This is a genomic window from Chitinophaga agrisoli, from assembly GCF_008386695.1.
Lineage (GTDB): Bacteria > Bacteroidota > Bacteroidia > Chitinophagales > Chitinophagaceae > Chitinophaga > Chitinophaga agrisoli.
In genome coordinates, this window is sequence record NZ_VUOC01000001.1 from 692,057 (window position 1) to 807,399 (window position 115,343).

At 49.3% G+C, this 115,343-nt stretch carries 100 protein-coding genes and 1 tRNA gene (1 of these 101 cut by a window edge); 52 read left to right on the forward strand and 49 right to left on the reverse strand.

Features of this window, described 5'->3' with window-relative positions; translation table 11 throughout:
• The 6 genes in view from F0L74_RS02800 to prs are tightly spaced (at most 9 nt apart) and all read left to right on the forward strand, a layout consistent with a single transcriptional unit that may run on beyond the window.
• Positions 1–1,118: the 3' portion of a nicotinate phosphoribosyltransferase gene (locus F0L74_RS02800; protein ID WP_149836305.1), read on the forward strand. The gene continues 418 nt to the left of window position 1, outside the view; only the last 1,118 of its 1,536 coding nucleotides appear in the window; its start codon lies beyond the left edge, outside the window; the stop codon is at positions 1,116–1,118.
• A complete protein-coding gene (locus F0L74_RS02805; RefSeq protein ID WP_213086874.1) occupies positions 1,060–1,476 on the forward strand; it encodes an ADP-ribosylation/crystallin J1 in 417 nt (138 codons plus the stop codon). Before F0L74_RS02800 ends, F0L74_RS02805 begins: the two co-directional genes overlap by 59 nt.
• Positions 1,473–2,018, forward strand: a complete 546-nt coding sequence (gene ybiA / locus F0L74_RS02810; protein WP_149836306.1) for a riboflavin biosynthesis intermediates N-glycosidase — start codon at positions 1,473–1,475, stop codon at positions 2,016–2,018. Before F0L74_RS02805 ends, ybiA begins: the two co-directional genes overlap by 4 nt.
• A gap of 1 nt (position 2,019) precedes the next feature.
• On the forward strand, positions 2,020–2,562 hold the full coding sequence (locus F0L74_RS02815; RefSeq protein WP_149836307.1) for an RNA 2'-phosphotransferase: 543 nt from the start codon (positions 2,020–2,022) through the stop codon (positions 2,560–2,562).
• 9 nt (positions 2,563–2,571) lie between these two features.
• Positions 2,572–3,051 (forward strand): nucleoside 2-deoxyribosyltransferase domain-containing protein, encoded by a 480-nt coding sequence (locus F0L74_RS02820; protein ID WP_149836308.1) that lies wholly within the window; start codon positions 2,572–2,574, stop codon positions 3,049–3,051.
• A complete protein-coding gene (prs, locus tag F0L74_RS02825) occupies positions 3,048–3,887 on the forward strand; it encodes a ribose-phosphate diphosphokinase (protein WP_149836309.1) in 840 nt (279 codons plus the stop codon). The genes F0L74_RS02820 and prs overlap by 4 nt, the downstream gene beginning before the upstream one ends.
• A 1-nt stretch (position 3,888) precedes the next feature.
• Here prs and F0L74_RS02830 read toward each other — a convergent pair whose 3' ends face one another.
• The 7 genes from F0L74_RS02830 to F0L74_RS02860 all read right to left on the reverse strand — a co-directional run bounded on the left by F0L74_RS02830 (position 3,889) and on the right by F0L74_RS02860 (position 12,077).
• Entirely contained in the window at positions 3,889–4,239 is a 351-nt protein-coding gene (locus tag F0L74_RS02830) for a VOC family protein (protein WP_149836310.1), read from the reverse strand.
• A 66-nt stretch (positions 4,240–4,305) separates the two neighbouring features.
• The gene (locus F0L74_RS02835) at positions 4,306–5,070 is read right to left on the reverse strand and encodes a bestrophin-like domain (protein WP_149836311.1); all 765 of its coding nucleotides are present in this window, start codon (positions 5,068–5,070) and stop codon (positions 4,306–4,308) included.
• Positions 5,071–5,290: 220 nt separating this feature from the next.
• Positions 5,291–6,523 (reverse strand): hypothetical protein, encoded by a 1,233-nt coding sequence (locus tag F0L74_RS02840; RefSeq protein ID WP_149836312.1) that lies wholly within the window; start codon positions 6,521–6,523, stop codon positions 5,291–5,293.
• Complete coding sequence (locus F0L74_RS02845; RefSeq protein ID WP_149836313.1) at positions 6,516–8,975, reverse strand: DUF2339 domain-containing protein; 2,460 nt, start codon at positions 8,973–8,975, stop codon at positions 6,516–6,518. Before F0L74_RS02845 ends, F0L74_RS02840 begins: the two co-directional genes overlap by 8 nt.
• 200 nt (positions 8,976–9,175) lie before the next feature.
• Positions 9,176–10,132: a hypothetical protein gene (locus F0L74_RS02850; protein WP_149836314.1), complete on the reverse strand. Its 957-nt coding sequence runs from the start codon at positions 10,130–10,132 to the stop codon at positions 9,176–9,178.
• A gap of 126 nt (positions 10,133–10,258) precedes the next feature.
• Positions 10,259–10,332, reverse strand: a tRNA-Ile gene (locus F0L74_RS02855).
• A gap of 140 nt (positions 10,333–10,472) precedes the next feature.
• On the reverse strand, positions 10,473–12,077 hold the full coding sequence (locus tag F0L74_RS02860) for an FG-GAP repeat domain-containing protein (RefSeq protein ID WP_188315831.1): 1,605 nt from the start codon (positions 12,075–12,077) through the stop codon (positions 10,473–10,475).
• Between the two features lie 104 nt (positions 12,078–12,181).
• Between F0L74_RS02860 and F0L74_RS02865 the strand changes: the two genes are divergently transcribed.
• A complete protein-coding gene (locus F0L74_RS02865) occupies positions 12,182–12,811 on the forward strand; it encodes an HAD family hydrolase (RefSeq protein ID WP_149836316.1) in 630 nt (209 codons plus the stop codon).
• An 88-nt stretch (positions 12,812–12,899) separates the two neighbouring features.
• Here F0L74_RS02865 and F0L74_RS02870 read toward each other — a convergent pair whose 3' ends face one another.
• The 3 genes from F0L74_RS02870 to F0L74_RS02880 all read right to left on the reverse strand — a co-directional run bounded on the left by F0L74_RS02870 (position 12,900) and on the right by F0L74_RS02880 (position 13,891).
• Positions 12,900–13,142, reverse strand: a complete 243-nt coding sequence (locus F0L74_RS02870; protein ID WP_149836317.1) for a hypothetical protein — start codon at positions 13,140–13,142, stop codon at positions 12,900–12,902.
• 69 nt (positions 13,143–13,211) lie between these two features.
• Positions 13,212–13,565, reverse strand: a complete 354-nt coding sequence (locus tag F0L74_RS02875) for a TM2 domain-containing protein (RefSeq protein WP_188315832.1) — start codon at positions 13,563–13,565, stop codon at positions 13,212–13,214.
• Positions 13,562–13,891, reverse strand: a complete 330-nt coding sequence (locus F0L74_RS02880; protein ID WP_213086875.1) for a DUF2752 domain-containing protein — start codon at positions 13,889–13,891, stop codon at positions 13,562–13,564. Before F0L74_RS02880 ends, F0L74_RS02875 begins: the two co-directional genes overlap by 4 nt.
• A gap of 174 nt (positions 13,892–14,065) precedes the next feature.
• On the opposite strand from F0L74_RS02880, the gene F0L74_RS02885 reads away from it, so the two are divergent.
• The 6 genes from F0L74_RS02885 to F0L74_RS02910 all read left to right on the forward strand — a co-directional run bounded on the left by F0L74_RS02885 (position 14,066) and on the right by F0L74_RS02910 (position 23,695).
• Entirely contained in the window at positions 14,066–14,548 is a 483-nt protein-coding gene (locus tag F0L74_RS02885; protein WP_149836318.1) for an LSm family protein, read from the forward strand.
• Positions 14,549–14,572: 24 nt separating this feature from the next.
• Positions 14,573–15,820 (forward strand): transcription termination factor NusA, encoded by a 1,248-nt coding sequence (gene nusA, locus F0L74_RS02890; protein WP_149836319.1) that lies wholly within the window; start codon positions 14,573–14,575, stop codon positions 15,818–15,820.
• Positions 15,821–15,949: 129 nt separating this feature from the next.
• Positions 15,950–19,423, forward strand: a complete 3,474-nt coding sequence (gene infB / locus F0L74_RS02895; RefSeq protein ID WP_149836320.1) for a translation initiation factor IF-2 — start codon at positions 15,950–15,952, stop codon at positions 19,421–19,423.
• A gap of 166 nt (positions 19,424–19,589) precedes the next feature.
• On the forward strand, positions 19,590–20,972 hold the full coding sequence (locus F0L74_RS02900) for a peptidylprolyl isomerase (protein WP_149836321.1): 1,383 nt from the start codon (positions 19,590–19,592) through the stop codon (positions 20,970–20,972).
• Between the two features lie 265 nt (positions 20,973–21,237).
• The gene (locus F0L74_RS02905) at positions 21,238–22,965 is read left to right on the forward strand and encodes an amidophosphoribosyltransferase (protein WP_246197612.1); all 1,728 of its coding nucleotides are present in this window, start codon (positions 21,238–21,240) and stop codon (positions 22,963–22,965) included.
• A 226-nt stretch (positions 22,966–23,191) separates the two neighbouring features.
• Positions 23,192–23,695, forward strand: coding sequence for a SixA phosphatase family protein (locus tag F0L74_RS02910; RefSeq protein WP_149836323.1), 504 nt, complete (start codon positions 23,192–23,194; stop codon positions 23,693–23,695).
• Between the two features lie 9 nt (positions 23,696–23,704).
• Here F0L74_RS02910 and proC read toward each other — a convergent pair whose 3' ends face one another.
• The 3 genes from proC to dusB form a co-directional block, all read right to left on the reverse strand.
• Entirely contained in the window at positions 23,705–24,505 is an 801-nt protein-coding gene (proC, locus tag F0L74_RS02915; RefSeq protein ID WP_149836324.1) for a pyrroline-5-carboxylate reductase, read from the reverse strand.
• A 148-nt stretch (positions 24,506–24,653) separates the two neighbouring features.
• On the reverse strand, positions 24,654–25,223 hold the full coding sequence (locus F0L74_RS02920) for an NUMOD4 domain-containing protein (protein ID WP_149836325.1): 570 nt from the start codon (positions 25,221–25,223) through the stop codon (positions 24,654–24,656).
• A 33-nt stretch (positions 25,224–25,256) separates the two neighbouring features.
• Positions 25,257–26,324, reverse strand: a complete 1,068-nt coding sequence (gene dusB, locus F0L74_RS02925) for a tRNA dihydrouridine synthase DusB (protein ID WP_149836326.1) — start codon at positions 26,322–26,324, stop codon at positions 25,257–25,259.
• Positions 26,325–26,754: 430 nt separating this feature from the next.
• On the opposite strand from dusB, the gene F0L74_RS33195 reads away from it, so the two are divergent.
• The 5 genes from F0L74_RS33195 to F0L74_RS02950 all read left to right on the forward strand — a co-directional run bounded on the left by F0L74_RS33195 (position 26,755) and on the right by F0L74_RS02950 (position 29,447).
• On the forward strand, positions 26,755–27,333 hold the full coding sequence (locus F0L74_RS33195; protein WP_188315833.1) for a CPBP family intramembrane glutamic endopeptidase: 579 nt from the start codon (positions 26,755–26,757) through the stop codon (positions 27,331–27,333).
• Positions 27,333–27,551, forward strand: coding sequence for a putative signal transducing protein (locus F0L74_RS02935; protein WP_149836328.1), 219 nt, complete (start codon positions 27,333–27,335; stop codon positions 27,549–27,551). Before F0L74_RS33195 ends, F0L74_RS02935 begins: the two co-directional genes overlap by 1 nt.
• A gap of 44 nt (positions 27,552–27,595) precedes the next feature.
• Positions 27,596–28,483 carry a phosphatidate cytidylyltransferase gene (locus F0L74_RS02940; RefSeq protein ID WP_149836329.1) on the forward strand — a complete coding sequence of 296 codons (888 nt, stop codon included), beginning with the start codon at positions 27,596–27,598 and terminating at the stop codon, positions 28,481–28,483.
• 63 nt (positions 28,484–28,546) lie between these two features.
• Positions 28,547–29,200 (forward strand): phosphatidylserine decarboxylase family protein, encoded by a 654-nt coding sequence (locus F0L74_RS02945; RefSeq protein WP_149836330.1) that lies wholly within the window; start codon positions 28,547–28,549, stop codon positions 29,198–29,200.
• Positions 29,201–29,210: 10 nt separating this feature from the next.
• Positions 29,211–29,447, forward strand: a complete 237-nt coding sequence (locus F0L74_RS02950) for a hypothetical protein (protein WP_149836331.1) — start codon at positions 29,211–29,213, stop codon at positions 29,445–29,447.
• Between the two features lie 106 nt (positions 29,448–29,553).
• Here F0L74_RS02950 and F0L74_RS02955 read toward each other — a convergent pair whose 3' ends face one another.
• Entirely contained in the window at positions 29,554–30,249 is a 696-nt protein-coding gene (locus tag F0L74_RS02955) for a YjjG family noncanonical pyrimidine nucleotidase (RefSeq protein ID WP_149836332.1), read from the reverse strand.
• 61 nt (positions 30,250–30,310) lie between these two features.
• Here F0L74_RS02955 and F0L74_RS02960 point away from each other — a divergent pair, with 61 nt between their 5' ends.
• The 3 genes from F0L74_RS02960 to F0L74_RS02970 all read left to right on the forward strand — a co-directional run bounded on the left by F0L74_RS02960 (position 30,311) and on the right by F0L74_RS02970 (position 33,864).
• The gene (locus F0L74_RS02960; RefSeq protein WP_149836333.1) at positions 30,311–31,015 is read left to right on the forward strand and encodes an SDR family oxidoreductase; all 705 of its coding nucleotides are present in this window, start codon (positions 30,311–30,313) and stop codon (positions 31,013–31,015) included.
• A 222-nt stretch (positions 31,016–31,237) separates the two neighbouring features.
• Positions 31,238–33,106: a BatD family protein gene (locus tag F0L74_RS02965; protein ID WP_246197614.1), complete on the forward strand. Its 1,869-nt coding sequence runs from the start codon at positions 31,238–31,240 to the stop codon at positions 33,104–33,106.
• On the forward strand, positions 33,103–33,864 hold the full coding sequence (locus tag F0L74_RS02970) for an SH3 domain-containing protein (RefSeq protein WP_149836335.1): 762 nt from the start codon (positions 33,103–33,105) through the stop codon (positions 33,862–33,864). Before F0L74_RS02965 ends, F0L74_RS02970 begins: the two co-directional genes overlap by 4 nt.
• Here the strand turns inward: F0L74_RS02970 and F0L74_RS02975 are convergent.
• From F0L74_RS02975 to F0L74_RS03005, 7 genes are all read right to left on the reverse strand, one after another.
• Entirely contained in the window at positions 33,859–34,605 is a 747-nt protein-coding gene (locus F0L74_RS02975; protein WP_149836336.1) for a LytR/AlgR family response regulator transcription factor, read from the reverse strand. The genes F0L74_RS02970 and F0L74_RS02975 overlap by 6 nt on opposite strands.
• Before the next feature lie 137 nt (positions 34,606–34,742).
• Entirely contained in the window at positions 34,743–35,402 is a 660-nt protein-coding gene (locus F0L74_RS02980) for a histidine kinase (protein WP_188315834.1), read from the reverse strand.
• A gap of 364 nt (positions 35,403–35,766) precedes the next feature.
• Positions 35,767–36,477: a response regulator transcription factor gene (locus F0L74_RS02985; protein WP_188315835.1), complete on the reverse strand. Its 711-nt coding sequence runs from the start codon at positions 36,475–36,477 to the stop codon at positions 35,767–35,769.
• A 149-nt stretch (positions 36,478–36,626) separates the two neighbouring features.
• The gene (locus F0L74_RS02990; protein WP_149836338.1) at positions 36,627–37,643 is read right to left on the reverse strand and encodes a sensor histidine kinase; all 1,017 of its coding nucleotides are present in this window, start codon (positions 37,641–37,643) and stop codon (positions 36,627–36,629) included.
• A complete protein-coding gene (locus tag F0L74_RS02995) occupies positions 37,640–38,110 on the reverse strand; it encodes a gliding motility lipoprotein GldH (protein WP_188315836.1) in 471 nt (156 codons plus the stop codon). Before F0L74_RS02995 ends, F0L74_RS02990 begins: the two co-directional genes overlap by 4 nt.
• Before the next feature lie 22 nt (positions 38,111–38,132).
• Positions 38,133–39,008 (reverse strand): YicC/YloC family endoribonuclease, encoded by an 876-nt coding sequence (locus F0L74_RS03000; protein WP_149836340.1) that lies wholly within the window; start codon positions 39,006–39,008, stop codon positions 38,133–38,135.
• Between the two features lie 55 nt (positions 39,009–39,063).
• The gene (locus tag F0L74_RS03005) at positions 39,064–39,651 is read right to left on the reverse strand and encodes a pseudouridine synthase (RefSeq protein WP_149836341.1); all 588 of its coding nucleotides are present in this window, start codon (positions 39,649–39,651) and stop codon (positions 39,064–39,066) included.
• Between the two features lie 52 nt (positions 39,652–39,703).
• Here F0L74_RS03005 and F0L74_RS03010 point away from each other — a divergent pair, with 52 nt between their 5' ends.
• The 3 genes from F0L74_RS03010 (at position 39,704) to F0L74_RS03020 (ending at position 42,726) form a co-directional block, all read left to right on the forward strand.
• The gene (locus F0L74_RS03010; RefSeq protein ID WP_149836342.1) at positions 39,704–40,414 is read left to right on the forward strand and encodes a Crp/Fnr family transcriptional regulator; all 711 of its coding nucleotides are present in this window, start codon (positions 39,704–39,706) and stop codon (positions 40,412–40,414) included.
• Between the two features lie 601 nt (positions 40,415–41,015).
• Entirely contained in the window at positions 41,016–41,960 is a 945-nt protein-coding gene (locus F0L74_RS03015; protein WP_149836343.1) for a UDP-3-O-(3-hydroxymyristoyl)glucosamine N-acyltransferase, read from the forward strand.
• 85 nt (positions 41,961–42,045) lie between these two features.
• A complete protein-coding gene (locus tag F0L74_RS03020; protein WP_149836344.1) occupies positions 42,046–42,726 on the forward strand; it encodes a hypothetical protein in 681 nt (226 codons plus the stop codon).
• Here F0L74_RS03020 and F0L74_RS03025 read toward each other — a convergent pair.
• The 3 genes from F0L74_RS03025 to pheS form a co-directional block, all read right to left on the reverse strand.
• Positions 42,712–43,710, reverse strand: coding sequence for an NAD-dependent epimerase/dehydratase family protein (locus F0L74_RS03025; protein WP_149836345.1), 999 nt, complete (start codon positions 43,708–43,710; stop codon positions 42,712–42,714). The genes F0L74_RS03020 and F0L74_RS03025 overlap by 15 nt on opposite strands.
• Before the next feature lie 99 nt (positions 43,711–43,809).
• Positions 43,810–44,667: a 3-hydroxyacyl-CoA dehydrogenase NAD-binding domain-containing protein gene (locus F0L74_RS03030; protein WP_149836346.1), complete on the reverse strand. Its 858-nt coding sequence runs from the start codon at positions 44,665–44,667 to the stop codon at positions 43,810–43,812.
• Positions 44,668–44,697: 30 nt separating this feature from the next.
• On the reverse strand, positions 44,698–45,726 hold the full coding sequence (gene pheS, locus F0L74_RS03035; protein WP_149836347.1) for a phenylalanine--tRNA ligase subunit alpha: 1,029 nt from the start codon (positions 45,724–45,726) through the stop codon (positions 44,698–44,700).
• A gap of 69 nt (positions 45,727–45,795) precedes the next feature.
• On the opposite strand from pheS, the gene F0L74_RS03040 reads away from it, so the two are divergent.
• Positions 45,796–47,085, forward strand: a complete 1,290-nt coding sequence (locus F0L74_RS03040; RefSeq protein ID WP_149836348.1) for a histidine kinase — start codon at positions 45,796–45,798, stop codon at positions 47,083–47,085.
• Between the two features lie 9 nt (positions 47,086–47,094).
• Here the strand turns inward: F0L74_RS03040 and F0L74_RS03045 are convergent, their stop codons facing one another.
• Positions 47,095–47,787, reverse strand: coding sequence for a response regulator transcription factor (locus F0L74_RS03045; protein WP_149836349.1), 693 nt, complete (start codon positions 47,785–47,787; stop codon positions 47,095–47,097).
• 38 nt (positions 47,788–47,825) lie between these two features.
• Positions 47,826–49,247, reverse strand: a complete 1,422-nt coding sequence (locus F0L74_RS03050) for a sensor histidine kinase (RefSeq protein ID WP_149836350.1) — start codon at positions 49,245–49,247, stop codon at positions 47,826–47,828.
• 338 nt (positions 49,248–49,585) lie between these two features.
• Here F0L74_RS03050 and F0L74_RS03055 point away from each other — a divergent pair, with 338 nt between their 5' ends.
• Positions 49,586–52,408: an outer membrane beta-barrel family protein gene (locus F0L74_RS03055; RefSeq protein ID WP_149836351.1), complete on the forward strand. Its 2,823-nt coding sequence runs from the start codon at positions 49,586–49,588 to the stop codon at positions 52,406–52,408.
• A 223-nt stretch (positions 52,409–52,631) separates the two neighbouring features.
• Here F0L74_RS03055 and F0L74_RS03060 read toward each other — a convergent pair whose 3' ends face one another.
• The gene (locus tag F0L74_RS03060) at positions 52,632–52,928 is read right to left on the reverse strand and encodes a hypothetical protein (RefSeq protein ID WP_149836352.1); all 297 of its coding nucleotides are present in this window, start codon (positions 52,926–52,928) and stop codon (positions 52,632–52,634) included.
• A gap of 324 nt (positions 52,929–53,252) precedes the next feature.
• Between F0L74_RS03060 and F0L74_RS03065 the strand changes: the two genes are divergently transcribed.
• Entirely contained in the window at positions 53,253–54,146 is an 894-nt protein-coding gene (locus tag F0L74_RS03065) for a hydroxypyruvate isomerase family protein (protein WP_149836353.1), read from the forward strand.
• A 102-nt stretch (positions 54,147–54,248) separates the two neighbouring features.
• A complete protein-coding gene (locus tag F0L74_RS03070) occupies positions 54,249–55,724 on the forward strand; it encodes an amino acid permease (protein ID WP_149836354.1) in 1,476 nt (491 codons plus the stop codon).
• 7 nt (positions 55,725–55,731) lie between these two features.
• Here F0L74_RS03070 and F0L74_RS03075 read toward each other — a convergent pair whose 3' ends face one another.
• From F0L74_RS03075 to mqnC, 3 genes are all read right to left on the reverse strand, one after another.
• Positions 55,732–56,274, reverse strand: a complete 543-nt coding sequence (locus tag F0L74_RS03075; protein ID WP_149836355.1) for a GNAT family N-acetyltransferase — start codon at positions 56,272–56,274, stop codon at positions 55,732–55,734.
• 125 nt (positions 56,275–56,399) lie between these two features.
• The gene (locus F0L74_RS03080; RefSeq protein ID WP_149836356.1) at positions 56,400–57,035 is read right to left on the reverse strand and encodes a hypothetical protein; all 636 of its coding nucleotides are present in this window, start codon (positions 57,033–57,035) and stop codon (positions 56,400–56,402) included.
• 211 nt (positions 57,036–57,246) lie between these two features.
• Positions 57,247–58,371, reverse strand: a complete 1,125-nt coding sequence (gene mqnC, locus F0L74_RS03085; RefSeq protein WP_149836357.1) for a cyclic dehypoxanthinyl futalosine synthase — start codon at positions 58,369–58,371, stop codon at positions 57,247–57,249.
• A 190-nt stretch (positions 58,372–58,561) separates the two neighbouring features.
• Here mqnC and F0L74_RS03090 point away from each other — a divergent pair, with 190 nt between their 5' ends.
• The 5 genes from F0L74_RS03090 (at position 58,562) to F0L74_RS03110 (ending at position 63,984) form a co-directional block, all read left to right on the forward strand.
• A complete protein-coding gene (locus F0L74_RS03090) occupies positions 58,562–59,797 on the forward strand; it encodes an aspartyl protease family protein (protein WP_149836358.1) in 1,236 nt (411 codons plus the stop codon).
• 22 nt (positions 59,798–59,819) lie between these two features.
• Complete coding sequence (locus tag F0L74_RS03095) at positions 59,820–60,758, forward strand: pepsin/retropepsin-like aspartic protease family protein (protein WP_149836359.1); 939 nt, start codon at positions 59,820–59,822, stop codon at positions 60,756–60,758.
• Between the two features lie 123 nt (positions 60,759–60,881).
• The gene (locus F0L74_RS03100; RefSeq protein WP_149836360.1) at positions 60,882–62,126 is read left to right on the forward strand and encodes a M16 family metallopeptidase; all 1,245 of its coding nucleotides are present in this window, start codon (positions 60,882–60,884) and stop codon (positions 62,124–62,126) included.
• Positions 62,123–63,403, forward strand: a complete 1,281-nt coding sequence (locus F0L74_RS03105; protein WP_149836361.1) for a M16 family metallopeptidase — start codon at positions 62,123–62,125, stop codon at positions 63,401–63,403. Before F0L74_RS03100 ends, F0L74_RS03105 begins: the two co-directional genes overlap by 4 nt.
• A gap of 158 nt (positions 63,404–63,561) precedes the next feature.
• Positions 63,562–63,984 (forward strand): lysozyme inhibitor LprI family protein, encoded by a 423-nt coding sequence (locus F0L74_RS03110; RefSeq protein ID WP_149836362.1) that lies wholly within the window; start codon positions 63,562–63,564, stop codon positions 63,982–63,984.
• A 3-nt stretch (positions 63,985–63,987) separates the two neighbouring features.
• Here F0L74_RS03110 and F0L74_RS03115 read toward each other — a convergent pair whose 3' ends face one another.
• From F0L74_RS03115 to F0L74_RS03130, 4 genes are all read right to left on the reverse strand, one after another.
• Complete coding sequence (locus tag F0L74_RS03115) at positions 63,988–64,863, reverse strand: alpha/beta hydrolase (protein WP_149836363.1); 876 nt, start codon at positions 64,861–64,863, stop codon at positions 63,988–63,990.
• 24 nt (positions 64,864–64,887) lie between these two features.
• The gene (locus F0L74_RS03120; RefSeq protein ID WP_149836364.1) at positions 64,888–65,781 is read right to left on the reverse strand and encodes a YitT family protein; all 894 of its coding nucleotides are present in this window, start codon (positions 65,779–65,781) and stop codon (positions 64,888–64,890) included.
• 54 nt (positions 65,782–65,835) lie between these two features.
• Positions 65,836–66,978, reverse strand: coding sequence for a formimidoylglutamase (locus F0L74_RS03125; protein WP_149836365.1), 1,143 nt, complete (start codon positions 66,976–66,978; stop codon positions 65,836–65,838).
• 203 nt (positions 66,979–67,181) lie between these two features.
• The gene (locus tag F0L74_RS03130) at positions 67,182–67,430 is read right to left on the reverse strand and encodes a hypothetical protein (protein ID WP_149836366.1); all 249 of its coding nucleotides are present in this window, start codon (positions 67,428–67,430) and stop codon (positions 67,182–67,184) included.
• A gap of 363 nt (positions 67,431–67,793) precedes the next feature.
• On the opposite strand from F0L74_RS03130, the gene F0L74_RS03135 reads away from it, so the two are divergent.
• The gene (locus tag F0L74_RS03135) at positions 67,794–68,885 is read left to right on the forward strand and encodes a glycosyltransferase (protein ID WP_188315837.1); all 1,092 of its coding nucleotides are present in this window, start codon (positions 67,794–67,796) and stop codon (positions 68,883–68,885) included.
• A 251-nt stretch (positions 68,886–69,136) separates the two neighbouring features.
• Here F0L74_RS03135 and F0L74_RS03140 read toward each other — a convergent pair whose 3' ends face one another.
• Positions 69,137–69,466, reverse strand: coding sequence for an arsenate reductase family protein (locus tag F0L74_RS03140; RefSeq protein ID WP_149836368.1), 330 nt, complete (start codon positions 69,464–69,466; stop codon positions 69,137–69,139).
• Between the two features lie 100 nt (positions 69,467–69,566).
• On the opposite strand from F0L74_RS03140, the gene polA reads away from it, so the two are divergent.
• The 3 genes from polA (at position 69,567) to F0L74_RS03155 (ending at position 74,563) form a co-directional block, all read left to right on the forward strand.
• On the forward strand, positions 69,567–72,398 hold the full coding sequence (gene polA, locus F0L74_RS03145; protein WP_149836369.1) for a DNA polymerase I: 2,832 nt from the start codon (positions 69,567–69,569) through the stop codon (positions 72,396–72,398).
• 222 nt (positions 72,399–72,620) lie between these two features.
• Entirely contained in the window at positions 72,621–73,175 is a 555-nt protein-coding gene (locus tag F0L74_RS03150; RefSeq protein ID WP_149836370.1) for a GNAT family N-acetyltransferase, read from the forward strand.
• 242 nt (positions 73,176–73,417) lie between these two features.
• Positions 73,418–74,563, forward strand: a complete 1,146-nt coding sequence (locus F0L74_RS03155) for a C1 family peptidase (RefSeq protein ID WP_149836371.1) — start codon at positions 73,418–73,420, stop codon at positions 74,561–74,563.
• Positions 74,564–74,688: 125 nt separating this feature from the next.
• On the opposite strand, the gene F0L74_RS03160 is transcribed toward F0L74_RS03155, so the two are convergent.
• Both F0L74_RS03160 and F0L74_RS03165 read right to left on the reverse strand, forming a co-directional pair.
• Positions 74,689–74,979 (reverse strand): hypothetical protein, encoded by a 291-nt coding sequence (locus F0L74_RS03160; protein WP_149836372.1) that lies wholly within the window; start codon positions 74,977–74,979, stop codon positions 74,689–74,691.
• A gap of 47 nt (positions 74,980–75,026) precedes the next feature.
• The gene (locus F0L74_RS03165; protein WP_149836373.1) at positions 75,027–75,644 is read right to left on the reverse strand and encodes an L-threonylcarbamoyladenylate synthase; all 618 of its coding nucleotides are present in this window, start codon (positions 75,642–75,644) and stop codon (positions 75,027–75,029) included.
• 109 nt (positions 75,645–75,753) lie between these two features.
• Here F0L74_RS03165 and mtgA point away from each other — a divergent pair, with 109 nt between their 5' ends.
• On the forward strand, positions 75,754–76,467 hold the full coding sequence (gene mtgA, locus F0L74_RS03170) for a monofunctional biosynthetic peptidoglycan transglycosylase (RefSeq protein WP_149836374.1): 714 nt from the start codon (positions 75,754–75,756) through the stop codon (positions 76,465–76,467).
• Here mtgA and F0L74_RS03175 read toward each other — a convergent pair.
• From F0L74_RS03175 to F0L74_RS03185, 3 genes are all read right to left on the reverse strand, one after another.
• Positions 76,457–76,987: an AAA family ATPase gene (locus F0L74_RS03175; protein ID WP_149836375.1), complete on the reverse strand. Its 531-nt coding sequence runs from the start codon at positions 76,985–76,987 to the stop codon at positions 76,457–76,459. The genes mtgA and F0L74_RS03175 overlap by 11 nt on opposite strands.
• Positions 76,980–77,612: a nicotinamide riboside transporter PnuC gene (gene pnuC, locus F0L74_RS03180; protein ID WP_149836376.1), complete on the reverse strand. Its 633-nt coding sequence runs from the start codon at positions 77,610–77,612 to the stop codon at positions 76,980–76,982. Before pnuC ends, F0L74_RS03175 begins: the two co-directional genes overlap by 8 nt.
• A gap of 80 nt (positions 77,613–77,692) precedes the next feature.
• Complete coding sequence (locus tag F0L74_RS03185) at positions 77,693–78,286, reverse strand: NifU family protein (protein WP_149836377.1); 594 nt, start codon at positions 78,284–78,286, stop codon at positions 77,693–77,695.
• 158 nt (positions 78,287–78,444) lie between these two features.
• Between F0L74_RS03185 and F0L74_RS03190 the strand changes: the two genes are divergently transcribed.
• Positions 78,445–78,960 (forward strand): ferritin, encoded by a 516-nt coding sequence (locus F0L74_RS03190; RefSeq protein WP_149836378.1) that lies wholly within the window; start codon positions 78,445–78,447, stop codon positions 78,958–78,960.
• 17 nt (positions 78,961–78,977) lie between these two features.
• Positions 78,978–79,430 carry a methylglyoxal synthase gene (locus F0L74_RS03195; RefSeq protein WP_149836379.1) on the forward strand — a complete coding sequence of 151 codons (453 nt, stop codon included), beginning with the start codon at positions 78,978–78,980 and terminating at the stop codon, positions 79,428–79,430.
• A 167-nt stretch (positions 79,431–79,597) separates the two neighbouring features.
• Here the strand turns inward: F0L74_RS03195 and F0L74_RS03200 are convergent, their stop codons facing one another.
• Positions 79,598–80,647 (reverse strand): DUF3500 domain-containing protein, encoded by a 1,050-nt coding sequence (locus tag F0L74_RS03200; protein WP_213086876.1) that lies wholly within the window; start codon positions 80,645–80,647, stop codon positions 79,598–79,600.
• A gap of 178 nt (positions 80,648–80,825) precedes the next feature.
• Here F0L74_RS03200 and F0L74_RS03205 point away from each other — a divergent pair, with 178 nt between their 5' ends.
• The 8 genes from F0L74_RS03205 (at position 80,826) to F0L74_RS03240 (ending at position 98,709) form a co-directional block, all read left to right on the forward strand.
• Positions 80,826–82,373 (forward strand): glycoside hydrolase family 10-like protein, encoded by a 1,548-nt coding sequence (locus F0L74_RS03205; RefSeq protein WP_149836380.1) that lies wholly within the window; start codon positions 80,826–80,828, stop codon positions 82,371–82,373.
• A 595-nt stretch (positions 82,374–82,968) separates the two neighbouring features.
• Positions 82,969–87,498 (forward strand): glutamate synthase large subunit, encoded by a 4,530-nt coding sequence (gene gltB / locus F0L74_RS03210; protein WP_149836381.1) that lies wholly within the window; start codon positions 82,969–82,971, stop codon positions 87,496–87,498.
• Positions 87,499–87,542: 44 nt separating this feature from the next.
• Complete coding sequence (locus F0L74_RS03215) at positions 87,543–89,018, forward strand: glutamate synthase subunit beta (protein ID WP_149836382.1); 1,476 nt, start codon at positions 87,543–87,545, stop codon at positions 89,016–89,018.
• A 139-nt stretch (positions 89,019–89,157) separates the two neighbouring features.
• A complete protein-coding gene (locus F0L74_RS03220) occupies positions 89,158–89,778 on the forward strand; it encodes a hypothetical protein (RefSeq protein WP_149836383.1) in 621 nt (206 codons plus the stop codon).
• Positions 89,779–89,891: 113 nt separating this feature from the next.
• The gene (locus F0L74_RS03225; RefSeq protein ID WP_149836384.1) at positions 89,892–90,530 is read left to right on the forward strand and encodes a DUF6563 family protein; all 639 of its coding nucleotides are present in this window, start codon (positions 89,892–89,894) and stop codon (positions 90,528–90,530) included.
• Between the two features lie 230 nt (positions 90,531–90,760).
• Positions 90,761–95,719 carry a translocation/assembly module TamB domain-containing protein gene (locus tag F0L74_RS03230; protein WP_149836385.1) on the forward strand — a complete coding sequence of 1,653 codons (4,959 nt, stop codon included), beginning with the start codon at positions 90,761–90,763 and terminating at the stop codon, positions 95,717–95,719.
• Between the two features lie 5 nt (positions 95,720–95,724).
• Entirely contained in the window at positions 95,725–98,289 is a 2,565-nt protein-coding gene (gene tamL, locus F0L74_RS03235) for a translocation and assembly module lipoprotein TamL (protein ID WP_149836386.1), read from the forward strand.
• A 48-nt stretch (positions 98,290–98,337) separates the two neighbouring features.
• The gene (locus tag F0L74_RS03240; protein WP_149836387.1) at positions 98,338–98,709 is read left to right on the forward strand and encodes a septal ring lytic transglycosylase RlpA family protein; all 372 of its coding nucleotides are present in this window, start codon (positions 98,338–98,340) and stop codon (positions 98,707–98,709) included.
• An 86-nt stretch (positions 98,710–98,795) separates the two neighbouring features.
• Here the strand turns inward: F0L74_RS03240 and F0L74_RS03245 are convergent, their stop codons facing one another.
• From F0L74_RS03245 to F0L74_RS03260, 4 genes are all read right to left on the reverse strand, one after another.
• A complete protein-coding gene (locus F0L74_RS03245) occupies positions 98,796–99,347 on the reverse strand; it encodes a type 1 glutamine amidotransferase domain-containing protein (protein WP_149836388.1) in 552 nt (183 codons plus the stop codon).
• 36 nt (positions 99,348–99,383) lie between these two features.
• Entirely contained in the window at positions 99,384–101,009 is a 1,626-nt protein-coding gene (locus F0L74_RS03250) for an FAD-dependent oxidoreductase (RefSeq protein WP_149836389.1), read from the reverse strand.
• A 186-nt stretch (positions 101,010–101,195) separates the two neighbouring features.
• Entirely contained in the window at positions 101,196–103,019 is a 1,824-nt protein-coding gene (locus tag F0L74_RS03255; protein WP_149836390.1) for a cytochrome c peroxidase, read from the reverse strand.
• Positions 103,020–103,111: 92 nt separating this feature from the next.
• A complete protein-coding gene (locus tag F0L74_RS03260; protein WP_213086877.1) occupies positions 103,112–104,575 on the reverse strand; it encodes a PhoX family protein in 1,464 nt (487 codons plus the stop codon).
• 129 nt (positions 104,576–104,704) lie between these two features.
• On the opposite strand from F0L74_RS03260, the gene corA reads away from it, so the two are divergent.
• Positions 104,705–105,799: a magnesium/cobalt transporter CorA gene (gene corA, locus F0L74_RS03265; RefSeq protein ID WP_149836391.1), complete on the forward strand. Its 1,095-nt coding sequence runs from the start codon at positions 104,705–104,707 to the stop codon at positions 105,797–105,799.
• Here corA and F0L74_RS03270 read toward each other — a convergent pair.
• From F0L74_RS03270 to F0L74_RS03280, 3 genes are all read right to left on the reverse strand, one after another.
• Positions 105,796–106,446: a hypothetical protein gene (locus F0L74_RS03270; RefSeq protein WP_149836392.1), complete on the reverse strand. Its 651-nt coding sequence runs from the start codon at positions 106,444–106,446 to the stop codon at positions 105,796–105,798. The genes corA and F0L74_RS03270 overlap by 4 nt on opposite strands.
• Positions 106,447–106,463: 17 nt before the next feature.
• The gene (locus F0L74_RS03275; RefSeq protein WP_149836393.1) at positions 106,464–106,967 is read right to left on the reverse strand and encodes a DUF2480 family protein; all 504 of its coding nucleotides are present in this window, start codon (positions 106,965–106,967) and stop codon (positions 106,464–106,466) included.
• Between the two features lie 135 nt (positions 106,968–107,102).
• Positions 107,103–109,202 carry a peptidylprolyl isomerase gene (locus F0L74_RS03280; RefSeq protein WP_149836394.1) on the reverse strand — a complete coding sequence of 700 codons (2,100 nt, stop codon included), beginning with the start codon at positions 109,200–109,202 and terminating at the stop codon, positions 107,103–107,105.
• A gap of 766 nt (positions 109,203–109,968) precedes the next feature.
• On the opposite strand from F0L74_RS03280, the gene nadA reads away from it, so the two are divergent.
• Both nadA and F0L74_RS03290 read left to right on the forward strand, forming a co-directional pair.
• Positions 109,969–110,976: a quinolinate synthase NadA gene (nadA, locus tag F0L74_RS03285; protein ID WP_149836395.1), complete on the forward strand. Its 1,008-nt coding sequence runs from the start codon at positions 109,969–109,971 to the stop codon at positions 110,974–110,976.
• Between the two features lie 411 nt (positions 110,977–111,387).
• Positions 111,388–111,651: a YodC family protein gene (locus tag F0L74_RS03290; protein WP_149836396.1), complete on the forward strand. Its 264-nt coding sequence runs from the start codon at positions 111,388–111,390 to the stop codon at positions 111,649–111,651.
• Between the two features lie 88 nt (positions 111,652–111,739).
• Here the strand turns inward: F0L74_RS03290 and F0L74_RS03295 are convergent, their stop codons facing one another.
• Positions 111,740–111,976: a FeoA family protein gene (locus tag F0L74_RS03295; protein WP_149836397.1), complete on the reverse strand. Its 237-nt coding sequence runs from the start codon at positions 111,974–111,976 to the stop codon at positions 111,740–111,742.
• A gap of 119 nt (positions 111,977–112,095) precedes the next feature.
• Here F0L74_RS03295 and ybeY point away from each other — a divergent pair, with 119 nt between their 5' ends.
• Positions 112,096–112,521, forward strand: a complete 426-nt coding sequence (ybeY, locus tag F0L74_RS03300) for an rRNA maturation RNase YbeY (RefSeq protein WP_149836398.1) — start codon at positions 112,096–112,098, stop codon at positions 112,519–112,521.
• Positions 112,522–115,343: the final 2,822 nt, after the last annotated feature.

Here is a 115,343-nt window from a genome sequence, read left to right on the forward strand (position 1 = left end):
TGGAGACCATCATGAGCGCCATTACCTGGAAGCCCTGTACCTCTGCCACCACCGCTTTCCAATACCTGAAAACATTTACCCGGTATGCAAAAGAAACGGTAGGTAATGACCTGAGCTTTATTCCCTGGCAAGGGCATGACTTTTCTTTCCGTGGCATGAGCGGTGTGGAAGATGCGCTGATCAGCGGCGCTGGTCACCTGTTGTCCTTTGCCGGTACCGATACCATCCCGGCTATTGACTTCCTGGAAACCTTTTACCATGCGGATGCAGAAAAAGAGCTGATAGGCGGCTCCGTACCGGCTACAGAGCATAGCGTAATGTGTATGGGCACGCAGGATGATGAAATTGGCACTTTTGAAAGGCTGATCACAGAAATATATCCCGGCGGCGTAGTATCCATTGTGAGCGATACCTGGGATTTCTGGCAGGTGATCACGGAGTTCCTGCCCGCGCTGAAAGAAAAGATCCTGGCCCGTAACGGTAAAGTAGTGATACGCCCTGACAGCGGCGACCCGGTTAAGATCATTGTAGGCGACCCCGAAGCGCCTGCCGGCAGCCCCGCATATAAAGGCGCTATTGAATGTATGTGGGAAACCTTTGGCGGTATTATCACAGAACAAGGGTATAAACTGCTGGATGGCCATATAGGGCTTATCTACGGCGACAGCATCACCACGGAAAGGCAGGTGGCCATACTGGAAGGTCTGAAACAGAAAGGTTTTGCCAGCTATAACGTAGTATTAGGCATAGGCTCTTACACCTATGAATATGTAACCCGCGACACTTTTGGCTTTGCCATGAAAGCCACCTATGGCGAAGTGAATGGCGCCGGCAGGGATATTTATAAAGACCCGAAAACGGATGACGGCACTAAAAAATCTGCCAAAGGCCTGATGCAGGTATTCCGCAATGCCGCAGGCAAACTGGAATTAAAAGACCAGTGTACCTGGGAAGAAGAAGCACAGGGCGAGCTGAAAACCGTTTTTAAAGACGGTAAACTGCTGGTAGACTGGAGCTTAACAGCAATCCGTAACAGGGTAAAAGAAATGCTTATAACCGATGAGCAACATCACACTATACCGGCCCGTAGGGCTGAAGGAGCTGGCGTTAATAGCTGAGAGCGGATATAAGGCCTTTCCTCCACGTTTGTTTTGGCAACCCATATTTTACCCGGTATTAAACCAGGCTTACGCAGAGCAGATTGCGCTGGAATGGAATACCCCGGATGCGTTTTCCGGCTACTGCGGCGTTGTTACCCGGTTTGCAATACATGAGGCGCACTACCGGCTATACGAAGTACAACGGGTAGGCGGCGATATTCATGAGGAACTGTGGGTACCGGCCGACAACCTGGCCATTTTTAATGAAAACATAGCAGGGGATATTGAAGTGATCAACGCCTTTTTTGGAGCCGCGTATACCCCGCCTGAAGATCCGGCGCTTCAACACCTGCTGGCTAAATTCAACTCCAAATGAACTATAATAACAACTGGCTGCGGGAACGATACAATGCCGGTGAACAGTTAAAATACCTTTTCTTCTGGGGACACCAGCCGTCTGCCGATGGCAGCGTAACCAAGAGCTGTTTTAGCCAATGGTGGGTATCTCCCTTTACAGTGGATGGCATCACCTATAAAACGGCAGAGCATTGGATGATGGCGGGAAAAGCCCGCCTGTTCAATGATGCTGAAATACTGGAAGAGATCCTGCAGGCGGACTCGCCTGCGGAAGCAAAACAGCTGGGACGAAAGGTGCGCGACTTTGATGCCGCCAGCTGGGACCAGCATAAATTTACGCTGGTAGTAGATGGTAATTTCCACAAGTTCTCCCAGCAGGAGCCGCTGCGGACCTTCCTGGCAAATACCGGAGACCGTGTACTGGCAGAAGCCAGTCCAAGAGATGCGATCTGGGGTATTGGCATGGGCGCCAGTAACCCCAATGTAGAAAACCCGCTGCTATGGAAAGGGCAAAACCTATTGGGTTATGCCCTCATGGAAACACGGGACAAATTGAAATAAGATGAACGAAAAACAACAAAAAACGATCAGTAAATTCCTGAGCCTCATATTACGGCATAGCCCGGAAACAATTAACCTGCAACTGGATGAGAACGGATGGGCCGATGTACAGGAACTGCTGGCAAAAGCGGCCCAACACGGGCAGCGCTTTTCCCTGGAAGAGCTGGAAAACATAGTAGCAAGCAGCGATAAGCAACGTTTTGCCTTTAATGAAACACATACCCGCATAAGGGCCAACCAGGGCCATTCCATTACAGTAGACCTGGGCCTGAGCCCGCAGGTTCCGCCGGAATACCTGTATCATGGCACGGTGAATGATTTCCTGGAAAGCATACAGCAAGAGGGCCTGTTAAAAATGAGCCGGCAACATTTGCATTTAAGCATAGACAAAGCCACCGCAGAAAAAGTAGGCAGTCGCAGGGGCCGGCCCGTGATCCTGACAATAAACAGCGGGCAAATGCACCGGGACGGGCTGCAGTTCTTTCTTTCTGAGAACGGCGTATGGCTTACGGATCATGTGCCGGCGCGTTATATTCAACTTTAAACCTTTAGCATGACGATCAAAGCACCTGTTACTTTACCGCCTAAAACAGCAGACACCATCTCTGTTTTTCTGGCGGGCAGCATTGAGATGGGCAGCGCTATACACTGGCAGCAGGAAATAGAGCAGGTCTTTGACGGACGAACGCAGGTACATTTATATAATCCCCGCCGTGATGACTGGGACAGCAGCTGGAAACAGGAGATCACGCATCCTGCATTCAATGAACAAGTGAACTGGGAGCTGGATGCCATGGAGGCCGCGGACCTGATCATTATGTACTTTGCGCCCGGCACCTATTCCCCCGTTACCTTGCTGGAACTGGGCCTGCATGCCCGCTCCGGGAAACTGGTGGTATGCTGCCCGGAAGGTTTCTGGCGAAAAGGGAATGTAGATATCGTTTGCGAAAAGTTTGGAGTAAAGCAGGTACCCAACATAACTGCCCTTATTGACACTATTCATTCTTATAGTCTTAACCGCACCATAGTATGACCACACTCAACCTCATTTACCCGGAACAGTCCACCATTCGTTTTAAGACGATGGTTTTCCCGGATGGCCAACCGCATATTAAAATAGATATGGACAGCGTGCAAATGCTGGACCGCCGCCAGCCGGTAACGCTGCTTACCCGGGTAGATAATGCCAACGATCTGCTGACGACACTGTTCATCAAAAACACGCTGGATTACCTGGAGTTTGAGCAGGTAGGGTTGCATATCTCTTACCTCACAGCCGCGCGTATGGACCGGGTGATGCTGGATGGAGAGCCATTTTCACTGAAGGTGGTGGCCGGTATATTAAACCAGGGCGGATTTAAGAAAGTAAAGATCTTTGATCCCCATTCTGAGGTATCCACCGCACTGATAGACCGTTCCTATACGGTCACCAATCACCAGTTTGTAAAGGACGCGCTGGACGATTATTTCCGCAAACACGGCAATAGCGTTTACTGCCTGGTATCTCCGGATGGCGGCGCACTGAAAAAGATCCATAAGCTGGCCCAGTTCCTGCAAACAGACAATGTGGTGGAGTGTATGAAAGAACGGGACGTAAAAACCGGCGCGCTTACCAACTTTAAAACCACTACAGAAAACCTGGAAGGGCAGACCTGTTTTATAGTGGATGATATCTGTGATGGTGGCGGCACATTTGCCGGCACGGCCAAAATGCTGAAGGAAAAGGGCGCCGCGAAAGTGAACCTGATCGTGAGCCATGGCATCTTCAGCAAGGGCAGTAAAATTGAGTTTGTGGATGAGATCTATACCACGGATTCTTTCCGGAAAGTGGAGGGTGTACAGTGTTTTGAAGTAGGTAAGTACCTGTAAGCTAGCTTTCTGTCAGTTCTATTTTTCTGCCATCCAGGTCCTGCACTACCGCAGCATAACCCCAGGCGGTAGTTTGCGGCGGGCTTACGATAACGGCGCCGGTGGTTTGCAGATCTGCGATCAACTGGTTCAGGTTATTGACAGTAAAACCCAGCCGTGTGGTATTATCTGGCGTGGTAATGCCTTTGGGTAGCGGATAGATCTCCAGTACAGGTCCGTTGCCCGTGCTGGCATAGTGGAAAGGGCCATTGCCGTGCTGGTGGTAATCAAAAGTAAAACCCAGGCGGGTGTAGAAGTCTGCCTGTGCTTGTAGCTGGTTTGTTTTTATAACGATCAGGTTGATTGCCGGCATAGGGTGCAAAGGTATTTAAAAAACTACCGTGTGGTGAGGCCCCCCAGGTACGGGCGTCTCCGGTGCTTATCGGTTATAATAGTTATCAAACACCTCCTGCACCTCCCGTATATCCTCAAAATTGGGGCGCAGGAAACCAATATTGGGAGAGCCCATATCATGTATCACATTGATCAGCACATAGCTGATCACCGTGAATGTAACGGTGGTGATATGGATATTAAATTTGTGGATACGCCGGATATACCCCAACAGTACGCTCATCAGCAAAGAAAAAAGGATCAGGATAAACAGGACCAATGCCGGGCTTTTACGGTGATAGGAGTGGATGAGCTTAAAATAGCTGGTCTCTATCTGTTCTGTGACATTGATCAGCTCCGTGAGCTCTGCCCGTTTTTCCGGATGGACCGCCAGGGTTTGAATGATATACTCATCCAGGACTTCGTCCAGGGCATTTACGGTTTGGATGGTCTCCCGCATCTCTTCTACAGACTTATAGCCTTTTTCCAATTGCAGTTTAAATAACCCGGACATATAATTTTTGACCTTTCCCTGCAGTTCCGGATCGTAAATACGTGACTTCCTGAACAGAAGGCTCATGCGGTCTGAGATCTCGTAAATATTGGTGGTCCTATCATGCCCCTGATTGCTGGCCTGTACCAGCGTAAAGGATATCAGCAAGCCATAAAATCCCAGCAGGCCGCCTTCAACTCCCAGCGGGGCCCAATTACGGCCGTGCTCGTGCATGCGTTTGGCGAGCGCACCGCCCAGGCGTAAGCCGCCAAATAATAAGAGTGGATAGCACACCAGGTAAAAGAGGAATCCCAACATACCATCAACCTATTAAAAGTGATAAACAAGGCGTATACCAGCTCTTATATATAAAAGGTTGGATAGGCAGTGTTGTGCCTATGCCGTTGAGACGGTAAGTGGGGGTGTTAATAAGCATTGACCATGGGGGTTAGGTTAAAGGAACATTCCGCTAATGAAGATAACGGAAAAATGCCTATTAAACAACCTGTTCCCTATGATTATTAAACAGTTGTGCCGGCTATTTCTTGCCCGCCTGCATTTCGCGCAGCATCCGCAGCACGATGAATACCAGGAAGATAATAACGGCTGCCAGGGCGGTCCAGATCCACCATTTGCTTTTAAAGAGTGGTTCTGCCACAGGTTTTTGCGGTTTGCGTGGAATGATAGTGGTGGCATCCGGCTGTAGTACCGGTATATTAGTGGGCACACTGTCCCGGAAATAGGCAAGATCATATACCGGGCTTTCTATAGTGGGATCACCTCCGGTAAGCAGGTATGAATATCCTTTTTCCAGGTAGGCCGTAAGGTAGCCGTTTAGCTGCCAGGCTTTAACGCCGCCAAACTGCAGCGGCCTGTCATCGCCATCGTAGATCACAAGGTATAGTTCCTTGTAGTTTCCCGGTACATCCAACACCACTTGTGAAGGCTGGTCTGAAGCGATGACAAAGGACTGGATCTTATTAACCATGCCATTGCCGGCGGGGGTGGCAATGCTGGCATCTCGATGATACAATGAGGGGGAGGTAATACTGAAAGATAGTTTACTGATCCGGTAAGGGCGATCGAATTGCAGCAATACCTTCGATTCCTGCCTGTCGTTGCGGGGACTGTAGCTTATCCCTGGCGACGGCAGCGCCACGTACGCTGCCGCAATGCTATTAGTGGTATAGCGGCCAATCTTTTCCACGAGGATTGGGGCACTGGCAGAGTCGTTTATCTCCAGCTTGTACCAGGTATAGTCAGAAGGGGGTATCGCGATCCGTTTTATCAGTGTGGTATTAGCTGTGTTCTCTACCGCGCTTACAGGGTCGAATGGGAAAGCATCTGTTACGCCAAACCAGTTATGCTGGTCATTGCTGCCGCTGATACGCATGGTTTTGACGATCCAGGCATTTTTGAACACGACTTCAAAATGGGTAAGGGTGTCTTTGCCATCATTATGAAAGATAATGGTGGATGATTTTCCAGGCAGGCGGGTATATTCCGCCATGTGAAAGGTGTCAAACCGTGCGGCGTCAAATCCTCCAGACCTTTCTTCGTGCAGGAAGGGCACTTCTACGCTATCCCTGAGCAAGCGTATGCTTTGGGGAAAACGATGGGCCAGTATATCCGGCGTTAGCGCGATATTGTAAAACCCTGTTTGCGTTACTGCAGGCACGCGTGCCTGCCAGGTATACCGAGGAAGCGCGTTCTGTGCTGCTGCAGAAAGCCCTATCGTCAACAGGCATAAGGTATATAAGTATCTATTCATGGGTTTCCGGTGCAATGGTGGATGATTCGTCAGTAAAAAGGATACGTTTCAACCGCTGATACATAAATGAGATGATCAGCAGAATGATACCCAGGGAAATAAAGGCTGCGATCTTTCCCCCTTCTCCCAATCCGGCAAAGTCAAAAAAGAACAGTTTCAGCAAGGTAATCCCAAACACAGAGATGGATATGATGCGTATCATCTTTGATTTCCAGCGCAGGCCCAGGTAAATGAGCACAAAGGCAAAAGCGCCCCAAAGGATAGCAAAGCCTACGCGGTGGGTGTTATGCAGTACCTGTTCCAACGCAGGCCCTGAACCGCCGGCTATATATGCCACCAGCTGATCCAGGCTGGCGCTGGCCATATATAGCACCATCACCGATGCAAACCATTGAAAAGCCACCATATAATCCTTACGCTCAAAAGAAAGCACTATCCTGTAGAGCTGGTACAGGATACATACCCAGCCTATGGGCAGGAGATAATGGATAAAGAACCAGGCAGCGGGCGCCTTGCCGGCCAGTACCTGCGTTCTCAGGTCAATGACCGCCCAGTTGTAGTACAGCGGATATGCCCAGGCCAGGGCGAGGCCTATGCACAGGCCCAAGGCGACGAACTGGCGCCAGTTCCCGCGACGGCGGCACGTAAAGAGCAGCACGGTCACAAATACATAATTAAAAGTACCTGTCACCACCGGCGTAAGCAGCGGGAAATAGAAGCTGCTCTGGTACCAGAGCTCCAGTATGACGGTTATATAAATGAGCACGATACTGAAGAAGCCCAGCGCGACCCTGTACAATTTTACCGGTATATCCAATACAAATGGTCTTTCCCGGGCTTCATTACGGCTCAGTTTAAGGAGCAGGAATACCGCTACTACAGCAACAGCGCCTGTAATAAATACCCTGTTGATGAAAGGCAGCAGATGTCTTGCCCCCGGATCCTCTATCTGGGTCCAGTCCATGACCAGGCTAACGAACATTAAGCCCAAAATGATCACAGATACATATTTCATGAGCACAATGCCGGATTTTTGCCACAACCAGCAAAGCAGCACCGTTTCCGCCGCCCAGAACATGGTAATATAGTTGCCATGCAGCTGTACCGGCGCGGTGAGGCTGGCAAAAGTGAGCACCAGGCCAATGAGCAGGAAAATGAGGGTACGATCCACCCGTTCATTTTTATACAAACTGTAAGCAAAAGCACAATTGAACACGGCTATCAGCACGGTGAACAAACCCTGGTAGGTTGTACCGCTTAGCTGGTACAGGATGGCCATGCCAGCGGCGTAGTACAGGAAGGTGTTGGTGAGCAGGATACTAATATCCAGGTAGCTGAACCGGGCCCGGTTCTTTACATTATTCACCACATTCATGAGGAAGAAAACCAGGTAGAACAGTGTGCCGAATATCAACCCCGCGGCATAGGGAACAGGCCTGGCCGGTGTGGTCTGGTTCAGCGACATTACCAGCCAGCTGCCATACAGGATCACGGTGGCCGCATAACAGATCACATTCACCACATTCCATTTCTTGAAATAAGCCAGCACCAGCATACCTATATTCAGGATAAGGATGTAGCTGAATAATACAGGAATATTACCCTCTCCGGTACTTACCATAAAGGGCGCGGAAAAACCGCCCAGGATGGCGATGATGGCTAGCTCCTTACGGTTATACGCCAGGGATAAAAACACGGTGAATGCCGTAATGAGGACAGTTAATATAAACGCCAGTGTCTGGCCTATGAGATGATACTGATGGAAAGCGATGGTAATGGTAAAATAGAGCACGGATACCCCGCCGCCTATCAATACAGAGCTAAACGGGGCGAAGGTTTTGCGCAGGCGGTGCGCTACACCTATCAACAGGCCGCCGCAAATGATACCAATGAAGGTGCGGCCTATTTCGTTGATCCATTGTTTATCTATAGCGTATTTGAGGAAGAAGCCAATGCCCAGGACGAGTACGGCGATACCTATCTTGTTGAAGAGATTTTCGCCAATGAATTTTTCCAGGTCAGGGTTCTTATCCAGGAAATTATCCCAAAAAGAAGGCTTTTCTTGTTCTGGTTCTGGTTCCCTGGTAGCGGTAAAAGCGGCTTCGCGTACCGGGGGGATGGTTTGCGTTGGCTGCGCAGATTCCGGAATAGCGGCTTCCTGTATTGGGGTGGCGGCTTCAACTGGCGGTGTTGGCTGGGCCGGTTCTGGTACCGGCGGAGACACCCGCATGGCATCCGGGGCCGGCCGCATCTCCGTTTCGGGGGGTCTAGGCAGCGCTTCTCTTACAACGGGAGGCGTTTCTGCCAACTTTTCCCGGTAGGCTTTTAGTTGTTCCCGCAATTGTATTATCTCGGATTGTAGAATGGTAATGGCCCTGCCAGTATTGGCCTTGAACGTTAACAATACAATGAGTACAACGACGAGTAATAGAAAAATGATCGTTTCAAACATATTTCATGGAATGAGGTATAGATAGATAGTACAATTATATGATAATTAATTTTTCTGAGAGTACCAATTTTGTGGGAAAGGGGTGATTACGATCACTACCTGGGACGCTGTGCTATGTTTTAACCAGGAAATAAAAAAGCAACCTCCGTGAAGGTTGCTTCTTCTATGGTGTAACAGGGCAATAATCCTGGTACGCTTCCCTAGAAATCTATATTTGCTGTCCGCTGCCAATTAGTATCAAGCGGCATTTGCGGAACTCCGGTGCTCTGGTTAGGAACAGTTATATTAACGTTCGTCAGCACATTCCGGTAGAAAGTAACATTCTTCTGACCAACTACGACGATGCTGCCGTCTGGCTTCTCCCATTTTACAGTAAGATTAACTGGTTTAGTAGAATCACGCCATTGCAGTTCATTAGCTGTATAAATAAACTGTTTCGAGAGATCATATGTGGTAGGGAACGCCTTTGCGGGCATTACATCTGCAAAATCTACAAGCAAACGGCCACTATTGAAATTGGAAGTATTATAGCGGATCCCGAATGATACTCTTCTCATGGAAAGGGTGATCTGTGCCGGAGTCTGTGCAGAAGCAAAACTGATCCTTCCTACATAAGAGTCGGCTTCTGAGTTAGTGGTTGTCAGATCACTCACACTAGTGCCATCTTCAGTAAACATGTTATATCTGTATAGCGAGTCAATGTTGTAATAAAGACTGCCTGTAAGGGTATCCATTCTATTCTCAGCTATATTTCCCAGCCATGGATAAACGATCTTATCATCATAAGCATTATAGCAATAGAATCCCGGACCTGTTGCCTTTCGTATAGCAAGCGCTTCTACGATAATGTTTCCGCTATTAGGAATTTTCAGCATTACGCTGTCCGGACGATTGTAAAATCCATAATAAACAGCTACGTCGTTCTTTTTCACGGTAATAGCATATACGGTACTATCTGCGAATGTTCTGGCGGCAACTGAGTTATTATCTGTTTTTCTTCCCAGGGGAGATTGGGATGTAGTAATGTCTCCACTAAAGGTCAGCATTACGTTCTTGAAGCCTGCATCTGCAGCTTCCGGACTAACATCCTTATTGCTTTTTTGACAGGAAACACCAATGCATAGCGCACTGGCCAGGATCAAATAGTTAAATTTCATAGGTAATAGCGTTTATGTTAACAAATAAATTATAATCATCCGGGTTATTTTTCCCGGTCAGGGAAGGGATACTGATATTTTATGAACATAAAAAAAGCAACCAATTAACGGTTGCTTTTTATCTCGTGGTCCCACCAGGGCATGATCCTGGGACCCCCTGATTATGAGTCAGGTGCTCTAACCAACTGAGCTATAGGACCCGTCCTTTACCGGACAAATTTCTTGAAAAACCTGATTTCAACTAACTCTCAATCAGACTAAATTATATATAGACTTCTCTGGGTGTCCCTTTTTCAAGGGACGGCAAAGCTAAAAATTTTATTCATTTGCTCCAACTTTTTCAGTCTTTTTTTATTGGCGCCCGTTTATTGTTCTCCAATAAGATAAATGAAGGCGCTCTTTCCCAGTTTGTACCGAGGCCGGGGAAATTGACCGGGCCGTGGGACAGGTTGCCCAATACCACATCCAGATCCCCGTCTCCGTCTATATCTCCCGCATCCATACAGATCCAGTGGCCCTGGCGGCTGGCGGGCAATGTGTATGTAATATAATTAAAGCCGCCCTGGTTCTCGAAATACAGCAGGGCCTCTTCCGGCTGGTTGCCATAGTCGGCAAAAAAGGAAATGGTCATCAGGTCCAGGTCTCCGTCCATATCAAAGTCCCGGGCAATCGCTTTATAACATCCATTTACCGGGTAAAAATATTGGAGGGCAAAGCGTTTGTTCCCTTTATTCAGGTAGATGTATACGCCGTGGTACGCTTTCAACACCTTGGAGAGGTCTGCGTTATCGCCGCAGGTATAGAGGATGTCTTCCTGCCCATCGTGATCCAGATCCTGCAGGGTGAAGCTGCTGGAACCGTATGAGGGCGGGAACTGTAGTATGCGCTGTGGTTCAAACCGGCCGTTGCCGGTATTATGCAGGTACCAAATACTTTCATCACCCTGGGCAAACAGTGCCCATATATCCGGCAGGCCATCATGATCCTCATCCCTAATACAAGCCTTTATAGCACCAGGAAAAGGCAACAGGATATGCGTGCTGTCGCCCTCGAGCCAGGCCAGATACCCCTGGTTGTACCCAAAACCGCAAACCAGCAGGTCTGTACGGCCGTCTTTGTTAAAATCTGCAGGAAGGGTTTGTACAGGGCGGGGCAGGCGGTCTTTAAGCGGAGCGGGTAACAGTTGCATGCTATCCTGCCCGGGCAACAGGCCCTGTATACTGCCCCGGCGGGCGTCTGATGGGAACAGGGTACCTATACAGGTAATATATCCCATACTGGCGGCGGTTTTACCGGGCAGCACCACATCTGATACCATGCTGGCGGTATGCAGCTGCTGCAATGGCTGCAGCTGGTCATTATATATATGCAGGAGACTGTCATGCCCATCGGCCACCCATAGTTGACGCCGCAGGGTGTCTATGCCCACATAGGTGGTCAGCGGTGGAATGGTCCATTGCCAGGCGGGCTCTTTTATGCTAAACAGGTGTGGCCACTGGCGGCTAACCGGTTGGGGCCTGTCCTGCGGTAAGGGCTGCCAGGGTGCTACGGTGGTGTAATATTCCACGAGCTTATCCCAATCGTCTGGTTGTATGATATTAGCGGTAGTGCCGGGGGTATCTGATAATACAGCCGCCGGGTAATAGCTGCCGTGAAAGGTGTTGATGCCCAGCCGGGCGCCCATGGCGGGCAGTACATCCTTTTCCCAGGTGGTCTTATCCAACAGGGAGGGACTGGGGAATGCATGGCAGGAACTGCAGTACTGGCGCGCCAACTGGCTACCTCTTTTTACCCGCCGGATGCTGGCTCCGGTTTCGCCGCAGGCTGTTATTACGAGCAGCAGTAACAGGTACCGGTAGTGTATAAACGAAAGATAAGAGGATCCCTTGCTTCCTGCAGGGTGTTTATTTTCCGGTGGAAATTGCTGGTGCGGCATTGCTTGCATACTGGCTATTGATCCTGGGTTATTGCATAAATGTTCCATAACGTGTACCGGTACATTTCTAAAATACAGCTTTAATTTGCAGCTTTGCAAATATTTTGACCGGCATGCAAGGGATAAAGCACATAATTTTCGACCTGGGAGGCGTGATCCTCAATATTGATTACCAGCTTACTTATAAGGCTTTTGGGGAGCTGGGGGTAAAGGATTTTACCAGCTTATACAGCCAGTTCCAGGGCTCGCGGCTGTTTGACGACCTGGAAACCGGCCGGGTAGCGCCGGATGTCTTCCTGGAAGCTATGCATGAACATGTGCCGGCCGCTGTAACGGACGAGCAGATCATTGCCGCCTGGAATGCCATGCTGCTGGATTTTCCCCTGCAACGCCTCCAGCTGCTGCAGCAATTACAACTACATTATAATACGTACCTGCTAAGCAATACCAACGCCATACACCTGGATAAATTCAATGCCATTCTGCAGGAAAGCAGGGGCATCCCTTCTTTGGCGGCCTTTTTTAATAAGGTATACTATTCCCACCTGATAGGTTACCGGAAACCGGAAAAAGAAGCTTACCAGCTGATATTAGACGAAAACGGGCTGGACGCGGCGGAGACATTATTTATTGATGATACCCTGCCTAATATTGAGGGCGCCAAGGCGGTGGGATTACAAACCATTCATTTACAGGCGCCTAAGACTATTTCGGAGATATTTAAGGCGGCTACCAGCCGCTAATACAGATCTGGGGAAATCCGGACCTCCGCGGTTTTCCGTGGCAGGAGATATAAGATATGCGTAATGGAGACTTTACGGCGCCGGGAGACTATTTCACTTCTTCAAAGTCAATATAATCACCTTTGTCAACCGGGCGTTGACGGGCGGCCTGTTGCTGCTCTTCCTGGCGGGTTTGTTGTTGTTGCTGCTGTTGTTGCTGGCGCAGGCGGTCCTGTATATCGCTCATCTGGCGCCTTACCTGTTTTGTAGACTGGTAAACAGGCACAATGAAATCAAATACCAATTTATAGAATAGCCATAACAGGAATATGGCAAAGAGCATCTTAATCATACAACAAAGGTAGCAGAATATCCGCTACCTGTGCCGGTGAATGACGATTCTTTAAGCTTTCTTTAACGTTCAGTTCAGCCCCAGCAGCGCCGCGGCCTCTACGGCCTCCTTCTTATTCTGCTCCCAGGTGAGCTTGCGGTAATTAATGGCGTCTACAATGGTACCTATCCAACAAAGTCCCAGGGTAAGGATATACAGGATGCCCATGCCTATCTGGTTCAGCAGAAAGCGGTGTATGCCTGCGGGGCCTATAAGGCCTATGAGACAGCAGATCAATATGGTCTGAGGATCTTTGCGGCGGCCCTGGTATACCACCAGGAATTTACTTTTTTGCTCAGCGGTGTAGTTTCTGGTCAGTTCCTGCAGCCAGATCAGCTCTTCCTGTTGAATACCAGGCAGGATTGCAAAAGATTGTTCATTCATATGGGATTGTTTTTAAGGTAACTCGAATTCCGGAAGGCCTGTCTGGCCAGGTCAAATGTGCGGTACAGCAGTACTATCAATGCAAAAGCGCCCATTGGATGGCTGTTCCAGGACGCCCTCCAGTTGCCATGCAGGAGGTAATGAATGGCATGTCCCAGTCCGCAGCCCGGGCACCAGGGTACTCCCAGCCATTTTAGCGGACAAAGGCTGGGGCCGCTGCCATGCGGGTTCATGAAATACAGCGCGGTGAGGGCAAGGGGCCACACCAGCAGTTCTATATGAAGGTTTTTTATGGAGGTGATCAGGCGCATATCAGGGTAACTCACCAATGTATTATAATATTTTGCAATCCGTATCCCCCGGGCGTTTTGCCCGCTCCAAATATTTACTACAAGTTAAAGAAATAGTTTTTGGATCAAAATAAAATCCTAATTTTGCAAAGGTAAAAGATTCAAAAGAAGGGGACGGAAACGGTCCCCTTCTCGTTTTTTCAGTTAGGTATGGTAAACGAACAAGTGATCGCCTCTATCCGGCAACTTACAGAAGCGCTGCTCGCCCTGGATCCGGATTACTTCCTGGTAGAAGTTAAAATCAAGCCCACTAATAATGTAAAAATTTTTGTGGACGGGGACAAGGGTGTGCCGGTAGCAAAGTTGGTGCAATTGAACCGCGCCCTATATGCTCAATTAGAAGCGGACGGCATATTCCCTGATAACGATTTTTCGCTGGAAATCTCTTCACCAGGCCTGGATGAGCCGTTGAAGATGCACCGGCAATATCTGAAGAATATTGGCCGTAAGGTGGAAGTAACCTTACTGGACGGCTCTGTAAAGGAGGGCGACCTGGTTGTGGTGAGTGAAGATTTTATCACCCTGGAAGAGGCTCCGGCCAAGAAGAAGGGTAAACCAGCACCGGATCAGAAAAAACAACTGGATATACATTTTACTGAAATTAAGCACACCGTGGTGTGCATCGTGTTTTAAAACATAATTATAATTACCAAAACAATGGCTAGTATTAACCTGATTGAGTCATTCACGGAGTTTAAGGAGGCGGAAAATATTGACCGCCCAACGTTGATGAAGGTATTGGAAGACGTTTTCAAAACGCTCCTCCGGAAGAAGTATGGCTCTGATGAGAACTTTGATGTAATTGTAAATACAGAAAAAGGTGACCTGGAAATATTACGCCGCCGCACCATTGTGCAGGACGGAGAAGTGGAAGATGACAACGCGCAAATAGCTTATTCCGAAGCCATACGTATAGAACCTGACTACCAGGTAGGGGAAGACCTCTACGAGGAAGTGGAGATCCAGGATTTTGGCCGCAGGGCTATCCTGGCCGCCAAGCAGACACTTTCTGCCCGTATCGGCGACCTGAAGAAGAATATCCTGGTAAAAAAGTACGCAGACCGCGTAGGCGAGATCGTAACCGGGGAGGTGTACCAGGTATGGAAAAAAGAAGTTTTATTATTGGATGATGAAGGGAATGAATTAATATTGCCTAAATCTGAACAAATACCGACTGACTATTTCAAAAAAGGCGAAAACGTAAGGGCAGTTGTAAAAAAAGTGGAGCTGAAAAACAATGCTCCGCTCATCATTCTTTCCCGTACACATCCTTCCTTCCTTGCTAAATTGCTGGAAATTGAGGTGCCGGAGATCTTTGACGGACTGATTGTGATCAGGAGGATCGTTCGCGAACCGGGCGAAAGGGCCAAGGTAGCGGTAGAATCCTATGACGACCGTATAGATCCCGTAGGCGCCTGCGTTGGTATGAAGGGTAGCCGTATCCACGGTATCGTAAGGGAGTTACGGAATGAGAATATTGACATCATTAACTACACTGCCAACGTTCAGCTGCTTATCCAGCGTGCTTTAACACCCGCCAAGATCAGCCGCCAGGAGGTGGATAATGACAATAAATACGCTGCAGTTTACCTGAAACCAGACCAGGTATCCCTGGCCATCGGCAAAAAAGGGGTAAACATAAAATTGGCCTGTGAATTGACGGGATACGAAATTGATGTATTCCGTGACGAGGAACAGGAACAAACCGAATTTGACGTGGATCTGGAAGAATTCTCCGATGAGATCGAAGAATGGGTGATCGATGAACTAAAGCGTATTGGTTGTGACACAGCACGCAGCGTGCTGGATCTGACCTCTGAAGAGCTGGTGCGGCGTTCTGACCTGGAAGAAGAAACTGTAAAAGAGGTAAGAAGAATATTACAGGAAGAGTTTGATAAGGAATAGCGCGCCCCGTCCGGAAACCTTCCCAGGATCAGGGTTCGCTTGGAATGGATATCTTTGAGTTATTATTAAATGTAAAAATGGAGTCCCGTTAGCCAACGGGAAAAAGGGGAGGCCCGAGATAAATCACATATGCCCGAAGTAACAAACAACACACCACGATTGCTGGCTGCTGCCAAAGAATTCAATATTGGTAAGGAAACGTTGATCGATTTCCTTGCCAATAAAGGCTATTCAACGGACGGCTTTGGATCACCCAATGCCCGTCTGACGGCTGAGATGTATGCAGCCCTGCAGTCAGAATTCCAGCAGGACAAGGCTAACAAGCGCAAAAGCGACCAGATAGCCCTGCCTAAAGGAAGCGTGTTAGATGCAATGAAGAAAAAGGAGAAGGAAGCAGCAGAAGCGGCAGCGGCGAGTAAGAAGAAAGAAGCGAAAGAGGAGCCCGCTCCGGCCATAGAGACTCCCACTCCACCACCCCAGGCTGAAAAACCTAAACAGGAACCAGCACCGGAACCTAAGCCAGTTGTAGTGGCGCAGCAACCGGTAGCTCCTCCCACACCGCCTCCCGTGGTAACGCCGCAGGAAACTGCACCGCCACCCGCGGCAGAAGTAACAAAAACAGAAACACCCCGCTTAAACGGACCTAAAGTTGTGGCTACCATTGATCTGAATGCGCTGCAGGGCAAAAAGCCCGCCGCCAGGAAGGAGGAGCCTGTGGAAGAAAAAGCCCCGCCTAAAGCTCAAGAACCTGTTGCAAAACCGGAAACCACAGTACCGGAAGCAAAAGAGGTGAAAGAAATAAAAGAGGTGAAGGAAGAAAAGCCTGCACCCGTAGCTGAAAAGCCGGAAGAAAAGGCGCCCCCCAGGGAGGAACCACCAGTAGTAGTGGAAACACCCAAGGCGCCTGAAAAACCCGTGGTAGTTCAGCAGCAACGGCCACCTACGCCTCCCCCTGCTAAGGAAGAGCAACCACAGGAAAAGCCTGCTCCGAAAGAGACGGCGCCTGTAAAAGCGCCTGAGCCAGTGGCAGCGAAAAAAGAGGAGCCGGCAGCTCCCCAGCAGCAACAACAACAGCGCCCGCAACCGCAACCACAGCAGCCGCCGGTACAAGCAGAAAAACCGGCCGCACAAGCGCCGGACGCGGAACCGTCTCAGGAAGATAATGACAACAGCAACGCTGTTATTGAGAATATCCAGGCAGAGAAACTGACCGGTCCTAAAGTGATCGGCAAGATCAACCTGCCCGTTCAACAAGACCGGCGCGATAATAAAGGGAACTTTAACCGGAACAATAACAACAACAATGATGAAAAGCGCAAACGCAAGCGCATCATCGTTGAAAAGAAACCGGAGCCCATCCAGCCTAAAGAATTCTCCAAGGACGATAAACGGGAAGGCGCTCCTGCGCCCGCCAACCGTACCGGTGATAATAATAACAACCGGTTCGGTAACCGCCAGGGCGATAACCGTCAACATGGTGGAAACCGTGACGGCAACCGTGGACCTGGTCAGGGACAGGGAGGCAGCCGCCCCCACCAGCCGCACCCAGGCGCCAGCAGACCGCATGCCGCGCCTAACCGTGGACCTGGACAAGGTGGTAACCGCGGACCTGGACAAGGCGGAGGAAACCGTGGCCCCGGCAATCGCGATAATAACCGTCAGGGCTTTAACCGCGACCGCGACAAACGTCCGGAAGACAAAGAAATTGACAAAAACGAGATACAGAACAAGATCAAGGAAACCATGGCCAAACTGGGCGGTGGTGGCCGTGGCAAGAACATAAAAGCCAAGCAGCGCCGCGACAAACGGCATGAACTGGCCGAACAGATGGCTAACCAGAATGCAGAAAACAACAAACTGCAGGTAACGGAGTTCATTTCCGTGAGCGAACTGGCCAACCTGATGGATGTAAGCTTTGCCGAAGTGATCTCCAAATGTATGAGCCTGGGTATCATGGTATCCATCAACCAACGCCTGGATGCGGAGGTGATAGAGCTGGTAGCCGGCGAGTTTGGTTATGAAGTTGAATTTATAGGTATAGACGATGTAGATACAGAGGAGGAGGAAGAAGAAGTAGACGCAGAAGAGGATCTGCAACCCAGAGCGCCTATTGTGACCATCATGGGTCACGTAGACCATGGTAAGACCTCTTTGCTGGATTATATCCGCAGCGCTAACGTAGTAGCCGGTGAGGCAGGGGGTATTACCCAGCACATAGGCGCCTACCAGGTAACTACCGCCACCGGTAAAAAGATCACTTTCCTGGATACGCCTGGTCACGAAGCCTTTACGGCAATGCGTGCCCGTGGCGCCAAGGCCGCAGATATTGCGGTGATCGTAGTAGCAGCAGATGACGCCATCATGCCGCAGACACGTGAAGCCATCTCCCACTCACAGGCAGCAGGCCTGCCTATGGTGTTCGCTATCAACAAGATAGATAAAGAAGGCGCTAACCCGGAAAAGATCAAGGAACAGCTGGCCGGTATGAACCTGCTGGTAGAGGACTGGGGTGGTAAATACCAAAGCCAGGAAATATCTGCCAAAAACGGTTTAAACATAGATGTACTGCTGGAAAAGATACTGCTGGAAGCAGAACTGCTGGAACTGAAGGCTAACCCAGGCCGCGAAGCCTCCGGCAGCATCATAGAAGCATCACTGGATAAAGGCCGTGGTTATGTAGCCTCTGTACTGGTACAGAACGGCACCCTGCGCCAGGGCGATACCATCGTGAGCGGCGCTTACTACGGTAAGATCAAGGCCATGTTCAATGAACGCGGTCAGCGTATTGACGAAGCCGGACCTTCCAGCCCTGTACAGTTACTGGGTCTGAACGGCGCTCCGCAGGCTGGTGAGAAGTTCAAGATGTATGAAGATGAAGCAGACGCCAAGGATGTGGCTAACCGCCGCGCCCAGATCGTCCGCGAGCAGGGTATCCGTACCAAGAAGCACATTACGCTGGATGAAATTGGCCGCCGTTTGGCACTGGGCAACTTTAAACAGCTCAATATCATCATCAAGGGTGACTTTGACGGTTCTGTAGAAGCGTTGAGCGACTCCCTGCAGAAGCTGTCTACTGAGGAAATAGCCATCAGCGTGGTACACAAGGCGGTGGGTCAGATCACAGAATCTGACGTATTGCTGGCTACCGCATCAGATGCTATCATCGTAGGCTTCCAGGTACGCCCGTCTTCCCAGGCAGCTAAGCTGGCAGAGAAAGAAAATATCGAAATACGCGCCTACTCCATCATCTACGACGCGATCGAGGAACTGAAGAGCGCCATGGAAGGCATGCTGGAACCGAAGATCGAGAAGAGAGTGGTGGCCAACGTGGAAGTACGCGAAACTTACCGTTTCGACAAGGTAACCGTAGCCGGTTGTTTTGTACTGGATGGTAAGCTGGCCCGTAACACCCGTGTGAACCTGGTGCGTGACGGTATCGTGATCTACACCGGTGAGCTGGGCTCCCTGAAACGTTATAAGGATGATGTGAAGGAAGTGGTATCCAATATGGAGTGCGGCCTTAGTATCAGGAACTATAGCGATCTGAAGGTAGGCGATATTGTAGAAGGATTTGAAGAGGTAGAAGTAAAACGTACGTTATAATACCATACGTGTAAAGCAAAAAGCTGAAAGCCCAAGGCGGACCCGCTGCAGTAGCTTTCAGCTTTTTGCTTTCGTTTTTTAGCTAATAAAATTTTGTTAAAACAGACCGTCCGGGCTTTGGCCGCTGGCTTTTTGGTTATTTTTGAACTTCACTGCATTCTCTAATATGAATAAATTACTGGCATTATCCGCGGGCGCCCTGTTCCTGTGGCAGTCTTCTGTGGGTCAGCAAAGAATGGTAGCGGATAAAATTGCTGCTATTGTTGGCGACAAGATTGTTTTAAAATCCGATATAGACGGAGAGCTGATGAACCAGCAGCGCAACTCGCCGGATAACTCATTGCCTCCCAATGCCTCATGTAGTATTATGGAGCAGATCATTGCCCAAAAGGTGATGGTGCTGCAGGCAGAACGCGACAGCTTGCCGATCAGCGATGCGGATGTAGACGGCCAGATCGAGAACCGTATCCGTTACTTCGAAGACCTGTACGGCTCCCGCGAAAAGATGAAGGAAGTAACCGGTTACTCTATCTACCAGCTGCGCGAGCGTTTCCGCACTCCTATTAAGGAAGGATTACAGGCCAAGGCCATGCGCGATAAGATCGTGGACGCTATCAAAGTAACCCCCTCCGAAGTTCAACGGGAATATGAGAGCATTCCCAAGGACAGCCTTCACTTCTATGAGTCTGAGCTGGAAATAGGCCAGCTGATCATATTGCCCAAAGCCACCAAGGAAATGGAGCAATACGCTGTAGACCGTTTGCTGGACTTCAAAAAACGCGTAGAAAAGAAAGAATCTGATTTTAGCTCCCTGGCCATCCTCTATTCAGAAGACCCGGGGGTAAAGGATAATAAAGGTATTTACGTCCTTAACCGGCAGGATAAGGGCTCCTGGGACCCGGATTTCCTGGCCGCCTCCTTCCGTTTAAAAGAAGGCGAGATCTCTACCCCGGTTAAAAGCCAGTTTGGCTACCACCTGATCCAATGTATCCGCCGCCAGGGCGATAACGTGACCGTGCAGCACATCCTGGTAAAACCCAATATCACCAAATCTGATATTGAACTGGCCACCAAGAAACTGGATACCATCCGTACAGCGATCCTGAACCATACCTACACCTTTAGCGAGGCAGTGACCAAGTACAGTGATGCGCAGATGGCCAAGTTTGACGGCGGTATGCTGCAAAGCAGGGTAAATGGCGGTACGCTTATCACCATTGACCAGCTGGACGATCCCTCCACCCGCGATATTGTGCTGATGCTGGATACCCTGAAACCCGGCCAGATCACTACCCCCGTTCAGTTTACGGATGAGCAGGGCCGCACCGGCGTACGCCTGGTATACCTGAAAACGCGCACCCAGCCGCACCGCGAGAATTTAAAAGACGATTATGCCCGTATACAGCAACGTACTTTACAGATTAAACAAGGTGAGGCGGTGAATAAATGGCTCATGGAAAAGATCCCTACGTATTATATCCATGTGGATGATGAGTACAAAACCTGTAACAATATCTCCAAATGGTTGGCTACCATGGCAAAACAGTAGCAGCATAACTAAAACATATTGCAAAGCGGCCCGGTTAGATCATTGACCGGGCCGTTTTGGTTACAGCACCTCCCGTCTCCAAACGTGCTTTATACTTACGTTAACTTTTTTTACCGTAACTTTGCGTCTTCAATTTCAAAACGGGATGAGTGACGCGATAAAGCATGAATGCGGCCTAGCATTCATAAGATTAAGAAAGCCATTTTCCTATTATCAACAGAAATACGGAACGGTTTTCTTCGGACTCAATAAGCTGTACCTCTTGATGGAGAAGCAGCACAACCGCGGACAAGATGGCGCAGGTATCGCCACCGTAAAATTGAACACAGAACCCGGGGTGCCCTTCATGCACCGCCTCCGCAGCAGCGCCCCACAAGCCATCGGCGACATCTTCAGCAAAGTACGTGACGAGATCAATGAAATAGAGAAATATCAGCCTGAGATCACCAAGTATCCCGGTCTGATGAAAGGGCACGTGCGTTTCCTGGGAGAGCTGTTACTGGGCCATCTCCGCTACGCGACCCAGGGCAAGAACAATGTTGAGCTCTGCCATCCTTTTGTACGCCACAACACTATACCGGCCCGCAATCTTGCCATTGCCGGTAACTTTAACCTGGTAAATGCAGAAGAGCTATTCAAATTTGTAGGGGTAGACCCCGGCGAAGTACACCGCAACAGCGATCTGGCAGCCATGCTGGAAGTGGTTTACCATTTCCTTTGCCAGGAAGATGAAGAGCGGCGCAACGGGCTGGATGTAAAACATATCCTGCGGCAGGCTTTCTCCATGTTCGATGGCGGTTATCACGTATGCGGCCTTATGGGCAGCGGCGATTCCTTTGTGATCCGCGATCCACATGGTATACGCCCTTCTTACTACTATATTAACGAAGACGTGATCGTAGCCGCCTCTGAAAGGGCTGCCATCCGTACCGCCTTCAATGTAGGGGAGAACGAAGTGCTGGAACTGATGCCCGGTAATGCCCTGATCGTAAAGAACGATGGCGAGTACAGTATAGAGCAGATCCTGGAGCCGCAGGAACGTAAAGCCTGTAGCTTTGAGCGGATCTACTTCTCCCGTGGTAATGATGAAAAGATCTATAAGGAACGGTCTAACCTGGGTTATAACCTGTCAGAGACCATCCTGAAAGCGATCGATAACGACCTTCGTAATACCATTTTCTCCTTTATACCCAACACAGCAGAAGTAGCATTCTATGGCCTTATAAAAGGCCTGGAAGATTACCTGAACCGTATTAAGATAGAGCGTATCCTTTCATGGGGTAAGGACTTTGACGAGTCCAAGCTGTCAGAAATGGTGAACCGCCGGGTACGCATAGATAAGATCGCCATCAAGGACGTGAAGATGCGGACCTTTATCGCAGAAGATTCCGGCCGTAATGAGATGGTACAGCACGTGTATGATATCACTTACGGTACGGTAAGGCCCGGTATAGATACGCTGGCGGTAATAGATGACTCCATTGTGCGGGGCACTACCCTGCGGGAAAGCATTATCAAAATGCTGGACCGTCTGGGCCCTAAACGGATCATCATCATTTCCTCTGCGCCGCAGATCCGCTACCCGGACTGCTATGGTATAGACATGAGCAAGATGGGCGATTTTGTTGCTTTCCAGGCGGCTATTGCCTTATTGAAAGAGCAGGGTAAGGAATATATACTGCAGGAAGCCTACGGCCTGTGTAAAGAGCTGCAACGCACCAACACCCTGCATGCACAGAATGTGGTACGCAACATTTACAAACCATTTACTACAGAAGAGATCTCCGCCAAGATTGCCCAAATCATTACCCCTGCCGGCATCAATGCCAAGGTGGATGTGATCTACCAGTCTATAGAGAACCTGCATAAAGCCTGTCCCAATAACCTGGGCGACTGGTATTTTACCGGTAATTACCCAACCCCAGGCGGCAACCGGGTGGTGAACAAAGCCTTTATGAACTATATGGAAGGCAGGAACGAGCGCGGTTACTAAACTTATTACTATATTTTTTATGAACGCCATATGCCAGCAGGTATATGGCGTTCATAGTTTTAACACGTCACATACAATTAATGAATGATATTATTCATGCAACTATTGCGTGTTAATTTTATCTTAAATCAACTCAGGGCTGATTACCAGTTTGCGCCAAGGCTTTAACTTTCTGCTAATTCTGAAAATCCGTATTTTCGTTATGGTCATTAATGGTTTTCAGCGTATGAAGACATTGCTTCTCATCCGTCACGCGAAATCAAGCTGGAACGATCCTGACATGGACGATTTTGACAGGCCCCTTAACAAGCGCGGCAAGCAGAATGCGCCGGAGATGGCCGCCCGCCTGCTCATAAAGGGAAAAGTGCCCCAGCTCATCATTGCAAGTCCGGCAAAACGAACCCGCAGCACTGCCAGGATCATGGCCCGGGAGTGGAAATATCCCAAAGAGGCTATTTTGCTGGAGGAAGAGCTGTATCTCTGTTATGCCTCTACTTTTCTAAAGGTGATCACTAATAAAATTGATGATGATTTTGATGTGGTGGCCATTTTTGCCCATAACCCGGGTATCACAGATTTTGCTAACTATCTCACAGAAGAAATAAGGATAGACAATGTGCCCACCGCCGGCATTTTTGCCATTGAGGCGGACACCGATTCCTGGAAGGATTTTGACCGGGCGTCAAAGAAGTTCCTGTTCTTTGATTATCCCAAACAGGAAGTAGTTTAACCCCTTACCTTATCCTTTTACGATCTTATTATAGGAAACTGTGATCCCTTTTATCAGGGAAGAGCTGAAACCCTGGTGTTCCATTTCATTTAAGCCGGCGATAGTGCAGCCTTTAGGGGTGGTTACCTTATCTATTTCCTCTTCCGGATGGCGGTTGCCGCTGATCAGCAGCGCCGCGGCGCCTTTTACTGTCTGGGCTGCTATAAGATTGGCGGTGCGTACATCAAACCCTATTTCAATACCACCCTGTATGCTGGCGCGTATAAAACGCAGGGCATAGGCAATACCGCAAGCGCCCAGTACGGTAGCGGCATCCATGAGCTTTTCATCAATACTTACGGTTACGCCCAGCTGGTTAAACAACTCCAATACCCACGCGGCTTGCTCCGGGCTGGCGTTCTTATGGCATACACAGGTCATGGATTCCTGTATGGCAATAGCGGTATTGGGCATAGCCCTTACTACGGGCATACCGGCGCCGGCTATCTCCTCCAGCTCATCCATGCTTACGCCGGTAACCACGCTAATGAGCATATGCCTGGCGGGATCAAAAGCGCTTTTCACCTGGCCCAGGACTTCCTTTATATTATATGGCTTTAATGCTACAATTATAACATCAGCAGCTGCAATAGCTTTAGCATTGTCTGTTTCTGCCTGCACGCCCAGCTCCCTCAGGCCGGAAAGGGTGTTAATATTACGTTTGGTGATAATAATGTCAGCTGCGCTGGCAAAACCGCTTTTCAATACGCCTTGTGCAATGGCTGAGCCCAGGTTACCCCCGCCAATAATTGCAATTTTCTTAGTTGACATATCCTTTCATTTGATTTTAACAAAAATAGCCCGGAAAACGCTAAATGTTATCTAAAAAAACTAAGGCCATCCGTCCCCGTTTGTTAACGGAGCGGTCTGGCCTTAGTCAGACAACATCATTTATTGATCATTCCTGGGAAACCAGGCTTTAATCCGCGTGTACATGGCTCCAGTTCTCGCCGCTTTTAATGCGGTACAGCTGCATTTCGCTGATATCGAACTGTTCTGCTATCTGTTTCATGGTGCGCTTACCGGGTTTAGCCAGCAGGCGTTTAATACTTTTTACCTTGTTCACATTCAGTTTGAGCCCTTTCAGACGGTTACGCTGTTTTTCCTTATAGGCTAGTTTAGCGGGGCTGTTCTGCTGGTGCTGTTCCATTTCTTCTTTGGTAGCCCAGCGCAGGTTAGATACTTTATTATTCTTTTTATCGTAATCCAGGTGAATGACATATTTGTGTGTACGTCCCGGCCTTTTGTTGAACAGCTTGGCTACTTCGCGGTGTAAATACAGGGATTGATAGCTATCAGCCGGCTTTACGTTCAGCACCGTATAACCCTCTACGGTAGAGCCGGATAATAATTTGCCATCCTCTATTTCTTCATGATAACTGATCACTCTCCCCATGTTAGACACAGCATATCTTTTTCGCAAGGCAGATTTGTTTTTAATCTGCAAGTCTTTCCAGACTTCGTTTTTCAAGTTTTTAATTGTGGCCATGTGAAAGTAATTTTAATAAAGTGAACCTGGGGTTTAACCGTAAACGTTACAATGTTCCATCTCATTATCCGTTGGCAGATCATCGTCTTCCGTTATTTGGGGAGCTGTCCTTTCAAAAATATGATCCTTGTATTGTGTGGCTATTGCATCTAAAACCTCTTCCAGTTCTGCCAGTGTTTTGTAAGTTACTAATTGTTGTCTGAAATCTTTTATATGCGGTAAACCTTTCAAATAGTTAGTGTAGTGGCGGCGCATTTCCAGGATACCTACTATCTCTCCCTTCCAGGCGATAGAATGGTACAAATGCTTTTTACACACCCTTACTCTTTCCAAAACAGTTGGAGGCGGTAAATGTTCACCCGTTTGTATAAAATGCCTGATCTCGTTAAAGATCCAGGGGTAGCCGATGGCGGCCCTGCCTATCATGATCCCGTCTACGCCATACTTTTCCCGGGCGCTTACGGCCTGTTCCGGCGTAGATATATCACCGTTACCAAAAATGGGGATATGTATACGCGGGTTGTTCTTGACTTTACCTATGAGGGTCCAGTCTGCGTTGCCCTTATACATTTGGGTACGGGTACGGCCATGGATGGTGAGGGCCTGAATGCCTACATCCTGCAGGCGCTCTGCCACCTCCTCAATATTACGGCTGTCATCATCCCAGCCCAGGCGCGTTTTTACGGTTACCGGCAGGGAGGTGGCTTTTACCACCGCTGCGGTCAATTTTATCATTTTGGGCACATCTTTGAGGATACCGGCGCCGGCGCCCTTGCTGACCACTTTTTTTACCGGGCAGCCAAAATTGATATCCACCAGGTCCGGGTTGGTGGCAGCCGCTATCTGGGCCGCCATAGCCATTGGCTCCTCATCGCCTCCAAAGATCTGTATGCCGATAGGCCTTTCGTAGTCGAAAATATCCAGTTTCTGACGGCTTTTTATGGCATCACGTATAAGTCCCTCCGAAGAAATAAACTCCGTATACATCAGGTCAGCGCCGTTTTCTTTGCACACCGCACGGAAGGGCGGGTCGCTGACGTCTTCCATGGGAGCCAACAACAAGGGGAATTCCCCCAGGTCAATATTGCCAATCTTTGCCATTTTTTATTACTTTGTTAGTTGCAGTAGGGTTGCAGGGCTAGTAAGCTATTGCCAACTGGCTTTAGCGCTGTAAATTTACGCAAAATTAACACAGCTGACGTTTATGCCCGGTTATCTCAGACAATCTTCTCCTTCGTTACAGTTCGTGACCTTTTTAGGAATCTTTATCGGTTTTACCGTGATTTATCTGGTGTTTCTTTCTCTTGGTTTCCCTGCCCTGAGCGGTTACACTATAGAACAATTGCAAAAACCGGATGCTACTGGTCCTAAAGTTCTCGGCTACTTGAAATTAATACAATTTCTGTATACTTTGATAGGGTTTTTAGCGCCTGGCCTGGTTTTCGCCTATCTCTGCAAACCGGCCCCCCTTACGTGGCTAGGCCTGCGTAGCAAGCCTGCCGCCCTGCCACTGGTATTAGCAGTTTTGATAATGTTTTGCTCGTTTTGGGCAGTAGACCTCAGCGCGGCCTGGAACCAGCACTGGCCCATACCCGCCTCCTGGCGTCAGATGGAGGAACAGGCAGATGTATTGGTGCAACGTATGTTGAAGATGCCCACATTTGCGGATCTCCTGATAAACCTGGTGTTGATAGCCGTCTTACCCGCTATTGCTGAGGAAGTGTTTTTCCGGGGGGTGCTGCAACGCATTTTTACCCAGATGGTAAAACTGCCCTGGCTTAGCATATTCATCACCGCTACCCTTTTCAGCGCCATACATATGCAGGCGCTGGGTTTTGTGCCCCGGCTGCTGCTCGGCCTTCTACTGGGCGCCATCTACCATCTCAGTGGTAACCTTTGGCTGTCTATTGCCGGACATTTTTTCGTAAACGGCTTCCAGGTGGTGGCCGTGTACCTGTTCCAGGCCAAATTGATCAAAGAGGACCTTTCCGAAAGCGGCACCACCTCCTGGCATGTAGCTCTTATCAGCGCCCTGGTCACCCTTGCTTTGTTGTGGGTGTTATATAAACGTACTAAATTGCCGGAGCAACCCGTAAAACCAATAGAATAATGGAAAAGGACTGGATAAGGATATTTGCTACAGACCGGGCTTTTGAAGCAGAAATGGTAAAAGGCATGTTGCAGGAGAACGGTATTAATGCCGTGGTACTGAACAGGCAGGACTCTTCGTATATAAGCCTGTTACCCGGACAGGCAGAGATCTATGTACATGCATCCCAGGCTGCCGAGGCGGTAGCGCTGATCAACGACAGCAGAAGTACAATGTAGGAAGTATGGAATGTTTACTTCCGGTTTTTACCAAATTATAGCTAATGAAGACTTTTTTTACCCGTACTGCCTCCGCGCTGGTTTTTGTGGCAGTTATGCTTGGAGGAATCTTATGGGTCCCTTTTACCTTTTTCCTGTTATTCTTCCTGGTCAACTTCTTTGCCCTCCAGGAATACTTTAAACTTATACGCCAGGTAGATGCGGATTACCGCGAAGCCTCTGCCTGGCACCGTTGGGGCGTGCTGATAGCCAGCTGCGCCATCATCATGGCCTTTACCGGCGAAGCTTTTTTGGCCGCCGGCATTTCCCTGGGCTTCCTGGGTTGGTGGCTGGCCGTTATTTTCCTGCTGGTGCTACCTATCGGGGAGATATTACTGAGCAAGGACTTTTCGCTGAAAAACATTGGTTATTCCGCCCTGGGCTTACTGTACATTACCGTATCCCTTGGTTTGCTGATAGACATCCGCCTGAGTGACAGTATGATCCGGTTCACCGGCAGCACCGGCGCAGGCGGTCAGCCCGGCTGGATGATCCCCCTGCTGCTGATCTGTTTTATCTGGATCAACGATACCATGGCGTATATCATAGGCTCCCTCATAGGGCGTACGCCATTTTTCCCCTCCATTTCTCCCAAGAAAACGATGGAAGGCTCTGTAGGCGGTATGATACTGGCCGTAGCCGTAGCCGGTATATTTGGTTACTACTGGGGGCAGGAATGGCTGGATCTGCGGCACTGGCTGGCCCTGGCCGGCATTGCCGCCATATTTGGCACGGCAGGCGATCTGCTGGAGTCTAAGCTAAAGCGGATGGCGGGCGTAAAAGACTCCGGCAATATTATGCCGGGACATGGCGGTTTCCTGGACCGTTTTGACTCCCTGCTGCTGGCAGCACCCTTTGCCTGGATCTATGTGCATTCCTTTATGATACCCTGATAATTCGTAATTATACTACCTTCGCATTACTGATAAACCTTAAATAACAAATCAACACACAACATGAAGATCCATCGTGAGGGGTCAGGCACAATTATACTAACTGCGCTGGTGCTGGCGCTGGTAAATGTAGCCGTATTCTATTTCCTGGGACAGCTGCCGGCGTTAAGCTGGGGCTTTTTCATCATTTCCGTGATCCTGTTCCTGTTCATTGTCTCTTTTTTCCGTATCCCTGCACGGGATATGCAACACGATGAGTCCCTGGTGATCTCTCCCTGCGATGGTAAGGTAGTAGTGATCGAGGAAACCTTTGAACCAGAATACTTTAAGGATAAACGTTTACAGGTATCCATTTTTATGAGCCCTGCCAACGTACACGTAAACCGTAACCCTATCAGCGGAGAGGTAAAACTCTCCCAATACCATGCGGGTAAATACCTGGTGGCCTGGCATCCTAAGTCCTCCACAGAGAATGAGCGCCATACGGTCGTGATCGGGAATGGTAAGGCAGAAGTACTGGTACGCCAGATTGCCGGCGCCCTGGCCCGCCGTATCGTTAATTACCTGAAAGCGGGTATGCAGGTAAAACAGAATGAAGAGCTGGGTTTTATCAAATTCGGCTCCCGTGTGGATATTTTCCTGCCGGTTGGCACCCCTGTAAACGTGCAGCTGGAGCAAACGGTGAAAGGCGGTCAGACCATTATTGCCCAATTATAAACCCTTGAATATGAAACAGCTTCTTTTAACATTTGCCACGGCCCTGCTTATTACCGGCACGGCATTTTCCCAGGATAAGGGGAAGAACAAGGCCTGCTGCCAGAAAGATGGCGGCAAAACCTGCTGTAAAAAGGAACAAAGCGCTACAGCCAAGACAAAAGCCTGCTGTATGCAGCCTTCCAAAACAGCCAGCCTCCGGATGGCCAGCGCCAAACCGGTGAAGAAAGAAACTGCTGTTAAGCCATAATATCCACTGCGTGCCTGCACGTAGTAATAATAAAACGGGTGACCAAAAGTAAAGGAAGCTGCAAATGCTCCTCCGCCTTTGGTCACCCGTTCTGTTTATAAAGACATTACAGGATCGTCTTTAATTCGCTTAAGCAGGAAATGGTATAGGTAGGCTGTATGCCTGTAGCCGGTACGCGGGGGTTGAAATATACCTGGTCTATACCCGCGTTATAGGCGCCGGTAATATCCAGATCCAACGCATCCCCGATCATGATGCTGGTGGTAGCTGTAGCCGCAGCCTTGTTAATGGCATAATCAAAGATCTCCCGGTAAGGTTTCAGGCTGCCAGCCTGTTCAGAGGTGATCACATGTGTAAAAAAGTGATCAATCCCTGAGCTTCGCATCTTACGCCACTGGGTATCCTCAAATCCATTGGTGATCATGTGCAGAGGGTATTTTTTATCCCGCAGGTATTCCAGCACCTCTACCGCATATGGGAAAAGCGCTGTTTTGGTAGGCAGCACTTCCAGGAATTTATCGCTTAACGCCTGTGAAAGGCGCTCATCACCGATCTTAAAATCCAGCAGAGCCCTGCTGAAACGTTTGTACCGCAGATCATTACGGTTTATTAACCCTTTACGGAAACGGTCCCAAAGTATCTCATTATGTACCACATACGTATCGTAAAATGCTTCAAAAGCCGGTACGCCGCGGCTGCTCAGGTCAAACGTATGAAATAATTCCTGCAGTGTTTGGTGGGAGTTGGTCTCAAAATCCCAGAGTGTATGATCCAGGTCAAAGAAAATATGCTTGTACTTCATCACAACGCAAAGTTACGCACTAACATACATTTTTCTTATTTTCCGGTTTTTAATCTTGCTTATGAACGCAGTTATTACAGGCGCCAGTAAAGGTATAGGAAAGGCTATTGCCGCCAGGTTGGCAAAGGAAGGCTTCAATGTGGCTATTTGTTCCCGGAACAAAGCCACACTGGAGGCGGCCGGCGCGGAAATTCAGCAGCAAAACCCACAGGTGCAGGTGATCACTATGCCGGTGGATATGGGCAACAGACAGCAGGTACTGGATTTTGCAGCCAGGGTAAACGGCAGTTTCCCGGCGGTAGATATCCTGGTAAATAACGCCGGCCTTTTTGTACCAGGCGCCCTGCATGAGGAACCGGAGGGGCTGCTGGAAAACCTGATGGCCTTAAACCTGTACAGCGCCTACCACCTTACCCGGCAACTGCTGCCGCCTATGATCGCCCGGCGGAAAGGACATATTTTTAACCTCTGCTCCACCGCCAGCTACAAGGCTTACCCTAACGGCGGCGCGTATGGTATTACCAAATTTGCGCTGCTGGGGCTTTCCAAAAACCTGCGAGAAGAACTGAAGCCACACAATGTAAAAGTGACCGCTATAAGCCCCGGCCCCACGTGGACGGATTCCTGGGCGGGTTTTGAAGCGCCGGAAGACCGTATGATGCCCGCGGAAGATATTGCCAACGTAGTATGGTCTGCCTACACCCTGGCTGCGCAAACGGTAGTGGAAGAGATTGTGCTGCGGCCTATGCTGGGTGATATTGGATAATATCCAAACCCTTACCAGTTAATGGTTTTAACATCATATTTTATTATTTTTTTAACTAACTTTTAACGGGAAATTACACGCCACAGCTAAGGCTTTGGTTAAATTTGTCAACGAGATATGATGGTCTGTCAGGTTAAAATAAGAAAGTGGGCCCTGTCCCTCTTTTTTTGTTTGGGCACGCTGTTCAGCGCAAGTGCCCAGGACTTCCGTTTCACTACAAATGTGAGCAGCACGCGTGTAGCCCAGGATGAGCCCTTCCAGCTGCAGTTCCTGCTGGAGAACGCTTCTAATATATCCAGCTTTCAACCGCCCTCTTTTAATGATTTTGAGGTACTGCAGGGGCCTTCGCAAATGCAGGGCACCTCTATCGTAAATGGCCGCCGGTCTGATTACCTGGCGCTTATTTATGTGCTGCAGCCAAAACGGGTGGGCAATTTTACCTTAGCCGGCGCTACCGCCAGGGTGAATGGGGAGAACAAACGCTCCAACCCGGTTACCATAGAGGTAATAAAAAGCGCGCACGGCGCGGCATCTGCGCCATCGCAGCCGCCTGTTTCACAACAACCATTTCCGCCCCGGCGCAGCTCCCCGGATGATGAATATACAGAGGGCATACTGCGTAAGGGGGAAGATGTGAATGCCAAGCTCCGTAAGAATATTTTCCTGAAAGTAGATGTGGATAAAACCAACCTGTACGAAGGCGAGCAGCTAACCGCCACGTACAAACTTTACACCCGCCTGCCCACTAACTCCAGCGTTACCCGTGTGCCGGCTTTCAAAGGTTTTTCCGCCAAGGATATTGAGCTGCCCAATCCGCCGCAAGCCTCTACAGAAAGGCTGAACGGCCAGCTGTTCAAGGTATTCACCATCCGTAAAACGCTCCTGTTCCCGCTGCAATCCGGCGCGCTGGAGCTGGACCCTGTAGAAGTGGATAACCAGGTAAGGCTGGTAAAGATGGTGCACAACAATCAAAAACGCTCCAGGGATCCGTTTGAGGATATCTTCAATGATCCCGGATTCAAAGATCCTTTTAACGATCCTTTCTTTGACGATTTCTTTAACCGGCCGGAAGTGTCTTATGAAGATGTACCGTATAAGATCCAAAGCACGCCTGTAAAGATCACCGTAAAACCTTTGCCGGCAGATCTGAAACCGGCCAGCTTTAACGGGGCGGTGGGCAATTTTAACATGACCGCCGCTATTGATAAAACAAATCTGTCAACAGATGATGCGCTAACCTTAAAGATCACCGTTTCCGGGCAGGGCAATGTGAACCTGATGAATATGCCCAAAGTGGATATTCCCAACAGCTTTGAGAAGTATGATCCCAAGGTGACCGATAATATTGAGAAGAACAGCAATCCTTTATCCGGCAGCCGCCAGTACGAGATTGCGCTAATGCCACTGGAGGCAGGGGATCAAACCATTCCGCCGGTAGAGTTCTCTTATTTTGATCCGGTGGCGCATGCTTATAAGACCATCAAATCTGAGCCATTCAACATACACGTAACTGCAGGTAAACAGAACAAACGCGATAAACAGGATTTCAGCGTAGATAAAAATGTGCTGATCCCCGTGCACAGGGCGCCGCAGCACTGGACCAAAGACTCCGGTTACCTGCTGGGCAGTTTGTGGTACTGGATATTACTGGCATTGCCCCTGCTGGCGCTGGTGCTGGGTATCATCTACCGCAAACGGCTTACCTACCAGCAGAATAACATGGCCCTGCTTAAACACCGGTATGCCAACAAAGCCGCTCTCAAACGGCTGGAGCTGGCTGCCCGCTACCTGAAAGAGGGTAAGGACCATGCATTCTACGAAGAAACCTCCCGTGCGGTCTGGGGTTACCTGAGCCATAAGCTGCAGATCCCGTTTGCGGACCTGAACAAAGAGCTCATACAAAGCAAGCTCAGTTCCCGCCATATCAACGGAACAAATACGCAGCAGCTTTTTGAGCTGCTGGATAACTGTGAAATGGCGCTGTATGCGCCGGCTCAAAGCAATGATAAGATGCAGGGCACCTATCAGCAGGCCGTTAAAGTGATCAGCCAGCTGGAAGATGAATTAAAAACGAAACAACCGGTAGTATGAGCACCGTACGCCACATAATACTATTACTCCTGTTAGGATGCGGCGCGCTGCATGCAGCAGATCTTACGCCACAGCAACGGTTTGACAAGGCCAATAACCTGTACCAGCAAAACCAGTACAGCGATGCGGCGCGTATTTACCAGGGCCTGATCGACGATGGGTACACCCTGGAAAACCTTTATTTTAACGCCGGCAACGCCTACTATAAAAGCAACCGTACCGGCCAGGCCATCTACAACTATGAGAAGGCATTGCTCCGCAACCCGGATAACAGATCTGTAGCGCATAACCTGGCGCTGGCCAACCAGCGGGTACAGGGTTTTACAGATGAGCTGCCCCTTTTATTCTTTCAGAAGTGGTGGATCCAATGGGAACATCTGCACAGCCCAAATGGCTGGACCACGGGCAGCCTGGTGCTGTTTTGGCTATTGATTGGCGGTATACTGGCCTATCTGCTGGTAAGCCGGCTGAATAACGGCATTATGCGTATCGTGATCAGCGTGGTGGGCGTATGTTTCTGTTTATACCTGTTCATGTCCGTATTTACCTATACCGCTGCGCACAGCCACGAAACGGGCATTGTAATGAGTAGCGGTATAAAGGCCAAGGCTGCGCCGGACCAGAATGGCAAAGACCTGTTTGAGCTGAACGAAGGCATGAAGGTACAGGTGCTGGATGCTACTGCGGAGTTTTGCAAAGTACAGTTATCTGATGGTAAGACCGGCTGGGTAGCCTGCGATGAGGTAAAGCGGCTATAACCGCTCTATCCTGGCCATAAATTCCTGCTTACGGTGACGGGAAACCGGTATGCTGCTACCATCGCTCATGATAATTTCCCCGCCATCCCCCTTAATGTATTTATCCATAAAGGAAAGGTTGATCAGGTAGCTGTGATGCACCCGGAAAAACCCTTTGTCCTTTAACACGGTTTCCACCTCCTTGAGCGTACGGCACACCAGTGGCGGCGTTTTACAGGCGTAGAGGTGCAGGCGGGTATAGGCGCCTTCTGCCATACAAAAGAGAATATCTTTGGGCAACACCATGCGCAGGCCTTCCATGGTAGGCAGGGCCAGCCGCTCTCCGGCCTGCAGGTGCTCATGCAGGAAGAGGAGCAGGTTATTTACCTTATTGCCGCTTAGCTGCTGTTGATGGGCAATGGCTTTCTCCACCGCCCTTACCAGCTCCTCCTTATCAATAGGCTTTAAAAGGTAATCCAGTGCGCTATGACGGATGGCCTGTATGGCATACTGGTCATACGCGGTGGTGAAAATGATGGAAAAATTAAGCCCTGCGCAGGCTTCCAGCAGCTCAAACCCGTTCATACCCGGCATTTCCACATCCAGGAATATAAGCTCCGGGCGGTATTTCTCGATCGCCTCCAGCGCGGAAGCGCCGTTTACACAAACAGCCTCCAATACCACATCCGGGCAATAACGGGCTAACATCAGTTGCAGCACTTCACGACAGTGTTTCTCGTCGTCCACAATAATGGCTCGCATGTTCAATTGTAGGTTAGAAGTAAATGGAATGCTACGATAAAGTTGGCCTACTAAAATTTGTACGCTTGTCTTGTCCCACCAAAATTTACGAAAATAAAATGGAATCGGATCTTTTTTGCTGACTTACACGGAGGAAATTAGCCGGCCAGGAGCTGGCGGCTGGTAATGTGCTGCATGTGGATGGTGATACGGCTGCCGCTGCTTTGGGTACGTTCATCCAGGATCTCCTGCTCAGTAACACTGGCGTGCATATGGTGCTTTTCGCTCATAATATGCAGGCGCTCAGCGGCAATGGCTACGTTACGGCTTAGCTGTGTGGCGGTATAGGAGGCGGGTTGGAGATCGCCACGGATGCCATTATCCTCTATCTGTATAAACAAATGGTCCTGGTCACGGCCTATGAACACCTCCAGCCGGCCGCCGGTTTTCTGCGGGCGCTGTAGTATGCGGTGCCAGATGGCCTGCTGTACATAGGGTTGTATAATAAGGGGGGGGACCAGCGTAAACTGGTGGGTTATCTCCGGCGATAGGTGCAGGCGGTAGGTGAACTGCGGCTCAAACCGCAACTGCTCCAGCTGTATGTACAGCTCCAGCGCTTCCACATCCTCTTCCAGGCTTACCCATTCTTTGTTGAAATTAGCTATCATGAGGCGCATTAGCTTGGAAAAACGCGTCAGGTACAACGACGCCATGTCTGTGCTGGTAGTAAGTATGTAATGGTGAATGGCATTAAGGCTATTGAAAATGAAATGGGGGTCCATTTGCGCCTGGAAGGCATGCAGTTCGAGGTTAACCATAGATTGCCGTCTGTTTATTTCCCTCGTGGTAGCCTTCCTGATCCGTTTTTCCCTACGGAAAAAAAAGTAACTAATAAGCGCCACGCTTAATAAAAAGAACAACCAATAGGTCCAATCTCCCGCTAAAAACATATGCCCGAATTGCTGTAACACTTATAAGGTTTACAAAAGGATTGATGCACGCATAATACGATTACTAAATATCTATTAATTCACTGTTAATTGGAAGCGGAAATTATTACAAGGCAGTATTTGTGGGGCAATTGGAGGGAAAACCACCGTAAACGGCGAGCCATTAGTGATGCGCATTTAGTATAGATATATGGGCCTGTTTTCACCACTAATGACCGCCCTGTTATGCTGGTTATTGTTCTGTAAACTTATAGCCTACGCCTCTTACAGAGTGGAAGTATTTGGAGTTGCGGCTGTCTTCCTCAAAATACTTACGGAAGTTAAGAATGAAGTTGTCAATGGTGCGTGTGGTAGGATAAACATTGTAGCCCCATACCACCTGCAGTATCTTTTCGCGGGTCACTACCTCGCCTTTGTTCTCGATCAGGAGTTTCAGCAGCATGGTCTCCTTCTTGCTCAGCTCATACCGCTGGCCGTCTTTACCTATACATTCCTGCGCGGCAAAATCTATGGTGTTATTGCCAAATGTGTAGATGTTGGATACGCTGTCCTTATCCTGTATGCGTTTGTTCTTAACGATCAGCTTTTCTACCCTTAACAGCAGCTCCTCCAGGTTAAAGGGCTTGGTCATATAGTCGTCTCCGCCTTTTTTAAGGCCCAGTACGCGGTCTGCGCTGCTGTTGCGGGCACTCAGGAAAAGGATGGGCACGTCATTGTTCTGGATACGTATATTCTCGCATACGGCTATGCCATCCATTTCAGGCAGCATAATATCCAGTATGATCAGGTCAAAATATTCATTTTTTACGGCCTTTAATGCCGTTGTGCCGTTATCAGCGGCGGTTACCTCATATCCTTCCAGTTCCAGGTTCAGCTTCAGCGCCTCCTGGAGGTTCTCTTCATCTTCTACCAGTAATATGGATGCTTTTGTTGCTTCTTTCATCCCGCTAATGTTTAGTTTTTGTGGCCGGGAAGCCATTTCCCGCGGGGCGGGAGCGTCTTTGCCGGGTGTTGTTCCTGTCCTCAGTCCCTGTTGCGCCTTACAGTACTTGCAGGGGGTTGGCGGAACAGATCCTGAATTGTGGTGCAAATTTACGCCGTTTGTACGGAATATGCAGGCCAGGTTACTTCAAAGCAGGCGCCTGCGGGGTTGTTATCCTTTACCAGTATGGAAGCGCCATGTTGCTCCATGATCTTTTGGGTAAGGAACAGGCCCAGGCCGGAGCCTTTTGCCTTGCGGGTATTTTCATTGCCAATGCGGTAAAACTTCAGGAATACCCGTTTCCGTTCCTCCTGGGGGATGCCGGGCCCTTCGTCTGTTACCTGCCATTTGAGCACATGCCCGCTTTCACATAACCGTACCCTGATGGTTGTTTGTTTGGGCGCATATTTGGCGGCGTTCTCCACCAGGTTGCTCAGCGCCATCTGCAGCATAAACTTGTCAGCCTCTACCCACACCTGCGGTTTTATATCCGCTACAATGGTATGGGTAGGTATGCGGATCTGTAGCTCCTTAATGCTGGCCTCCAGCAGGGCAGACAGGTTTAGCGGCTCTTTAAACAGCCGGTAATGCTGTGTTTCCATCTGCGATGCCAGCAGAATATTATTGCAAAGCTGATCCAGCCGGTCTGTTTCCTTGATGGTGTTCTCCACCAGCTTTTGCCGTTTCTCCTCCTCCAGTTTATGCTTACGGATCGTTTCCAGGTTCAATTTGGCGGCGGCGATGGGCGATTTGAGCTCATGGGTCACCGCCATCATAAAGTTCTGCTGCTGCTGGCTAAGCTTCATTTGCCTCCATATGGAGCGGTATACGAAAAACGCGCCCAGCAGGATGATGCCTAGGAAAGTGCCGCCTTCTCCAAAGAACTTAAAGGTGCGCATATGTTCCTCTTTCTGGATGCGCTGCAGTTCCTGCTGGTATTCTACCGGGTGGGTACCGCTATCAATACGGAGGTCCAGGTTCTGCCTTTCAAAATGGGTGATCTGGTCGCTTTGCAGAAAAAGCAGCACGCCCCACCATACCAGCGCCAGGATGGTATATGCCAGTACAAAAAAGTAGAGGAACGATACTACCTTCTTATCCTGTACTTTATGGATGATCTTCTTCATGGCCGCGGGGCGGCTTTCTCTACCCGTAGTCCTACATTCATTACATAAGGCAGCGGATTTTGCCGCATATTCTGTTCAAATGTAAAATGATAGGTGCCCGGTTTATTGAGGATCGCATTTTCCTGTATGGGGATACGGTGCTCGTAGATATCATCCAGCCCGCTGCCCAGCCATTTGCCGGTCACGTCTGCCAGGGGCAGCTCTACCCGGCGGGGGTGCTGGGAGCTGTCGCCCGGGAACTGGGTATTCACCATCACCCATATATTGCTGTACGGATAAGCGTCCTGGTGGCGTATGTTCACATAAATGTTATATAGGAAAGCAGTGTCTTCCGGCTTTACGGTTACATCAAAGACCGGTTTAAACTGATAACTCCATTGGTGTCCGGGGATCTCCTGGTTCTTTTCGTAGGTATCCATTTTGGTTGGCAGGCAGGATACCATTACCAGGCAGGCTGCTATAGCCATACCCATGTTTTTCATATACTTGCTATAATACATTTAACACTTGTTCTTTGGCCTTTTCCAGTTCGTCTTTCATGAGCACCACCCATTGCTGTATGCTGGCGTCATTGGCTTTAGAGCCGGTGGTATTGATCTCGCGCCCTACTTCCTGCAGTACAAAACCCAGCTTTTTACCCTTGGCTACGTCTGCTTCGCGCAGGATCTCCTTAAAGTAGCGGCAGTGGTTTTCCAGGCGCACCAGCTCTTCGGAGATGTCCAGTTTTTCCAAATAGAAGATCAGTTCCTGCTCCAGGCGGTTCTCGTCCACATTCTCCTTGCCAACATATTCCGCCAGCAGCTGCTCCAGTCTTTGACGTATACGGTCTTTACGGAGGGGGTCCAGTTCGCGCACCTTTACGCAATAGGCTTCAATGTTCTCTATGCGCAGCAACAGGTCTGCTTCCAGCACCGCGCCTTCATCCAGGCGATGGTTGTCCAGCTGTTCCAGGGCGCCTTTTAATACGTCCTGAACGGCCAGCCATTCTGCTTCTGCTATCTGCTCTGTAGCCGGGGTCACTACCTCGGGCAATTTCATCAGCACATTCAGCATATCGTCCTGGGGTAGCTTTAGCTCAGTGGCCAGGGTGGTAATGGATTGGTAATAGAACTTGGCCAGCTCTGTGTTTACCATTACCGGGCGGGTAGCGCCATTCTGCCTGATGTTGATAGTAGCGTCCAGCGTACCGCGCTGCAATATCTGCTGCATACGGTTGCGGATATCGAACTCATAAGGCTTTAACAAAGGGGATAACTTCAGGTTCACTTCGAACTGTTTACCGTTCAGCGATTTTATCTCCACGGTAATGGTTGTCTCTCCACGCGTATTTTCCGCCCTTCCAAACCCGGTCATTGATTTCAGCATAATGATTGTTTGTTGGTAACAAACCTAGCTAAATTAGTGCAAAGCGCAAAGCAAGTCACCCAAACAGGGCCTTATACAGCTCATCCCTGCCCAGTTCCTGCATGTCTCCGGGCTGCAGGTTTGCGAGGGTAATACCTGCTATCCGGTAACGGATAAGCCTCAACGTGGGGTATCCGGCGGCGGCGGTCATCTTCCGTACTTGCCGGTTCTTGCCTTCGTGCAGTATCATGCTGATCCAGGGAGCGGGGATCTCTTTGCGGAAGCGTATGGGCGGATCACGGGGCGGTACCGCGGGCTCCGTGGCAAACAGGGAAGCCTTACATCGTTTGGTGTGATAAGGTTTTCCGTCTACGGTGATCTGTACGCCTTTTTGCAATTGTTCCAGCGCGGCGGTGGTAATGGCGCCGTCTACCTGTACCCAGTACTCCCGCTCGTGTGCAAATGAAGGGTTCAACAAACGGTGGTTCAACGCTTTATCGTTGGTTAATATCAATAGTCCTTCACTATCAAAATCCAGGCGGCCTACCGGGTATACATCCCTGGGCACGGCAAAATGATCCGCCAGACTGGCTTTATTATCTTCCTTTCCAAACTGTGTGAGTACCTGGTAAGGCTTATAGATGACGTAATAATGCAGCGGCAACTTAACGGGCTTTGGTGAACGCCCTGCAAATTAGTAATTTTGCGGTATTGCTATGGGCACACCTATTCAACAGATCACCTGTCAACATTGTAAAGCCCGCTTTGGCGCTGCCTTTTTCAAAGCGGAAGGAGAGCATATTGCCGCTATTAACGAGGCCAAGGCCTGTTCCCTTTACAAGAAGGGGCAGGTCATCTTCCAGGAAGGCGCTCACTCTTTTGGTCTTTACTGTATCAATTCCGGAAAAATAAAGCTCACACATAGCGGCGACGATGGCCGCGAACAGATCATCCGCCTGGTAAAGCCGGGCGATATCATGGGTTATAAAGCATTGCTGAGCGGTGAACGGTATACCGCTACCGCTGTTGCCCTGGACGATGTGCAGGTATGCTTTATTCCCAAAGACCTTTTCCTGAACATCCTGCAAAAAGATCCTGCGCTCTCCTTTGAGATGATGCGCATCCTCTCCAGCGAGCTTCGCAAGGCAGAGCTTAAGATCACACACCTGGCCCAGAAACCGGTAAGGGAACGCCTGGCAGAGACCCTGTTGTTCATCCACGAAACCTATGGCGTGGAAAGTGATGGACAAACCCTTAATGTGCGTCTTTCAAGAGAAGAGATAGCCAACCTGGTAGGCACCGCTACCGAATCTGCCATCCGTTTACTCTCTGAATTCAAGAAAGATGGGATGATTGAACTGGAGGGTAAGAAGATCCGCTTACTAAACATGAACAATATCATCAAGACCGCTAATCTCCAGGATTAGCAAGGGTTTGCGTACATGTCACATACACCCCGCAACGTTATATTTCCTCCCTCATAAGGCAGTAGCTTCCACATATTTTTCCCTGTTATCTCCGCTTTGTTATAACCCCTTTATCATCCTTTAGCGTATAAAGCCTGTTTTCTTATAAATTTTTGCTCAAAAGATGGGAGCAAACCCTCCCAAGGACAAAAAACGGAGCAACTGCGGTCTGCTGTATACCGGATTAAAACCAGCTAAAAATTGCGTTGCTTACTTGCAGCTATGTATGTGATGAAAAACTGTTGTTGGCTAAAACCCTTTGGTGGTGCGGTTTTCAAAGGGCATAAAAAAAGTCTGACCGTGAGAACAATCAGACTTTCTTGTTATGTGAATGGGTTAGTAAGTACAGGGAAACAAAATTCCCTACACAATATTAAAAAGAATTTCATGACAAAAGAAAAAATTTACAAAAAATTTTATTCACACCACTAAAAAAAGTGTGGATAACAACAGTCTGAAAATGGAGTTATACGGTTGCTTTGTATCATTTACACCCTGGTATAAACATCAAACTTTCGCCTAACTTTGCTCCACTTTAAATTACACACTAATTCAATACTATATGAATTTTGAAGTACCTGTTGCAGTAACGGAAATAGCCGCAATCATAGGCGCAGCGCTGGAAGGCAACAGCAGCCTGATGGCCACCGGCATCAATGAGATCCATAAGGTAAGGGCGGGAGATATCTCATTTGTGGACTTCGAGAAGTACTATGATAAGGCATTGAACTCTGCCGCTACCATTATCATCATCAACAAGAAAGTAGCTTGCCCGGAAGGTAAGGCGCTGTTAGTTACAGACGATCCTTTTAGCGCCTATGTATCCCTGGTAAAACGCTACCGTCCGTTTGAGCCAGCGGCCAAACCCATCAGCGACTCTGCGGTAATAGGCGAGGGCACCGTTGTACAACCTAACGTATTCATTGGTAATCATGTGCGTATAGGCAACAATTGCATTATCCATCCCAACGTTACTATATATGACCACTGCGTTATCGGCAATAATGTGATCATCCACGCCGGCACCGTTATCGGCGCAGACGCTTTTTACTTCAAGAAGAGGAAGGAGCGCGCGGTGATGTATGATAAGCTGGAAAGCTGCGGCAGGGTATTGATAGAGGATGATGTGGAGATAGGCGCCGGCTGCACTATCGATAAAGGCGTAAGCGGTGATACCATCATAGGCCAGGGAACTAAACTGGATAACATGATCCACATCGGGCATGGTACCGTAATAGGCAGGAACTGCCTGTTTGCCGCACAGGTAGGTATTGGCGGTAAAGCGCTCATAGAGGATAATGTGATCCTCTGGGGCCAGGTAGGCGTATCTAAAGACCTGGTGATAGGTAAAGACGCCATCGTATATGCACAAAGTGGCGTACCCGCCTCTCTCGAAGGCGGTAAAACATATTTTGGCTCCCCGGCAGAAGAATCCCGCGCCAAAATGAAAGAGATCAACTGGATCAAACGTATACCGGAAATGTGGGAAAAGCTCACCAATAAATAGGATTTAGCCCTTAGCTTTTAGCTGCGTAGCTATTGACCATGCTAGCGCTAAAAGCTAACCGCTAACCGCCAAAAAGCTACTCATCATGCGCATATCCCTTTTACTGGGCTGTTTGTTACTATGCTATTGCAGCACCGTTAAAAAAACGGCCGCCCCGGCCAATGATCTCTATACCAGCGCGCAGGAATGGACCGTTACCACCAACGATGGCTGGTTCTCTGCTAAAACGATCCGCTATGGCGCCTACACGACGGCAGACCGGAAGAATGGGATCACCCCGGCGGTCAATATTGCCTTCAAAAACGTTAGTAATGCCTTTAATTTCGTCGTAAAGGATAAGGCTGAGCAAATACTGGTACAGACCTTAAACACCCCGCTTATCTCCTTTTCCGGCCGTAAATTGCCGGATTGGCTGGAGAAACAAGCGCCTAATACCCCGCTCTTCTATAGCCTTATAAACGGCATACAAAGCCAGCCTTTGGTTCGCTGGGAACTGGTATTAAAAAGCCCTCATTACCTGGAGCTGAATGCCAATAAACCCGCGGGCGTGCTCCGCTCTCCTGCTGAAGATATACGTATTACCGCCCATAACCGGTTTGGGGTCATGAACTCTTATGAAAAGCTGTGTTATGAATTCCAGTACCGCGGCGTGCCGGTAGCAGCGGTTATGCCGGGTGAACAGCCAAGGGTATGGGTAAGTAAAACTGTTACGGCTGATAAGGAAAAGATACTGGCGGCCGCCATTGGGGCTTTATTGCTTAGATAGTTTGCCGGCGGCAACGTCTTCCTTAAAGGACCGGCAGATCTCTGCAATAGTTTGTGTAAGGGGTTTAAACTGAAAGCCGGGCAGTGTCTTCAATAACTTGCTGCTATCATAATACATCTGCAGCTGTGCGGTACGGGCTGTTTCTTTGGTGACCACCGGCTTTGCATCTGAGAACAGGCCCTTCACCTTTTCCAACCGCCACACGACCTCCGCCATCCAGGGCTGCACGCTTATATGAGGGGGCTTTTTACCTAACTGGCCGGCCATCTCGCTAAAAAGATCAAAATAACTCCGGTTCTCTGCGGCTAGTACAAAACGCTGGCCTTTTACCGGGCCATCCATCAGTAACATCATTACCCGCACTACATCTTCTACATCCACATAACCATTTACGCCGCTGGTATAGAAGGGGAATTCTTTCCACACATGTTTTACCAGCGTACCGGAGCCTTCCTGCCAGAAGCCGCTGCCCAGTATAATAGCAGGGTTTACAATAGCGGCGTTCAGCCCTTCTGCTATACCGCGCCATACTTCCATCTCTCCCCGGTATTTACTTACTGCATATTGCGAGTTATTACGGCTATCCTGCCACTCCGCACGTTCATCAATGGCGGCATTGTTCTTTGCACGGCCAAGGGCGGCTACGGAGCTTACATGTACCAGTTTTTGCACGCCGGCATCCAGCGCCATGTTCACTACATTGGCGGTGCCTTCTACGTTTATCTGCATCATGCATTGCCTGGTGGAGGGGTGGAATGATACGATGGCCGCGCAGTGATATACCTGCGTAATGCCCTGCATGGCTTCCTCAAGGCTTGTCACATCCAGTATATCTCCCTGGAACCATTGCACCTGCTGTTGTATATCCTGCAGCTGCGCAGGTATACGCTCGCGGTATAAGGCCCGCACCGGCTTACCGGCATTTACCAGTGCCCGTAATAAATAGCTGCCTAAAAAACCTGTTCCGCCGGTAACTAAGATCATGAAATGCTGTTCACATGTTAATAGAAGGCCAAAGATAGGGGTGAAAAGTGAATAGTCAATAGTGTGTAAGGGGTAATAATAAAAGGCGGATCGTAGCCCTTAATAGTCATAAAATCCTTTCCCGCTCTTACGGCCCAGACGCCCCTGCTGCACCCTGCCCACCTGCAGCGCATTGGGTGTAAAGCGCGGCGCCTGTTCAAATGCATCATACAGGGATTGTGTTACGGCCAGGTTCACATCATTCCCTATCAGGTCCATCAGCGCAAAAGGCCCCATCCGGAAACCGGTACCCTCCAGCAGGCGGTCAATGTCCGCAAAGTCCGCCAACCCTTGTTCCGCCACCTTCATGGCTTCCAGGTAATAATGCCTGGCTACCCGGTTTACGATAAACCCCGGCGCGTCTTTTACATGCACCGGCGTTTTACCCATCTTAAGGGCCAGGTCGTAGATAAGTGTGGCTGTTTCCGGGGCGGTATCCTGTGCGGTCACTACCTCTACTAGCTTCATAGCCGGGGCCGGGTTAAAGAAGTGCATGCCTGCTACGCGTGCCGGGTTAACAATGCCGGCAGCTATCCTGGAAACCGATAAAGAGGAGGTATTTGTGGCAAATATGGCCCCGCTGTGGTTAATATCCGTCAGCTGGCCAAAAAGGGCTGTTTTGATCTCTATTTTCTCAGCAATGGCCTCTATGATCACTTCTCCTACACAATCCTCAACGCGGGGCGTAAAACGGATGCGTTCAAGGATAGCTATTTTATCCGCGGCCTGTAACCGGCCTTTGGATACGGCCGCGTCCAGGTTTTGGGTGATCTGGGCGCGGGCCTTGTCCAGCATGGCCGGCTGTATGTCAAATAACAGGGTATCATAACCGCCGGCGGCAGCTACCTGCGCTATGCCAGCGCCCATAGTGCCTGCTCCGCATACGGCAATGGTCTGTACTTCGCTAAGAGAGATCATAACGGGAAGAATAAAGTTGAAAGGCTGCTGCTACACCACCCCTGTAAACTGCGACAGGAAGCGGGTATCATTCTCTGAGAACAGGCGCAGGTCCTTGATCTGGTATTTAAGCATGGTAATACGCTCTATACCCATACCAAATGCAAAGCCCGTGTATTTTTCAGGATCTATACCGCAGTTCTCCAGCACCTTGGGGTGTACCATACCGCAACCCAGGATCTCTACCCAACCGGTGTGTTTACACACACTACAGCCTTCGCCACCGCAGATGATACAGGAAATATCCATTTCTGCGCTGGGCTCTGTGAAGGGGAAGTAGGAGGGGCGGAACCGGACACGGATATCTTCGCCAAACATCTCTTTCACAAAGTGATACAGCGTTTGTTTCAGATCAGCGAAGGATACATTTTCATCAATATACAGCCCTTCCACCTGGTGGAAAAAACAGTGCGCGCGGGCGCTGATGGTCTCATTGCGGTATACCCGCCCGGGGCAGATAACGCGTATGGGCAGCTTGCCGGCTTCCATGGTCCGTACCTGTGTGCTGGAGGTATGGGTACGCAGTAACCAATCAGGATTCTGATTGATGTAGAAGGTATCCTGCATATCACGCGCCGGGTGGTTCTCCGGCAGGTTCAGCGCGGTAAAGTTATGCCAGTCGTCCTCGATCTCCGGCCCTTCGGCAACGGTATAACCCAGGCGTTCAAATATGTGGATGATCTTGTTCCGTACTATGCTGATAGGGTGGCGGGTGCCCAGGCGGTGCGGTTCTGCGGGCAGGCTAAAGTCTACACCGGCCTGTGTTTCACCGGCGCCGTCCTTCAGCTGCTCAAACTGCGCATAACGCTCTTCTGCCAGCTGTTTAAAGGTGTTCAGCACCTGTCCAAACTCCTTTTTACGCTCGTTGGGCACCTGCTTCATTTCGCCAAACATGCCTTTTACAATACCTTTTGTTCCAAGGAACTTAATGCGGTATTGCTCCAGCTCGTCCGCTGTTTTAGGTTCAAAGGCCTGTATTTCCTGTGTGTAGGCCGCTATTTGCTGTACTATCTGCTCCATAGGGCAACAAAGATAAGAGAAATAGGATTTGGTAAAAAAATCTTACCTTTTCGCATAGAAATACCCACTATGACTGTTGCTTACTACATTGGAGCGCTCATCCTGCTCCTGGTGTGTATTGTTATCCTGTGCCTGTTGCTGGTCAAGTACAGGCAGAGATATAAAGCAGAAGCCACAGTTACTTACTTCGCCACCTCCCTTTTCGGACAGAATACCATCGATGATATACTCTGGGATATTGCCAAAAACTGCATCCGCCACCTGGATTTTGAAGACTGCGTGATCTACCTGCTGGATGCAGAACGGCAGGTGCTGGTACAAAAAGCCGCCTACGGCCCCAAGAACCCGGTACGTTTCGAGATCAAACATCCCATAGAGATCCCGGTGGGGCAAGGCATCACCGGCGCTGTAGCCCTTACCGGCAAAGCGGAGATCATTCTCAATACCGCCAAAGATGAGCGGTATATACTGGATGATGAGCGCCGGCAGTCAGAGATCACCGTACCTATCTTCTATGAGCAGCAGGTAATAGGCGTAATAGATTCTGAACATTCCCGCAAAGGCTTTTATACTGCCCGGCATCTGCATATGCTGGAAAAGATAGCGGCTATCTGCGGCGCCAAGATAGGCAAGACCCTTATAGAGGAAAAAGCGCAGCTGCAGGCAGCAGAGGTGCAGCAGCTGCACCGCCAGCTGGCAGAGTTCCGCCTGGTGACCCTGAAGTCGCAGATGAACCCCCATTTCCTCTTCAATTGCCTCAATGGGATCTATAATTGCATGCTTACCTGCCAGCTGGAAAAAGCCCAGGAATATATCTCTAACTTCTCCCGCCTGCTGCGGATGGTACTCATCCATTCAGAAAAGAACTTCATCTCCCTGCGTGATGAAATGGACCTGCTGCAGTATTATCTCAAAATAGAATCCCTGCGCACGGATCATGCTTTTGCCTATACCATGGAAATAGAGGAGAACATTAACCCACGGGACTATTTTGTGCCCGGTATGCTCATACAGCCTTTCCTGGAAAATGCTATCTGGCATGGTTTAATGAATAAGAGCGGGGAGCGCCAGCTGCACATTCACTGGCGGTATATGAATGAACATGTGCTGTTATGCGAGATAACGGACAATGGCATAGGGCGCAATGCGGCGGCCCAGCAGCATGGAAATGGCCTTAAGACCGGCAACCACCAATCCAGGGGCATGCAGTTATGCCAGGAGCGGGTAGACCTGTATAAATCCCTGTTTAACACCCGTTTTAGCATACAGGTGTCTGACCTGGTGGATGAGGGTAATCAACCCGCCGGTACCCGTGTGGATATTGCGTTTGAAATGGAGCCCGGTATGCAGGGCTATTAATTGCAGCGTTTAAAAGATAAGCTTATACCCTACCCCTCTGATGTTCACGATCTGCACCCTGGGGTCTTCTTTCAGATAACGGCGCAGTTTGGTGATAAATACGTCCATGCTACGGGCGTTAAAGAAGCTGTCATCGCCCCAAAGATCCAGCAGCACTGTCTTACGTTCCATTACCTGGTTTTTGTTATCATACAGGCGGCGCAGTATCTCTGCCTCCCGGTGGGAGAGGAAGGCGGACTGGCCATTACGGGTAAGGGTTTGTTTGATATAGTTGAAGGCGTACTGGCCTATCATCACCACATCCGGGCTATCCGCGGCGGCAGCAGCAGCCGGTTGCTCGCCGGAGCGTTGCAGCAGCGCTTTGATCCGCACGATCAGCTCATCCATGCTGAAGGGTTTCTTCAGGTAGTCGTTACCTCCCAGCTCAAAGCCTTTTACGACATCTGCTGTCTGCGATTTGGCCGTCAGGAAGATGATGGGGGTCAGTTTATCCAGTTTACGGATCTCCGTGGTAACGCTAAACCCATCCATATTAGGCATCATGATGTCCAGCACCACCACATCCGGTTTGTTCTGCTGGTACAGGCGCAGCCCTTCCTTACCATCGGCTGCATACAGCATATCAAAGCCGCGCATTTCCAGGCTGTCCTTTACGATCTGGCCCAATTGCCACTCGTCTTCTATCAAAAGTATCTTTGCCATAGTATGGGTTTAGGAAGTCCGTACTTCCAAAGTTATATTTATACTGGTAATTGTATTACAAATTCGCTGCCACGCTCTGGCTCACTGTTCACCTGGATAGTGCCATCATGCAGCTCCACGATCTTTTTTACATAGCTAAGCCCCAGCCCAAAACCTTTTACATTATGCAGGTTGCCGGTAGGCACCCGGAAGAATTTATCAAAAATACTATCCTGGTATATGCGCGGAATGCCAATACCATTGTCTTTTACCTTAATAGTGAGCAGGCTGTTCTCCTTGGTGCACTGTATATGCACCAGGGGCTGCTCTCCGGAGTATTTGATGGCATTATCCACCAGGTTGTTCACCGCATTGGATAAATGCGTTTTATCCACATAGACCAGGGGATGATCCAGGTGGTTATCATACCGGAATTGCACCGGGCGGCCGGCCTTCAGCTGCTGATTGGTGATAATGTTATCTATCAGGTCTGTGAGGTCTGTTTCCTCGCGGAACAGCTCTATCTCTTCTTTTTCCTCTGCGGCTATATGCAGCACTTTTTCTACCAGGTCAGACAGGCGCTGGAGCTCCTGTTTGGAAATATCCAGGTAGTTCCTCGTCTTTCGCTGATCGCTGAGCGCATTAAAGTTCTGCATGGCCTCTACCGCTGCATACACGGTGGCGATGGGCGTTTTCAGCTCATGCGTCATGTTATTGATAAAGTCGTTCTTTACATCAGACAGGCGCTTTTGCTTCAGAATGGTGCGCAGCATGTAGATGAAACACAGCGTGGTAAGGATCAGCAGCACCAGCGAACTGGCCAGCGTCCATATCATCTTCATTAATATAAACTGGAAGGGAGATGAAAAGGTAGCCTGCACAAACAGGTTGCTGGCAGGGTTAAAGGGCATTTTGGAGGTCTTTAACGGTTCCCGCAGGCGCATACTGTCCCGGAAGCTGGCCCTGGAAAAATTGTTAAAATCAACATGAAAGGTATCAAACCGGTACCCGGTGTTGATCTGCCGGTTATGCAGCTCCGCAGTAAAATTAGAGTCCAGCCCTTTCAGGTTGATACTGTCTCCGTAAACGCTGTTCAGCATGATCAGGTCTGAGATCTGCCGGGCCAGGGTATCTGCAAAGGTGCGGGAGGGCAGGCCGTGATTAACGATCTGTATCTGCCCTTCCCGGTCCATCAGGGAGTCTATAAATGACTGTTTATCGTCTGTAAGGCCAAATTGTTCCGGCTGCATCACAACCCCGTCTGAGGCCACGCCGGTGCCTTTGCCATAATAATACAGCAGGCGGCGCACGTCCATGAACTGGTTATTGAACAGGGCTGTACGCAGCGCCCCGTTAATGTCACGGTTAAACTGGTCAAATTGCACCTCATAGGAGTTATACAGCCAGTATCCCTGGAACAGGTAAATGCCAAGGATACAGGTGCTCATCATGATGAGTATATTGCGGATGCGTTTACGCATGAATTAATTTCGGTATTTAAACAATCGATTCTAACAAAACTATTGTTTTCCAAGCGTGACTGCTCCCTTTTCTTAACAATAATTAACAGTAAATAAGAATGCTTAACGGTCTATTGCGTACTTTAAACACAGTTAGGGGGGTGCAGAAGGGTAGCAGGCATAATCTTTAACTTGTAATTACATAGCAGAGAACGCCGCTGCGGAAATATCGCAGACGGGTGGCTGTAAAATTCTGTAAGCGGCAAGGGCTGGCATCCTAATACTTACTAACTTACACCCCCTGTGGCTCTCCAATATGCCGGACTAAAATATGGACCATTAGAGCAACAATCAGTTTCATGAAGCAGCTATTGTTTATCCTGGCCTTTATACCCCTATGTGCAGTGAACGCGTGGTCGCAAACCAAAACGAAGGGACAGGTGAAAGGCCACCTGACAGATAAAGACTCCAAACAGCCGCTGGCCGATGCCAGCGTGGCCTTACTATATGCCAGAGACTCTTCCATGGCAGCATCTGCCTTTACGGATAAAAAAGGCGCCTTTAGCCTCGATGGCCTCGACGAAGGCGCTTATAAACTATACATCTCCTTTATTGGTTACCAGCCCCTGTTAAGATCAGTGGAGATCACCGCCACACAGCCCTCCATCACCCTGGACAGTATTCCCCTGCAGAAAACCGGCGTTACCCTGGGAGAAGTGGAGATCACCGAAATAAAACCACCCATACGGGTAAAAAAGGATACCCTGGAATTTAATGCCGGCTCCTTTAAAACCCGCCAGAATGCGGTAGTAGAGGAGCTGCTGAAAAAATTGCCGGGTATCCAGGTAGGCCGGGATGGCACCATTACCGCACAGGGCGAAACCATAAAACAGATCTTCGTGGATGGTAAACCCTTTTTTGGAGACGATCCTAAACTGGCTACCAAAAACCTGCCGGCGGATATTATTGACAAGATCCAATTGATCGACAAAAAATCAGACCAGGCCCAGTTTACCGGCATCAATGACGGGCAAACGGAGAAAGCCATCAATATCACCATCAAAAAAGACCGTAAGAAAGGCCTGTTCGGACAAGCATCCGCCGGTTATGGCACAGATAGCCGCTTTGCGGCCGCGGCTTCGCTTAACCGTTTCCGGGATGACCAGCAGCTATCTTTCCTGGGCAGCGGCAATAACGTAAATAACCTGGGCTATTCAGACCTGGGCTCCCTTAGCCCCGGTGGGGGTGGCCGCCGCGGTGGCCGGGGCGCCACCAATAATATTGGCGGTAACGGCGGCAGCGGTATTACCCGCAGCTGGATGACCGGCCTTAATTACAGTGAAGACCTCTCCAAAAAGCTGAAGGTCAGCGCCAGCTATTTTTATAATAACGGCCGTACGGAAAATGATAATACCACTTCGCGCCAGAACATGCTGCCGGATACTACTTTTTATTACGACCAGCAGGCCCATTCCCTGGGTACCAACGCCAGCCATAATATGAACATGCGGGTGGAATACGAGATAGATAGCATGCACTCCCTCATAGTATCCCCTAATATCAACTATAGCACCAACAATAACGTAATGCAGAACCACTATGAATCACTGGGCGGCCAACGGCAACTGGTGAATAGCGGTAGCACCCTTAATATCGGTAACAGCACTACGCCTACTTTTTATACGGATGCGCTCTTCCGTAAAAAGTTCCGTAAAACAGGCCGCACCTTCAGCGCCAATCTGAACATAGGCGTTAACAACAGCGACCAGGAGAATTTTAATATCTCCAATAACCTGTTTGTAGACCCTAACGGTAACACCTCTACGGACAGCATAGACCAACGTAATGATGTTACTAACCGCGGGCTGAACATGGCCATGCGCCTCACTTACACGGAGCCTATCCTCAAAGACCGCTTCCTGGAATTTACCTATACCTGGAACCGTAATTACAATACTTCCGATAAGCTCACGTATGATTTTAACAAAGCCAAAGGCGTGTATGACCAGGTGAACGATAGCCTTAGCAACTCTTTTGAGAATACATTCTCTACCCAACAGGCAGGCCTAAGCATCCGCACCCAGAAACAGAAATACGATTACAGCGCCGGCCTGAACGTACAGTTCAGTGACCTGGATAATAATAACATCAGCCTGCATAACCGCTTACAGCAGCATACGGTAAACTTTTTCCCTTCTGCTTCCTTCAGCTATGCATTTAATAATAACCGCCGCCTGCGTTTCTTTTACAGGGGCGGTACGCAGCAGCCCAGCGTTACGCAGTTACAGCCGGTGCCGGATAACAGTAACCCACTGTATATACAGTTAGGCAACCCGGACCTTAAACCTTCTTTCAACAACAACTTAAGCCTGGGTTATAACACTTTTAACCCGGCCAGTATGCGCGGTTTTTTTGCCAATATCAGCGCCGCCCTTACCAGTAACAAGATCATCAACGCCAGCTCTTTTGATTCCGTTGGCAGGCAGGTAAGTCAGCCGGTGAATGTAAACGGCGCCTACAATATCAATGGTAACCTGGTGAATACCATTCCACTTAAAAATGCGCATACCTCTATTAATATCACTACCAATTTTAACCTTAACAGGGATGTGAGTTTCATAAATGCAGTAAAGGGTACCACCCGCAATTTTGTGATCAACCAGGGCTTTAGCCTCAACTACGCTTTCCGCGATCTATTCGATTTTGCTACCGCCGCCAGCGCTAATTACAATGGCGCCCGCTACTCCGTACAGCAAAACAATAACACGGATTACTTCAACTACGCATTCTCCTTTGATTTCAACCTTAACCTGCCCCTGGGTTTTATCATTGGGTTTGACCTGGACTATACGCTCAACACAGGTCTGGCAGCCGGTTACAACCAGAATGTAACCATGCTGAACGCGTTTATCTCTAAAAGCGTGTTCAATAACCAAAGAGGCCTTATTAAGCTGCAGGGATTTGATCTGCTGAACCAGAATGTAAGCATTGGCCGTAATGTAGGGCAGAACTATATAGAGGATGTGCAGACGCGGGTATTACAACGTTTCTGCCTGGTAAGCTTCTCCTATTTCCTGAACAGGTTTGGTGGAGGGGGTGATAAAGGAGCGGCAAAAAGTATGCGCTCCGAAAGTGGTATGCCGGTTATGATGCCCGGCGGTATGCGTATACGGAAGGGGTAAAACGCGAATGGGGGAAAAGTATGGATGCATTGGCATCCGGAAAAATTCCAAAAAAACAGCAAACAGAGAAAGTATTTCATTGTTCACTGCAGTCTCTTGAAAGGTTGAAAGAAATCAAAGGTGGATGTAGGCATATCACTGCAACGTCCCCTTCATCCAGCTTTGAAACCTTACAACCTTGTTATTTTACAGAGTGGGCAACAACATGATTACCCGGCTCTTTTCATGCTTTCTGTTCTTGTACCTTCTGTACCTTCCAACCCTGTGCGATGCGTTGCATAACCCAGGAGAGCGTAAAGGTGGGAATAAAATCCAGCCCGGGGAACAGCTCTTCCATGAAATTGAATAAACTACCAAAGGTGCCGAGGGCGCCGCCAAACATGCGGTAAAAAATAATGGCGGACAACGGCGCCCAGATCACATCACTTACTTCACCTAAAAGCGGTACTGCATAACTGGCGCAACCTATCAGGTCCATCAGCACACAAACCCATAAATTTGGAGTATATCTCTTTTCCATTTCAACCTCCTCTTTCTATATACTGTTAAGACGGTAAAATGTTACAATTAGTTACAGTTGATCTTTAATATGCACAAAGAATGCCAAACTTTATTTACTCTCGAAAGCGGTTACTGTAGTAGACTTCGTCTTTAAATTATATACGTAAAATTAGGGCAAAAGGATGTGCAGGATATACTGAAAAGGCAAAATGCGTAAAAGCCGCAAGCCGTTTCCTGCCACCAATGTGGGATACATCGCCGCCTTTCCGGCCGGCCAATAAACCGCATCTTATGGACTATCAGATTTTTACCCTATATTTCTAGGGCAATAACATCACACAAAATGTCCAATAAAAATTCGCGCCGCGATATGATCAAAAAAGCCGCTGCCCTGGCCTTCGCCTCCACCACGCTGTCCTCCCTCACGAACCGCGTAATGGCCCACGAAGACGCCATGGATGAGAAACTGAAAGGGAACATCAACCATTCCGTGTGTGCCTGGTGCTATAATGATATTCCGCTGGAAGAACTGTGCAAAGCATCCAAAACCATGGGCTTAGCGTCCATAGACCTGCTGGATCCCAAGGACTTTGCCACTGCTAAGAAATACGATCTTACCTGCGCCATGGTGGCCTCCATCAATAAAGATTGGGGCATTACCAAAGGCTGGAACCGGGTGGAGCATCATGATCCCCTGGTGGAATATTATGAGTACCTGATAGATGAAACCTCCAAAGCGGGTTTCCCGCACCTCATCTGCTTTTCCGGGAACCGGGAAGGGCTGGATGACGAGCTGGGGGTAAAAAACTGCGCCCAGGGCCTTAAACGTATCATGAGCTATGCGGAGAAAAAGAACGTGACCATCGTTATGGAGCTGCTGAACAGCAAAGTAAACCACCACGATTACCAGTGCGATCATACCGCCTGGGGCGTAGAGCTTTGCAAGGCTATTGGTTCTGAGCGTTTTAAATTGCTGTACGATATTTACCATATGCAGATCATGGAGGGCGACGTAATACGCACCATCCAGGACAATCATAGCTATATTGCCCATTATCATACCGGCGGGGTGCCCGGCCGTCATGAAATTGACGAGACCCAGGAGCTCTACTACCCGGCCATTATGAAAGCTATACACGAAACCGGCTTTAAAGGCTTTGTGGCACAGGAGTTTGTGCCTAAACGCAGTGATAAGCTGGGCTCTTTAAAACAGGGCGTAGAGATCTGCGACATATGATCTTATCAACTTTCCATGAAATGTCCTGCATCAAATACGGCGCAGGACATTTTTTTGTACCTATATTTGCCGCCAAATAGTCCATTAAAACAGTAGGATAACATGCCGCAATATTTCAAAAAGCCTTTAAGCTGGTTACTGCAGGAATCCGGTCAGGAAGGCGCCCATACCTTAAAACGTACTCTCAGCGCTTTTCAGCTGGTCACCTTGGGCATAGGCGGCATTATAGGCGCCGGCCTGTTTTCCCTTAGCGGCCTGGCGGCGGCCAACCATTCCGGTCCGGCCGTTACCCTCTCTTTTATTGTGGCCGCTATTGGCTGCGCCTTTTCAGGGCTCTGTTACGCAGAATTCTCCTCTATGATACCCGTGGCGGGCAGCGCCTACACCTACGCCTATACTACCATGGGCGAAATGATCGCCTGGATCATTGGCTGGGACCTGGTGCTGGAGTTCTCCGTGGGCGCCGCTACGGTGGCCATCAGCTGGTCTAATTACCTGGTAAAATTCCTGAGCACCTACGATATTTACCTGCCGCCACAGCTGGTGCATTCTCCTTTTGAAACGGCCCAACTGGCGGATGGCAGTACCGTGCATGGCATAATGAACCTGCCCGCCGCCCTGGTGATCCTGGCTATGTCCTGGCTCCTGATCCGCGGCACCAAAGGCTCCGCCCTCTGGAACACTATTGTGGTGGTACTTAAAGTAGGCGTGGTAGTGCTGTTTATTGCCCTGGGCTGGAAATTCATACAGCCGGCTAACCTGCAACCCTATATCCCGGCCAATACCGGCGTATTTGGGGAGTATGGCTGGTCCGGCATCCTGCGGGGCGCAGGGGTGGTATTCTTCGTATACCTGGGTTTTGACATCATTGCCGCGGCAGCGCAGGAAACCCGCAACCCTAAACGTAACATGCCCATCGGCATCCTGGGCTCCCTGCTGGTATGTACCGTGCTGTTTATCCTCTTTGCCCATGTGATGACCGGCCTGGCCCCCTATACGGCCTTTAAAGGCAATGCCGCCCCCGTGGCGGTAGCCATTGAACATACGCCCTATACCTGGCTGGGGCAGATGATCATCATCGCCATATTGATCGGGTATACGTCTGTGATACTGGTAGACTTACTAGGACAAACCCGCGTTTTCTATGCCATGTCTAAGGACGGGCTGCTGCCTAAGATCTTTTCAGAGATCCACCCGCGTTTTCAAACGCCCTGGAGGTCCAATATCCTTTTCTGCATTTTCGTGGGATTGTTTGCCGCATTTGTGCCCATACGGGTAGTAGGGGAGATGACCAGCATTGGCACCCTGCTGGCTTTTGTGATCGTGTGCGCCGGGGTATGGATCATGCGCCACACCATGCCGGATGCGCCGCGGGCTTTTAAAACGCCGCTGGTACCGCTGGTGCCTATCCTGGGTATTGTTACCTGTATAGGGATGATGGTATTCCTGCCCTGGGATACCTGGTTAAGGCTCATCGTGTGGATGGCTATCGGGATGGTGATCTATTTCTGCTATGGTAAAAAACACAGCCTGGTAAGGAAACAGCCCCCTGCTAAGGGGCTAAAAGCTAACCGCTAAAACCTGCTTAGAACTTCCAGTCCTCCCGCAGTATGCCCATCACCACCATGTCCACATACTGGCCATGCAGTTTGGCGCTATGCCGCAGAATGCCCTCTTTGGTAAAGCCCAGGCGGATGGGTATCTGTCCGCTGCGCTCATTCTGTAATACAAAACGGATCTCTATCTTATTCAGCCGCAGGTTCTTAAATGCAAAACTGATCAGGGCTTTACAACAGGCCGTGGCAATGCCTTTACGCTGAAAAGCCTCGCTTACCCAATACCCTATTTCCGCTTTTTGTAACAGGTGGTCCCAGCCGTGCAGGTCCATTACGCCGCATAGCTGTTCCTGGTACCACATGCCCAGGGCCATGGCTTCCTGTTCATCGGCCTTGCGTTGCATTAATTGTATAAAGCGGAGGGAGTGTTCTTCGTTGGTATTATAATCCACCCAGGGTAAAAATTTACGCAGGGTCTTGCGGGAAGCGTCTATTTGCCGGTATAAGTTTGAGGCGTCACCGGGCGCCAGCTGCCGCAGGGTGATCTGATCATTTACACGAAGTTCCAACATAACAGGTTAAAGGTGGTCTGTAACGGTGTTCGCGGCAAAGTAAATAAAAAAACAGCTAGTAGCTAAAAAAAGGCCGGCAGATCTGCCGGCCTACAGTTGTAGCGTATAGCGTAGTATGGCCGTTTTTAATTCTTCGCTATCAGCTGTTGTTTAGTCATGTCCTTTACAATCTGTTTTGCGTACAGGTAGGCCTGTCTTACCGCTGTGGGCGGGTCTACGGACTGCGTTTGCGCAGAGTATATCAGCTTACGCTGATCCAGGTCATACAGGTTACTTTGCCAGCTATATTTGGTGTTGGACTGATAGTACCCGGGTTGGTACATATTGCCATACCAGCGGCTGTAATAAGGCCAGAAACCGCCATAATAATAGGGATATCCCCCATACATAGGGCCAGGCACAAAATCCCGTTCACGGGCCTTATTCAGTAATACAACCGTAAGCACCTGGCTGGCATTGTTATTACGCAGTTTACGTAATGCGGTCTTTTCATCCGTTTTGTCGCCAAAAGCATCCGGCCCGTACTCCCGCAATGCAGATACTGCATTGAACCCTTCTTTCTTCAGCTCGGCGGCCAGGTTATCTTCCATCAGCGCGCGCAGCTGGTTTTCCCGCTGAGGCGCCAGGGCCATTACCACAATCTTCTTATCCCGCTGTAATGTTGCATCATTCGTTTTCCAGGAAGAGGTCAGTTTGGTACTGGAACAAGCTGCCAGCAGCAGTAATCCTGCGCTCATTATAAATAATCCTATCTTTTTCATGATCGTCCCTCCGTGTTTTATATTGGTTAGACGTGGAACGGGACACGGAGTTACATGGCCAGATGTTAAGGGAATGCAAAAAAATAGCCGTAAGTGGTTAGCTGTTAGCCATTAGCGACCAGGTAACGTACCCGGCCTTAATAACACAATTAACTACTTACGACTTGTATGATAGGTTGTTAGCAACCTGAATTCCTAACAACCTCAATTATTAATAGTTGATCACCTGCTCCTCAATTGTTGCCGGTATTTCCCGGAACTGGTATAGCTGATTCCTGAGCTGCGGCTCAAAACCGGCCTCCTTGATCGCATCCTGCATAGAGCGGTAGGTGAACCGGTGCGGTGCGCCGGCAGCGCTTACCACATTCTCCTCGATCATGATAGAACCAAAATCGTTAGCGCCGGCATGCAGGCATAGCTGGGCTACCTGTTTACCTACCGTTAGCCAGGAGGCCTGTATGTTCTTCACATTGGGCAGCATAATACGGCTCATGGCTATCATACGGATATATTCTTCCGCGGTGGTCATGTTATGCACGCCCCGTATACGGGCCAGCAGCGTATCCACATCCTGGAAGGTCCAGGGGATAAAGGCGGTAAAGCCATAATGACCTTCCGGCTTTTCGCTCTGTACCTGGCGGATGGCAGCCAGGTGCTCAAAACGCTCCAGTACGGTCTCTACGTGGCCAAACATCATGGTGGCAGAAGAAGCGATGTTGAGTTTATGCGCGGCGCGCATTACATCCAGCCACTCCTGGGCGCCGCATTTGCCTTTGGAGATCAGGCGGCGTACCCGGTCGTTCAGTATTTCTGCACCGGCGCCGGGCAGGCTGTCCATGCCGGCTTCCTGCAGCGCGGCCAGTACCTCCAGGTGGGTGCTTTTTTCCAGTTTGGTGATGTGCGCTACCTCCGGGGGTCCCAGGGTATGCAGGCGCAAAGTGGGGTACAACCGTTTTAGCTCTTTAAAAAGGTCCACATAAAAGCTGAGGCCCAGCTCAGGATGGTGACCACCCTGTAACAGCAGCTGGTCGCCGCCATATTTAAGGGTTTCCTCAATTTTACGCTTGTACTCGTCAATGCTGGTAATGTATGCATCCGCATGGCCGGGAATGCGGTAAAAGTTACAGAACTTACAGTTGGCAATACACACATTGGTGGTATTCACATTCCTGTCTATCTGCCAGGTAACCTTACCGTGTGGCACCTGTTGCTTGCGCAGCTCATTGGCGATATGCGTTAATTCCGCCATGGGCGCTTTCTCAAATAAAAACACTCCTTCTTCCGCAGTCAGCCACTCAAACTGGAGGGCTTTCTGATATAGATCTTTAAGTTGCATGGTAAAGCCTTGTACAAACAAAGTTAATGATTACCGGCATAGTAAAATAACCAATACCGGGCAGCATACAGCGGCTTATACCACGGAAGCCGCTGTTCATACGTTTTTCCTCCCGTTTGAAATGTTTTTTTGCTATGTAAAAGTATTTTAATGTTAAATTTATGTAAATGAGCGCTTTTGCGCGCCCCGTATGCGAAATACCTTACTGTTAGTACACTGTTGGCTGCTCCTGCTAGCCGCTACCGGCAATTCCACACACGCGTCGGCCCAGGCAAGCCCTGGCGCAAATGATACGATTGTCAAAGAATCTGTGCTCATTACCAGCTTTCCTTTTAAACAATTCTACGGTGGGGTAGTGGTCATCCGGGCACAACTTAAAGGCATACCGGATACCTTGCAGTTTATACTGGATACCGGCAGCGCGGGCATTTCCCTGGATACCAGCACCTGCGCCCGGCTGGGCATTCCGCTTGCCCCCTCTGACAAGATCGTAAGAGGTCTGGGCGGCTCCAAACAGGTTTCCTTTGCAGAGAACCGTACCCTTATCTTACCCGGGCTGGAGGTAGACAGTCTCAATTTCCATGTAAATGATTATGAGCTCATTAGCCAGGTATATGGCCTCCAGGTGGATGGTATTATCGGCCACAGCCTGCTAAGCCGCTATATCGTAAATGTGGACTACGATAAGGAAATGATAAACATCTATACCAAGGGCAAGTTCTCCTATCCCAGAGGCGGCCTGCTCCTGAAACCTTCCCTTTCCCTTATTCCCATCGTATCCGCCCCCTTGCGCAATGGCAAGGCCCAGTCCAATAACCGCTACTATTTTGATACCGGCGCCGGTATGTGCCTGCTGCTCTCCAACCAGTTTGTAAAAGACAGCGGCCTGCTGTCATCCCGTAAAAGACAACGCAAGATCATCCAGACAGAGGCCCAGGGCCTGGGCGGTAAAATGGAGATGCATATCACCACCATCCAGGAATTTAAGATCGGTAACTACAACTTCCGCAATGTGCCGGTGTACCTGTTTGACGATAAGTTCAACATCACCGCCTATCCCTTCCTGGGCGGTATGATAGGCAATGACCTGCTGCGCCGTTTTAACCTGTTCCTCAATTACCCAAAAAAGGAGATCTATCTGCTGCCCAATACCCATTACCGGGATCCGTTCGATTACTCCTACACAGGCCTTATCCTCTATCTTATTGACGGGCGCATAGAGATCACGGACATTATCAAAAACTCGCCGGCAGAAAAAGCGGGCATCCATAAGGGCGATATCATCCTGGCCATCAATAATAACTTCAGCAAAAACCTGCAGGTGTACCGGGATATACTGAAAAATGTAGGTACCCGGCCTACTTTGCTGCTTATGCGCGACACGCAGCTCATCATCAAAAAACTACCAATAAAAAGTATCTTGTAGCGTTTATAGGAGAGGGTTTTCCATGCGCATACACGTATTATTCATACTGCTGTTTTGTCATTTGTCTTTGCTGACCGTTGCCCAGTTCAAAAAACGCAAAGCGGCAGAACCGGTCATGGAACAAGGCCCCGCCGCGGTGATCCCCTTTCAGCTCTATGGCCACCAGGTGGTGATCCCCGTTACTACCTCCGGCAATTCAGATACCCTGCATTTTATTTTTGACAGCGGCACAGAGGTGACCGTGCTGCATTACGGCCTGGCGCAAAAGCTGCAGGTGCAGAATAAGCAGCTCTCCGGCGTTTCTGCCAATAATGACCTGATGCTGGCTGTAAATACTGCCGTGCTCAATGTGCTCTACCTGGGCAAAACGCGGCTGCCCTTCGTAAAAGTGTTCCTGGAGAATATCCCTGAATTCCGCAAAGGCCCCCTGGTGATAGACGGTTTTATTGGCATAGACCTCCTGAAGGAGTTTATCGTTAAAATCGACTATACAAAGCAACAGCTGGTGCTCTACAAACACAGCGCGCCACCGGAGCTGCCTGCCGGTACGGAACAGATCCCCTTCCGCATCAACTTTAACACCCCCGTAATACCCGCTACCATACAGCTGCCCGGCGGCGCTTCCCTTACCAGCAACTATCACCTGGTATCCGGCGGCGACTATGGCGTGCTGTTTAACTGGCCCTATGTGGAAAAGAACAAGCTTAACGAACAGCTGGTCACAGAAAGCACAGACCAGGTACAGGAGCTTATTAAGATCGATGTATATACCAATAGCACCATTCCCTCCCTTACCTTAGGCACGCGCCAGCTGTCTAAGATCCCCGTCAGCTACTGCGAGGATGTGAATGACGATAGCCCCCTTATAGAGATCGCCGGCGCCATTGGCTATGAAGTATGGAAACAATTCTCCGCTGTTACTATCAATTACCGGCAGAAACTGCTGTACCTGCAGCGCTAGATCCCGCCATTATAACAGTTAGTTATTGGATGGTTTGGAATTTGTGATGAGGAATTTTAATAAATTGCATTTCCCCCGTACCGTGCTGTACTGCGGGGTGTTTACATTAACCAATAAAAGAATATGATCCATTACAATAAATTCACCCTTGCCAATGGTTTGCGGGTAATTGTGCATGAAGACCACACCACGCCTATGGCCGTGCTGAACGTGCTGTATGATGTAGGCTCGCGTGATGAGGAACCTGAGCGTACCGGCTTTGCCCACCTGTTTGAACACCTGATGTTTGGCGGTTCCGTTAACATCCCTGACTATGACGAGCCCTTACAGATGGCCGGCGGCGAGAACAATGCCTTTACCACCAGCGATCTGACCAACTACTATGTACAGCTGCCCGCGGAGAATATAGAAACCGCCTTCTGGCTGGAAAGTGACCGTATGCTGTCCCTGGCCTTTGGCGAAAAAAGCCTGGATGTGCAACGTAAAGTGGTGATCGAAGAGTTCAAGGAGCACTATATAAACAAGCCTTATGGCGATGTGTGGCATAAAATGCGGCAACTCGCCTATAGCACCCACCCCTACCGCTGGATGACCATCGGAAAGGAGCTTTCCCATATAGAAACAGCCAGCCTGGCAGATGTAAAGGCCTTCTTTTTCAAATATTACCGCCCGGTGAACGCCATCCTGGTAGCGGCGGGCAAAGTAACCACAGAACAGGTAAAAGCCCTGGCGGAAAAATGGTTTGGAGATATTCCCGCCGGCGAAAAATACCAGCGCCAGATCCCGGTAGAGCCACCGCAAACGGCCGCCCACAAACTGGAGGTAAAAGCCAATGTACCGTTGGACGCGCTGTACAAATGCTACCACATCTACCCCCGCCAGGATAAACGCTACTATGCGGCAGACCTTGTTTCCGACATACTGGGCGGAGGTAGCTCCAGCCGCCTGCACCAGGTATTGGTAAAAGAAAAGAAACTGTTCAGCAACATAGAATGTTATCATTTTGGCACCCTGGACGCCGGTCTGCTAACTATCGAAGGCAAACTGGTAAAAGGCGTAAAGATGAAGGACGCGGAAAAAGCCATACAGGAAGAGCTTAGCAAACTGCAACAGACCGTTATACCGGAACGGGAACTGCAAAAGGTAAAGAACCGCGTAGAAAGCCTGCTGGCCTTTGAAGATATGAGCCTGCTAAACCGCGCCAACAACCTCGCTTTCTATGAACTGATGGGAGACGCCGCGCTGATGAACACCGAGTTTGAGAACTACGAAACAGTGACCACAGAAGATATTCATCGCGAAGCCAATATCATCTTTAATGAAAAGAATTCTAACACTATCTATTACTACGCAGACAACCAGATATGAATAGAAAAAATGCGCCCGCTATAAAAGACGCCGTGGAGTTTGATATAACGCTGAAACCATACGAGAAATTCACTTTGGATAACGGTATCCCCGTTTACGTTGTAAAAAGCGATGAACAGGATACCCTGCAGCTGGAAATGATCTTTCCGGCCGGCAGCTGGTACGAGCAGGAAAGTCAGATAGCCGCCGCCACCAACTTCCTGATGAAGAACGGCAGCAGCCAGCACAGCGCGCTACAGATAAATGAAAGCATAGAGTATTTTGGCGCTTACCTGAACCGTAACAGCTTTCACGAAAATGCCACCTATACGCTGCATTGCCTTACCAAACATACCGCCCAGCTGCTGCCCCTGCTGCAGGAGGTGATACAGGACCCCGCCTTTGCCGGCGAGGAACTGGCCATCTACCAGCAGAATATGAAGCAGCGCCTGGCCGTGAACCTGCAGAAATGCGATTTCGTGGCTAACCGCTATATTGATAAGTATCTCTTTGGCGATTTCCACCCTTATGGCCGCGTAAGCACCATGATGGCCTATGACGCCCTGCAGCCGGAAAGCCTGCACGCTTTTTACCAGAAGCACTACACGTACAATAACTGTAAGATCTTTGTGGCCGGCCATCTGCCAGACGATATGATCCCCATGCTGAATAAATATTTCGGCGCCACCAAATGGAACGGGGAAAGCGCCTTGCTGCGGCCGGAGCTGCCCATCCAGATAGCGGACGAAAAACGGCATCGCATCTTCAACGATGAAAATGGCGTACAGGGAGCAGTGCGGGTAGCCCGGCATTTCCCTAACCGCTATCACCCGGACTTTCCTAAAATGCTGGTGCTCAACACTATCCTGGGTGGTTATTTTGGCTCCCGCCTGATGAGCAATATCCGGGAAGATAAAGGCTACACCTACGGCATCCACTCACAGCTCTATAATTTCCGCCAGACCAGCGCGCTGAACATCCAAACAGAAGCCGGCCGCGATGTATGCGAAGCTACCATAGAGGAGATCTACAAGGAGCTGGCCCGCCTGCAGCAGGAGCCCATACCGGCAGAGGAACTGAGCCTGGTGCGCAACTATATGATAGGCACCATCCTGGGAGATCTGGACGGCGCTTTCCAGGTGATCCAACGCTGGAAAAGCCTCATCCTCAACGACCTGGATGAAAATTATTTCTATAACAATATCCGTGTCATCAAAACTATCACCGCAGAGGAATTGCAGCATCTTGCCCAGCAATACCTTACGCCTTCAGAGTTCTACGAACTGGTGGTGATTTAATGTGCTGATGTGCTAATATGCCGATGTGCTAATGAAATGCAGCGATTAAATGCATTTTATTAGCACATTTTTGCATTGTATGATCTCCATCAGCATATTAGCATATCAGCACATTAAAAGAATTTGTCATACTTTTGCCATCCCTTACTTTAGAGCCTATGAAAAAAGTGTTGTTCTTTTTACCCTTGTTGTTATGCCTGAAATCTTTTGCACAAACTAAACAGGCAGTCATAGATTCCCTGGAAAGCAATTACCAGCGTTGTCTCAGCAAAAGCCAGTACATGTACGGCTGCGCGCTGGAATATTACCGCCAGATGGATAGTATGATGGACAATATTTATCGCCAGCTGTATACCAGCCTCGATACCAACCGCCGCAGATCCCTGAAAGTAGAACAGGTGCAGTGGGAAGAAAAGAAAGAAGCTTATTTTAAACTGCTGGATACAAGAGTAGAAAAGCTGCATAAAAAAACCATGGCCGGACTGGATGATCAGGCCATCTCCACAGATCACAAAGCAGCTTACATTAAAGACCGTGTAAACGCATTACTGGTAAATTACAGGCATTACACAGCGGGTTGATCCCTATATACCCATCCGCTGCAGCCATGTTATGCATAATGCAGGCCAGGAGGCCAGCACAGGGTCTTTTACGCCCAGGCCAAACCCATGCCCGCCGTGATCATAGACATGTAGCGTAGCGGATATATGCTGGCGGCGCAGCGCATCATAGAATAACAAGCTGTTCTCCACCGGTACCACATTGTCATCCGTAGCATGTATCAGCATGGTGGGCGGCGTTGCCGCCGTTACCCGGTTATAGGTGCTCAGGGAGTCTGCCAGTGTGGTAGCCGTATCTGCGCCCAGCAGCATATCCGCACTGCCGCCATGTTTGTACGGAGGCTGCATGGCAATAACCGGGTAAACCAATATAGCAAACGCGGGCCGGGTGCTCCATTTTTCCAGCTCATTACCGGCCTGCGGATTAGCGGGCTGTATCAGGGTGGCCAGGCAGGAAGCCAGATGCCCGCCGGCAGAAAAACCTATCACGCCAATCTTTTCAGGATCAAGTCCCCAGCCGGCTGCTTTGGATTTTACCAGCCGCATAGCCGTAGTTACATCATTATATTGGGTAGGGTAATGAGCCTGCGGCGTTTGTCCGGCTACATTTACCCGGTAGCGCAGCACAATGGCGTCATATCCTTTGTTGGTAAAGAACGCGGCAATATCAGTACCCTCATGCCCATCTGCCAGAAAGGTATAACCACCACCCGGACATATCAACACGGCGGAGCCGTTTTTTTGAGGCGCACTGTAATGGGTAATATAAGGCGCATCCGCTACCTTATCCCGGCCGCCAATATGCAGGTCCTGCGCCTGCGGATATAAATTGATCTTTTCCTGCGCATATGCAGTAAGGGCCCCATAAGTAAGCAGCAGGGCGGTGAGTAAGTTTTTCATATCGTGCTCGTGTCTTTTATTGGATTATCCGTGCGTTGCCCGGCGTTTGATCATACCGCCTTTGGTATCGTTGATATTATGCTGGGCAATGAACGCTTTGCTGTCTATCTTCTCTATTTCATCAATGATCTTATGCACTTCCAGGCGGGTCACTACGGTATATACAATGTCTATATCAGTATCTACCTGTCCGCGTTTACCAAAACCGCTTTTGCCCTTAAATACCGTTACGCCCTTACGTAACTTCAGGGTAAGCGTTTTCCGTATCAGCTCACTCTCCGGGGAGATGATCGTGAGGGCTATGTATTCCTCAAAACCCTGGATCACAAAATCCACTGTCTTGGAGGCGGAAAGATAGGTAAGCATGGCATACATGGCCGTTTCAATATTGATAAGGATAGCGGCTACGCCAAAGATCAGGATATTAAAATACATGATCACCTCACCCATAGAAAGCACCGTCTTGCGGTTAATATAGAGTGCCAGCACCTCCGTGCCGTCCAGCACAGCGCCGCCCCTAACGCTCATGCCTATACCGGCGCCAAGGAAAAACCCGCCAAAGATGGCTATCAGCAGCTTATCGCTGGTAATAACAGGCACCCGTATAAATACCAGCGCTACCGCCAGCCCCACAATGGCAGACATAGCCTTGATAGTAAAACCCAGCGATAGCTGCCGCCACGCCAGTAATATAAACGGTACGTTGATGAGTATAAGCAGTAACGAAATTGGCCAGCCGGTAAGGCGGTTCACCAGCAGGGAAATACCGGTTACACCCCCATCCAGAAAGGCATTGGGCAGCAGAAACCCCTTTAGGCCCACTGCTGCCAGCAATACGCCAATGGAGATAAGCACCACATCCTGCGTATTGTGGATAAGGTTCAGACGTGCTAATCGTTCTCTCCTGGTGGAACGCATATTCAATTACGAATTGTCAATTACAAATTACGATTGTTGACCGTAACGGATCAATTACAATCTCTCCTGATGCCGCAACCACCTTTCCGGTATCTCATTATTGCTAGCCATCAGGTAATCGCTGTAAGCACAAGGCACAAAATCCTTACCCGGCAACTGCATCCACCAACGGCCTGTTTTTTTACTCTTCAGAAACACCGTATCTATATCCGCACAGGCAATATGGAATTCCCAAAACGCATCCCGCTCTTCCAGCAGCGCCTCTTTATTCCTTACAGAGCGGCCATCAATAAAATACCACAGCATCTGCGCTATCTGGCGGGCTGTAAGCTGATCCCTGTCCTGCGCGGGACGGTAGCCATAAATACCATAGGAGCTCAGCTGGCTGCTCATCCCTGCATAGCGGGAGAGGGCACAGGCTTCTTCCCCGCTGAAACCGTTGGGAGAGAGGCGGTTGGCCGGCGCTTCTGTATGTTTGATCACGCTGATGTCCAGGCTGAACATATCTGAATTGCGCAATACCGGTTCTGATTCCTCCAGGTTCTCCCGCACCTTACCCAGGCGATAGCAATCAAAACGCAGTTTATCCAGCGTTTCTAACATACGTGGATGTACAAAATAACTCTGGAATCCGATATGATTATAGTGTTTGATATAATTGGGCTGCTCCGTGAGCATATCCATCAGGAAGCCGGTGGCGGGGATGGGGCTTTCTTCCTGCAGGTCTATCAGCGCGTCTGCCACGCTCACTTCTACTACAAACTGCTGGGAGGCATAGGCCTGGTATTGTGCATAGGTAAGGTCATGAGAACCACCCAGGATGATCACCGGTTTGTGCACATGCAGCAGTTCTGCCAGTACGGTGCGTAACGCGGCGTAGGTATCTGCCAGGCTAACGCCTTGCTGCAGGTTACCAAGATCGGCCACCTTTACATCTTTATGCCAGTAATAGAGGTTGTAAAATTCTTTGCGGATAATATCCGGTGCATTGGGGCCTTTTTTACCGGGGCCATAACCGCGTTCTTCGCCTACACCCAGCAGTATAACATCTGCAGCTTCCAGGTCCGGCAATTGTCCCTCTTCTTCATAAAGGTCCGTTATACCGCCTATCTGGGCGGCATCGTACTCCTGATCATCGTTCAGATATGCTTTGGAAATGGGCTGTAGAAAATCCTGCAGGTGTGTAAAGTCCGCCATTACAATAAGTTATTTATTTGCTGGCAAACCTACAACAAGATTTTAAAAGAGAGAAAAAGGAAGCGGCTGGATTTTGGTTATATGCGGCAGGGATCAGCAACATCATTGACTTTCCTATGCATTACAAATTCAAGAAGGGCCTGGATGTTGGGATGTACGCCTGTTCGTTTTGAGGGGCAACGCGGCATAGATCAGCAAGATCATTAGTTCTTGTGTACTACAAATTCAAATGGGCGCTGCGTTTTCCTGGAGAATACTTTTTCCAGTATGGAGCGCTTGCTGCTAACACGGCTTTTGTTGCAATCCACTACTTCCATTACGGCGCAAAGGTAATCCATGGTTTCTACCACCGTAAGCATTTCGCTGATCTGTTTTACAGCGTACTGGATCTGTTGCTCATTATACCTTTCTTCATGTAGCAAGATCAGTAAATCCCTTTCTACAGGTTTCATTGAGATTAAATTTGACGTTCCCTATAATTTTTTCACCTGGGTTTTCAATAAGCGGATAGGTATAAGTGCCCGCTAATGGTAAGGTGTCTCTTTAACTACTACAGGTGTCGGTTATTATGCATCCTGTGGTTAATGCATCCGTTTTTTGTTCATCGTTGGGCAACCGCAATCGTTCTTCTTAAAAACACTGCAACCCTGCAATACCAAACTTCCGCACAAAAAAAAGATCAACAGCCATTTAAATTGTTTCATATAAAATACTATACTTCGTTGAATTATGATCCTGCCTGAATAAGAGTTTACCTTTTCTTAACAATACACCTTCTCTAATTTACGCTAAATTCGCAAAAAATTTTAAATTATTTGTCCACAAGCTACGCATCAAAAAAAATACTGGTAGTACCGCTTGACTGGGGCCTTGGACACGCTACCCGTGATATTCCGCTCATCTACGAATTATTAAACGCCGGTTGCGAAGTCGTTATTGCAGCCGAAGGTAAACACGCGGCATTATTACAGCAGGAATTTCCCCAGCTCACTATCCTACCCCTTCCCGGCTACCGTATCCAATACGCCCAAAAAGGCTGGTTCTTTGGCATTAAGATCATACAGCAGATCCCTAAGATCCTGCGCAGCATCAAGTATGAACAACAATGGCTTAAGGAAACGGTAAAAACACATGGTATTCAGGCAGTTATTTCAGATAACCGCTTTGGCCTCTACCACCCGGATATACCCTGTGTCTTCATCTCCCACCAGTTATTGATCAAAACGCCGTTTGGCGGCGTTACGGAACGCATCCTCCAACGGCTGAATTATAAATATATCCGCCGCTATAACGCCTGCTGGGTGCCGGATTATGCGGATGATAATAACCTGTCCGGCATATTGGCCCACCCGGCACAATTACCGCCGCACACCACCTACATTGGCTGCCTGAGCCGCTTTAAACGGAAGGATGGCGTTACCCAACTGTATGATCTGCTGGTACTTATATCCGGCCCGGAGCCGCAACGCTCTAACCTGGAAAAGCTGATCCTGGAACAGGTAAAGGAGCTGCCCCTGAAAGTATTGATCGTCAGCGGACAGCCCGGTACGCCCAAACGTGAGCAGATTGCCCCTAATGTGCTGCAGGTGAACCACCTCAATGCACAGGAGCTGAACGAAGCCATGCTGGCCTCCGGTATGGTGCTGAGCCGCAGCGGCTATACCACCCTGATGGACCTGGTGAAACTGGATAAAAAAGCTATCCTGGTGCCTACGCCCGGCCAGTCAGAACAGGTATACCTGGGCGAATACCTCATGGAAAAGGGTTATTTCTACAGCCTGCCGCAGGAGCGTTTTGACCTGCGCAGCGCCCTGGAAGCGGCCGCCAGCTTCTCCTTCCGCTCATTCCAGCATGAGCAGGATATGGAGCAGTATAAAGATGTGATACACAAGTTTTTAATGAACTGATTGCAGATAAAAACAAATGTGCAGATGTGAATGCAATAATTAATGCATTTCATCTGCACATGTTGTTTTTACCGACTGGGCCGTTGCAGCCGCTCATCTGAATTTTAACGTTCCTATAGCATTTACGCAGGCCAACGGCGCCACTTTTTCTTCAGCAATTGCCAATTACGTTTCCAAATTATCCCATGGCTATCGCTTCAGCGTTTGCTTAACACATTGTCTCCGGCATCCACTCGTCCACCTGCTTGCAGCTACACGTTCTTCACCTCTGCCCCTACAAATATTTTATCCCCTACTATCGCCACCGGCCGCTTCAGAAAAGTATACTCCTGTAATATCAGGTCCCGGTAATCATCCTCCGTCAGCGTTTTTTCATGCAAGCCCATAGGCCGGTACTGCTGGCTGCGCCGGCTAAATAACGCTTCATAACTACCCGCCAGGTCCCGCATCTCCTTTAGCTGCGCCGGAGTGATCTTTTCCGTTTTAATGTCCTGCAGTACAAATCCCTTCTCCTTGATACCCCTGTCTGCAATGATCTTTTTGCAGGTGCTGCAGGTAGATAAATGATATAATTTCTTCATGTTTATGACTATTCCGCTCCAAACTTACGTACGCCCCCCATACTTTCAAACTTTAAACTCCTAACTTTGCACATTCCACAAATTCACGTAGGTTTAGCGCATGCAAAAGAAATTGTTTTTACTGGATGCCATGGCACTTATTTACCGTGCCTATTATGCCCTGATCAGGAACCCCCGTTTAACCACCAGCGGCCGTAATACCAACGCGCAGTTTGGTTTTACCAATACCCTGCTGGACCTGATCAATAAAGAGAAGCCCACCCACATGGCAGTGGCCTTCGATACAGAGGCGCCCACAGAACGGCACACATCTTTTGTTGAATATAAGGCTAACCGCCAGGAAGCCCCGGAAGACCTTATTGATGCACTGCCAGACATTAAGCGCATCATCGAAGGCTTTAACATCCCGGTAATAGAGCTGGATGGTTATGAGGCGGATGACGTGATCGGTACGCTCGCCTGGCAGGCCGAAGCTGCCGGTTACACCGTATACATGGTAACGCCGGATAAAGACTACGGACAGCTGGTAAAAGAAAATATCTTCATCTACAAACCCCCTTACCAGGGTAATAAAGAAGAGATCATGGGGCCTAAGGAGGTCTGCGCTAAATGGCAGATCACAGATGTGCACCAGGTAATAGACATACTGGGTCTTATGGGCGATGCGGTGGATAACATCCCCGGTATTGCCGGCATAGGCGAGAAAACCGCTATGAAACTGCTGGCGCAATACCAATCCCTGGAGAATGTGCTGGCCAATGCGGATACCATCGGCGGTAAGATGGGAGAGAAGATCAAAGCCGGCGCACAGGATGCGATCATGTCCAAACAACTGGCCACCATCATTACCGATGTACCGGTGACTTTCCACGAAGAAGACTTTTGCATAAAAGCGCCCAATAAGGAAAAACTGGGCGAGATCTTCACAGAGCTCGAATTCAAATCCCTGGGCAAAAGGATCCTGGGTGATGGTTTTGCCGCCGCCAATGCGGAAGCACCGCTGCCGGCCAAAGTGCAGCAAACAGACCTCTTTGGCAATATCGTGGAAGACGCCGCGAGCCTCACCGCGCGCGATGAAGCGCCGGCCGCAGACGAAGGCATCAACGTACTCCTTGCCGATAAGAACATAGAGAACACACCGCATACCTACCACCTGGCAGATACGCCGGAAAAAAGAGCGGAACTGATTGCCCTGCTGCAACAACAAACAGAGCTTTGTTTTGATACAGAGACCACCGGCACAGACGCGCATGCCGTGGAAATGGTGGGTATGAGCTTTGCCTGCTGCAAGGCAGAAGCCTGGTATGTGCCCATGCCGGCCAACCAGGACGAGGCCAAAGCCATCCTGGAAACATTCCGCCCCCTCTTCGAAAATGAAAAGATCACCTTTGTAGGTCAGAATATTAAGTACGATATGATCGTGCTCAAATGGTACGGCATAGACATTAAAGGCGCCATCTTTGATACCATGCTGGCTCACTACCTCATAGAGCCGGAAGGCCGCCGCAGCATGGATCTCCTAAGCGCCCAGTACCTGCAGTATGAGCCGGTATCCATAGAAACCCTCATCGGCAAAAAAGGTAAAGGCCAGGGCAACATGCGGGACGTGGAACTGGAAAAGATCAAAGAATACGCCGCGGAAGATGCGGATATCACCCTGCAGCTGAAAGAAAAATTTGTGCCGCTGCTCACGCATAAATCCGTAGAAAAAGTATTCTTCGATGTGGAAACCCCGCTGGTGAAAGTACTTACGGATATGGAATACGAAGGCATTGCCCTGGATACCCAGGCGCTGGCAGATTATTCCCGCGAACTGGAAACAGAGATCAAACGCGCAGAGGAAAGCGTATACCAGCAGGCCGGCGTAAGGTTTAACCTGGCATCGCCCCGGCAGCTGGGAGAGGTGCTGTTCGAAAAACTGCAGCTGGATCCTAAAGCCAAGAAAACACGCACCGGCCAGTATGCCACCGGCGAGGATGTGCTGGCAAAACTTTCCAACAAACACCAGATTGTAGAGGATATCCTGGTATTCCGGGAGCTCAGCAAACTCAAATCCACTTATGTGGACGCGTTGCCTCTAATGGTCAACAAACGCACCCAACGCGTACACACTTCCTATAACCAGGCCGTGGCCGTAACCGGGCGTTTAAGCTCCAATAATCCTAACCTCCAGAATATCCCCATCCGTACAGACCGTGGCCGCGAAATACGTAAGGCTTTTGTGCCGCGAAATGAGGACTTTGTGCTGGTGTCTGCGGACTATTCCCAGATAGAGCTGCGTATCATTGCCGCCATCAGCGAAGATGTGCATATGATAGAAGCTTTCCAGCAAGGCCTGGATATTCACGCCGCTACCGCCGCCAAAGTGTATGGGGTAGAGATGAGCGAAGTGACCTCCGATATGCGCCGCAACGCCAAAAGCGTAAACTTCGGTATCATCTACGGCGTAAGCGCCTTTGGCCTTTCCGAGAACCTGGGTATTGCCCGCTCTGAAGCCAAAACACTGATCGACAACTACTTTGCACAATACCCCTCCATTAAGGAATACATGGATAAGCAGATGCGTTTTGCACAGAAAACCGGTTATGTGCAAACCCTTTTAGGCCGCAAACGCTGGCTCAAGGATATCAATTCTTCCAATGCGGTGGTGAGGGGTTATGCAGAGCGTAACGCCATTAACATGCCTATCCAGGGTACTGCGGCAGATATGATCAAACTGGCCATGATAGCCGTGCATAAAACCTTTAAGGAGCACAATGTAAAATCAAAAATGCTGCTGCAGGTACATGATGAATTGGTGTTTGACGCCCACCGCTCAGAGCTCGATATCATCAAACCGCTGATCCTCGAATCTATGCGCAATGCCCTCCCGCTTTCCGTACCGGTAGAGGTGGAGATAGGCGCCGGCAAGAACTGGCTGGAAGCGCATTAACACCGTTGAAATATTCATGCTGTAGATAATTACAGATGCAGGCCGGATACCCCAACCCGCCTGCATCTGTCACCTGTAATTTGTACTAAAAATTTATTATGGATTGTCATTTTTACTTTGTATTTTATTTCACAAAGAACTCCTATTGTACTGTATTAAATTGTTAGCATTTAGCTGATTGTAATGCTTGTATTTCCCAAATCCGTTTACTAGTTTTCGAACATGATCCAAACATCACGATTACAGATATTACCGTGTTCCCTGCAGTACTTCGAAGCGCTGTTGCAGGGAAAAGATGTTTTGGCCGAACTGTTAGGGATCGATATCCCCGAATATTGGACAGAATACCCCGAAATGGTACTGGTAGCATATGATAAATTACGCAACGATCCTTCCATGCTGGGCTGGTTCTTCTACCTGGTAGTGCACCGGGCAGACAGACGCCTCATAGGCGCCGGCGGCTTTAAAGACCGCCCGGACCCCAACGGCGTAGTGGAAATAGGTTACGAGATCACAGCTGACTACCGGGAGCAGGGGTACGGCACAGAACTGGCAGAAGCGCTGATCCGCTTTGCTTTTGGTCACCAGTACGTACACAAAGTAGTGGCCCACACGGAAGAAGAATATAACGCCTCCGTAAAGATCCTGCAAAAGTCAGGCATGCAGTTCGTTGGCGAGATTGCCGATAAAGAGAACGACCAGCTTTGGCGATGGGCTATCACCCGGGAGCAATATAACGCCCTGGCAGAGAAGAACGAGCTGCAAAGCCGTTCATAGTCATAGGCCCCGCTCATCCCATTTTTATTGTTGCTATTCCTTGCATTCCCTTATTTTTGGCCCCTGTTCATAAAAACCTGCGTTTAATACAACCAACCTGCTTTAAGTTACAACCGGCTGCCCATATTTGCCGTTACAACCGGATACAGGCTATTGGAGAGGTCTACCTCCCCGGTAAGGTCATTAAATGCATTGATTAACAAGGCAGTAAACTACCACTATAACCACAAATATTAACCAGAATGAAAAAATGGATCGTGGGCGCGGCACTCTTATCTTCTACCGCTGTGCTGGCGCAAAACACCACCAATAAAGAAGGCAGCCATTACCAATTCACCACCATTAAGAACCTGGATGCCTTTGATGTACAGAACCAGGGCATGACCGGCACCTGCTGGTCCTTTTCAGGTCTTTCTTTTTTTGAATCAGAGCTGCTGCGCATGGGCAAAGGCCAGGGCCTTAACCTCAGCGAAATGTATGTGGTACGCACCATGTACCCCTTAAAGGCGGCTAATTATGTACGCATGCACGGTAAAGCCAATTTTGGCGAGGGCGGCGGCTTCCCGGATGATCTGTTATGCCTGCGCAGCTACGGTATGGTGCCCCAATCCGTATACGACGGCAACAAGGACAAAATGTACAACCACGCAGAAATGGAAAGCCTGCTGGAAGGCATGGTGAAAACCGTTGGCAACAGCGAAAAGACCATCAACCCCAGCTGGCAGAAAGCGGTTGACGGTGTACTGAATGGCTACATGGGCCCCGCGCCGGAAAAATTTGAGTATAAAGGCAAATCCTACACGCCGCAGACCTTTGCCAAAGAGCTGGGCCTGAATGCGGATGATTATGTGATCGTTACCTCCTTTACCCACCATCCTTATTATCAGCAGTTTGTATTGGAAGTACCGGATAACTGGGCCTGGGAAAAAGTATACAATGTACCGTTGGAAGATATGATCGGCATAGCGGAAAACGCCATCAACACCGGCTACACTGTAGCATGGGCAGCAGATGTGAGCGAAAAATACTTCAGCTTTGGCGACGGCCTGGCCGTAGTACCGGATAAAGACTGGACAGAACTGACCCCCGAAGAAAGAAAGAACCTGTTCATAGAGCCGGGCACAGAAAAGACCATCACCCCGGAAGTGCGCCAGCATGCTTTCGATGATTTCGAAACACAGGACGATCACGGTATGCACATCGTTGGCCTGGCAAAAGACCAGAACGGCCATAAATACTTCCGTGTAAAGAACTCCTGGGGCACTAATAACCCGGGCAGCGGATACTTCTTCGCCTCTGAGCCTTATTTTGCCTACAAGACCACCAACATTATGGTCAATAAAAAAGCTATCCCCGCAGAGATAGCCAAAAAGATGGGTATTAAATAATGTGCTGATGTCCAAATATGCTAATGTGCTGATGATTAATGCGGATATAACATTAATCATCAGCACATTAACAAATCAGCATACTAACATTAGCACATTAGCATATCAGCACATTCGCACATTAATCACTTCCCCTCCAACCGTTGCGTATACTCATAATTCCCTAACCGCACCTTCACCGGCACCTTTGTTTGTTTCTCCAGCATCCATTCCTGTTTACAAAAGAAACCGAAACACTGCTGGTAATAACTCGCCGGCGCTACTTTACCCGTTGTGCCGGGCGTAAGCAGGTAAGCCGGCAACGGCGCCTTTACACTTGTATCCGCCCGCAAACGGGGTTGCAGGGACTGTGCCCCGGCTTTATCCGCCAATAACAGCAGCGCTGTTATCCACATAAGCTGTTTCATCTGCCTCATCGTCTTTCGTCTTTATAGATCCATTATTCCAATGATAACCAATCATCTCACCCTATCAACTCCACACTTCCCGCACCTTCCCTGATCACTTCCGGCTCCGGCCCGGTAAAATCTATCACCGTAGAAAAAGTCATACCGCCCATGCCGCCATCCACTACAATATCCACTAATTTACCAAACTTCTCATAAATGATCTCCGGGTCCGTATACTCCTCCACGTAATGCTCAACAGGCAGCGAAGTGCTCATTACCGGGTTGCCCAGCTCTTTTACGATCGTACGGCAGATATTGTTATCCGGCACACGGATCCCTACCGTATCTTTCTTGGTTTTCAGCATTTTAGGCACCTGTTTACTAGCCGGCAGTATAAACGTATAAGGCCCCGGCAACGCCCGCTTCAGCATACGGAAAACCGGCGTATCCACGCTCTTGGCATAATCCGCCAGATGGCTCAGATCATAACAGATAAAGGAGAACTGCGCCTTTTTAGGATCTATCTGTTTAATGCGGCAAATGCGCTCTATGGCCTTGGGGTGGGATATATCACAGCCCATGCCATATACGGTATCTGTTGGGTAGATGATAATGCCGCCACGCTGCAGGCACTCCACGATAGTTTTCACATGCCGCGGATTAGGATTATCCGGGTGTAATTGTAATAGCATGCACTCCCGTATTAAATGATGATAAATTACCTATCATAACAAAGGTAGTACCATTTCTTAAACTAAATTTTTAATAACTTTCCGCCCTATTTTCGCTAAATACACCTGGATGAATTTAAAAGGTATAGTACCCAGAACCTGGAGAAAACTAAAAAAAATCCTGTTAGTACTGTTTATCGCGCATTTCGTGTACCTGATTTTGTTACGCTGGGTCAATCCACCCATCACTTTAACAATGATTTCCAGTTGGTTTAGCCTTTGGGGTACGGACAAACACTTCCATAAGACCTGGGCAGATGCGGAGGACATTTCACAGTACGCACGCCTGGCCGTGATCGCCAGCGAGGACCAGCTGTTCCCGGATCATGATGGTTTCGACTTCAAATCCATCGAAAAGGCCATGAAGCATAACCAGAAAAGCAAGAAGATCCGCGGCGCCAGCACCATCAGTCAGCAGGTGGCCAAGAACGTATTCCTGTGGCAGGGTAGGAGCTGGATCCGGAAAGGGCTGGAAGTGTATTTTACTTTTATGATAGAAAAGCTATGGGGCAAACGCCGTATCCTGGAAATGTATATGAATATCGCACAGACCGGCGATGGCATATTTGGTTTTGAAGCCGCTGCCCAAGCCTATTACAATAAATCAGCCGCCAGCCTGAACCGCGAGCAGGCCGCCATGATCACGGCTGCCCTGCCTAACCCGGTACGTTACACCGTAAATCCGGCCGCCCGCATCACCGTCTGGCGCCAGCGCCGGATCCTGCTGCAGATGCGTAACATCGCCGGCGATCCGGATATTGCGGCATTGGTGGCTAATAAATAGTGCCCTGTTTCACTTTTTCGACAGCGGCAATGGCTTTAGCTTCCCGCTCCGCATAACTGCCACGTATATCCGCCCAGGGTACGCCGCTATTCACCACAATATCACGGTAGATCTGGTAAAAATATTCCCGCATCTGCGGGTCCGGATACTCCCGCTGCGGATCATCCTCCCAGGGGATATCTATATACGTAAGCAGGTAAAGATCATAACGGCGGGCCGCTATCTGCTCCAGTATGCGCGGATCACAGCCGCCATACTTATGCTCGCTCCATACTTTTATTACATACAGGTCCGTATCACAGATCAGCAACCCATTTGCCTCCTTTGCCCTTTCATCTTCCAGGGCTAGCTGCCCCTCAGCAATAGTTAACAGGTCTTCCTGTTCATAAGGCCGTTGCAGGCCGTCAATATATTCCCGGGCATACTCCGGCGCCCATACGGTGTTATAATGGGTAGCCAGTTTTTGACTAAGGGTGCTCTTACCGGTAGACTCCGGCCCTAAAACCACTATCTTATGCATGCGATGTTGTATTATGGGCTTCCCAGATCTTCTTCCAGCTAAAATACCCCAATACCGCTACAATGAACAGGAAAATGGTCAGCAATGCGGTGGGTAGCAGGTGTTTATGAAACAACAGGGGGATGGCTACCAGGTTGGATACATTCAATACCAGCCAGTTCTCGATCTTACGTTTGGCCAGCAGCCACATACCGGCGCAGGCAGTGGCGGATACAAACGCGTCTATCAGCGGCACATCGGAATTGGAAAAGTTTTTCAGCAACACATAAAAAGTAGTCCACCCCAGCAACGCTATGCCAATGGTGATACCCCAGTCGCGCGGTGTAGCCCAGCCCACTTCCGGCGTGTGTTGTTGCTTATCCTTATGCGCCCAGTGGTACCAGCCGTACACGCTCATGATAAAATAATAGGCATTCAGGGTAGCCTCCGCATACAGGCGGAACTGCTCCCGGGATAACAGGTATACATATATGCCCGTGCTTACTAATCCGGTAGGATACAGCCAGATGCTGTTTTGCTTGCTGCAGATAACGCTGATGGCGCCAAACAGGGCGGCAATGATCTCCAGCCAGCTCATGGCATGAATGCCTTCCAGCAGGCTTTGATAGATGGCCTCGAAATTCATGGTGCAAAGATGCAATAAAAAAGCACAGTCACTAAGACTGTGCTCCTTTTAACACTATCATTCTTCTCAACTATGGCTTATTATTCTGCTTCCGCCACAACTTCCTTCACTTCAGGTATCATCCGCTTCATCATACCTTCAATACCTGCTTTCAGGGTGATCATGGAAGAAGGGCAGCCGGAGCAGGACCCCTGCAGCATCAGCTTCACTATGCCTTCGTTATAGTCCTTGAACTGTATAGCGCCACCGTCCATTTCTACGGCAGGCTTTACATAGTTCTCCAGTAATTCTTTGATACGTTTTACCACGTCACTGTCATCAGCGCTTACTTCATTGCTGGCTACGGCTTTCACCACAATCTCATCTTCATTGATCACCGGACGGTTATCCTCCAGGTACTCCTTCAGGAATGCCTTAATGGAAGGGATCACATCCATCCAATCCGTATCCGCGGTCTTGGTGAGAGTAATAAAATTGGCCATGATAAACACCCCTTTGATAAAGGGGAAGCTGAACAGTTCCATAGCCAGCGGAGAAGGCTTCGCACTGGCCTCATCAGGGAAATCAATGCTCTTACCGGGATACAGGAGCTTGTTGGCCACAAACTTCATTGTTTCCGGGTTCGGCGTCATTTCCGTGTATATACTGATGATGGGATTACCTGTTTTAATCATTTTTTTTCCTTGTTTAACTATGCAAAGTTAGCAACTTTCAGGGAGATTAGTTTGCGGAAATACAGGATATTCAATCGATTTTTACAATACCCTTATAGGCAAATGATTATATTCGTAGAGAATACTCCATTTGTGCAATGATATAAACCCTTTTTACCATGTTATATAACAAGTTAGCTACCAAGACCGCACAGGCGCTTAACGAGCAGGTAGAGCTCGAAGCGGCCTCCTCCCAGTACTACCTTGCCATGGCCTCCTGGGCAGAAGTACAGGGCTACAACGGCATCGCCCAGTTCCTGTACCGCCATTCGGATGAGGAAAGGGTGCACATGCTCAAACTCATCCACTTCATCAACGACCGCGGCGGCCACGGCATCGTACCGGCCCTCAAACAGCCCGATCTCGAGTTCCGCAATATCCACGACATTTTCGAGCACGTACTCACCCACGAAATTCTCGTTTCTACAGAGATCAACAAACTCATAGACCTCTGTCTCCAGGAAAAAGACTATACCACCCATACCTTTTTGCAATGGTATGTAACTGAGCAGATTGAAGAAGAAAAGATGGCCCGTCAGATCCTCGATAAGCTAAAACTCATAGGGGAAGATAAAGGCGGTTTGTATATTTTTGACCGGGACATGGGGACGATGAGAACAGAGGACCGGCATTAGACCACACATCATACAGTATGCAAACCGTCAAAACGCTCAACGCACGCAAGCGCATAGCGCTGATAGCGCACGATAACAAGAAAACAGAATTACTGGACTGGGCGCAGTATAATAAAACAGTGCTATTGCGGCATGAGCTCTATGCCACCGGCACTACCGGCCGCCTGGTAGAAGAACGCCTGGATGCGCCCGTGCGCAAATTACTGAGCGGCCCGCTGGGCGGCGATCAGCAGATAGGCGCCATGGTTGCCGAAGGCGCGGTAGATGTGGTCATCTTTTTCTGGGATCCCATGGAGGCCCTGCCCCATGATCCGGATATCAAAGCGCTGCTGCGCCTCTGCGCAGTGTGGAATATTCCCATGGCCTGTAACCGCACTACGGCAGATTTCCTGCTCACCTCCCCACTTATGCACCAGGAAACAGAAGTGATCCTGCCGGATTATGATCAATACCTGGGCAGAAAAGTATAGATTATCCGTGTGTCACTCATATGACACCCATATGCCACCCGTGTGCAACCCATATATTTCCCGTTAAACCGTGGGTTTCAGGCATGCTGAGCCCGGGAACGCCTGCCTGGTGAAGAAAGTAGCGCACACGGTTCATATACCGGTGATAAATTGCGGGTTTCAGCCGCCTATTTCCCGTTATGCGCCGTCTGGTAATGCTTTTGCAGCAGATCCTCCCCAAAATCATGCTGCAGATCCCTTAGCACCGTATGCACATGGTTGCCGTTATTTTGGGTATTATCATACTCTATCAAGATCGCGGGGTTCTGTATCCGGTAATAATGCCCGCCGCCCCAGGCATTGGCCCCTGCCCAGGCAAAGCTCATCTTGTCCCAGCCGGCAGCGTTTATCTCTTTCAGCAGCAGATCTGCCATCAGTTTGGTATAGTTATCCACATATACGGCCACCAGGTGTTTTAATAACTGTTGCTGGCTGCTGTTCATTTTGCTGTAGGGCAGGCCCGGCGGGTCCAGCAGCATAGCCTTGCGTTTATTACCGGTGATGATCTCCCGGGGCGCATCAGTGGCGATCATGACCTGTTCCAGCTGTGTTTTATCAAATGCGTGGAGCAGTTCAAAAGCCAGCTCGGTTTCCTGTTTCAGGATCTGCTTGCCCTTTTCCGGTCCGGAAGGCACTATACCGGGGTTAGAGCCAAAGAATGCCGGCGTGCCGGCTACCAGGCTGTTATTCACCGCGGTAAAGTTCAGGGAAACATGATGCCCTTCTACCCGCCAGCCCCAGGGCTTTTGCAGGCCCGGCTCTCCAAATATGCTGAAGTAATAATTGATCGGATCCCGGTAATGATCATCCGGCCCCCGGTTTTCCAGCGCTTTTAACACGGTTTCCATCGCCATAATAGAGGTGGCTTTTCTATAACCCTCTGCGCTGGTACAGGTTTTCAACAGCTCAAGGGCTGCTTTGCGTTGCTGCTCATTCATAGCCTTTAACGGCAATCCTTTACGGGCCATCGGCACAAAATTCCAGTTAAACCGTTCGGCGTCTGTCCAGTCAAAAGAGGCCTGCTGCCGGCCATTAGCATCCAGCGTTTGCAGGAACTGCTTTGCGGCAGCTGCAACATTTGTTTTATTGGCAGAGGATTGGGCCTGCCCTCGGCTGCCTATCAGCAGCAGGAGCATAAACAGGAACGGAAGCCTGTATGAGTAAGCATGGTGTAGCATAACGCGGGAATTGAGGCAGACAAAATACTCAAATGGTTTTATTTATTCGGGTGAATATGATGAGCAGATGATCCGGCATAACGGCGGCGCTGATATTATTTTAACGGGGTCTGCCCTTATCGTAAGCCCCATTTTACTATTTTCGCACTTTTAGCAGTAATCAGGTAACATATTGTAGATGAAGCTGAAGCATTTAGCAGCCGGTATATTAGCATTTTGTGGTTTGATAACATCTGTACACGCACAGTTACCCCCAAAAAGGGAGCTGCGCGCTGTTTGGATAGCAACGGTAGAGAATATAGACTGGCCATCCCGCAGGGGACTGAGCTCCGCAGCACAACAAGAGGAATTCATAAACATACTGGACCGGTTGCAACGCAACGGCATGAACGCGGTGGTGGTGCAGATCCGCCCCGCCGCCGACGCCTTCTACGCATCCGCTTTTGAGCCCTGGTCAGCATACCTGACCGGCGTCCAGGGCCGTGCCCCCATGCCTTATTACGATCCGCTGGCGTTCATGATTGAAGAAGCGCATAAACGCGGCATGGAGTTCCATGCCTGGTTTAACCCCTACCGCGCCGTATTTAATGTTGGCCGCAGCAGTATAACCGGTGATCATATCACCCGCCTTAAGCCTCAATGGTTCGTTACCTATGGTGATACAAAATACTTTGATCCCGGCGTACCGGAAGCGCGCCAGTATGTTACCCAGGTGGTCACAGACGTGGTAAAGCGCTATGATATCGATGCGGTGCATTTCGACGATTATTTCTACCCCTACCGCATTCCCAACAGGGAGTTTCCGGATAACAGCTCCTACCGCCTTTACGGGCGCGGCATGGGCAGGGAAGACTGGCGCCGCCAGAACGTAGATAGCATTATCCACCTGGTGAGCGTAGCCATTAAGGCTACCAAGCCCTGGGTAAAATTCGGCGTAAGCCCTTTTGGCGTATGGCGTAACCGCGCTCAGGATCCGGAAGGTTCCTACACCCATGGCGGCCAAACCAACTATGATGATCTCTTTGCGGATGTGCTCAAATGGCTGCGCAACGGCTGGATAGACTATGTAGCGCCGCAGCTTTACTGGGAGCGTGGCCACCGCCTGGTAGACTATGAAGTACTGCTTAACTGGTGGGCCCAGCATGGCTACGGCCGCCATGTGTATATAGGCCATGGCGTGTACCGGATCAACAGCAATGCTGCCTGGCGCAACCCTGTGGAATTACCCCGGCAGATAGAAGAAGCCCGTACCCTCAACACCGTGCAGGGCAGCATCTTCTACAGCAACAAATCGTTTGAGGGCAACCCGCTGGGAATAGAAGACAGTCTGCATAATCACTACTACCGTTACCCGGCCCTGCGGCCGCTGATGCCCTGGCTCGATCCGCAGCAAAAAGCGCCTAAATCCCCTTATTTTATCGATGCATTTGAACGCGCCAACGGCCTGCAGCTCTACTGGTCTGACGATGATACCTCCGGCCGTACCCAGCAATATGTACTGTACCGTTTTGACGCCGCCGCCGCCATCAACCTCAATGATCCCACCAAGATCCTGGGCCTCATACCGCAGCAGCCAGACCCGCAATTCACAGATGTGACTTACGTAAAGGGCCGCAGTTACGTATACATCGTCACCGCCCTGGACCGCCTGGAGCAGGAAAGCCTGGCCAGCGATCCCCTGCGCATGAAGATCGTGAACGGGAAAACGGAATTCCTGTTTCCCTAATGCGCAGAACCCTCCGGATCGTTCCGGCAAACAAGGGCCTCACCCTTTACCGTAATTGCATCGCGACTGCATAGAAAGGTTACTGCAACTGCATGTAAACGTTACTCCCTACCACGAAATGCCCCCTACTGCCTTACGTGCATATTGCGTTGCCGGCAGGGTTCCCTGGCGTGCCTTGGCTGGCGCGGCTCCTGCAGCCAACCCGCAAAACAGCCACCCGCGGCAGGCGCAGCACGCAGGGGAACACTGCCGGCATAGCCCCTTATCACCTCATAGCCTCCCCACATCCGGGCGTGACCATCGGGCAATCCACGACGCCTCCCAATTCCCAATCGCCCTCATCTGCACATCCACGCATTTACACATCTGCTCATCCGCATTCCCCTCCCTCCACCGCTCCTCCAAAATTTTCCAAACTTCCAATGAACTAAACCATATTTTTAATTTTTTCTAAATTTTTCGGTATAAACAAATGTTTATATAAAAAATACCGCATTCCTTTAGTATCTTTAAACCGTTCCCGAATAATTACGGTACCTCGCCCGGCTGCTTAAGCGCATAAGGCGTAGTGTACCTGGTACAAAAATTTAAACGAATGCAAGTGAGAAAACAGGAAGGCCTGTATCGTCCGGAATTTGAGCATGATGCCTGTGGTACTGGTTTTACCGCCCATATTAAGGGCCGTAAATCACACCAGATCATCATAGACGCCCTGACGATGCTGGAAAACATGGAACACCGTGGAGCCTGCGGTTGTGAGCGCACCACCGGCGACGGGGCCGGGATCCTTATCCAGATGCCGCATGAATTTTTCTATGACGAGTGTCTAAAGATCGGGATCGCCCTCCCGGAATTTGGCAAGTATGGCGTAGGTATGGTTTTCTTTCCTAAAGAGCCCCGCTGGAGAGAAGAATGCCGTGAGATCATCGAGCGAGCGGCGGAAAAGCTGGGCCTCGAAATTCTGGGTTACCGCAAAGTACCGGTACGCCCCGATGGTATTGGTGAAAGCGCCCTCTCCGTTGAACCGGAGATAGAACAGGTTTTCATCTCCTGCCCCTATCATATCGCAGATGCAGAAACTTTTGAGCGCAAACTCTTTGTGCTCCGTAATTATATTTCCAAAACAGTACGTAACACCGTTCCCAAAGAAAAGCAGCTGTTCTACATCTGCTCCCTTTCCTACAAAACGATCGTTTACAAAGGCCAGCTGACTACTTACCAGGTTAGGCATTACTACCCTGACCTGAGCGACGAGAAAATGGTATCCGCTTTTGCGCTGATCCACTCCCGCTTTGCCACCAACACCTTCCCCAGCTGGAGGTTGGCCCACCCGTACCGCTATATTGCGCATAACGGGGAGATCAACACCCTGAAAGGCAACCTTAACTGGCTCCGCGCCGGCGAAAGGGATTTTGCTACCCGCTTCTTCTCCAAAGAAGAAATGGATATGCTGCTGCCCCTGGTAGAAGAAGGCCAGTCAGACTCCGCCAGCCTGGATAACGTTATAGAGCTGCTCACCTTTACCGGCCGCTCCCTGCCGCATGTGATGATGATGATGATCCCCGAGGCATGGGACGGTAACGAGGATATGGATCCCGTAAAGAAAGCGTTCTACGAATACCACGCTTCCTTAATGGAGCCCTGGGATGGTCCCGCTTCCATCTCCTTTACAGATGGTAAGATCATAGGCGCTACCCTGGACCGTAACGGTCTGCGCCCCAGCCGCTACGTGGTGACCAAGGACGATCGCGTGATCATGGCTTCCGAAGCCGGCGTACTGCCCATCGATCCTAAGAATGTAAAAGAAAAAGGCCGCCTGCAACCTGGTAAAATGTTCATCGTTGACATGGACCAGGGCCGCATCATTGGCGATGAGGAGCTGAAGCAGGCCATCTGCTCCCAGCAACCTTACGCGGAGTGGCTTAATAAATATAAGATCCGTCTGGAAGAGTTGCCGGAGCCCCGCGTAACCTTCTCCCACCTGGAGCACGAGCAGATCTTTAAATACCAGCGCGCTTTTGGCTATAGCACAGAAGACCTGGATCAGATCATCGCTCCCATGGCCCTCGACGGTAAAGAGCCGGTTGGCTCCATGGGTACGGATGTGCCCCTGGCTGTGCTGAGCGATCAGCCCCAGCACCTGAGCAGCTACTTCAAACAGCTGTTTGCCCAGGTAACCAACCCGCCCATCGATCCTATCCGCGAAAGACTGGTAATGTCACTGGCTACTTTTGTGGGTAACAATGGCAACCTGCTGGATGAAGATCCGCTGCACTGCCATGGTCTGGCCCTGCACCATCCTATATTAAATAACCACGAGCTGGAGAAGATCCGCAGTATTGATACCGGTATCTTCCAGGCCAAAACCTTGCAGACCTATTTTAAGGCAGACGGTAAACCCGGCTCCCTGGAAAAAGGCCTGTCCCGCCTCTGCCGCTATGCGGTAGATGCCGTGGAAGATGGTTTTGAAGTGATCATCCTTTCTGACCGTGCGATTGATTCCGAGCACGCACCCATCCCGTCCCTGCTGGCTGCTTCTGCCGTTCACCACCACCTCATCCGCAAGGGTTACCGTGGCCAGGTAGGCATTATCATAGAAGCTGGCGACGTTTGGGAAGTGCACCACTATGCCGCCCTGCTGGGTTTTGGCGCTACCGCCATCAACCCTTACCTGGCGCTCAGCACCATCCGCGACATGAAGTTGAACGGCAAGCTGGAAACGGACTATGATACAGATAAGCTGAAGAAGAACTATATCAAAGCCGTATGTGAAGGCCTGCTGAAAGTGTTCTCTAAAATGGGTATCTCCACCCTGCAATCTTACCAGGGCGCCCAGATCTTCGAGATATTAGGTATTAACCAACAGGTAGTAGATAAATATTTCACCGGCGCCGTGTCCCGCATACAGGGCCTGGGCCTGGATGAAATAGCCCGCGAAACCCTGGCCAAACACTGGATGGGTTATGGCCGTAAGGAAACGCCGGTACAACGCCTCACCACAGGTGGTATCTACCAGTGGAAACGTAAAGGCGAGTTCCACCTGTTCAATCCTACTACTATTCACCTGCTGCAATACGCCACCCGTTTGGGCGATTACAGCACTTTCAAAAAATACTCTAAAGCGGTAAACGACCAGAGCGAAAAAGCAGCCACCCTGCGCAGCCTTTTCTCCTTCAAACGTACACGGCCTTCCGTGCCCATTGAAGAGGTAGAAGCAGCAGAAGTGATCCTGAAACGTTTTGCTTCCGGCGCTATGAGCTTTGGCTCTATTTCCCACGAAGCCCATTCCACCCTGGCAATTGCGATGAACCGTATAGGCGCTAAAAGCAATACCGGCGAAGGGGGAGAGGATGAGCTGCGCTACGAACACCTGCCCAACGGCGATAGCATGCGCTCCGCCATTAAGCAGGTGGCCAGTGCGCGCTTTGGGGTTACCAGCTACTACCTTACTAATGCGGATGAATTACAGATAAAGATGGCCCAGGGCGCCAAGCCCGGTGAAGGCGGCCAGCTGCCCGGCCATAAAGTGGATGAATGGATCGCGAAAGTACGTCATGCTACGCCTGGCGTAGGTTTGATCTCTCCGCCGCCACACCACGATATCTATTCCATCGAAGACCTTGCCCAGCTGATCTTTGACCTGAAGAATGCTAACCGCGCCGCCCGTATCAACGTTAAGCTGGTATCTAAAGCAGGCGTAGGCACCATTGCTGCCGGTGTGGCTAAAGCCCATGCAGACGTAGTGCTCATCTCCGGTCATGACGGCGGTACCGGCGCTTCTCCCATCAGCTCCGTTAAACATGCGGGCCTGCCCTGGGAACTGGGCCTGGCAGAAACCCATCAGACACTGGTGCGGAACAAACTGCGCAGCAGGGTAACCGTACAAACAGATGGTCAGTTAAAGACCGGCCGTGATATCGCTATCGCTACCCTGCTGGGTGCGGAAGAATGGGGCGTGGCTACTGCCGCCCTGGTGGTAGAAGGTTGTATCATGATGCGTAAATGCCATGTGAACACCTGCCCCGTAGGCGTGGCCACCCAGGATCCTGAGCTGCGTAAACGCTTCTCCGGCAATCCTGATCACGTGGTGAACCTGTTCAAATTCCTGGTAGAAGAGCTTCGCGAGATCATGGCAGACCTGGGCTTCCGTACCATCAATGAAATGGTAGGCCAGGTAGAGAACCTGCAGATCAGGGAAGGCGTAGACCACTGGAAATTCAAACACCTGGATCTGTCACCCGTATTATATAAAGAGCCCGCCGGTCCGGAAGTTGGCCTGTACAAACAGGAAGAGCAGGACCACGGTATCTCCGAAGTGCTGGACTGGCAGCTGCTGAAAGCCGCACAGCCCGCGCTGGACAAAAAGACCCGGGTTTTCCAGCAGTTCAACGTAAGAAATACAGACCGTACTATAGGCACTATCCTCAGCAACGAGATCTCCAAACGCTACAAAAGCGAAGGATTACCGGAGGATACCATCCACTTCAAGTTCATGGGGTCTGCTGGTCAGAGCTTTGGCGCCTTCAATACCAAAGGCGTTACGCTGGAACTGGAAGGCGAGGCCAATGACTACTTTGGTAAAGGCCTCTCCGGCGCCAAGATCATCGTGTACCCCTCCGCAGAAGCAGGCTTCAAGGCAGAGGAGAACATCATTGCGGGTAACGTAGCCCTGTACGGCGCTACTTCCGGTGAGGCATATATCCGCGGTAAAGCTGGTGAACGCTTCTGCGTACGTAACTCCGGCGCTACCGTAGTAACAGAAGGTACCGGCGATCACGGTTGCGAATACATGACCGGCGGCAGGGCAGTGATCCTGGGCGAGACCGGCCGCAACTTTGGCGCAGGCATGAGCGGTGGTATTGCTTATGTATATGATGTAAAAGGCGTGTTCGCAGGCCGTTGTAATAAGGACATGATCGACCTCGATCCCCTGGATCAGGAAGATGTAGCCCAGCTGCATGACCTTATCACCAAACATCATGCATACACGAATAGTACAGTGGCCAAGTTTATATTAAAGGACTGGGAAAATCAGTTACGTCATTTTGTAAAGGTGTTCCCGAAAGAATACAAGGCGGTGCTGAAGATCGGACGGTCAGAAGGTCAGAAAGCAACCAAGTCCTGACCTTGAATAAAGCCTTGTTATTTAAACATTAAAAGAACAGAGAGATGGGTAAACCAACAGGATTCCTGGAATTTACGCGCGAAATGCCGGGCAAAACAGACCCAAAGCAAAGAACGCAGCACTATAATGAGTTCGTAGAACGCTTCAGCGAGCCCACGCTCAACCAGCAGGCTGCCCGCTGTATGAACTGCGGCGTGCCCTTCTGCCATAGCGGATGCCCGCTGGGCAATGTGATCCCGGAGTTTAACGATGCAGTATATCAAAAGGATTGGCAGGAAGCATACGAGATCCTGACCAGCACCAACAACTTCCCGGAATTTACCGGCCGTATCTGTCCGGCCCCCTGCGAAAGCGCCTGTGTGCTGGGTATTAACCAGCCCCCGGTAGCTATCGAAGAAATAGAGCGCCACATCATAGAGATCGCTTTTGATAAAGGACTGGTACAGGCCAAAGTGCCCCGCGTACGTACCGGTAAAAAGATAGCCGTAATAGGCTCCGGTCCCGCAGGACTGGCTGCCGCGGCACAACTGAACTATGCAGGCCACCTGGTAACCGTATTCGAAAGGGACGATCTCCCCGGCGGACTGTTACGTTATGGTATCCCGGATTTCAAGCTGGAAAAATGGGTGATCGATCGCCGTATTAAGCTGATGGAAGAAGAAGGCGTTGTATTCCAATGCAATGCAAACGTAGGCGTGAATGTTAGTGTGAACGATCTGCTGCGCGAATACAATGCGATCGTATTGGCAGGCGGCTCCACCATTCCCCGTGACCTGAATATTCCCGGCCGCGAGTTAAATGGCGTTCATTTTGCGATGGATTTCCTGAAGCAACAGAACAAAAGAGTGATTAACCGTCCTGTAGGCGGTACAGATATATGGGCCAGTAGCAAGAATGTAGTAGTGATTGGTGGTGGTGATACCGGCTCAGACTGTGTGGGTACCTCCAACCGTCATGGCGCTGCCAGCGTTACACAGCTGGAACTGTTGCCCAAACCTCCCGGAGAGCGTACACAGTATATGCCCTGGCCTACCTATCCCATGGTGCTCAAAACTTCCTCTTCTCATGAAGAAGGCGCGCAACGTCAATGGGCCATTGCCACCAAAGAGTTTGTGGGCGATGGTAACGGTAACCTGAAAGGCCTGAAACTGGTAGACCTGCAATGGGCGCTGGGCCATGATGGCAGACCGGGCGGATTCAAAGAAGTTCCAGGCTCAGAAAGGGAAGTTCCCTGCGAGCTGGCCCTGCTGGCAATGGGTTTTGTACACCCGCAGCACCAGGGCATGCTCGATGATCTGGGTGTGGAAAAAGATGATCGTGGCAATGTAAAAGCCACTGAAAAAGCTTACCAGACCTCTATCCCTAAGGTATTTGCCGCCGGCGATATGCGCCGTGGCCAATCCCTGGTGGTATGGGCCATCAGCGAAGGCAGAGAGTGCGCACGGAAAGTGGACGAGTTCCTGATGGGTGCTTCGCAGCTGGAAAGCAGGGATCATTCCTTACAAGCAATGGCTATCTGATAACTTTCTTAAAGTTTTCTCATAAGCAGGTTTAGATTTTGTTGTAACCTTCAGCCGGGCTGGGTTTTTACCCGGCCCTTTTTGTTTCCTGTTATACCGGGGGAAATACTAATTTTATAGGCGTATCCTTTTTACGCCTATGATGAGAGCTATACCCGTTCTATATGCCATATCAGCCATCTGCTTCCTCTCCTGCACTGCCTCCAAAAAGAACGTACTGCTGGTTACCAGCCATCCTAACGATGCCCAGAAAACTTATCATACCCTGCTTATCACCGGAGAAGGAGATGTAGCCGCCCGCTATGATATTGAGAATATGGCCATGGCCATCCGGTCCAGACTGCGCAAAGTAAATATGCATTGCAATTTTGCATTCCTGGGCGATCCACGGAAAGTGGATATCAACGCCAACCTGAAAAAAGCCATCACCGCCCATCCATATGACGCGCTGCTGCGGATCACGCCGCAGGATGCCCGGCTGAAAAAATTATACCGGCTGCCAACCGGCCCTTATTACACCGGCACGCCGGGTGGCAATTCCACTGTACATTTTGATGATGGCGTTATCCACCGCCTTGTGCTGGAGTTCGGGATGGTGCTTACGGAAGCGGAGGGCCAGGTCGTATGGGCCGGCACCCTGCTCACCAATACCCAGGGCCCGCCTACACAGGTTATCCACACTACTATCGGGAAAAGACTAGCTGCGGTTTTTAAAGATAACCAGTTGTTGTTGCCTCCCCTGGTCACGTCAGCACATTAGCATATCAGCACATTAGCACATCATCAGGGACATAAACCCCTCATCAGCAGGCACAAACAGCCATTTCGGCTATTCAGCCCGCAGTTTCGGGAATTAGTTATTAATTTTAATCCATGTGTCGCGGGTTACTGTTATTGCTACTTTCCAATCTTTTCTGTTCGCTGATTCCTGTACATGCGCAGGATACTACCATCATTGCCGCCACTCCCGGTTTTATTTTTAATACCCATCATTATAAAAAAGGCGTTTATAAGAACTTCCAGGAGTTCCAGCAGGATAATCCTTCCATAACCGGTAACCTGGTATTAAAGAACCGGAGCTCTGCCGCCCAGATCTACCTGCTGGCCAGCAGGAATGAGCTGCGTGTGGTGGACAGTACCGGCCAGGAGCGCAAAGTGAAGGATTATTGGGGCTTTTCTGATGGCAACAGTGTGTATATAAGGGACAATGGTTTAAACAGGATAAAGGAGATCGGGTATTATTGCCTGTACGAGATCGGGGGGCTCATAGCCACACCGCTGCCCCAGCCGGGTGCACTAACATTTAAGAATACGCCCCCTCCTGTTATCCGCAAAAAAGTGATCAATATCCTCACCGGCGATATCTATGAACTTAGCTTGTATAATCTCCGCAAATACATACTGCCAGAGGATAAGGTGATACTCGAAGCCTTTAATCAGGATGAACAGAAGCGTGAAAAACTGGAGTATTATATCCAGTGGTTTAACCAGCGCAATACCCCTGTGCTGTAAGCCGCCCATGCCCGCTTAAAAAACTCCCCGTCAGCGCTACATATTGGGTAGGTACAGAATTTGCTACAATTCTTTTGATGTTAGAATGTAGCAAAGTGCTTATTTTCAGTAAATTACTATAGCAATTTTTCATAGTGACGGTACCCGCAACCTCAGAAGACAAACATCACGGCCGGCCCTGGTGGCGGTGGCTTTTATGGATCGTAATAGGAATCCTGTTACTGCCCGTTATGGCTGTATTGTTGTTACAGCTGGCGCCCGTACAGGATTATCTTCGCCGGCAGGGGGAACAGTACCTCCGTAATAAACTGCATACCAACGTAAAAATAGGTTATCTGCGGGCCAGGGGCTGGCAATACCTCGAGCTGCGGAATGTATACGTATCAGATACCGCGCAACAGGCCCTCTTCTACACCGGCTCCCTTAAAGTGCGTTACAACCTGCTTTCCCTGCTCAATAATGAGCTGCGTATCAACAAACTGGAATGGGATACCCTGCTGGTAAATGCCTACCGGCATGAGCATGACAGCGTTTTCAATTTCCAGTTCATTGCAGACGCCTTCATCAGTCCGGACGCTACGCCGGATACAATCGCCCCGGAAACAGGCACCACCATGCAGTTCCATATCAAGGATGTGGCCCTGCGCCAGGTGCATGTAAGTTATATAGATGAGCCGGGAGGTATGAGCGCCGTGCTGCACTGGAAAACATTGACAATAGACCCGGACGACCTGCTGGTAAACGACGGCGTGTATGCGTTCCGGGGTATTACCCTGGATGGCCTCACTGGTTTCTTCCGGCAGGCCTACCGGCCCAAAGCCACCGCGGCAGCCGCTCCGCCGCCCTCTGTTGCAGATACTGCCGCGGCGCCTTTCCATCTGCTGCTCAAAAAAATGCAGGTACAGCACAGCACATTCTGGTACGAAAGTCAGGATATGGGCATTTCCACCGCCTGGCGGGTAGGAAAGTTTGAGATCAACAATGCCAATATCGACCAGGATTCCACCCATATACAGATAGGCGATATCCACCTAAGCCAAACCCAGGGCGTATTCACCATGTCTGCCCCAAAAGACACCAGCACGCCGGTACCGGCAGACAGTACGCCCAATACCTGGCAGGTAAATACCGGTCTGGCCTTATTGGAACAGCTGAACGTTAAGTATGATAATAATACCGCTCCGGCGCCCCGCGGTGCAGGCAGCGGCGATCCGGATTATAACCACCTGCTCATCAAAGGTTTCAATACCCGGGTAAGCGATATCAGCTACAGATCAGATACCGTGAGCGCGCTGCTGCATCACCTGAGCATGCAGGATAAATCCGGCTTTGCGGTAAAACGCGCGCACATGGCGTTTATGTTCACACCTCAAAGCCTTTCCCTGCAGGATATGCTGGTGGAGACGAACAGATCCCTGCTCCGTAAACAGATCATCGTTACCGTGCCCTCCTGGGCCACCGTGGCAGACCGCCTGGATGAGCTGCAGATCAGGGCCAACATAGACTCTTCCCGTATTGCGCTGGGCGAGTGGCTGGCTTTTGTACCAGATGCCCGCAGCAATAAGAATATGCAGCCCCTTTGGGATAAACAGCTAACATTATCGGCTATATTAAAGGGTAGCATGGCCCACCTGGAGATCCAGGACTTCTATTTCCGGGATAATGTGGGTAACGTGATCACCACAAAAGGGGAGGTCTTCCACGCCGCCAACCCGGATAGCCTGCGCGCCAACCTGCCTGCCTTTACCATCCAGAGCGGCAATAAGCCTTTACGCTCCTGGCTGCCCATAGGCATCCTGCCGGATACGCCCCGCCTGCCGGAGCAAATGTTAATAACCGGCTCCTTTACCGGGGGAATGGCAGACATGCAAACAGATGTGCAGCTGAAAAGCGATATGGCCAATGCCGTCATGCATGCCCGGCTGGTGAATATCACGGACAGCCTGCACAGCACCTACAGCGTATTGATACCGTATTTTCATCTCCACCCCGGCCGTATGTTGTATGATACGACCATTGGCTGGATAAGCGGCCGCCTGGAAGCAGAAGGCAAAGGATACGATATTAACACCATGGCCGCCAACGCGGCGGCGCACATTAACGAGGCTACCTATAATGGGTACACGTATCACGATGTGCAAATGAAGGCCGGCATCCGCCAGGGCGATTTTGAGGCCTCCGGCCAAAGTCTGGATACCGCCATGGACCTCAGTTTCGACGTTAACGGCCACATACAGGATACTACTATACAACCTTTGCAGGCCAACCTGGTACTGAATAAGGCCGATCTTTTTGCTACGCACTGGTACAGTGAGCCAATGCAGCTAAAAGGCACCCTGGCCGCAGACTTCAGCAGCCTGCAGCCCACCCGCCTGGAAGGCAAGGCAGATCTTACCGGCTGGCAGATAGCCACCGCCGGTCAGGTATTTCCATTAGATACCGTTGCCTTGCTGGCACATTGGGAAGACCAGCAGTACCTTACGCTAAACGGGCCCTTTGGCTCCATAATGGCCAATGGCACCGTGGATTATACCCGGTTGGGCGCTACCTTCGGCGGCCTCATAGGCAAACCGCTCACGCCAGTAGATAGCGCACACCTGATCACATTACCCGCGCATCAGCAACTGCAATGGACCGCCTCGCTGCGCTGGCCACGTAGCCTGCAGGCCATGTTCCCCACCCTACGTATGAATGAGCCCCTGGCTATCCAGGGCCGGCTTAATTCTGACAGCAGCCTGCTGGTAATGCATGCGTCTCTGCCCAAATTAACTTATGACTCCCTGCATATAGACAGCCTGCTGCTGGATGCCCGCATCCAGGATACCAGCCTCAAAGCAGCGGTATCCCTGGCTGCCCTGCGCCATCCGGTGGCGCCGCTCTATCATACAGCACTGCTGGCAAGCGCCAGCTCCGGCAAAGTGGATTGGGACCTGAACCTGGATGATGTACAAGGCCGCCCTAAATATAAAGTAGGCGGGCTGGTACAGTTCCTGCCGGATTCCGTGATCACGCTGGCCCTTAAACCCGGCCTGTTGCTCAATAAGCAGGCTTGGACGGTGGATGAGAACAACCTCGTACGCCTGCGCAATGGCCTCCCGGATAGCGCCAACCTGAAACTGTCGTACCGGGCACAATCCATCCAGTTACAGACCACGCCAGATAGCAGCAGCCGCATACCGGCCCTGCAAACAGATATAAAGGATTTTCAGCTGGCCACCATCACCGGCCTGCTGGCGGCAGATACCTTGCTGGCTACCGGCGTGCTGAATGGCCAGGCCCATATCAGTAACCTCAGCGCTTCGCCATTAGTATCCAGCACCCTTAAAATAGATAGCCTTACTTTCCGGAATACCCGCCTGGGCACGCTGGACGCTAACCTGGAAACACCCGCCCCGCAAACCTACCAGGTAAAGGCAGGGCTGGTGGGTAATGATAATGACCTGCAGGTACAGGCTACCTATGATAGCACCATCAATGCCACAGTAAACCTTAATAAACTCAGCATGGCTTCCCTGGAGCCATTCACTTTTGGCAACGTAACCCGTATGCATGGCGATGCTAATGGAAAGTTTACCATTACCGGCACTACAGATAAACCCAAAGTGATCGGCAATCTGCACTTTAATAATGCCGGTGGTACCATTACTTATGTAGGCGCGCCTTTAAGCTTACCAGACGAAGAGATTGTGCTGGACGAACGGGGCATAGCCATGAATAAACTGGTAATTGCAGACAGCCTGGGAAATGAGCTGGTAGTGGATGGCCGTATTAACACCACAGACTTTACCAACTACCGCTTTAACCTGGATGTGAATGCGGATAATTTTATGGTGCTGGGTAAACAGCAAAACCCTGACCAGCTGTTCTACGGTCCTGCTTTTGTGGATAGCCGCATCCGTGTAAGAGGCAATATGGACCTGCCGCGTATAGACGCTTATGTAAAGCTCCGCGATAAATCCAGCGTAACAGTTACCATACCGGAAGAGAACCCCGGCGTAGCCAACAGGGAAGGGGTGATGGTCTTTGTGGATAAAGATCAGCCAGTGGATTCTGCTATGCTGGCCGCACAGGATAGCGCCCGTTTTGAGAATCCCCGTTTAAAAGGTTTGAACTTCAGCGGTAATGCAGAGATCACGCCAGAGTCCACCATCAAGATCATCATAGACCAGCAGAATGGCGACTATGTAGAAGCTAAAGGCACCGCCACCCTGAATGCCACTATGGACGCCAGCAGTAAGCTAAGCCTCACCGGCCGTTATGAGATCCAGGAGGGTAAGTACCAGATGTCACTGTACGAAGTGATCAAACGTTCCTTTGCTATAGAAAAGGGTAGCGCCATTACCTTTAACGGTGATGCTACAGACGCTACCCTAGATATTACCGCTAAATACACGGTAAACGCGCCGGCCGCAGACCTGGTATCAGACCAGCTGTCCAACATGTCAGACGTAGACCGTAATCGTTACAGGCAGCGCCTGCCTTTTGAAGTGTACATGCAGATCAAAGGCGATCTCATGAAACCAGACATCACATTTATGCTGGATATGCCGGAGGCAGAGCGTAATGCCTTTAGCGGCAGTGTGTATAACCGTCTGAAACAGATCAACCAGATACCTTCTGAGCTGAACAAACAGGTAATGGGCCTGCTGGTGCTGAACTCCTTCATCCCGGATGATCCCGGCGCTACAGAAGGCGAGGGTGTGGATGTAGGCCGCGAAGCCCGTAAGAGTGTGAGCAAGATCCTGTCACAGCAAATGAATAACCTGGCCGGTAACCTGATCAAAGGTGTGGATATCAATTTTGACCTGCAGAATAATGAAGACTATTCCACCGGCAGCGCTAAAGAAAGTACGGTGTTGAATGTAGGCGTTTCCAAAAACCTCTTCAACGACCGCCTTACAGTAGCTGTTGGCTCCAACGTATTGCTGGAAGGCGATCAGCAAACCAGCAATACCAGTACCCTGGTGGGCGATATTTCTGTGGAATATAAATTAACACGGGATGGCCGCTACCGGGTACGGGTATACCAGCGTAATACCAACGAAACAGTAGTAGAAGGACAGGTAGTGGAAACCGGCGCCGCTTTTATGCTGGTAATAGATTACGATCAGTTCCGCGAAATACTGGGCCGCTCTAAGAAAGAGAAGCGCACGGAGAGATTACGTAAGAAAAACGCCAAGAAATCTTAACAATATTGCGACCTACCAGCTCACATATCATCCTTCTTTTTGCCGGTTTGTGGCTATGCGCCTGCAGTACTACCCGTACCGTACCGGAAAACGACCGGCTGTACACCGGCGCCGATGTTAAATGGGATGGCAAGAAACCAAAGGACTACGGCACTTTACAGGAAAGCCTGGAGAAGAATATACGCCCAAAGACCAACCGTAAATTTCTGGGTATGCCTATACGGCTCTGGCTATATAACCTGGGCAATAAGCCCAAAGGTAAAGGGCTTAACCACCTGCTGCGGAATAAATGGGGAGAGCCGCCGGTGTTATTAAGCCAGGTAAAACGGGACTATACCAGCACGGTTTTGCAACAATACCTGGTAGACAATGGCTATTTTCAGGCAGATGTGGTTTCCGAAATAAAAAACAAAGGCAAGAAAAAAGCCTCCGCCATTTATACCGCCACGCCTAATCACCGTTATACGATCAAGAGCGTAACATTTGAGGCAGACAGCACGCAGCTGGGCAAGGCTCTTACAAAAACGATCCCTAAAAGCTCGCTGATCATTGGCGCCCCTTATAGCCTGGACAGCATTAAGGCAGAGCGGGAACGTATACATAATGCGTTGAAAGAACAGGGCTACTATTATTTTACAGCGGATCATCTGCTGATGGAAGTGGATAGTACACAGGGCGGCACAGTGGACATGTATGTTACCGTAAAGCGGGATATTTCTCCCCTGGCGCGGCGGCCTTATTTTATGCGCCGTATTACATTGTACCCTACCTACTCGCTGGATGCAGATACTACCGCCCGTATGAGGGGCGAGGTAACGCTTTACAGGAACTTTGGCGTGGTAGACCCGGAAAGGAAATTCAGACCACGCATGTTCCGCCGTTCCGTATTCCTGCGTCCGGACAGTCTGTACCGCTTAAGCAATCATGAAATAACACTGCAACGGCTTATTGGCCTTGGTACTTTTAAATTCGTAAAAGGCCAGTTCCGTACTGCACGCGATAGCAGCAGGACTGGCGGCCGTGACCGCAGCGATACGGTCCGCTTCCGCACCGGCCAACGGCGTACGCAGGATAGCAGCCAGCCACGTACGCAGGACAGCCTTCGGCTATCCCCACCGCGGGATACTGGTAGCATCCGTTTTCCCCGGGATACAGTGGAAGTGGATGACAGCGGCCAACCCTTGCAGGAAAACCGCCTGGCGGCAGATACCGGCCGCCGCCCCGGCAGGGATACCGCCAGATTTGCCAGCAGATATGCCCGGGATGCTGACCTGCGGGTTATCTCAGATACCGGCCGCCTGGATGCCAGTTTCTACCTCACACCTTATCCACAATACTCTTTGCAGGCAGAGCTGCGGGGTACCTCCAAGTCCAACAACTTTGTAGGCTCAGAAGTAAAAGTCACACAACGTAACCGTAACTGGCTGCGCTCTGCCAACATGCTGGAGATCTCTTTGTCAGGCGGAATGGAATGGCAGGCAGGCGGCGGCCAGTCCGTAATAAGCGGTAACTCCTATAGCCTCAAAGGCGAGGTAGCCGTTACGCTGCCACGATTCCTGGTGCCGTTTAATACATTCAGGATACGCACGCGTTACGTACCGCGTACCCGCATTAGCCTGAGTTATGAACTGTATAGCCGGCAGAACCTGTATAACCTGAATGCGTATACGTTCCAGTACCAGTATCTCTGGCGCCAAACACGCTTCCTGGAACACAACTGGGCGCCTGTTTCCATTACCTATGTACGGCCCACCAACACCACCCTTGCATATGACAGCATCCTGAAGGTGGATCCGGTACAGCGCAGGGCCATAGAAAAACAATTCATCCTGGGCGCCAACTATACCATTACCTATAATAACCAGCTGCCCAACCGTGTGCACAGCTTCTTTATTATGGGTGGAGTAGATGTATCCGGAAATGTGGCAGGCCTCATCGTACCAAAAGGTGATAGCGGCAGGACCATCTTCGGCAATCCTTTTGCGCAATACGTACGCCTGGATGGCGATGTGCGCCACTACTGGCAGTTTAGCAAGGGCATGACCTGGGTGAACCGTTTTTTTGCCGGTTATGGCTTGCCCTATGGCAACTCCCGTTCCCTGCCCTTTGTAAAACAATACTTTACCGGCGGTAGCAGCAGCCTGCGCGCTTTCAGGGCCAGAACGTTGGGCCCCGGCTCTTATCGCGATACCGCCAGCCGCTACCTGGCCAATGAGGCCGGAGATATTAAACTGGAATTTAACTCAGAGCTGCGCGTACACCTGGCCAGCGTGATCAATGCCGCCGTATTTGTAGACGCCGGTAATATATGGCTGCAGAAATCAGATAGCAACCGGATAGGCGGCGATTTCAAGACCAGCCGTTTCCTAAAGGAGATAGCAGTAGGAGCGGGGGTAGGTTTGCGTATAGACGCTTCCATTGTAGTAGTGCGCCTGGATCTTGCCTTCCCTCTACGAAAACCCTGGCTGCCGGAGGATGAAAGATGGGTGATCAAGGATATCCGGTTTGGCGACCCCGATTGGCGTAAGGAGAACCTGATACTCAATATTGCGATCGGATATCCCTTCTAGACGGGAAAACATATAAAGAAAGGAGTATATTTGTGAAACACCCTTTACATGCTGACTAAACGGTACATACGTCACTTCTTTCTATTGGCAGTTTGTATAAGCTGCCTTTGCTCCTGCGCCCGCACCATCACAGAAAGCGGTAAAGCTTCTTATTATGCAGACAAGTTTGAAGGACGCAAGACCGCCAGCGGAGAGATCTTCCATCAATCTAAAATGACGGCTGCCCACCGTACCCTTCCTTTTGGCACTAAAGTAAAAGTGATTAACCTGGCCAACGGCCGCGCCGTTAATGTAAAGATCAATGATCGCGGACCTTTTGCAGAAGGGCGCGTGATAGACCTTTCAAAGAAAGCAGCCAGTAAGCTGGGCATTATTACCACTGGCGTGGCGCCCGTAGAGATCAAATACAAAAAGAAATAGTAACAAGATAATAGTCCACAGCCCGTAAACAATAATAGTTTGTTACAGACCGTGGACTTCTCTTAGGGGTAGGGCTTTTATTAACATTAAGCATGTATCCCCTCTGCGATCTCCTCCACCATTTTTTTACAAAAGGCCGGCAGATCACCCGGGTTACGGCTGGTAACCAATCCATTATCCACCACCACTTCCTGATCCACCCATTGAGCGCCAGCATTAGTTAGGTCAGTTTTAAGACTGGGCCAGGAGGTCACCGTTCTACCGGCCAGTTCACCGGTCTCGATCAGCGTCCATGGGCCGTGGCAGATAGCAGCAATGGGTTTGCTGTCGTCAAAGAAACCGCCTACAAATGCCACGGCGTCTGCATTTGTGCGTAACTGGTCAGGATTTAGTACACCGCCGGGTAACACCAGCGCATCATAATCTTTTGAGTTGGCCTGGTCTATCGTCTTATCCACATCATATTCCCCACCCCAGTTCTTTTCTGCCCAGGCTTTTACTTTACCATCATGCAGTGATATAACATCTACCTGTGCGTCTGCTTCCCTGAGGGCTTCCAATGGTTTTGTGAATTCAGATTCTTCGAATCCATCAGCGACCAGTATGGCTACTTTTTTGTTGCTGAGTTGCTTTTCCATAACAATCCGTTTTATTTTTTGTGAATGAATACGTGGTTATTTTGAACCTATCCGGGTAGAGGTTTCCGGCGCCTTTTCCCGGTAATAGAATAAGTCCTTATTGGCCGGACCGTTAATCACCTTTCCTTTATAAGTAAACCTGCTGCCATGGCAAGGGCAGTCCCAGCTTTGTTCATCGTTATTCCATTGTACAATACAATGCAGATGTGTACATTCCGCTGCTACTACATGCAGATCATCCTCTTCATCGCGGTGCACGCCGTATTTACTATTTCCCAGCTCTACGATCTTTCCCCCACCCTGGCCTATAGACGATAGCTCTACCGCGTCCGCATCGTAAGGATACTCCCGCATATACCGGAACAACCCGCCGGCAAATTCCTTTAACCAGGTTTTGCCAGAGCGGAAGAATTTAAACCGCTGCGGATCATAGATCTTTTTCCACTTATTAACATTCCCCTGTATAAGGTCCGGTATCAACAAAGAAGCAATGGTAGCATGCGTCATTCCGTTGCCGGAATCGCCTGTTACAATAAATACATTGTCTTTGTCTGCCGGGTTACGGCCTATGTAAGCCAGCGAATCCATGGGCTCCATTACCTGACCTGACCAGCGGTAGATGATCTCCGTTATATCAAACTTTTCGCGCGCCCAGCATTCCAGCTGCCGGTAGCGTTCCTCATCCGTTATGTGTTGTGCAAAAGCCAGACCGGTAGCATGGTCTTCTCCCCCGCAGATAAGCAGGTCATGCGTTTCATCGTAGGATTGCAACCGTACATAATGGTAGGGAGGTATATTGGCGTTGGCCTTAAAATCGCCGGTATCCCACCACAAAGCATGTGGAATGGCATCCTTCGCAACCAGCCCGCCTATCACATAAGTACGGTAGGCAAACTGTTTCAGGTGCATCACATATCTATCATTCACCGGCGTATTGGTGGCCACCACCACAAAGGCAGCATCCACCCGGAATCCCTGGTCTGTTACCACACCGGTATGATCGATTTCCACTGCTTTGGTAGCCGTGAATAGTTGTCCGCCGTTTGCGGTGATCGCCTGACAGAGGCCGTGCAGGTATTTTAGCGGATGAAATTGCGCCTGGTTGGCGAACGCCAGGCAGCGCCCACTCCGGGACAGGCCGGGCGCAGCATCCAGTAACTCCACATCCAGTCCCGCTTCGCGGGCAGCCGCATACTCTTTCTGTAAAGATGCTTCCTGGTCCGACGGGTGCAGGAATAAATAACCCGTAACACGTTCAAAGTCACACGAGATGCTCTCATATTGTATTGTTTGTTCAATAATATCTATGGCAGTCCGATGGCTTTCCGCGGCATAGCGGGCGCCCTCTTTTCCAAAAATGCGTTCCAGCTCATAATACCGGTCATCCAGCGCGGTGGCCAGGTGCGCGGTGGTACGCCCGGTTTCGCCACTACCAATATCGCCGTCTTCTATCACTACTACTTTTTTCCCCTGGCGGGTTAACTGGTACGCGATACTGATGCCGGCCATACCGCCGCCTACAATCACTACATCCGTTTCAATAGACCCCTCCAGTGGCATAAACTGCAACGCCGGCAGCGAGTCTATCCAATAACTGCTGTGGATGCCGGAAGTAAGATTACTATCAATTCCCTTATGTTCGTTTTGTTGCGCTTGCTCCATGATCGCACATTTTTCTTCTACCAATAAGCTAACAAAAACGGTTCCTGTTAGAGATGACACTGCCAGGCCATATAATAGCAAGGTTTAACGGGGGGAGAATTACCGGTAGGAGATGTGCATTTTTTTACTCAATGCGGGGAAGGTAAAATCAGTCCTGCTGCCAGGTTACAGCAGGACTGGCAAATATTATCGTAGGGAAGAAGTATCTGTCAGCGATTGCATAAACGCAATTACATCCTGCTGTTCCATTTGACTGAGGTGCAGGGAATCTGTGGAAAGTGTCTGGCCTTCCAGTTGTATGCCCATACCGGCGCCGCCGCCATTGTTATAGAAGTTGATCACTTCTTCCAGGGTATTAAAAACGCCGTTGTGCATATAAGGGGCCGTAAGCGCAACATTGCGCAGGGTAGGGGTTTTAAACGCATACTGGTACAAGGGTATCTGCTGCACCATATATTTTCCGCTATCGGGATCTATGGCTGCTCTGTCTTTCGCTGCCGGTACTCCTATAATCTCCGCTTCCGCCTTTGCAAAATCCGGCGGCGCCACGCCGTTAAAAAGTGGCATAAAATGGCAGGTACCGCATTTGGCTTTACCCATGAAAAGGTTAAAGCCTCTTTTGGCCGCAACAGATAGCTGCGTGGTATCACCGCGCATAAAAGCATCAAAGGGGCTGTTCAATCTTATCAGTGAACGTATATAAGCAGCAATGGCCTGCTGTATACGGTAACTGTTAATATCGCCGGGTGCATTACTGAATGCCACCTGGAATAACTGCCGGTAATCTGCCTGCTGTTGCAGTTTTATTGCGGCGCCTTCCAGGTTGCCATGCATTTCTGCTTTGTTATGCACCACCATATTCACCTGGTCTTCCAGATAAGCTACCCGCTGATCGTAGAACTGTCCCGGTTGCAGCGCCGCATTTAATACCGTGGGCGTATTACGTGTTACCAACGCTTCGCCCGCCATGGGTGCAGGCGTTTTTAACCCATCCGCAAATGCTTTTTGCGGATTATGGCAGGTAGCACAAGAACGCTGTCCGTTATAGGATAATACCGGATCATAGAACAGGCGCTTACCCAATGCTATTTGTGCCGGCGTAAGGGACTGCGCTTTATTGGGCGCATAGAATACCGGGTTAAAGGCACCTTTGGCAAAAGCGTTGGATGCCGCAGGATCCAGGAAGTGCGGAATATCCTTATAAGGAATATCCAACGCCTCCCTGGCCAACTTGAGGTTCACTGTCAATGGATTTAGAAAGGCCGTGGTAAAATGTAAGCGGTCAAACGCATCAAAATCTGTTGCGTGCTCCAATTGCATACGCGCGCTGTTCATCAGCTGCTGCGTATGACTGGCCAGGTCTGGGTTGATGAGCTGCACCCGGGGAGCATAAAAATGCCAAACTGTTTCTACGCCGTGTAAAGCAGCGGCAGCTTCCGGAAGGCTGTACTGCGCTTCCGGCGAGTCAAATCCACTCAAGCCTAATGCGGCTATACGTAGCAACTCCTGCCGCATGGCGTCAAATAATTGCCCATCTGTTAAGGACTGGCTGGCGGCTTTGGATTCCAGCCGGTGCAGGGTACTGCGCAGGCGCAAAACTTCCCGCCGCAACGCAGCGGTATCCGCGGCAGACAGCGTGGGAAAAAGTAATGCTTCTATCACCTGGAACCCTTCCGGCTGTACGATCACTTCTTTTTCGTCCGGCTCTACCTCTGCGAGGTTAGGGCCATTAATAAATTTATCAGTATAGGGCAGATAGTAGGTGCTCAATAATTCCAGTGGCTTATACGCCAGTCTTGCTTTAAAAAAAGCCTGTTGCAAAGCCGCTGTAGATTGATGTTCAGTTATAGCGGTACAAAGGTCTTCTACCCGCTGATCCAGTTCTTCTGCCTGGAATTTATACCAGCTGCCGGCGGCATTGGGCGCCGTGCTGTCTGTCTGTAGGTCAAAAATGCTGTAGGCCAGTATGGCAATCAGTGTAACAGTTATAAGAATAATGCTTATGCGCATAATATGATTTTATCAGTAAAAGACGAAGCGTAAAAGCGGATGCCTGATATATTGACGGTATCCACTTTTACGCTTCACCTTCTTGTCCCTCCTTAGCGTGGCAGGCCTTTGATCACCACTACCTCGCTACCCTGCTTTTCATCAGGGCGTTTGGTGCCGCCATCCACTCCCTTGAAGCTATCATTCAACCAGGTGTGGGGTTGTATACATAAAGTAAAAGTGTTAGGAATACCTATTATATCAGATATATCCACCAGCGAGCCATACTCCCATGAACCAAATTTGGAACCGTTACCACCGTATTTATTATCCGCATCATTACGATGATGATCCAGCTCAAACACCGGCTTTACCTGCTGGTTGCCAATGGTATACTGGTATATATAAGCGTCATGGTCTTCTGTGCCGTATTGGTTAGAATCTTCCTGGATATACACATAGTTTTCCGTTACGCAGATATTATCCGGGTTCTGGAATTTATTGGCCGGGCCGTTGTCGTCGTCCCCATCCAGTATCACTTCCAGCTTACCAGTTAAAGGATCGTTCTCATTAAGCCGCAGGCGGTACACGCGGCCAAATTTTGTGCGGGAGGCGTCTGCATTAACACCGGTAGTTGCCTGACCGGTAACGGTGAAATAGGTTTCACGGCCATTGGCAGCGTTGCCCTTGCGATAGTCTATATCTTCTACACGGCCAAACTTAATGGCCTTCAGCGGGTCTGTCATATCTGCTACCTGCTGGCCCGTGAGGGTTTTATCGTAGGTCACAAATTCAACATCATAAGTAGACCCCACTTTCATATCCACTTCACGCTGATTGCCATCTTTACGGCGCAGCAGGTACTGCTGGCCATTCTGCAGATCGCCCACCGTGTTGCTCATGTACAGGAACACTTGTCCGCCGGATGCATCTTCTGCGTCTTCTCCAATAAGGATCACCGTTTTACCGGCATAAGTTCCTTTGGGCAGCGGTACCGCATTTTCCGCGCTGCGGTATCCCAGGGCTTTGAGCTCATGCCCAACGGAAGGGTTACCCACAGCGGCCAGCGGATCCAGACCATGCACATTACCTTCTACATTGCTTTCGCCACAGGTAAGATACAGCGGTCCAAAACCATGCTCTGCCGGTGTGGCCATGGTGGCGGAACATAAGCGCCATTGACCGCCATCGGAATTCAGCAGGTATTCCCCTTTTACCGGTTTAAAGGTTTTGTCCAGCGTAACGCGGGATACGGAATAATTGTCTTCCTGGTTCACCAGCATTACGTAGTTATCCCCTTGTTTCAACAGACCGGAGCCATCAGCAGAGCCGCCAAAGGTATACTCCGGGCTTTGTGACAACTTGTCTTCACTGCTGATAAGGGAGAATACTTCCAGGCTTTCAAAACCGGTTAGCTTTTTGAGGAAGGCAGGTGTAACAGATTGGTTTTTCAATTCAATTTGTTCATTGGGAGGTGGATTGCCGCCACCGTTGTCGTCTTTGCCGCAGGATAAGAACAGCATGCCTGCTGCGAGGCCCATACCGGGCAGGGTTTTTCTAAGATTGACAGTAAACATGTTTGACAGAATATATTTTAGTTCAAGGTAGGGGTCCAATGTTATGCCCGGGTTACCGTAACTTTAACTTAATTTAAACCCTGAAAAAAAGAGAAAAGGATTGCAATTTTACATAATTGATCACCAGTTATGGCCAAACGAATACTGCCCATCCCACATGCGTTGAATCCCTTCAAACCAAAGAAGCAACGCATCATGAACTACAACCCGGTTACCGGCATGTCATCCCGTAAACCGGCGGAAGTTGTTAAGATCACCGTATTTGATAATTCACCGGACCATGCGGAAGAGGTGGTAGTGCAGCATGTAGAGCAGGCCTTCCATTACCTGGAAACGCCCGGCACCAGCTGGATCAATATTGATGGTATCCGTAAGGAAGAGGTGCACGCCATCTGTACCCGCTATGGCGTTCATTACCTGATAGAGGACGATATCCTGAATGTTGGGCAGCGTGCCAAGATGGATGAGATGGGAGAACAGCTGTTCTGCGTGCTGCCTATGATCTACTTTAACCCAACGGCTTGCACCATAGAACAGGAGCAGGTTAGTATTGTGCTGGGAAAGAATTTCGTGATCTCCTTCCAGGAAGATATAAAGCGGGATGTATTTGATCCCATCAGGGACAAGCTGCGGTTCAACGGATCCCGCATCCGTAGCGCCGGCGCGGATTACCTATGTTATGCCCTGCTGGATGTGATCATAGACAGTTACTTCGTAGTGCTCGATAAACTGGGCGAGCGTATAGAGCTGATGGAAGACGTGGTACAACATGAGGCCAATAACCGTACCCTTGCCCGTATTAACCTGTTGCGCCGGGAGCTGTTACTGTTCCGCCGCGCTATTTCGCCGGTACGGGAATTAGTGAACGGATTCCTGAGAAGTGAAAGTGACCTGCTCAATGAACATAACACCAAATACTTTAAGGATGTGTTTGACCATATTGTGCATTGTAGTGATCTTACGGAAAACTACCGCGATATGGTAATTAACCTGCAGGAGCAATACCATACACAGCTGAATCTTAAAATGAATGAGGTGATGAAGGTGCTGGCCGTGGTAACCACGCTGATGGCCCCACTTACTGTAATTGCGGGCATTTATGGTATGAACTTCGATAATATGCCGGAACTGCATTCGCCCAACGGCTATTTCGTTACCATTAGCATTATGGTGGTGATACTGATAATTATGATCTTTTTATTTAAGAAGAGGGGATGGTTTTAGAGATCTTCGTTTTCCCAGTTCTCCAGTAGTCTTTGCTCTGTGTCATATTTCCAGATCACTGGATGCAGCTGGTCGTGCTCATCATAGATACCACCAGCTATAAGTATAGTGTGATTGTTTATCCACACCGCCTCTATGATCATGGTGGTTGTACCAACAAATAAGATACGTTCCCTTTTCTTCGTTTGTACATTGACGAGAGCCACCTCCATATCCGGGTCACCTCCTTCGAGCGCTATTTTGCCGTCCCGTCCCTTGTGTATGATAGTATTGTAGCTTACCATGTCCACTACCTGTGTGCTATCGGGACTGTAAACAAAGAATGGTTTATATTCCTCAAAGCGGTCAGCTTCCATCGTAATGGTATCCAATGCAGCAATGGTATCCACATTTGTACGCACCAAACTATCTGTTGCAGATCTGCCCATCATACTGCTGTCTATCCATCCTTTCCATTGTATCAACCGCTGTTCTGCCCAGTTTCTCAGGGTATCGTTGGCATTAGGTGTTGGTATCTGCGTAGTAGTTGTGTCAGCTGCCGGCGAAGCCGGTGTTTTGTTAGTGTTACAGCCATTGCAGGCTTGTAGCAAACAAATTACTACCAGCAGGCTTACCAGGTAAGCGGGTATATATTGGGTATTACGCATCCGCGAAACAGTTGAGCTTATTTTTTCTTATAGATGGGAACAGTAGAGCAGGGCTCTCCATACATAATGCTCTTAACAACCGGCCGTAGCAAACGGGTGATCTCTACATAGGCCGCTTCGCCGGCGCCTTTATCTCCACAACCTTTGATCACGATCCGTTTATCCACATATTCTGCCGTATCGATCTTGCCCAGGTTCTGGAGGAACAAGGTCTTAAATACAAAATCTGCATCTCCAAATGCTGCGTAGTGCACTACCGGCTCCAGGTAGGTCATGATCAGCATATAGGCCCACATGGGAACAACCGCATCTGCCGTACATGTGATGGCTACATTCTTATTACGGTATAACTCCCAATCAAGGTCTTGCATAGCTGCACGGAAATCTTTTTCCTTTAGTATCAACCCCATGAACAGGTGATCCTTTATATCAAATACTACCACCTCTTCTTTGGGATAATAGTCTTCCAGATCCAGCGTAGTGAGCGCACTTTGCGCTACTTTATTAACAATCTCGTCCATATTAACTCCTTTTTCCGCATACAAATTTACGGAATATTCGCCAGTCGCGCCTGTGCCCTGCCAGCGGCGGGGTAAACAAAAAAGCCCTCCGCATGCGGAGGGCTTTTTTGTTATAATAACTTGCTAATTAATCAATTAAAAGAATTTACCACGGTTATCTTTTACGCTGCTCTGTTTTTTCAGTACTTCAAACAGTTGCTGGTCAAGCATACCTTTTATATTCTGCTCATAGGCGCTACGCTGCACACTCAGTTCCTGTACCGGTGCGCCGGTAGGCTGGTAGCTATCAACCTTGATCACGTATACGCCTGCAGTACCTTCGATAGGGGAAGATGATTTAGCAGTGCCCCAGCTTTTATTAAAGGCGGCGCCTACTACTTTAGGCTCAAAGCCCAGTGAAGGAATAAACGGCGTACCAAAGGTAACATTCTCTGCTTTCAGCACTGGCTGGTTCGCATTTTTAGCGGCAGCATCTATGCTGGCAGGATTGTTCAGTTTCTCGATCAGCTGTGTAGCTTTCTTCTTTTTCTTCACTTCTGCTTCTACCTGGGGCCTTACCTGATCTACGGTAGCGGTACCTTCCTGGCGGATGCCTGTTAATACGCCTACTACATATCTATCTTCAAAAGTAAATACGTTGCTCACGTCTCCTTTCTTGGCGTCATATGCCCAGCGAACCAGGTCGCGTGCCTGTCCGATACCGGTGATCACAAAATCCATAGGGCGCAGGTTATCTGCCAGGCGTTTGTTATATCCTTTTTCCTGTATGGTCTTGTCAAAGGTTTTCTGGTCATGGTTCTGACCGGCAAATTCACTGGCAGCAGCATAAGCTTTGCTGTCTGTTTCTTTGCTGGCGTCAACCGGTTTGCTCAGGTAGGCTACTTTCAGCGCAGGACCAAAATTCTTCTGGTCCATCACTTCTATAATATGATAACCAAACTGGGTCTTTACAACATCCAGTTTACCCTTAGGCTGGTCAAAAGCGAAATCTTTAAATTCTTTTACAAAAGGCGTAGCGGGAGTGATATCATATTCGCCGCCGGTGTTCTTACTACCCGGATCATCAGAATACTGGGCCACCAGCGCTTTGAAATCAGCGCCGCCCTGGATAGCATTCTTAATGCTGTCTGCACGTTTGTGTGCGATAGAGTCTGGCAGGCCTTGTTGTGTGCTTACTAATATATGACGCACCTTAACGCTGTCCGGCATTGTTTTACGATCGATCATCTTTGCCAGCACCAGCATATTATTATCTACGTAAGGACCATAGATAGTACCTACCGGCAGGTTAGCGATCGTATCTTTCTGCGGCACCATCAGTGCAGTTTTAGATACGTATCCATCGTAGTATTTAATCTCGGAGTTGCGGTTAACGAACCCTTCGATATCATCTGTGGTATCCATTTCCGCTTTCAGTTCCGCCAGTTGCTGGAGGGCAGCGGCGGTATCTGCGGCAGAAGGCAAGGCATCAAAAGAAACATAGGCTACCTGGCGGGCTTCCTCTGTTTTAAATAATGACTTGTGTTCATTAATATATGCACTCAGTTCGTTGTCAGTTACCTTAATAGTAGAATCAGGAATATTGGAGTACGGTATATTTATATAAGATACCGTAGCGCTCTGGCTATTATCCTGCTGCTGTTGTGCGGCCAGCCACTTGGGATAATACACGGCCTGTTTTACCAGGGTCACATATTTTTCCTGCAGCTGGGATTTGGTGATAGCGTCTTCTATCTTCAGTACCTCCTGGCGCATTCTGCCGGTTTGGTCCTGACCAATGTTCTGAGCGATCTGCTGTACCATGGTAGGATCATACTGGCCCGTTTGCGGGTTGGTGAATTGTTGAACAACAATAGGATGAGGATTTTTACCAAAGATCAGATCCTTTACTTCTGCTTCGGTAACATTTATGCCCAGTTTATCATACTGTACCTGCATGATCTGCTCATTCAGGAATTGGTTCCATACCCTTTCGCGGATGTACTGGCGGGTTTGTTCATCAACAGTACCATTAGGCATCTGCTGACGCATACCATTTTCCTCAGACTGAATACGTTGCTGGTATTCTGCAACGTCTAGTTCCTGACCATTAACTTCTCCTACAGTAGTGGAACGACGGAATAGGGAATTTCTGCCAAAGAAGGCATCCTGCAGCAGGAAACTTACAATAGCTACGCAGATGACCACGACGATCACTACAGCATATTTGTCCCTGATTTTCTGAATAACTGACATAATATTATATAGTATAAATTTTTAGGGAAAGCAAAAATAGAATAAAATAACTGTAACTGCAAAACAGTATTTTTTAGGCCCAAATTCAATACAGTAAAGGATTTCAGCCTTATTTCCACCTTTCTTTCCTTTAGGTTGATTCACAGGTTATCCACATTTTAACGTTTTTTAATGCATTTTATGCGGATAAATGTGCATTTTATGAAGCTGGCCATGAGCCAGCATCTGCCGTGATCAGGCAGCTGGAGATTTACCCGGTGGTTATCCACAATTGGCTGGAAAATATCGCTTCATCCACATAAAAATGTGTATAAAGGCAGTTTCAACAATGCGCAAACCAGGTCATCCGGATTTCACTGTTGAGTGTATATTTATCCACAGAAACTGTGTAAAACCGGCGGATAACCCGGCTAAACCATGGGAAGAATGCTGGTTACTCACAGGTAAAACTAAATTTGTTAATGTGCCTGGCAGTTGTCCGGGAGGTAAAAGCCCCTTTTTGGGAAAAGTTAGGGGCTGCTGTTAACACTTTCTTAATATAGGCACCCCTGAAAAGATGTTCACGGAAAACGATATCCACGGGTGTGGATGAAGCAGGTAAAATCCAATAGCAGAGCGGAAAGAGCCTGTTAATTTAATGTGGATAGACGAGTAAAAAGGAATAACAACTAACTTTGTATCTGACCGGAAAATTTGATTTCCACATATTCACCCCCCTAATAGTAGTGGGTTTTTCTTTTTTAAATAAATAACTAAATATATAATTATGATTAGGGAGCTAGCCGAAGCGAAAAAAAATTTGCAACGGAATGGATTTTTGGATGTGCCCGTAAATGTGAACCTGGATCTGTTTGCGGAGATCGAAAGATTGAAGAAGGAACGGAACGCAATTGTACTGGCGCATTATTACCAGGAACCGGATATCCAGGATGTCGCAGACTACATTGGGGATAGCCTGGGCCTTAGCCAGCAGGCCGCCAAAACCGATGCTGACATTATCGTATTTGCCGGCGTGCATTTTATGGCAGAAACCGCCAAGATCCTGAGCCCGCAGAAAAAGGTGCTATTGCCGGACCTGAAAGCCGGCTGCTCGCTGGCGGATAGCGCACCGCCGGAGCTGTTCCGGAAGTTTAAGGAGAAATACCCGGATCACCTGGTTATTTCGTACATAAACTGCTCCGCAGGTATCAAAGCGCTCAGCGATATCATTTGTACGTCTTCTAATGCCGAAAAAATCATCGAAAGTGTTCCGAAGGGACAACCTATCATTTTTGCCCCTGACCGGAATTTAGGCACCTATCTGATCAAAAAAACGGGTAGGGACATGGTGCTCTGGAATGGCGCCTGTATGGTGCACGAAATATTCTCGCTGGAAAAGATCACCCGTTTGAAAGTAAGGCACCCGCAGGCCAAGGTAATAGCCCACCCGGAGTGTGAGGCGGCGGTGCTGGAGATAGCGGATTATATAGGCTCTACGACCGGTTTGCTGAAGTTTACGCAGCGGGATGATGCCCAGGAGTATATTGTGGTAACTGAAACAGGTATCCTGCATCAGATGGAAAAAGAGAACCCTGGTAAGACCTTTATTCCTGCTCCGCCCAACAATGCCTGTGCTTGCAATGATTGTCCGCATATGAAACTCAATACTTTAGAAAAGCTGTACCTGTGTATGGAATATGAAGAGCCTGAGATCACCATGGATGAGCAGCTGAGGATTGCGGCCAAGAAGCCGATAGAGCGGATGTTGGAAATTAGTGCCCAATATGGATTATAATCTATTGTTAATCAATATATTGTATTGATTATTTATATTTAGCAAAATTTTAGCAAACCAAGGCCCTGAGCATGCGTTATACGGCGCATGCTCGGGGCCTTGTACTATGCGGATGATTCTAAAGGGCTTCCCAGGGAAGGCGCTGAGAATGCGTTGACCGCATAACCCTCGTAGTGGCCTACAGGCTTATACCATATAGCCGATTCTCAAGGCCTTTCCGCAGGAAGGCCTTGAGAATGCATTATAGGACGTGGGTATGTGGGCTTATATGATACAACGTATTCTAGAGCGCTTTCCACGTGGAACATAAATTTGAATATGTGGAAAAAAGATATGCCTCGCACCTGAATCTAAAAAGGTTTGGTTACTCGTAAGTTTACTATAACTGATCCCCGGAAAAATCTCTATAATATGAAAGCTAAATTTAAAGTGGGGGATGTCGTGAAAGTTAAATCCGGCAGTCCTCACATGACTATCAGTGGACTTAGTACCAGGTTCAAATCGCTGCAGGAAGAAGGCGCCAGGATGAAGAGATTTGACGGTATTTATTTTTGCACCTGGTTTCAGGATAACCGGGCCTTCCATGACAAGTTTCAGGAAACGGTACTGGAGTTAGTGGGGCAGGAGCAATATGGTGCGCGGGGAGAAGCGCAGAAGAGTTTAACCCATATCTGAGAGACTTACCCCAAACAAAGTCTGCGGTACACTTAAGTAAGAATTTATTGATGCGCTTTTAAAGAAGGGCAATGGGAAAATTGTTGTGTTAAATTTCTTCCACCCAGATAAAGTCTGCTTCAGTTTTGCGGAGCGATAAATTATAGCCGGCTACCATAATGGAGATAGGATCTCCCAGTGGGGCCACTTTTTCTATTTTCACGGTTTCACCGGGAACGCAACCCATTTCCATTAATTTGATATGGAGATCATCTTTTTCAAAGGAAGTGATGACTGCACTTTTACCAATAGCCAGAGATGATAATTTAATCGGACCTTTACTCATTTCACAAAGTCGTTTATAATTGGAATACACAAAGGTACCTTGTGAAACTCAATCGTCAAAAAACGCGGAGTCCGGAATAGGAAATTTCACTTTACTTTTACATCCGTTTTGAAAAGGATATGGCAATACATTTTACACCGTTAGAGGTTAGCGTGAGCATTAAACAGAAGACCAGGCTGAAAGTATTTCTGAAAAGTATATTTGAACGGGAGGGACAGCAGCTGCGTGGTCTGCAATATGTTTTTTGCAGTGATGCCTATCTGCTGGAGATGAATCAGCAGTTTTTGCAGCATGATACGTATACGGACATCATCACTTTTGAGTTGAGCGAAGTGGAAGATGAGACGATGGGGGAGATCTACATTAGCATTGACAGGGTGAGGGAAAATGCAGCTAAGTTTAAGGTGAGTGAAGAACAGGAATTGCACCGGGTGATTTTTCATGGGGCTCTGCATTTGTGTGGGTATAAGGACAAGTCGAAAGATGATGCGGCTTTGATGAGAAAGAAGGAGGATGAGTGTTTGGCGGAGTATTTTGGGAGTTAAGTGTTCAGATTCTTTAAGATGCCGGAAAGGTGATAACTGGATTTTAATTGTGTTGATTAACCCTGGATATTTAGTGGATTGTATTAATTGCTGCATTTTTATAAAATGTCTGCGCGGTGCAGATGTGTTTGTTAATCCCTGAATTTAGTTTAGCGGCGATGTTTGTTTTTCTTCAATCTTCAAGGTTGGCAGTTTCAGAGATATAATATTTGTGCTTTTCTCTTAATAAAAATTTCAATGCGTGTTTAGCGGAGGTTAATCTGATTTGAGAAGGGAGATTTTCAAATGTTTTTTGTGGTTACGTATTGTTAGCGGGATGTCGTCATGTTCCTGGTTTATTTTTTTCTTATGTGGAGGCAGCGGTTTTCTCACAAAGTTATGGGGAGGTTTTATAGAGACGGTTCCTGGACCTCAATTTGGATGAGGCGATAGAAATGAGGTGTGCGGATTATGAATCTATAATTTGGAGAGCCGCCCAAAGTTATGATGTTATGCAACCGGGGAACATCACTGGTCAAGAAGATTGGTAGATGAGGCAGGTAATGTGTCGATGGTGGTTAGTCAATATGTTGTCCTTTTTCTCCTGTGGAATCTAACATTGGACATTGGTTCCTTAAGGTGATGTTAGTCGCCGGTCTTAGATACTTGATACACTTTTTTAGGGTGGAACACTGAAGTTCCTACTTTGTTCGGTTCGTTTTTACTTTGGAATGTATTTATTTGGTTGAGAAAGATACCTGGTTGTACACCTGGATAGTAGAAGGGGATGCAAATTTTTGGGGATTCTTTCTCCGGATAACTGGTTTGGGAACTGCTTCCTGGTTGGTCTGCCTCAATGCTTTTTGTGAGGACGCGTCTTTTCTCTTTTTCTGACGTTGATTGACCACCAGGTATGGATCCAGTGTTACTTGGATGGTGTTAATGGTTGATAGAAGACATGGCGTGATGATTATACTTCGGATTATAAGGTTCCTGGATGATTTGGCGTGAATAATTATAATTATTTAAAGGATATTTTTTGGGAGGATAGATTGGACATTGGACGATTTTTCTCTAGTGCGGTCTTTATTTGGAGTAACTTTTTAAAGTCCTGGGGCCGTACTTGCGGTTTCAAAACACAATCATAAACTCACTTTGGTAAGCGGAAACAATTTGTTCGCTGTAAGAGATGATGGCACAACTTATTTCTGACGGGAGTGGTCTTTTGTAATTATTATGTTTGTTTGTCACTGTTCTTGTATCAATCTTTCACTTAGCTTAGGATTACGGAGACCCAAAGCTTGTGGTTAGCTCCACTTATTATGTAAAGGTGACCCAGTTTCACATGAATGTTCCACGTGGAACATTGGTATTTTGGACAGGAACACTATGTTTATAGCTGCACCTTTTTGACATATAGGTATGATTTCCACAGAACAGGAGATAATTTACCTGATAGGTCGCTGGCCGACACCACTCTTTTTCTACTACTTAGGGTATGCCGCTGGTTGTATTATTCTGATGTTGAGGATGTACACGACTGTACCTGCAAGCCGAATCTGGGTGAAAATCGGACTTTTCCAAAGTCGCGGATTAATTAGGTCCTGGCGAACCCTATATAGGCCGGGGCATCTGTCTGCATTTCCTTTTCAAAGATCATTTGCAGTATAGAGGTTAGTGTCGTAATGAAACTAAATTCCCTTGATAAGTAATGGGCCAGACAATGGGATCTTTCCAAGAGCGCTTACACCACTTGTCCGTGTTATGGATTAATTGATCTTAGTGATTGCATTTCTCAGGGCGAGGAATGCCTTATTTCGGGCCTCTAAGTAGGAGGATTTTTACCAAATCTAAGCATACGTACAGGATTATGAAAGGGAGTATCTGGGCAAAATATAATCCTGCCTCATGAGATGGATATAAAGTCAATACCTGTTTTCACCGCAGTGGGAGCTTATGGAGGAGTAGGGATGTGTTACGGAAGCGATTGGTTGGGTGAATCAATTCCGGGCAAGGACTAGGGGGTTCCAGGGATCTGTATCATTGTACCTCTATGTATATTTATTAGATCTGATCCTTGGTGCAGTGATACCGTAGTGTTCGTCCAGGGTCTTATAGCAGGGCCCATTTCCAACGGGTATACTGGTATATGTTCGGTTGCATTGGAGCTTTGTAGATAGAGCTTAACCCAAAGCAGTCCTCACCTTAGAAACAGGATCAGGGAGTAGAATAGTTCTGAGGGTATATTGGTCCCCAATGTTCATATTTTCGAGGGTTTGAGAAAGGGCGCCTCTATTAAACATTCATATTTTAGTTCCTTGCAGCTGTGAGAAGCTTCCGTCTGTCTTAGAGGATCATGTTCGATCTCAAGGTAATTTCTCTCAAATACTCATCTTCAGTCTTTGTGAGAAATGGGAGGCTTGCACTTATCCTGGAAGACCGTTTAATCCAGCAGCTGGCCTGTTCCCCGGTACTCACATTTTAGTCATCATGGGAGGTACGTAAGGAGCTCCCGTGTACTCAGCCATGGGCTTTAATCCGGTGAACGATCCTCTCAATGTTTATATTTTAATCCTCACAGGGGTAGGGGAATACCCGTATTTGTTTCAACCATATGCTTTAACCCGTAAATGCCACTCTCAATGTTCATGTTTTAGTTCTCGATAGGGGCAGTGGAATACTTGTATTTATTTGAGCCGTACGCTTTAATCCAGTGAATGCGCCCTCTCGAATGTTCATGTTTTAGTCTCATAGGAGGTATGGGAGGATGTGCATTTATTTGGAACGCACGCTTAACCCATCCAGTGAACTATTTCAATATTCATGCTTTCAAAGAGATATTG

Coding starts and splice junctions, on each gene's coding strand:
- F0L74_RS02805 (WP_213086874.1), top strand. CDS start 1,060: ATGAGCAACATCACACTATACCGGCCCGTAGGGCTGAAGGAGCTGGCG.
- ybiA (WP_149836306.1), top strand. CDS start 1,473: ATGAACTATAATAACAACTGGCTGCGGGAACGATACAATGCCGGTGAA.
- F0L74_RS02815 (WP_149836307.1), top strand. CDS start 2,020: ATGAACGAAAAACAACAAAAAACGATCAGTAAATTCCTGAGCCTCATA.
- F0L74_RS02820 (WP_149836308.1), top strand. CDS start 2,572: ATGACGATCAAAGCACCTGTTACTTTACCGCCTAAAACAGCAGACACC.
- prs (WP_149836309.1), top strand. CDS start 3,048: ATGACCACACTCAACCTCATTTACCCGGAACAGTCCACCATTCGTTTT.
- F0L74_RS02830 (WP_149836310.1), bottom strand. CDS start 4,239: ATGCCGGCAATCAACCTGATCGTTATAAAAACAAACCAGCTACAAGCA.
- F0L74_RS02835 (WP_149836311.1), bottom strand. CDS start 5,070: ATGTTGGGATTCCTCTTTTACCTGGTGTGCTATCCACTCTTATTATTT.
- F0L74_RS02840 (WP_149836312.1), bottom strand. CDS start 6,523: ATGAATAGATACTTATATACCTTATGCCTGTTGACGATAGGGCTTTCT.
- F0L74_RS02845 (WP_149836313.1), bottom strand. CDS start 8,975: ATGTTTGAAACGATCATTTTTCTATTACTCGTCGTTGTACTCATTGTA.
- F0L74_RS02850 (WP_149836314.1), bottom strand. CDS start 10,132: ATGAAATTTAACTATTTGATCCTGGCCAGTGCGCTATGCATTGGTGTT.
- F0L74_RS02860 (WP_188315831.1), bottom strand. CDS start 12,077: ATGCAAGCAATGCCGCACCAGCAATTTCCACCGGAAAATAAACACCCT.
- F0L74_RS02865 (WP_149836316.1), top strand. CDS start 12,182: ATGCAAGGGATAAAGCACATAATTTTCGACCTGGGAGGCGTGATCCTC.
- F0L74_RS02870 (WP_149836317.1), bottom strand. CDS start 13,142: ATGATTAAGATGCTCTTTGCCATATTCCTGTTATGGCTATTCTATAAA.
- F0L74_RS02875 (WP_188315832.1), bottom strand. CDS start 13,565: ATGAATGAACAATCTTTTGCAATCCTGCCTGGTATTCAACAGGAAGAG.
- F0L74_RS02885 (WP_149836318.1), top strand. CDS start 14,066: ATGGTAAACGAACAAGTGATCGCCTCTATCCGGCAACTTACAGAAGCG.
- nusA (WP_149836319.1), top strand. CDS start 14,573: ATGGCTAGTATTAACCTGATTGAGTCATTCACGGAGTTTAAGGAGGCG.
- infB (WP_149836320.1), top strand. CDS start 15,950: ATGCCCGAAGTAACAAACAACACACCACGATTGCTGGCTGCTGCCAAA.
- F0L74_RS02900 (WP_149836321.1), top strand. CDS start 19,590: ATGAATAAATTACTGGCATTATCCGCGGGCGCCCTGTTCCTGTGGCAG.
- F0L74_RS02905 (WP_246197612.1), top strand. CDS start 21,238: ATGGAGAAGCAGCACAACCGCGGACAAGATGGCGCAGGTATCGCCACC.
- F0L74_RS02910 (WP_149836323.1), top strand. CDS start 23,192: ATGAAGACATTGCTTCTCATCCGTCACGCGAAATCAAGCTGGAACGAT.
- proC (WP_149836324.1), bottom strand. CDS start 24,505: ATGTCAACTAAGAAAATTGCAATTATTGGCGGGGGTAACCTGGGCTCA.
- F0L74_RS02920 (WP_149836325.1), bottom strand. CDS start 25,223: ATGGCCACAATTAAAAACTTGAAAAACGAAGTCTGGAAAGACTTGCAG.
- dusB (WP_149836326.1), bottom strand. CDS start 26,324: ATGGCAAAGATTGGCAATATTGACCTGGGGGAATTCCCCTTGTTGTTG.
- F0L74_RS33195 (WP_188315833.1), top strand. CDS start 26,755: ATGTTTTGCTCGTTTTGGGCAGTAGACCTCAGCGCGGCCTGGAACCAG.
- F0L74_RS02935 (WP_149836328.1), top strand. CDS start 27,333: ATGGAAAAGGACTGGATAAGGATATTTGCTACAGACCGGGCTTTTGAA.
- F0L74_RS02940 (WP_149836329.1), top strand. CDS start 27,596: ATGAAGACTTTTTTTACCCGTACTGCCTCCGCGCTGGTTTTTGTGGCA.
- F0L74_RS02945 (WP_149836330.1), top strand. CDS start 28,547: ATGAAGATCCATCGTGAGGGGTCAGGCACAATTATACTAACTGCGCTG.
- F0L74_RS02950 (WP_149836331.1), top strand. CDS start 29,211: ATGAAACAGCTTCTTTTAACATTTGCCACGGCCCTGCTTATTACCGGC.
- F0L74_RS02955 (WP_149836332.1), bottom strand. CDS start 30,249: ATGAAGTACAAGCATATTTTCTTTGACCTGGATCATACACTCTGGGAT.
- F0L74_RS02960 (WP_149836333.1), top strand. CDS start 30,311: ATGAACGCAGTTATTACAGGCGCCAGTAAAGGTATAGGAAAGGCTATT.
- F0L74_RS02970 (WP_149836335.1), top strand. CDS start 33,103: ATGAGCACCGTACGCCACATAATACTATTACTCCTGTTAGGATGCGGC.
- F0L74_RS02975 (WP_149836336.1), bottom strand. CDS start 34,605: ATGCGAGCCATTATTGTGGACGACGAGAAACACTGTCGTGAAGTGCTG.
- F0L74_RS02980 (WP_188315834.1), bottom strand. CDS start 35,402: ATGGTTAACCTCGAACTGCATGCCTTCCAGGCGCAAATGGACCCCCAT.
- F0L74_RS02985 (WP_188315835.1), bottom strand. CDS start 36,477: ATGAAAGAAGCAACAAAAGCATCCATATTACTGGTAGAAGATGAAGAG.
- F0L74_RS02990 (WP_149836338.1), bottom strand. CDS start 37,643: ATGAAGAAGATCATCCATAAAGTACAGGATAAGAAGGTAGTATCGTTC.
- F0L74_RS02995 (WP_188315836.1), bottom strand. CDS start 38,110: ATGGCTATAGCAGCCTGCCTGGTAATGGTATCCTGCCTGCCAACCAAA.
- F0L74_RS03000 (WP_149836340.1), bottom strand. CDS start 39,008: ATGCTGAAATCAATGACCGGGTTTGGAAGGGCGGAAAATACGCGTGGA.
- F0L74_RS03010 (WP_149836342.1), top strand. CDS start 39,704: ATGGGCACACCTATTCAACAGATCACCTGTCAACATTGTAAAGCCCGC.
- F0L74_RS03015 (WP_149836343.1), top strand. CDS start 41,016: ATGAATTTTGAAGTACCTGTTGCAGTAACGGAAATAGCCGCAATCATA.
- F0L74_RS03020 (WP_149836344.1), top strand. CDS start 42,046: ATGCGCATATCCCTTTTACTGGGCTGTTTGTTACTATGCTATTGCAGC.
- F0L74_RS03025 (WP_149836345.1), bottom strand. CDS start 43,710: ATGATCTTAGTTACCGGCGGAACAGGTTTTTTAGGCAGCTATTTATTA.
- F0L74_RS03030 (WP_149836346.1), bottom strand. CDS start 44,667: ATGATCTCTCTTAGCGAAGTACAGACCATTGCCGTATGCGGAGCAGGC.
- pheS (WP_149836347.1), bottom strand. CDS start 45,726: ATGGAGCAGATAGTACAGCAAATAGCGGCCTACACACAGGAAATACAG.
- F0L74_RS03040 (WP_149836348.1), top strand. CDS start 45,796: ATGACTGTTGCTTACTACATTGGAGCGCTCATCCTGCTCCTGGTGTGT.
- F0L74_RS03045 (WP_149836349.1), bottom strand. CDS start 47,787: ATGGCAAAGATACTTTTGATAGAAGACGAGTGGCAATTGGGCCAGATC.
- F0L74_RS03050 (WP_149836350.1), bottom strand. CDS start 49,247: ATGCGTAAACGCATCCGCAATATACTCATCATGATGAGCACCTGTATC.
- F0L74_RS03055 (WP_149836351.1), top strand. CDS start 49,586: ATGAAGCAGCTATTGTTTATCCTGGCCTTTATACCCCTATGTGCAGTG.
- F0L74_RS03060 (WP_149836352.1), bottom strand. CDS start 52,928: ATGGAAAAGAGATATACTCCAAATTTATGGGTTTGTGTGCTGATGGAC.
- F0L74_RS03065 (WP_149836353.1), top strand. CDS start 53,253: ATGTCCAATAAAAATTCGCGCCGCGATATGATCAAAAAAGCCGCTGCC.
- F0L74_RS03070 (WP_149836354.1), top strand. CDS start 54,249: ATGCCGCAATATTTCAAAAAGCCTTTAAGCTGGTTACTGCAGGAATCC.
- F0L74_RS03075 (WP_149836355.1), bottom strand. CDS start 56,274: ATGTTGGAACTTCGTGTAAATGATCAGATCACCCTGCGGCAGCTGGCG.
- F0L74_RS03080 (WP_149836356.1), bottom strand. CDS start 57,035: ATGAAAAAGATAGGATTATTTATAATGAGCGCAGGATTACTGCTGCTG.
- mqnC (WP_149836357.1), bottom strand. CDS start 58,371: ATGCAACTTAAAGATCTATATCAGAAAGCCCTCCAGTTTGAGTGGCTG.
- F0L74_RS03090 (WP_149836358.1), top strand. CDS start 58,562: ATGCGAAATACCTTACTGTTAGTACACTGTTGGCTGCTCCTGCTAGCC.
- F0L74_RS03095 (WP_149836359.1), top strand. CDS start 59,820: ATGCGCATACACGTATTATTCATACTGCTGTTTTGTCATTTGTCTTTG.
- F0L74_RS03100 (WP_149836360.1), top strand. CDS start 60,882: ATGATCCATTACAATAAATTCACCCTTGCCAATGGTTTGCGGGTAATT.
- F0L74_RS03105 (WP_149836361.1), top strand. CDS start 62,123: ATGAATAGAAAAAATGCGCCCGCTATAAAAGACGCCGTGGAGTTTGAT.
- F0L74_RS03110 (WP_149836362.1), top strand. CDS start 63,562: ATGAAAAAAGTGTTGTTCTTTTTACCCTTGTTGTTATGCCTGAAATCT.
- F0L74_RS03115 (WP_149836363.1), bottom strand. CDS start 64,863: ATGAAAAACTTACTCACCGCCCTGCTGCTTACTTATGGGGCCCTTACT.
- F0L74_RS03120 (WP_149836364.1), bottom strand. CDS start 65,781: ATGCGTTCCACCAGGAGAGAACGATTAGCACGTCTGAACCTTATCCAC.
- F0L74_RS03125 (WP_149836365.1), bottom strand. CDS start 66,978: ATGGCGGACTTTACACACCTGCAGGATTTTCTACAGCCCATTTCCAAA.
- F0L74_RS03130 (WP_149836366.1), bottom strand. CDS start 67,430: ATGAAACCTGTAGAAAGGGATTTACTGATCTTGCTACATGAAGAAAGG.
- F0L74_RS03140 (WP_149836368.1), bottom strand. CDS start 69,466: ATGAAGAAATTATATCATTTATCTACCTGCAGCACCTGCAAAAAGATC.
- polA (WP_149836369.1), top strand. CDS start 69,567: ATGCAAAAGAAATTGTTTTTACTGGATGCCATGGCACTTATTTACCGT.
- F0L74_RS03150 (WP_149836370.1), top strand. CDS start 72,621: ATGATCCAAACATCACGATTACAGATATTACCGTGTTCCCTGCAGTAC.
- F0L74_RS03155 (WP_149836371.1), top strand. CDS start 73,418: ATGAAAAAATGGATCGTGGGCGCGGCACTCTTATCTTCTACCGCTGTG.
- F0L74_RS03160 (WP_149836372.1), bottom strand. CDS start 74,979: ATGAGGCAGATGAAACAGCTTATGTGGATAACAGCGCTGCTGTTATTG.
- F0L74_RS03165 (WP_149836373.1), bottom strand. CDS start 75,644: ATGCTATTACAATTACACCCGGATAATCCTAATCCGCGGCATGTGAAA.
- mtgA (WP_149836374.1), top strand. CDS start 75,754: ATGAATTTAAAAGGTATAGTACCCAGAACCTGGAGAAAACTAAAAAAA.
- F0L74_RS03175 (WP_149836375.1), bottom strand. CDS start 76,987: ATGCATAAGATAGTGGTTTTAGGGCCGGAGTCTACCGGTAAGAGCACC.
- pnuC (WP_149836376.1), bottom strand. CDS start 77,612: ATGAATTTCGAGGCCATCTATCAAAGCCTGCTGGAAGGCATTCATGCC.
- F0L74_RS03185 (WP_149836377.1), bottom strand. CDS start 78,286: ATGATTAAAACAGGTAATCCCATCATCAGTATATACACGGAAATGACG.
- F0L74_RS03190 (WP_149836378.1), top strand. CDS start 78,445: ATGTTATATAACAAGTTAGCTACCAAGACCGCACAGGCGCTTAACGAG.
- F0L74_RS03195 (WP_149836379.1), top strand. CDS start 78,978: ATGCAAACCGTCAAAACGCTCAACGCACGCAAGCGCATAGCGCTGATA.
- F0L74_RS03200 (WP_213086876.1), bottom strand. CDS start 80,647: ATGCTACACCATGCTTACTCATACAGGCTTCCGTTCCTGTTTATGCTC.
- F0L74_RS03205 (WP_149836380.1), top strand. CDS start 80,826: ATGAAGCTGAAGCATTTAGCAGCCGGTATATTAGCATTTTGTGGTTTG.
- gltB (WP_149836381.1), top strand. CDS start 82,969: ATGCAAGTGAGAAAACAGGAAGGCCTGTATCGTCCGGAATTTGAGCAT.
- F0L74_RS03215 (WP_149836382.1), top strand. CDS start 87,543: ATGGGTAAACCAACAGGATTCCTGGAATTTACGCGCGAAATGCCGGGC.
- F0L74_RS03220 (WP_149836383.1), top strand. CDS start 89,158: ATGATGAGAGCTATACCCGTTCTATATGCCATATCAGCCATCTGCTTC.
- F0L74_RS03225 (WP_149836384.1), top strand. CDS start 89,892: ATGTGTCGCGGGTTACTGTTATTGCTACTTTCCAATCTTTTCTGTTCG.
- F0L74_RS03230 (WP_149836385.1), top strand. CDS start 90,761: ATGGCTGTATTGTTGTTACAGCTGGCGCCCGTACAGGATTATCTTCGC.
- F0L74_RS03240 (WP_149836387.1), top strand. CDS start 98,338: ATGCTGACTAAACGGTACATACGTCACTTCTTTCTATTGGCAGTTTGT.
- F0L74_RS03245 (WP_149836388.1), bottom strand. CDS start 99,347: ATGGAAAAGCAACTCAGCAACAAAAAAGTAGCCATACTGGTCGCTGAT.
- F0L74_RS03250 (WP_149836389.1), bottom strand. CDS start 101,009: ATGGAGCAAGCGCAACAAAACGAACATAAGGGAATTGATAGTAATCTT.
- F0L74_RS03255 (WP_149836390.1), bottom strand. CDS start 103,019: ATGCGCATAAGCATTATTCTTATAACTGTTACACTGATTGCCATACTG.
- F0L74_RS03260 (WP_213086877.1), bottom strand. CDS start 104,575: ATGTTTACTGTCAATCTTAGAAAAACCCTGCCCGGTATGGGCCTCGCA.
- corA (WP_149836391.1), top strand. CDS start 104,705: ATGGCCAAACGAATACTGCCCATCCCACATGCGTTGAATCCCTTCAAA.
- F0L74_RS03270 (WP_149836392.1), bottom strand. CDS start 106,446: ATGCGTAATACCCAATATATACCCGCTTACCTGGTAAGCCTGCTGGTA.
- F0L74_RS03275 (WP_149836393.1), bottom strand. CDS start 106,967: ATGGACGAGATTGTTAATAAAGTAGCGCAAAGTGCGCTCACTACGCTG.
- F0L74_RS03280 (WP_149836394.1), bottom strand. CDS start 109,202: ATGTCAGTTATTCAGAAAATCAGGGACAAATATGCTGTAGTGATCGTC.
- nadA (WP_149836395.1), top strand. CDS start 109,969: ATGATTAGGGAGCTAGCCGAAGCGAAAAAAAATTTGCAACGGAATGGA.
- F0L74_RS03290 (WP_149836396.1), top strand. CDS start 111,388: ATGAAAGCTAAATTTAAAGTGGGGGATGTCGTGAAAGTTAAATCCGGC.
- F0L74_RS03295 (WP_149836397.1), bottom strand. CDS start 111,976: ATGAGTAAAGGTCCGATTAAATTATCATCTCTGGCTATTGGTAAAAGT.
- ybeY (WP_149836398.1), top strand. CDS start 112,096: ATGGCAATACATTTTACACCGTTAGAGGTTAGCGTGAGCATTAAACAG.